A 115,343-nucleotide genomic window follows, 5' to 3' on the forward strand; every position below is an offset into this window, starting at 1 on the left:
TTTATTTGCCCGCGCACTCGGTGGCATTGTGTCCGATAAAGTAGCCATGAAAAAAGGCCTCGATGGTCGCACGAAAGTACTTTTTGTCATGATTTTGTGTGAAGGTTTATTTCTGGTTTTATTCTCTCAAATGAATACTCCGATGCTGGCGATTTTAAGTATGACCGTATTTGCATTGTTTACCCACATGGCATGTGGTGCAACCTATGCATTGGTTCCGTTTATCGATCGTGACGCGCTGGGTGGTGTTGCAGGCATCATTGGTGCTGGCGGTAATGTTGGCGCAGTGGCAGCGGGTTTCTTGTTAAAAGGCATGGTGGATATTCAAACCTGTTTGATGGTGTTGGGTGGTCTGGTGGTGGTGGCAGCAGGTTTTGTGATGCTGATTCGTTTTTCGGTCGAGCATAAGGTGAAAGAACAGCGTCTTTTTGAGCAAGCCATTCTTGAACGAAACAACCTTGCATAACCAGAACTGACCTATCTTATATCTATTCGGAGAATACCCATGAAACTTGTCATGATTGGCCACGGTATGGTCGGGCACAAATTTATCGAAAGCTTGATGGAAAAAGCAGATGATGAAATGGAAGTCACCATTTTGGCCGAAGAGCCGAGAATCGCATATGACCGAGTGCATTTAAGCGAATACTTTAGCGGTAAAAGTGCCAAAGACCTTTCTCTTGCACGTATGGATTTTGCCGATGCTTATGGTATCGATTTACGCTTAAATACTCGCGTAACCGCAATTGACCCTGTTGAAAAAATAGTGACCACATCTGCCGGTGATGTCATAGCTTATGACAAACTCATTTTGGCAACCGGATCTTATGCATTTGTACCACCAATTGATGGAAATGACCGTTCAAACTGTTTTGTGTATCGCACCATTGAAGATCTAGATGCGCTTCGTGCTGCAAGCTTGAAGGCTAAATCTGGTGTGGTGATTGGCGGTGGTTTATTAGGGCTTGAAGCCGCCAAGGCATTACGCGATTTAAATCTTGAAACACATGTGGTCGAGTTTGCGCCGCGCTTGATGGCAGTACAGATCGACGACTTAGGTGGCAAGGTATTACGCCGTAAAATTGAAAACTTGGGGGTAAAAGTTCATACGCAAAAAGCCACGCAGTCAATTGAAGAAGGTGAAACCAGTCATCATGTGATGAAGTTTGCAGACGGTAGCTCACTTGAAACCGATATTGTTTTGTTTTCAGCTGGTATTCGTCCACGTGATGAATTAGCTAAAGCGTCTGGGCTTGCTGTTGGTGAACGAGGTGGTATCAAGATTAATCAATACTGCCAAACTTCAGATCCACATGTTTATGCAATTGGTGAATGTGCGCTTTGGGACAACAAAATTTATGGTCTTGTTGCGCCGGGGTATGATATGGCGCGTATAGCTGCCAAACATGTACTGGATGAAAGTACTCATGGCTTTGCTGGCGCTGATATGAGTACCAAACTCAAGTTGATGGGGGTAGATGTCGCTTCGATTGGTGATGCACATGCCATGACACCCGATGCGTTGAGCTATTTTTACGCCGATGAAGACGCACTCATTTATAAGAAAATTGTGGTCAATGCTCAAAAAACCAAACTGCTTGGCGCCGTATTGGTGGGCGATGCCAAAGAGTACAATGATTTATTACAAATGATGCTTAACGGTCTGGATTTACCAGATCAACCTGAAAGCTTGATTATGCCGGGATATGCTCAATCCGGTACAGCTAAGGCAGGCGGCAGTGGCATCGACTTACTTCCAGATAGCGCAACCATTTGCTCATGCAATAATGTGTCTAAAGCCGATATCTGTCATGCGATTGAAGACGGCGCGACGTCATTAGGTGCATTAAAGAAATGTACAAAAGCAGCTACAGCTTGCGGTGGCTGCGCGCCTTTAGTGACACAAGTACTTAAATCAGAGTTACAGCGTCAGGGCGTTACGGTGAATAACCACATTTGTGAGCATTTTGCTTACTCGCGCCAAGAGCTGTATCACTTGATTCGTGTCAATGAAATCAAAACTTTCGATGATCTAATCCATCAGCACGGTCATGGATTAGGCTGTGATATCTGTAAACCGACGGTTGCCAATATTTTAGCCTCATGCTGGAACGATTTTGTTTTAAAACCGACTCATGCAGGTTTGCAAGATAGCAACGATTATTATTTGGGCAATATTCAAAAAGATGGCTCGTATTCGATTGTACCGCGCATGGCGGGTGGTGAAGTTACTCCAGATGGGTTAATTGCAGTCGGGCAAATCGCCAAAAAATATAATCTTTATACCAAGATCACCGGTGGTCAGCGTGTGGATATGTTTGGAGCGCAGGTACATCAGTTGCCATTGATTTGGGAAGAATTGATTGCTGCTGGTTTTGAGTCGGGTCATGCTTACGGTAAATCGCTGCGCACGGTCAAATCGTGTGTAGGCAGCACATGGTGTCGCTATGGTGTGGATGATTCGGTTGGTTTGGCGATCTTTCTTGAAAATCGTTACAAAGGCCTGCGCTCTCCACATAAATTAAAAATGGCAGTTTCTGGGTGTACTCGTGAGTGTGCAGAGGCCCAAGGGAAAGATGTCGGCGTCATTGCTACAGAAAAAGGCTGGAATCTTTATGTGTGCGGTAATGGCGGAATGAAACCACGTCACGCAGAACTACTGGCTTCGGACTTAGACACCGATACATTGATTCGTTATATCGACCGTTTCTTCATGTTTTACATTCAAACCGCAGATCGTTTACAGCGGACCAGTGTATGGCGCGACAACATGGAAGGTGGTCTAGATTATCTCAAAGCGGTTATTGTTCAAGATTCACTGGGTATAGCGGACGAGCTAGAGCGCCGTATGTCGCATGTAATCAACACTTATCAGGACGAATGGCGTACTGCTGTGGAAGATCCTGAAGTACGCAAACGCTTCCAGACGTTCATCAACCAAAAAGAGCAACACGATCCACACATTCAGTTTACCCAAGAACGAGGTCAGATCCGTCCGCTTAAAGACAGCGAACGTCATGAAGATCGTATTCCCATGGTTGAGGCATAAGGAGACAAACACATGACCAGTTTAAAAGCCTTAAATCGAGTGAATGATGCAGAATGGATCGAGATTTGCGCACTAAATGATATTACGCCCAATACGGGCGTGGGTGCGCTTCTTCACGAGCAGCAGATTGCGCTATTTCGTGTGGGACATGAGCAACGAGTGTATGCGCTCAGTAATACCGATCCATTTAGTGGCGCAAATGTGATGTCTCGCGGGATTATTGGCGATTTACAAGGTGAGCGTGTTGTCGCATCTCCAATCTATAAGCAGCATTTTAGCTTGGCCACAGGTCGCTGTCTGGAAGATAAAGACCAACGACTATTGGTATTTCCAACCAAAGTCGAACAAGGACGGGTGTATGTTTCGCCCATAGCGCAAAAGACGTACATTACCAACAACGGAACTGCGCAAGAAAAACTGAAGCTGGTATTGGTCGGAAATGGCTTGGCAGGTATGCGCTGCCTAGAAGATTTACTGGATATGAATGCCGAGCGCTATGAAATTACCGTGATTGGTGAAGAGCCATGGGGCAATTACAACCGCATCATGCTTTCGCCTGTTTTATCGGGTGAAAAAACGGTAGAAGATATCATGTTGCATTCGCATGCATGGTATCAAGAGCGTCAAATGCGATTTATTGCGGGCGATCCGGCTGTGAAAATTGATCGAACCCGTAAACAAGTGACAACACAACAAGGCCAGATCGTCGACTACGACCGTTTGATTCTTGCAACAGGATCGAAACCGTTTATTCCACCGATACAGGGGAATCAACTCAAAGGCGTCATCAGCTTTCGGGATATCTATGATGTCAACACCATGGTGGATTACGCATCTAGCAAAACTCACGCCATTGTGATTGGTGGTGGCTTACTGGGCCTTGAAGCTGCGTATGGGTTAAAGCAACGTGGAATGCAGGTAACTGTGCTGCATTTGATGGATCGAATCATGGATCGACAGCTCGATCAGCGAGCCAGCGAGCTACTTAAAGGCAGTATCGAGCACAAGGGAATCCGTATCCTTACCCAAGCCAATACCGAGGCTTTAATTGGCGATGAACATGGTCATGTTCAGCAGCTACGCTTGAGCGACGGCACTTTACTCAATGCTGACCTCGTGGTGTTTGCGGTAGGTATCCGCCCAAATATTGAGCTGGCCCAACGAGCCGGACTGCGATGTAATCGTGGAGTTTTGGTCAATGACACCATGCAAACCTTCGATCCGAGTATTTATGCCGTTGGCGAATGTATTGAGCACCGTGGTCAAACCTTTGGTTTAGTCGAGCCACTGTGGGGACAAGCCTTTATCTGTGCCAGCCATTTGGCAGAACATGGCAGCTTAACCTTTAAAGCGCCGACTGTGCCCACCCAGTTAAAAGTCAGTGGCGTGGATGTATTTTCTGCCGGTAATTTTCAGCCACAAGATGATTATGAAGACATCATTTTAAATGACGAAAAGCGTCAGATTTACAAGCGTATCATCATTCAACACGACCAGATCATCGGCGCCGTTTTGTTTGGTGACACTGAAGATGGTTCATGGTACGCAGAACTGATTGCAGATCAGACTCCAATTGGCTCGATTCGAAACAAATTGCTGTTTGGTCGCGATTTTGCATTAAGAAAAGCAGGTTAATCTGAAGGAGCCGCCATGAATACGATTCCCCTTGTGCAACTCCAGAGTGATACATCCAACTTAATCCGTCATACCCAAACCACATGTCCATATTGTGGTGTTGGCTGTGGCGTGACCGCAACGGTTGAAGAAACCAAATCGGGTAAAAAAATCTCGGTGACTGGAGATGAAACACATCCTTCTAATTTTGGTCGCTTATGTATCAAAGGGAGTCGTTTGGCCGATACACTGGGTTTGGAAACACGTGTGTTACAACCTATGTCGGGGCGTGGTGCAGCCCGCCATGCCACCACATGGGAGCGTGCGACTGATGAAATTGCAAAACGCTTTCAAGCCTGTATCGATGAACACGGTAAAGACAGTGTGGCTTTCTATGTGTCGGGGCAACTCTTAACTGAAGACTACTATGTGGTGAATAAGTTTGTAAAAGGCTACTTGGGCACAGCCAATATCGATACCAACTCACGTTTATGTATGTCGTCGGCAGTAGCGGCGCATAAACGCAGTTTCGGTGAAGATCTGGTGCCTGCCAGTTATACCGATTTTGAGCAGACCGATCTGGTGGTACTGGTGGGTTCGAATACTGCATGGTGTCATCCGGTCTTGTACCAACGGATTATGCAAGCCAAAGCAGAGCGTGACCTTACAGTTGTGGTGATTGACCCACGTTATACTGCAACATGCGAGCAAGCAGACTTACATTTGCCGATATTACCGGGTCAGGATGTCACGTTATTTAATGGCCTATTACAGTATTTGCATCAACACGGTCACACCGATCATACTTTTGTAAATGCGCATACCGATCAGCTGCAATATGCGTTAGATGCTAGTCTGGCTCAGGCCAATTTAAACGACGTGGCAGAAAAGACCGGGATCTCAATCGACAAGCTCGAACAGTTTTATGCATTGTTTGCTCGCTTAGATAAAGTGATGACGCTGTTTTCTATGGGCGTGAATCAATCCTCACAAGGGGTGAATAAAGCCAATTCAATTATCAACTGTCATTTACTCACTGGAAAAATTGGTCGGCCGGGTGCTGCACCGTTTTCGATGACAGGGCAGCCAAATGCCATGGGCGGGCGTGAAGTCGGCGGTTTGGCCAATATGCTGGCCGCACATATGGAAATTGAACAGCCTTTACATCGGCAAATCACTCAGCGATTTTGGAATAGTCCATCTATTGCGACTCAGCCGGGATTAAAAGCGGTCGATTTATTTCAGGCAATTGAGCAAGGCAAAATTAAAGCCATCTGGATTATGGCCACTAATCCGGTAGTGAGTTTACCCAATGCTGATCAGGTCAAACGTGCTTTAGAAGCCTGTGAACTGGTTGTAGTATCGGATATCAGTGAATACACCGATACCACTGCTTATGCCGATTTTTTGTTGCCGGCACTCGGTTGGGGAGAAAAAGACGGAACAGTGACCAATTCTGAACGCCGTATTTCCAGACAGCGCGCCTTTCTAGATGCACCTGTACAGGCCAAAGCTGATTGGTGGGCCGTGAGTCAGGTCGCAAAAAAAATGCAGTTTGATGGGTTTGAATTTCAATCGGCTGCCGAAATTTTTGATGAGCATGCCCGGTTATCAGCCACAGCCAACTTAGTAACGAATATTCAAACTGAAAATAGTGTCTTTCGTTACTTTAATCTTTCTGGGTTAGTCGGTTTATCTACAAAAGCCTATAACGAGCTTAAACCGATCCAATGGCCAGTCTTGCATAATCCTAATGAGAATGACAAGGCAATCAATCAGCAGCAGTTATTCCAATCTGGGGTGTATAGCCATAGCAATCAAAAGGCGAAGTTTATTGCCACACCTGCTATGGATGCTGTGCATGCGCCATCTAAAGCGTTTCCGCTGATTTTAAATACAGGGCGTATTCGTGATCAGTGGCACACCATGACCCGTACAGCACTTTCTGCGCATTTAACGGCACATCGTGCAGAACCCTATTGTGAAATACATCCTCAAGATGCACTCAAGTACGGTGTACAGCATGACAGTCTGATTGAAGTGAAATCACAGTGGGGCAGTTGTGTATTGCGCTTGAGTGTTTCAGACAGTATTCGCCGTGGTCAGATTTTTGTTCCTATACATTGGAGCGAGCAACATGCTTCCGATGCACGTATTGGTAAGGTGGTCAATCCTGTGGTCGATGCGATTTCAGGAGAACCTGAGTTTAAACACACGCCTGTAATGTTGCAGCCATTTTATACGCATTGGCAAGGATGCTTGTTTGTACGTGAAGGTATGGAGCATCTTATGGCATCGCAGCTTCAACAGTTGGCATGGTGGACAAAGGTCAAAATGACCAAAGTGATTCGATACGAGATTGCGGATCGTTCCCGACTACAAGATATACAAAACAACTTAAAAGCATTTTTACCTTTTGATGATGCATCCTACGAATGGTTAAATTTAAGTGATCCGAGTACACAACTCTCGCACAGTGTGGTGTTAAAAGACGGTATATTGATTGCAAGCTTGTATATTGCGCCGTTAGAGATGTTACCCGACCGTGACTGGGTTGCAACGTTGTTTAAGCGTGAACGCCTCAGTGCATTGCATCGTAAAGCTTTACTTGCAGGCATGCCGATTAATGTGCGTAACAATGATGGCCCATTGGTCTGTAGTTGCTTTAAGGTAGGAAAAAACAAAATAGTGGATACCATCAAGGCGCAAAACATAGTGCATGAAAAACAAGTGACAGCATGCCTTAAAGCAGGCGGAAACTGTGGATCATGTTTACCCGAAATACGAGGTTTAATTAAAGCTTGTCAACAGGAGATCGATGCGTGAGCGTGAGCAAATATCCACAAACCGATTTGGTCATCTTGGCTGGTGGACAGGCCCGTCGTATGAACGGGGTCAATAAGTTATTACAAAACTTTGATGATCAGATTCAGTTGCTGAAAATTTATGAGCGCTTAAAGCACGATATACATCAGGTCTGGGTGAATAGCCATCGAGATGCCAGTTTGTATCGTCAGATTTTGCCACAAACGCGTAGTTATGAAGATCATCAGCATGGTTTTTTAGGACCAATGATGGGCATATACAGTGCTTGGAATCATGTGGCATCGGATTATGTGCTTTTTGTACCGTGTGACATTACCTACATTCCCAGCAAGGTTGTGTCTTTATTGCATCATGCTTTGAATCAAGATCCACGTGCGATGATGAGTTATGTGGCCATTAATGGCACAGCGCTATATCCATTTTGCCTGATGAAGCGATCAAGTGCATCGGTGCTTAAAAATCACCTTGAACAAAATCAATTGAGCATGAAAAGAGCCTTAACAGACTTACATGCGCAGGTGGCTTATTTTAGAAAACATCGCTTATTTTTTCATAGCATCAATTCATTAGACGAGTTACAACAATACCAGCAGCTGAATACGCTCAAGCAGAGCGAGTTTTAATCAAATCCCGCCGTAAATTCGCTTAAATGAATATATGTGAGTTTAGATAATCATTATTGCATTTATCCTGAAGCGAACAAAAAAATGCAAGACAGGTCTGATTTTTGTTAGTAAATTGGATTGTCACTGATGAGTAATGGTGCAAGGAAGCATATTTTGATCATTTTTTGAAATATTTTTGCTTTTTAAAATCAACATCATGAGTCATTATAGAATTATCAACGTGCAATAGCGCTGTGTAAGAGTCATCTCGAAGTTTTAATTATGAGTGCATACAATGAAGCATGAAACACAAGATATGATGACGCCATCTTTTGAAGATCAATATGGGCGTCATAAACGGAAACTACGTATTTCCGTTACAGATCGTTGTAACTTCAAATGCCTGTATTGTATGCCAGAACATCCAGAGTGGATCAAAAAGCATGACTTGCTAAGTTTTGAGGCACTTTTTGAGTTTTGTCGCTTTATGGTGCAAAACGGAATTGAAAATATTCGGATTACTGGCGGTGAACCACTGATGCGCCAAGGCGTAGTGCACTTTATACGTGATTTGCAATCGCTACGGGCAAAAGGTTTAAAGCGTATTTCGATCACCACCAATGCCCATTACTTAAAGAAATATGCATTAGATCTTAAACATGCAGGTTTAGATGATCTCAATATTAGTCTAGATAGTCTCGATCCAGAGCAATTTATGACGCTGACCAAAAAGCCAATTTTGCCTGTTTTAGAAGGTATCAAGGCAGCTCAAGCCGTAGGTTTGAAATTTAAGATTAATACCGTGCTCATGAAGGGTAAAAATGACGATCAAATTTTACCATTAGTTCAGTGGGCCAAATCGCAACATATTCCGCTCAGATTTATCGAGTTTATGCCACTTGATGGTGATCAGCACTGGTCGAACGCCGCTGTAGTGTCAGAGCAAGAGATTTTAGAGGTACTCTCTAAAACGTATTCAATTGAAGCGCTAGAGCAACACAGTGAGCCAGCACGGCTTTTTCGTTTAGATCAAAATTATGACGTGGGTGTCATCTCAACCATTACCCACTCTTTTTGCGGACAATGCGATCGAATTCGTTTAACAGCTCAAGGTGAGCTGTATAACTGCCTATTTGCGCCTAAGGGCATTGATCTCAAGCCATTACTAAACGAATTGGTTCAAGGATATGATCAAGATCGGACACTGACAGAACTCTATGATAAAACCTCGAGCTATATCTGGAATAAAGCCAAAGGCTTTCATAGCTTAAACACACACACACGAAAAATTACCATGCATATGATTGGAGGATAACAATGTCGGCCTTAAACGTCACGATTGAAGGTTATGGTGCCATACAAAGAAAAATACCCTCCCAGATCGTTTTGAATTATTCAGATACGGTGCTTGTTTCTGACGTTTTAAATGATATTACACATCAATATCCAGATGCGACACAGGCCATTGAGCGCTGTGCCTGTGCAATTGGTGAAGATATTATTTCGCGTCAAACCTACTTAAGCCAAAATTGTACTTTGGTCTTACTTTCACCAGTAGCAGGAGGCTGATATGAAAGAATTCCAACGCGTGCAGTCAGTTGACTTAACACTGGATAGTTTTGATCCGATATCCGATTTTCCTGCTTGTGGTGGTATTGGTATTTTTCAGGGAACGGTACGTAACCATCACAATGGTCGCGCTGTGAGTGGGCTGAAATATACCTCCTATACGCCTGTTGCAGAAAAAATGATTCGTCAGATTGAACAAGACATCATGAATAAGCACGGCGCTGCATATGTACGGGTTATTCATCGTATTGGGCAGCTAGATATCGGTGGAATGGCAATTATTGCCGTGGCCTATGCGCCGCATCGCCGTGAAGCATTTGCGGCCTGCGAAGAGGCGGTAGAGCGTGTAAAACATGAAGTGCCAATCTGGAAAGAAGAGTTTTATACCGATGGCAGCAGTCAATTTGTCGAAGGATGCTGTATCCGTAAAGATCATCATCATGATCAAATCGATCATTCACATCATCACGAACACCAGCACTAATTTAAAACGGGATTTTTAATGAAAAACGTAGGCATGAAACCGGAAAGTTATCGTATTGCCGAAGCTCAAGCTATTTTGTATGCACCACCACATTGTATTGAATTACTTCGTCAGGGAAATACCGAAAAAGGTGATGCACTAAAGACAGGACGCATTGCAGGTATATTGGCCGCAAAACGTACCGATGAGCTGATTCCGCTTTGCCATCCATTGCCTATTTATCGTGCCGAAGTCGATTACGAGTTACATGAAAACTTTGTTGAAATTCTAACCACGGTAGAAACCATTGGCCCAACAGGCGTAGAGATGGAGGCACTCACAGCCGCAAGTATTGCCGGTTTAACCCTGTACGATATGCTTAAACCGCACTGTGAGCCAGAAGACTTGGTGTTAGATCAGTGCAAGCTCTTAAAGAAAAAAGGCGGTAAATCGCATTTCAAGCGTACACTTCGCCAAGCTGTATCTGCGGCGGTAATTGTATTGTCTGATACTGTAGCCTCTGGCAAAAAACCAGATACTGCCGGTAAGTCTGTGGTTGAGAGTTTAACCGAAGCTGGCTTTACGCCTATTCATTACCAAATTTTGCCAGATGAGCCTGAACAGCTTAAAGAATTGGTTCTTGAGTTAACCAAATCCTATGCATGTGTTATTACAGTGGGCGGTACAGGAATAGGTAAGCGAGACATTACAGTCGACACCCTAGAGCCGTTACTTGAACGTAAGCTCGATGGCTTGATGGAAGCTGCACGTGCATTTGGTCAGCGCCGTACACCGTATGCAGCAATGTCGCGTGGGGTTGCAGGTTTTATCGATCGTTCATTGGTGATGACGTTTCCAGGTAGCCGTGGTGGTGCTTCCGAAACAATGGCTGCTTTATTGCCAGCGATTGTGCATATTTTTGATGTATGCCGTGATCTTCCACATCCGGGAGGTTATGAATAATGTCCGCATGTGGCCATGAAAAAGGTCTAATCAGTATCGATGAGGCAATTGATCATATTTTAAATACGGTCAAGCCACTTGGCACGGAAAACATTGAACTACAAAATAGCCTAAGTAGATATGTGGCACAGCCAATTCATTCGCCAGTGAATCTACCAAGTTTTGATCAAAGTGCTGTTGATGGATATGCGCTGTGTGCGATTGATATCATTGAAAAGAACCAATGCTTTGAACTTATAGGTGAAATACGCGCAGGGCAAAGCAGTGATCTGGTTTTGAAAGCAGGTCAGGCAACGCGTATTTTTACTGGCGGTAAACTTCCAGAGGGATGTACGACGATTGCACGTCAAGAGATTGTACATCGGCTCGATGAGCATCAAATCCAGATTACAGAATCACTTCAGGCCAATATCGACATCAGACGCCAAGGTGAAGAGTTGGCTTTGGGGCAGCAGGTTGCTAATAAAGATCAATATCTTAAGACCGGGCCTTTAGCCGCGTTGAGCATGGCGGGAGTTCAACAGGTTGATGTATATCGTCAGCCTAAAGTCGCCGTAGTAATTACAGGTGATGAAGTTGCTACTGAGCAAAATAGCCTAAGTAATGCACATGTCTATGATGCCAACGGACCGCTAATTAAGGCGTGGTTTCAAGAGCGACATATACAAGTTGAAATTTTACACATTCATGATGAAGCGAAGGCACTCAGTGAATTGTTTGCTCGACTTAAAAATCAGTATGATGTGATTGTTACGACAGGTGGTGTGTCTGTAGGGGACTATGATTTTGTTCGGCCCTGTGCTTTTGAGGTTGGATTTAAAGAAATCTTTTGGAAAGTCAAACAAAAACCCGGTAAACCGATCTTTTTTGCCAAATATCAACAAGATCAGCATGCATGTTATTTACTCGGGCTACCGGGCAATCCAGCCGCCGTGTACGTATGTATGCAAGTATATACGCGTCTGCTCATCGATGCGCTGCAAGGTCAAAATCAAAATATCGATTGGTTTGAGGTTAAGCTTGCACAACCGCTTAAAGCCGATAAGCGTGAGCGCTTTATGCGCATGAAACTTGAGCTTCATGCTGGTGAGCTAAGTGCTGCAAACCTTGCCAATCAACAGTCACATATGTTAAGTAACTTAATGGATGCGAACTGTCTGGTTCGCGTACCAGCGGATATAAGTCCAGAAGTGGGAACGCTCGTCTCTGCAATACGAATATAAGGTGCCAATCATGATAAAAAAAATCGCTGTATTTTCGCTTTTCTGTCTTGGTGCTTTACACGTTTCGGCAGGTGAGGTGAGAGTCTATGCGGCGGCAAGTTTGACTAATGCAGTGACTGATATTGCCAAGCTTTACAAACAGCAGCATCCATCAACCAATGTCGTGACTGTTTTTGGTGCATCATCGGCGCTAGCTAAACAAATCGAGAGTGGTGCAAAAGCAGATATTTATTTTTCTGCCGATACAGACTGGATGAAATATTTAGTTAAGACTCAGTTTATATCGTCAGGTAAGGTAAAAAATACACTTGGCAATCAGCTTGTGGCCATCACGCCGATGGATATGGATGTACCTTTTGGTCCCACCAAACAATTTAACTTTGCCAATGCATTTAAAGGCCATTTATGTACTGGTCAAATGGAATCTGTGCCTGTAGGCAAATACGCCAAACAAAGCTTGATGGCTTTAGGCTGGTATACACCTTTGCAAGGACGTATTGTTGGGACAGATGATGTACGTTCAGCTTTGGCCTTTGTTGAGCGCGGTGAATGCGATGTTGGAATTGTTTACCAAACCGATGCATTAATCAGTAAAAAAGTTAAGATTATTGGAACATTCCCATCAAAAACACACGATCCAATTGTTTATCCTGCAGCGCTCACCAAACAAGGTGAACGTAATCGAGAAGCGGCCCAATTTGAACATTTCATGCTCAAAAATGCCAAAGCAAAAGCCATTTTTACCCGTTACGGTTTTAGTGAGTTGAAATAGTCGTTCTACATGCTCACACCTGAAGAAATCTCTGCCTTATATTTATCTGCCAAAGTGGGCTTGTTTGCCACTTTGGTGAATCTTCCCTTTGCTATTTTTGTGGCGTGGATCTTAGCTCGATATGAATTTCGCCTAAAAGTTATACTCGAATCTCTTTTACAATTACCTATGATTTTACCACCCGTGGTATTGGGGTATTTACTGCTGATTTTGTTTGGTAACCGCGGCATTGTGGGGCAGTTTTTAAGTGAATGGGGGATTCAACTGGCATTTAACTGGAAAGGCGCAGTCATTGCCTCGATGGTGGTGGCTTTCCCACTGATGGTTCAACCGATTCGTTTGTCTTTTCAATTGATTAATCAGCAACTTGAACAAATTGCACAAACTTTAGGGGCAAGCCCTATTCAGGCTTTTTTTTCGATTAGTTTGCCGCTTGCCTTGCCTGGTGTACTTATTGGAAGTATTTTGTGTTTTAGTCGCAGTCTGGGGGAGTTTGGCGCCACTATTACCTTTGTGGGCAATATTCCAGATGAAACCCGCACTGTACCCATCGCAATTTATTCGTTATTACAACAACCGGATGGCGAAAGCATGGCAATGCGTTTAGTACTACTCTCCGTAGGTTTGGCGTTTGCTGCACTGGTGGCCAATCATCTTATTTTAAAACGTTATCAGCAAAGGTTGACGCCATGAATCTGCGCTGTCACTTTAATTACGTCCAGCGTGATTTTCAGCTTCATGTTGATTTAACACTAAGGCATAACTTACTCGGGATTCTAGGCCCATCTGGTTCTGGAAAAAGTACATTTTTAAAAAATATGGTGGGAGTTTTGAAGCCTCATGACGGTGAGATCACTTTCAATGAGCGTGTTTTGGTCAATACAGCCGAGCAGCAATTTGTACCTACGCACCAACGTCATATTGGACTGATTTTCCAACAGGCGCAGCTTTTCCCACATTTAAACGTAAGACAAAATCTTGAATATGCGTTGCGATTTAATAAGAATCGTCCGCAAAAATTCAGTTTTGAGCAGATTGTAAAGTTACTTAGCCTAGATGCATTGCTTAGCCGTAAAGCTTTACAGCTTTCTGGTGGGGAGGCACAGCGAGTCTCGATTGGGCGCGCTTTACTGGCTTCTCCAGAGCTTTTATTGCTTGATGAGCCACTCACAGGTTTGGATCGACACCTAAAAAATCAGCTTTTGCCTTTTTTGTTCGAGCTTAAGCAGCAATTAAATATTCCGATCATTTACGTTACACATCATCCAGAAGAGCTGGATTATCTCAATGCGCCCATTGTGACTATGGAACGGGGGATATTGCAGTACAGCGATACATAAGTCAGTCAATCAAATAATCATTCATATAAGTCGATTAAAGTTTTGATGCAAGTAAACCTGCTTGTAATACTTTAAATACATCGTAATGAACACATTGAGCGACATTAAATCTTAAAAATTGTTTGAATAAACCTGATGTGCTAAACGCTTCACCTAAAGCAAGAACGACACCTTGCTCTGTGCAATACTGTTGTAGTCGATGAAGATCAATATAAGCAGGTAACTCACACCATAGAAACATTCCTGCTTGTGGTTTTATCCATGGACGAATTTGCATTTGTTCAAGTGTATTTATCGATATGTCCATAGCATTTGCCAAGCGCGTATTCAACTGCTCAAGATGTTTACGGTATTTTCCATCTGTGAGCACCTTATACAAAACATGTGCTGAAAAATTATTATGACTGAAACTTGTGGCAATTTTGAGATCAATTAAATCATTAATCCACTCAGGTTTTGCCACAATATAGCCGCAGCGTAATGAAGCTGATAATGTTTTGGAAAAGCTGCCGATATAAATACTGTTTGTGAGCCCATCAAGTGCGCTAAAGCGAGGTGAGTGTTTATTTTCAAAATCTGAAAAAATATCGTCTTCAATTACAATCATATTCGCTTGTGTAATTAAAGAAACCAGTTGATGAACCGTCGCAGATGAAGGCATAGCGCCTGTAGGATTATGAATACCTGAATTCGTAATATATAACCGCGGTTGATGTTCTATGATGGCTTGCTGAAAGGCCTCAATATTTGGGCCACCTGTAGTATATGGAATACCGATGACTTTTGCTTGATGTACCTTTAGTAACGCCTTAAAGTTAAAATAACAAGGATCATCGACTAAAACGGTATCACCCGGTTTGAGTAAAAAACGACAAAGTAGATCAGTTGAATATGAACCTGAATCGGTCAGCAAAACTTGATCTGGACTTACAAATATACTTTTACTTTGCAAGCGTCTTGCCAATAATTCACGTAACAAATTAAACCCTAATGGCGAGGAGTAATTCATCAATTCAAAGGTCGATTCTTTAGAAACGTCACGGATTGCTTTTCTTAAAGCTTCATGAGGCATCCAGCTATCTGGGAGCCAGCCGCATCCCGGCTTTATTAATGATGGAGATGCTTCTAAGAGTTCGCGGGATAGCCGAAGTGGATCAAGGTGTTTAACCTGTATCGGCTCCATATTTGAAAGCTTTAAAGGTTCTAGTGGTGCGCTAACAAAAAATCCAGAGCCTGCACGAGACTCTATCTGGCCAGTAGATAACATCCGCTCATAAGCACAAACAATTGTAGATACAGAAAAATCAAGCTGTTTGGCCAGTTGTCGAACAGATGGTAGTCGCATACCTGGTGTGAGCCGGCGACTTTTAAGTTCAGAATCGATGTACCGTATTACGTGTTCAATTTTAGTCATGTCAAACCAATTACTGTATTGAATTTTAACCCAGTACAGTTTTTATAAATTGTACTGTACTGTATCTTTGTACCAACTTAACATAAGTTTATAAAAAGACATTCTATAAAATGCGATGTCATCATGAATTCTCAATTTTTAGCTTGGTTAAGTGGTTTAATCGGTGTTGTAATCTTTTCCGGATCTTTACCTGCAACACGTATTGCTGTAATGGATTTTAATCCTTGGTTTTTAACAGGAATTCGTGCTGTCATTGCGGGTATTGTTGCTATGGTCTTGTTAAAAATCTTAAAAGCCAAGCGACCATCAAAACGTGATTGCGGGAATTTAGTATATGTCGCAGTTGGTGTTGTTGTGGGATTTCCGTTATTTACAGCATTAGCACTGCAACATATCAGTGCGGCTTTTTCGATTGTATTTATAGGATTGCTTCCTTTAAGCACTGCCATATTCGCAGTCCTGCGTTCAAATGAGCGACCTCAACTGACATTTTGGCTGTTTTCATTATTTGGAAGCGGATTGGTTGTTTTATATATTTTGTTAGATATATCGCTGAATACGCAAAGCTTTTTTGGGATTTTATATATGCTTTGTGCAATTATACTATGCGGATTTGGATACGCTGAAGGGGCGAATCTAGCGAAAAAAATAGGGGGATGGCAGGTCATTTGCTGGGCGCTGGTTATTTCAATACCTGTAATGCTCATAGTAACGATCTATAATTATTCTAGTGAAATACTAGATAAATTGACTTTATCTGGTCTGGTAGCTGTTTTATACATCTCGATCTTCAGCATGCTGATCGGATTTTTCTTCTGGTACTATAGTTTATCAAAAGGCGGTATTGCAAGTGTAGGGCAATTGCAATTATTGCAACCCTTTATGGGCCTAGCACTTGCAGCGGTGATATTACATGAACCAATTAGTGCCAACATGCTTATTATCACAGCAGGCGTCATTTGTTGTGTGGCATCTGCCAAGAAATTTGCCTAATCGATTACAAGCAATTAGCAGGTTTTGGAATACCAGCCAAACGGCTTAAATGGCGTGCAACAAGACCTGTTTTGAATGCTTGCTGTAACACTGCATTATCAATATTGGCATCTACCGTTTTCATTAGATATTTGATCAGAGGACGCGTTGCAGGAGAGTGTCCGAACTGTTGATAAAACTGGCGGACTGCATTTAAAACGTTAAAGTGCCATTCAGTCAATTCAAGATCTAAAGAACAAGCAAGCTCTTGAGCCACGTCTTTATTCCAAATGGTGTAATCGACAAGATGTCCATCTTGATCAAGATCTAAGTGCATAAAATAGCCTAAGCGAAAATCAAATTATTTAAAAGATACACTACGTTTGAATTGCAAAACTAAGTCCGCAAATGCACTGTAATCTAGGGGAATTATAGCGGAACTAAGATCAGGATTTAAAAGAGTCCGTTCGTTGTTTAAACAGTAATACGACTGAAAAGAACGCATATTCTCGCTGGTGAGTGCCGACAATGCTTCGCCCATGATCACGATTTGATCACCTTCCACAAAGACCTGTTGTACTTTATTTAAAGCAGAAGCAGTCGATGCAAAAGAAGTTTGTATGAGGTAAATTGTGTTGTTCATCTTTGGAAATTACCAATATAAAACATAATCAAAGGATTGAATCAGGCTTGCATTGAATTCGACAAACTCGATGTCTTGTGAAGAATTTCTAACAAACGCATGTTGCTGATATTTTGATTCAACTAAAATGGGCGTTAAGTCATAAAATTCAAAACTTTCCAGCATACTTGAAGCGGGTTTAAAGGCATGAATGAGCTGATCAAAGCTTTGGTCTTCTTTTAACAGCGTTAGGGCTGCATCTTGAAGTAAAACGCTGATATTAGAGCCAAAAGTGGCTAAAACCATCGTCGCAGACAGGCTTTCGTTGACCTGTAACTGACTTAAATTAGACTGGGTTAAAATAACGAGTACAGATTTCACACAATATACCTTTTAAAAGCAACACTCTAGAAATAAAAAGCTGCTTAAAATTGAATTAGACGTGTAGAAGATTCTACGGCATCTGCAAGTTCACCTAAACCAACCAGTTCAAATCCCTGAGCCAAGTTGTAATGCGTGAGTTGATGGCGTTTAGCATTTTCTTCATCTGTAATTCCACGGTTTAGTGCAGCACTAACACAAACAGGGAGTCGTATTGAGAGCTTTTGCCATTCTTGAGTCAAACGACGCTGATCATCGGGCACCCATTGCAAATCGTTTGCAACATGAACAGCATCTTGATAAAAGAACACTCGGAACACTTCATTTTTGTCCTGAAGTGCCTGAACTAAACCAAGTGCATGCCATGCATGAACCGATGTCGGTGCAGCAGTAATTAAAACTAATGTACTCATTGAAATTTCACTGTAGCCATGCGTCTGATAACAGATGAGCTATTTACACACTATAAAAAGGTAAGTATACAATGATTTTAGTGACAGGTGGTTTAGGCTTTCTTGGGTCACACATTGCTTTGAGTCTTCTGGCTCAAGGTCAAGAGGTTATATTGGTCGATAACTTGGCCAATGCATCTTTACAAACATTAGAACGATTAGAATATATTTCCGGTATGTACGTGCCATTTGTGAAAGTGGACGTTCGCAACACACCCGCATTAAATAAAGTTTTTGAGCAATATTCCATTGATGCTGTCGTACACACCGCAGGTTTTAAGGCACTCGAAGAATCCAAGCTTAAACCGCTTGAGTATTATAATGACAATGTCAGTTGTATCATGAGTTTGTTGCGTTCTATGCAGCGTACAGGCGTAAGAAAACTGGTTCATCTCTCAAGCTTAGCGGTGTATGGCGCTTCTGGATTAAATCTTACAGAAGATACGTCTTTTAATACCACTTATCCCAATCCATATATTAAATCTCAGCAAATGATTGAAGAAATCATACGAGATACGTATAAAACTGATCATGAATGGAAAATCGCCATCTTGAGACTTTCCAATATTGCCGGTGCCTTTGAACATGGGGTACTCGGGGAAATGGTGCCTCAATTACCAAAAAATATTATTCCACTCGCGATGCAGGTTGCCGCCATGCAACGGGATTATCTGGAATTACAGCATCAGGCTCTTACCGATGATCAAACCGTAGAGCGAAGTTTTTTACATGTGCTCGATGCATGTGAAGCCGTACTTGCAAGTTTATACTGGCTCAACCATCAAGAGCATACGTGTGAAGCATTTAATATCGCACATGATCATGTGACTTCGATTCAATCTCTACTTGAGCAAATAAGTGCCATTACTCAAACTCAGATTAATACACACGATGCCATGTTTCCTATAGACGAATTGGCACAACTTGGTGCAGATATCAGCAAAGCTGAAAAAACATTGAACTGGAAACCGAAACGTACTCTACAGCAAATGCTTGAGCACCAATGGCAGTTCTATCAAAATACAATTAAAATGTAATAAAAATGATTCTTATTTACAAAGTGAGCTGGCTTTATTAGTATTTCATGACCAGCCAAGTAATCGTATCGGTTGCTCTAGCCCGTACTTGTCATTAATCATTATGGATAATAGAGGTTTTTATGCAAACTCGAATTGAACACGACACGATGGGTGAAGTCGAAGTCCCAAACGATGCAATGTGGGGAGCTCAAACGCAACGTAGTTTGCAAAACTTTAAAATTGGTCAAGAGCGTTTACCTCGTGCCATGATTCGTGCGATGGGTTTAGTGAAAAAATCTGCAGCCATCACCAATGCAAGCTTGGGCCAATTACCTCAACACTTATCTGCTTATATTGTTGATGCGGCAGATGATGTAATTGAAGGGAAGTGGGACTCACAATTTCCACTGGTGGTCTGGCAGACAGGATCTGGTACGCAAAGCAATATGAACTGCAACGAAGTGATTGCAAATATTGCCAATCAAAAATTGGGAAATGCATTAGGATCACAGTCACCTGTACATCCTAACGATCACGTCAACCGTGCTCAATCGACCAATGATTCGTTTCCAACCGCGATTCATGTGGCTGCAAGCCTTCAGATCAATGAATTACTTATTCCTGCAGTAACACGCCTAAAAGCGACGTTGCAACAAAAGTCTGATGAATTTAATGACATTGTTAAAATCGGACGCACTCATTTACAAGACGCAACCCCACTCACACTCGGGCAAGAGTTTTCTGGTTATGTTTCTCAGCTTGAGCATGGTTTGCATCGTCTAAAACAAGCACTGGAAGGCTTATACGAATTACCTTTAGGTGGAACGGCTGTAGGCACTGGCTTAAATGCTCATCCTGATTATGCAGTTCAGGCTGCTGCCGAGTTGGCCAAGCAAACAGGTTTACCTTTTGTCACTGCACCAAATAAATTTGAAGCACTCGCAGGGCGCGATGCGGCTGTATTTGCATCGGGCGCGCTTAAAACATTGGCAGTCAGTTTAAATAAAATTGCCAATGATGTTCGTTGGCTGGCGAGCGGTCCACGCTGTGGTTTTGGTGAAATTCGTATTCCAGAAAATGAACCAGGATCAAGTATCATGCCGGGTAAGGTTAATCCGACACAAAGTGAAGCCATGACGATGGTGGTTGCTCAGGTACTTGGTAATGACACCACGATCAATGTAGCAGGTGCATCTGGTAACTTTGAGCTGAACGTATTTATGCCAGTAATTGCATTTAACTTATTACAGTCTATTCAGCTTTTAGGCGATGCATGTAATAGCTTTAATGATCATTGTGCGGTGGGTATTGAGCCAAATCGAGATAAGATCGATCACTTCTTGCATAATTCATTGATGCTGGTCACTGCATTAAACCCTGTAATTGGATATGAGAATGCAGCGAAGGTCGCCAAAACTGCCTACAAAGAAAATAAAACCCTTAAACAAGTGGCAGTTGAACTTGAATTGGTGAGCGAACAACAGTTTGATGAAATTGTTCGTCCAGAAAAAATGGTTTCACCTAATGCAAAATAACTTGCAATTGCACTGAAATCACACATCAGCAGTTTTTATCTGACGAGCAAACACGTACAATGTGACATCCTGATAAAGACTGCTGATGAAATTTCCCATGCTTGACGTGTATTTAACAGATATTCAAAAAAATGTTCAATTTCGTGATTATCCGAGTGATCAACCTGTTAAATTTTTAATTAATCTAAAAAAAATATTTCCAAGTACCGCTGATTTACTACTTCCTGTATTACCCGAAGACAATAATCTTGAAAATGTTACATGGGAATCTACATCGAAAGATTTCACAACATTTAAGAAACTTGTAGAGGCATGGGGTGTAATCGAATTACGCCTTAATGCATTAACAGCATATAAAGATAAAGAATTTACCAATCAGGTGCTTAAACAAGCACAAACCAAACGTAAGCAAATGGGTGCCAGCCATACAAAACTAAGTATGGTCGAGCTGGACTACATTTTTATTCATGAAGTACACACTTTAATCGATGCAGAACTATCGGAGATTGGTGAAAAATTTTATTTACCAACATTACGCGAACTCTGGAAAGATGAAGTGAGCTCGAATGTTCTACTTGTAAAACTTTAATAGTTGAACAAAAAGTAAAAAATATATCGTATAAATTCAAATACCTTGTGCAGCGATCTGGCATAAATCATGCTATAAAAATAGTGGTTTTTCCATTTATTACCATTGCTGCAGCAAGGAATTTGAGCACATGACCAATCCAGTAATATCCTTACTTCAAAATCGTCGCACCATTTACGCTATTGGCAAAAATATTCAGCAAACGCCAGAACAATTAACTGAACTCATTCAAGAAGCAATACGCCAAAGCCCATCTTCATTTAATTCTCAGTCTTCTCGAGCAGTTATCTTATTTGATGCAGAACATGAAAAATTTTGGGGATTCGTCAAAGAAAAACTCAAAGAATACGCCACAGATGAAGCTGCAGCAGAAAAAACCAGCAAGAAAATGGATAGCTTTGCAGCAGGGGTGGGAACTATTTTATTTTTTGAAGATCAAAATGTCATTCAGGAGCTTCAAGAGAAATTTGCCTTGTATGCAGATAATTTTCCGGTTTGGTCCGAGCATTCGACTGCTATGGCGCAACTTGCAGTATGGACAGCACTTGCAGCTGAAAATGTGGGGGCATCTTTACAGCACTATAATCCTATCGTCGATGACAAAGTCCATGCTGAATGGGCTGTTCCATCGAGCTGGAAACTACGTGCACAATTGGTGTTTGGTTCAATTGAGGCACCAGCTGCCGAAAAGTCATATATTGACGATGAAACACGCTTTAAAATTTTCAAGTAACTGATCAAAATGATAAATCGAGATAGTTGAAATAATCTATACTCGATTTATCATTTAAAATAGCCTAAGCAAATAATGAAATAATTTCTTTTTTTAAAAACTCATATCTCAAATTATCAATCAATGCATCTGACCAATAAATACCAATCGTAAAAGTGGGCAATTCAAAAGGTATTGAATGGATTGTCAAATTGTTTGCGTAAGACAAATGGCTCAATACTGCACTTGGTAAAGTTAATATTGCATCGCGGTTATATTCTAAAATTTTGAGTGCTGTCGAATAATGCTGGCAACGTAAAAAAATTTCACGATGAATACCTTGCCGATGAAGATACACATCTTCAAGCAGTGTACCTGTACGGCGTGAAGATACCCCAATATGCAGACCGGATTGATAAATTTCAGCATTCATGACAGATTGTTGGCTGCAAATAACATAATGATCTTTCAGTAAAGCTTGAAAACCAATGCTGTCATGCGTTGGCGACTCTACATCGATAATAAAATCGAGCTGTTGATTTAATAGATCATTTTGAATGGTATTTCGATTGAGTTTGATACTACTAAACTCAATATTTTGATCGATCTGCTCAAAATGCTGAATGATTTTAGGCAAAACAAGTGGTTCAATCTCGTCATGGATAGCAATTCTTAATGTTTTAATGAGGCTCGGATCAAAACTCTTTTTTTGTTGGCTAATATTTTGAAAAAGAATCAGTGCGTTTTTAATGACAGGATAGATATGTTCTGCAAATGGTGTAGGTTGCATGCTATTGCCGTGACGTATAAATACCTCATCTTCAAGTTGAACTCTTAAACGCTGTAAAGCATGACTGGCAGCCGATTGACTAATGGATAAACTTTGCGCGGCTCTCGAAATACTTTTTTGTTCAAAAATTGCAACAAACAGTGGATATAAGTTGATATCAATGCGATGAAATAAGCTTAGATCTAGGTAGTGTTGCGCAGTATCAAACTTATGAATTTCATTCATAGTGAAGTATTTAATAAAATCATTTCATGCATAATAAATTTACGTTTATGGTGAGTAAAGGATAAACACAACGAATTAGGAATAAAAATGTTTAAACTTTCAGAGCGTGCTCAAGATTTTGTGAATAGAACACGAGACTTCATTCATAACGAAATAGAACCGATTGAATTAAAGTTTTGGGATGATGTACATCAAATGAATCCCAACGGCGACTGGACGACTTGGGTTTGGCCAGAGCAGCTTGAAGTATTGAAAGCCAAAGCCAGAGCGGCGGGTTTATGGAATCTTTTCTTACCCGACAGTGAGCTTGGCGCAGGGCTATCTGTTCAGGAGTATGCACACATAGCAGAGTTAACAGGTAGAAGCCTTTTGGCACCGATTGTATTTAACTGTAGTGCACCAGATACCGGCAACATGGAGTTGCTATGGCGCTATGGTACTGAGCAGCAAAAAAATGATTGGCTCATGCCGCTTTTAAACGGCAAAATTCGTTCCGTTTTTTGTATGACTGAACCTGATGTTGCTTCAAGTGATGCAACTAATATGCAAGCAACCGCGGTGATTGAAGGTAATGAAATTGTACTCAATGGCCGAAAGTGGTGGTCATCGGGTTTGGGTGATCCAAATGCAAAACTCATCATTTTTATGGCACATACGCCTGATACCAGTAAAGATCGACATCATCAGCATTCGATGGTGCTGGTACCGCTTGATACACCCGGTGTCAAAATCCAGCGAATGTTGTCTGTTTTTGGGGAGTATGATGCACCGCATGGTCATGGAGAAGTTATTTTTGATCAGGTGCGAGTCCCTATAGAAAATTTTATCGGCGGTGCAGGTCAAGGTTTTGAAATTGTACAAGGGCGATTAGGCCCCGGGCGTATTCACCATTGTATGCGATGCATTGGAGCCGCAGAAAAGTCACTCGAGTTAATGATTGATCGAGGTATGTCACGTAAGGCATTTGGTAAAGAGTTGCTCAAACTGGGCGGAAATCTCGAACGCGTCGCAGAGGCACGCGTTGCGATTGATCAAGCACGCTTACTTACCTTATATGCTGCATTCAAAATGGATACTTATGGAACTTTGGCTGCACTCACAGAAATTTCAGCCATCAAGCTGGTTGCACCCAATGTACTAGAAAAAGTGGTAGATATGGCCATCCAGATCCATGGCGGAGCTGGGCTTTCACGCGATACCATGCTATCTGCCTTTTTTATTCATGCACGAAGTCTAAGATTGGCCGATGGGCCAGATGAGGTGCATAAAGGCATGATTGCTCGGTTAGAGCTTGCGAAACGTGGCTATAGCCGGTCGAAACCTTCACAATAAAAAATAAGGAAAATTTATGTCAGTTATTGATTTGGGTGGTTCGGTTCAAGAGGGAGAAGAGTTAGACATCCATGCGGTTGAATCATGGTTAAAACAGCAAGGAATCGTACTTGAAGGACAGGTAGAGCTGACACAATACACGGGCGGCGCATCCAACTGGACCTATCGGCTGAAATATCATAATGTGGATCTGATCTTACGGCGCCCACCCAACGGTACTAAAGCGAAATCTGCTCATGATATGGCACGAGAATTTTTTGTACAAAAACACTTGGCAGCCTGTTATCCAGTAGTGCCTGAGATGATTGCATTGTGCCAAGATCCGCATGTGATCGGTTGTGACTTTTATGTGATGCGGCGTATCGAAGGAATTATACCTCGTGCAAAACTTCCGCCGGAACTTCAATTAAATGAAGAACAAATCAATCAACTCTGTCGAAATGTACTGGATCGATTAATTGAACTTCACCAAGTACCTTATGAAGCGACTGAGTTAAAAGATCTGGGCAAAGGTGAAGGCTATTGCCAGCGGCAGGTCGAGGGATGGGATAAACGTTATGAAAAAGCAAGAACCATCAATGTACCATCGTTTGGATATGTTCGACAATGGCTAAAAGACAACACACCTAGAGAATCAAAAATTTGCATTATTCATAATGACTGGCGATTTGATAATGTGATCCTTGATCCTGAGTCACCAACAAATGTGATAGGCGTACTCGATTGGGAAATGGCAACGCTGGGTGATCCACTCATGGATTTGGGAAATGCGTTGGCTTACTGGGTAGAAGAAACAGACAACATGATTTTCAAATCGACTCGTCGTCAGCCCACACATTTAAAAGGAATGTTCACTCGCAAACAAGTGGTGGACTATTACATGCGTCAGACCGGTTTAGATACAACGAACTGGACGTTTTATGAGGTATTTGGTGTTTTTCGCCTGGCTGTGATTGCACAGCAAATTTATTACCGATATTTTCATAAACAAACAAAAAATCAGGCTTTTAAGGATTTCTGGATTGTGATTCACGCACTTCATATCCGTGCTTTAAAATTAATTGCTGCCGAAAAGTTCAAACACAGCAAGATCAACACCAAATATCTTCACAAAGTTCAAGGAATCTTAAAGAAATGACCACAATTTATCTGGTTCGTCATGGTCAGGCTTCCTTTGGTAAAGCAAATTATGATGAGTTATCTCCTACAGGACAGTCTCAAGCGGAATTACTGGGTCAGTATTTCAAACAAATTTTAAGTGAAGCGCCTTATGTGGTGGCAGGTACAATGAAACGCCATATGCAAACGGCGCAAGGTGCGCTCAAGCAGTGTTTTCCTGAAGCGAATATTCATATCCATGCGGGCTGGAATGAGTTTAATCATCAACAAGTATTTGCAAATTACGACCCACGCTTTAAACAACCTGAATTACTTAAACAAGAGGTCACCAAAGCATCTAATCCGAGAGACTATCTAGGGCAAATTTTTGAAAATGCAGTTTCCAGATGGACAGATGGCGCGTTTCATCACGAGTACGAAGAATCGTGGCCAGATTTCAAATCTCGAGTTGAAACAACTTTAGCGCAACTATGTAATGAGCTTTCAGCTTTAAAGCCCAGATATGCTGTCGTATTCACCTCTGGGGGTGTGGTATCAGTTGCTGCTGGAAAAATTCTCGAACTCAATCCCAGCCGGACTTTTGCACTGAATTGGGCCATTACCAATGCCAGCATAACAACCTTAAGACTAGTAGGGAATGAACCACAACTTTTAAGTCTCAATGAGCATCATTTTATAAAAGCAAAAAATCGTGACTTACTCACATGGATATAAAGGATACTTTTTAAATGGCAAAAACAATACTGATTACAGGTGCAAGTTCAGGTTTAGGCGCAGGCATGGCGCGAGAGTTTGCAAAAAAAGGGTATAACCTTGCGATTTGCGCACGGCGGCTTGAGCGACTCGATGTATTAAAAGCAGAGTTGGAGGCACAATACGGTATTATCGTAAAAACTCGATCACTCGATGTAACCGACTACCAGCAGGTATTTGAAGTCTTTAAAGCTTTTCAGGATGAATTTGGTCATTTGGAGCGAATTATTGTAAATGCAGGTGTAGGAGAAGGACGTCGTATAGGAAAAGGGCATTTTGAAGTCAATCGTGCCACAGCAGAAACCAATTTCATTTCAGCTTTGGCACAATGCGAGGCTGCAGTTGAAATTTTTAGGCAGCAAAATGCAGGACACTTGGTGGTGATTTCATCGGTCAGTGCCATTCGAGGGCTCCCGAAGCATCTTTCTGCTTATGCTGCCAGTAAGGCAGGTATTGCACATTTAGCAGAAGGTATTCGAGCCGAGTTAATTGATACGCCTATTAAGGTTTCGACCATATTCCCGGGATATATTCGAACAGAGCTGAATGAAGGCGCAAAACATTTACCATTTGAGGTTGATGAAGCAACTGGCTCACGCCTTTTAGTAAAGGCCATCGAAAAAGAACCGGTTAAAGCCTACGTACCGGAGTGGCCATGGCGACCAATTGCATTGGCTATGAAAGTATTACCGCTTAGAGTGGTAAATAAACTGAGTGGATAAATGCAAATACAAAAAGATCGCGCTGCTCATTGAATGCAACGCGATCGGTAGTTGATGAGTTTAATGAAATAATTTTCTGTATTGAATAAAGCCAGAATTGTCTGCGATTCGATCATAGAGCATTCGAGCTTGATAATTAGTTTCTTGCGTGAGCCAGTAAACGCGTGAGCATTTCTTTTCTTCTGCAATCTTATACACTTCTTCGATGAGTTTACGACCAATACCTGAAGCTCGTTGTGCAGGATCGACAAATAGATCTTGTAAGTAACAGTAATTGCCTTCTGACCATGTACTACGATGAAAAATATAATGTACAAATCCAATGATCTTTTGTGATTCATCTTCAATCACTAAACAGTACACCGGTTCTTGTTCTGAAAGAAAACGTGAGAAGGTACTGCGTGTCACTTGATCATCAATCGATGATTGATAAAATTCTTGATAACCTTTCCAAAGAGTCAACCAAGCCTCAAAATCATTGGCTTCAATAAACCGAATTGTCATTTTAAAGTTACTCACTTTCTTGTATTAACGTATTGATGCTATTTAACTTTATCTTATTTTTCTTGAATTAAGATTAATTTATATAAAGTATTAATTTGATACACTTGAAGTCTGCTAAGAAAATCTAGTTCTTTTAAGTTGCTGTATAGAAATATTCACGTATTCACGCTGATATCACTGGTTAATTAAGACTGAAAATTGCGAGTTGAACTTGAGAAAAATAAAGCGATGATCAGTTAAAATACCCAATAACTTACTTATATCTTAAGCTTTATGAGCATAGACGAAATTTCTCAGATTGAAACACATCCGCTCGCGCCATTTTTACCCGTCAACGCAAAGTTATTGATGTTGGGTAGCTTCCCACCTCCAAAGGAACGTTGGAAAATGGACTTTTATTATCCTAATTATCAAAACGACATGTGGCGTATTTTTGGTCTAATCTTTTTTAATAATAAAGATTACTTTTTAAATCTTGAACATAAAAATTTTCATGAAGATAAAATCCGGCATTTTTTGACAGAAAAAGGAATTGCCATTTTTGATACGGCCTATCAAGTAAAGCGATTGAAAGGCAATGCTTCGGATAAGTTTTTAGACATTGTGACACCCACCGATCTTGAGCAGTTACTGCGTCAAATTCCAGTGTGCAGTACCATTGTGACCACTGGAGACAAGGCCACCGACACCTTGATGCAGTCTTTTGAGCCATCTACCACAAAACCTGTCATTGGTACGCCCAGTCAAACGATATTTTTACAGCGTAAATTCAATTTATATCGAATGCCATCATCTTCTAGAGCATACCCACTGGCATTAGAAAAAAAAGCACACGCTTATGCAGCACTATTTGAAGCTACAGGCTTGCTCTAGAGTTACATCATCCACTCAATTGGTAAATAAGCCACCCATTTCATAATCCAGCGCTGAAAGCGAGTGGTTTGCGGGTCATGACGATAAACGATAGTCTGACCATTGGCTTGGTGATCGAGCCAGATCAATTCACCTGAAGCATCTAATTTAAGCTCATAGGCAATCACGGGTAAATACTCATCTAAAACCTGTTGAATTTGGGCTTGCAGTGCTTCCGACTCAACCACTAGTCCGACCTCTGTATTGATATAGGCAGATCGAGGATCAAAATTAAATGATCCAATAAAGACTTTCCCATCTACATCAAAAAATTTGGCATGCAAGCTTGAGCTTTTTTTGCCTTTTGCCGGAATGACGCGGCCGGTCATTTTTTCGTACCATGTTGGGCGTGTACGCTCAATAATCGGTTTAAACTCATAAAGTTTGATGCCGTTTTGAAGCAACTCCCGACGATACTGACTATAAAATGCATGGACAATCGCCACGTCGTTGGCGGCAAACGAGTTAGTCAGCACGCGTATATCGACCCGCTTCTGACTCAATTGACCCAAATAGTCTGCACCGGCTTGAGTAGGGACAAAGTAAGCCGATACCAGCTCCAGATGCTGTTTTGGATGGCCCATGAGTGCAAAAATCTGATTATAAATCAGCTCTTGACCTTTGGCCGTCCGTGAGATTTTCTTGGGTGAGTCGGCTACAAAATGTGCCTTAGCCCAATTTACAGTATAACCTTGTTTTAAGAGCTGATTTAGCTCTGCTTGCGCGTCATTGATTTTATCTTCAGTCGGCGTATCAATACGTTCATTTTCTTGGTAGGTTTGACGTAAATTGATTAAATCTTGAGGTGTAGACGTTTTTAATATATGTGTTGCATTGACGGAGCGCGAAGACGTCCAAAAATTTTCAAAAGTCTGCTTTGCTTGTGCTGCTGCCGTGCCGTAAAACAGAATATCTAAATCTGTAAACTGAAACTTGTAGCTGGCTTCAAAATATTCACTACTGATATTGCGTCCACCTGTTACAGCAATCAGATCATCAGCAACAATAAGTTTGTTGTGCATCCGGTGATTAATTTCATATGGCCTCAAGACAAAATCTAAAGCTCTAAAATGTCGAAATCGATAGGGATTAAAAAATTTAAACTCAATGTTTGGATGTTGTGCCAGCGCCTGAATTGTTGAATCAAGCTGTGTACCATTTTGATCATCAATTAAAAGCCGAACTTTTACGCCACGATCTGCTGCCTTGAGTAATTCGTGAAGCATTAACTGACCCACAAAATCATTGTGCCAAATGTAATACTGCAAATCGATCGTATGTTTGGCTTTTCGAATCAGATAAATCCGTGAAGCAATACTAATAAAGGCATCATCGAGTGCAACATAGGCCGTGAGGCCTTGCTGAATCTTTTGCTGGGCAGATGGATCGTTAAGCCACGTACTTTGTTCAATCAAATTTTTCTCGCTTTGTGAAGCTTGTAATCCCATCGAGATCAAGCTAAAACTTAAAATCAAAAAATATCTTAAAAAGTTTTGAGTTTGATGAATCCACCACATGATATTTTCCAGAATTAGAACATCAATTTGTATTTTTATTGTCAATTCAACGCTATTTTCATCTTAAGCATATCAAGTCAGACATCAAGGATCAAAAATTTCCGTTCTTCATAAATAAATTTCTTACAAGTTTTATATTTTACTTATTACTATACTTGGGTATAGTATATGAATCAGTGCAAAGTGATTGTTTATGCCAAAGCAAATTGAAGACAAGAAAAAAATTATTCTTCGTGTAAAAAAAATTCAGGGCCAAGTGCAGGCCATTGAGCGCGCGCTTGAAGGCGATACGGCTTGTGCCGATATTCTTCAGCAGATCTGTGCGACACGTGGTGCAATGAATGGCTTAATGAATGAAATGCTCGAGGTACATTTGAAAGATACGCTGGTTGCTGGCGATACCACCGAGCAAGAACGAAGTAACGAGCTTGTCGAAATTAGTAAGATCTTAAAATCCTATTTAAAATAATCAGGAGATACACATGAAATCACGTGCGGCCGTAGCATTTGGACCGGGACAACCTTTACAGATTGTAGAAGTCGATGTAGCACCGCCTCAGGCAGGGGAAGTGCTAATTAAAGTGACACATACAGGCGTGTGTCATACCGACGCTTTTACTCTTTCAGGTGACGATCCTGAAGGTGTATTTCCTGCCATTTTGGGGCATGAAGGTGCTGGTGTGGTAGTCGAGGTGGGAGAGGGTGTCACCAGTGTAAAACCGGGTGACCATGTAATTCCACTTTACACAGCAGAATGCGGTGAGTGCCTATTTTGTAAATCGAATAAAACCAATCTGTGTGTATCTGTTCGTGCAACACAAGGTAAAGGTGTTATGCCAGATGGCACCACGCGTTTTTCTTATAATGGAGAGCCAATCTATCATTATATGGGTTGCTCAACTTTTAGTGAATATACGGTGGTGGCTGAGGTTTCACTGGCGAAAATTAATCCTGAAGCCAATCATGAACAAGTGTGTTTACTTGGATGTGGCGTCACAACTGGAATTGGTGCCGTACACAATACAGCAAAAGTACAAGAAGGTGATTCTGTTGCCGTATTTGGTTTAGGCGGTATTGGTCTGGCTGTGGTTCAGGGTGCACGTCAGGCCAAAGCTGGACGAATCATCGTTGTAGATACCAACCCAGATAAATTTGAATTGGCTAAAGAATTTGGTGCAACAGACTTTTTAAACCCAAAAGAATACGACAAACCGATTCAGCAAGTGATTGTTGAAATGACAGGTTGGGGTGTAGATCACTCGTTTGAATGTATTGGCAACGTTAATGTAATGCGCTCTGCTCTAGAGTGTGCACATCGTGGCTGGGGACAGTCTGTGATTATTGGTGTTGCGGGATCTGGTCAGGAAATTTCAACTCGACCATTTCAGTTAGTGACCGGCCGTAAATGGATGGGAACTGCCTTTGGTGGTGTAAAAGGTCGTAGTCAACTGCCAAAAATGGTTGAAGATGCGATGAAGGGTGATATTCAACTTGAACCTTTTGTCACTCATACCATGCCACTCGATGAGATTAATCATGCATTCGATTTGATGCATGAAGGTAAATCTATTCGTAGTGTCATTCATTTTTAAGACTTCTGGTCTGTTAAATCCAACTCAAGGCTTAGGTACAAAATGTACTTAAGCCTTTATAACTTCTGACATATGAATTTCTTGGTAAATACTACATTGACGAACGAAATCCACATCATGTGAGACTAAAATAACAGCACCTTTAAAATCGCGTATTGCACATGCAAGTAGCTCCCTTGATACAATATCGAGATAGTTTTCGGGTTCATCCAATAGTAATAGATCAATTGATTCAGCAGGATAGGCAAGAACCGTCAGTGCCACTTTGAGTTGTTCTCCGCCACTTAATTGGCCAATAGGTCTGAGTGTGCTATCTCCCCGCAGACGCAACTGACCTAACTTGTTTCGCCAGAATACTTCGTCATATTCAGAATTCAGTAAACGTAAATTTTCCACGGCAGAATATCTTGAATCGAGGAAACTAAATCTTTGGTCAAGGTACAAACAGCGCGCCCGTTTAAAAAAAAGAGAATCATCAGAAGTATGAAGACGAGCAATAAAATGTAATAAGGTCGATTTGCCAGCACCGTTCTCACCACATAGATGCAATTTTTCATGTGCTAGTAATGCAAAATGAAAGGTTAGATTGCAGTGGTATGGATGTAACACACCATTAAGACGTACCAATTCTCCTGATTGGGGTTGGGTAGATGAAAATTCGAATTGCTGCGCTTTGATGACTTCAAGTCGAGAAGTTTTGTCTCGTAGCGCTTCTTTCTGAAATTCAAGCTGACGATGCTGCTGTCGAGTGATCTGTCCTAACTGTTGATCGGCCTTATTTTGTTTAAAATCTAAAATTACTTTTGCTTGGGAGCCGCTATTACGTTTTTTCTTTGCAGTGCTTTGCTTTTTTTGTTGCTTCATTAATGTTTCATGCTGCTTGATCGTTTGCTGCTTAAGCTCTCGTTTGTGTTGATCAATCGAAAGCTCAAGTGCAGCTTCTAGTGTATCTGTAATTTGCTTGTAATGGGCATAATTTCCACTATGTGCATGCAGGCCAAAATTATCCAATGCCAATATATGTTGCATTTGATTGATGGGCATAATTTCCACTATGTGCATGCAGGCCAAAATTATCCAATGCCAATATATGTTGCATTTGATTGAGTAGTTGTCGATCATGACTCGCTACAAGTGCTCCCATAGGATGCGCCAGTAAGCTGGAAATTAACCAATCGCGACCAGATGCATCGAGATGATTACTCGGTTCATCCAATAGCAAATAGTGATCTTTTAAATTAAAAAGTCGACATAAGGCCAGTTTAGTTTTTTGTCCTTCACTCAAAGCTGTGACCGGAAAGTCAAATGCTGTGGTTAAACCCGCTTTACTCAATTGCTCTTGCCAGTATTGAGGCAAATTCCAGTTACCTTCAGCCAGATCATAATCTTCAAATGTTGCTTGCCCGCACTCGATACGTTTTAAGGCTTCGAGGGTATCTTCAATCTGTAATACTTGCGCGATCGTTTGATTAGTGAGTTGATGTTGTTGAGGTAAAAAAGCATAAGCACAGTTCCAAGCGACTTGTCCGGTAATATTTTTTTGAGTTAAAAGACATTGTAAAAGTTGACTTTTTCCCTGCCCATTACGTCCAATTAAGCCTGTTAGCTTGTGTCTATTCAATTGGAAATCAAGTTGATCAAAGAGAACTGTAGAACCAAGTTCAAAATGAAGTTGATGAATAATACATGCCTGTTGGGTCATAAGACCTCCAAAAAAAACAGGATGTACAAAAGTAGAGCCAAGTGAACCATGAATAGATATAGCGTTCTATTTTGTACATCAAATAAAAATGACGTTAAACAAAAAAGAACTTAATTCATCGGCAGAGACTCGAGATAAAGAAGGGTATGGCTAGATATTAATCAATTAAGAACATGCTCGTCAATTAATTATTTTTTACTAAAACACTTGTCAAATGTTTTGAGTCCGCGTATGTTAGAGGCAAGATACGTTTTACCTGATTGAAACAGACATGTTAAAACAACCTGTACATCACACTGCTTATTTTTATTTTTGGCAATATAGATAGTTGCCTGTTTGCATTCGGGCAACAAAAAGGTTGCCCTTCAAGTTAATACCTGATCGGCAACCCCGATCAGGTTTTTTTATGGCTGTTTTATTTAATTTTTTTGGAGAATTCATCATGTTTAATTTCAACTCGACTTATTTTAGCAACGTTTATTGGTTTTACTTTAGCCAGCAATCTCAATCCAATAGTCCCACATCGCTCAAATAAAAGATCGGACTGAACGACTCAGTCCAAAGGAAGTTACAATGAACGCGCTAAATAATCTGATTGAAAAAACCACTTCAAAAGAAATCGAACTTCGTTTACCACAACAAATAAAAGCACAATATCCGCTCTCATCGCCACTTGTGAAGCAAATTGCCGAGCACCGTCAAACCATTGAAAATATTTTATCGGGTCAAGATCCAAGACTATTGGTGATTACCGGGCCTTGTTCGATTCATGATCCAGTTTCTGCATTGGACTACGCATCACGATTAATTGAATTACAACAACAAGTGAAAGACCAGATTTTTCTGGTGATGCGTGCGTACATCGAAAAACCGCGGACCACAGTAGGTTGGAAGGGCTTTATGTACGATCCGGATCTCGATGGATCGGCTAATATGCAGCGTGGTATTGAGCAGTCACGTGCTTTATATCTTGATATCATTGAAAAAGGTCTACCAATTGCCAGTGAAATTTTAAATCCAATGGCTACAGCATATTTTGACGATTTGTTGGCTTGGGGAGCAATTGGCGCACGTACCAGCGAATCACAGATTCATCGTGAAATTTCGAGCCATATGCCATTTGCAATTGGTTTTAAAAATGGCACCGATGGTTCAATTCAAATTGCATTAGATGCGATTCAATCGGCAAAAAATGAACATCAATTTTTTGGGATGAGCCAATCAGGTTTACCTGCGGTGTTGATGAGCAATGGAAATCGTTTACCCCACCTGATTTTACGTGGTGCAAATAAAGGACCAAACTTTGATCTTGACGCAATTGATCAAATGAAATTAAAGCACAATGGCACATTGCCTGCGTTGGTGATTGACTGTAGCCATGGCAATAGTTCAAAAAATCCATTGAATCAGCCACAGGTATTGGAACAAATTATTTTAGAGCGTTTAGAAAGCAATGTACGTGGCGTGATGCTTGAGAGTCATTTAGTGGATGGTCAGCAGAAAATCTCTTGTGACATGACGTATGGGCAATCAGTAACGGATGGCTGCTTGGGGTGGGACAAAACCGAACGCCTACTTTTGCGCGCAGCGCAGCAATTGAATGCACAGCAGTTACTCGAATCGGCATAAGCAATAAAATGCAAGGCAGGCACTACTTTAGAAGAAGTGCCTGTTTTTTATGTTATAAACCTGCTTCGTAATCTGTATTCGATAAAAGATTATCTACATCTGACAGGTTGTCTGGTTTGATTTTATAAATCCAGCCTTTAGCATAGGGCTCATCATTAATAAAATCAGGATCATCTTCAAGTGCGGTGTTGACTTCAACCACAACACCAGACACCGGCGCATGAATGTCAGAAGCCGTTTTAACCGACTCAACTACACCTGCCTGTTCACCTGCAGTAACACGGCTACCCACTTCAGGAACTTCAACATATACAAGATCACCTAGTGCATCTTGAGCGTGATCGCTAATTCCTGTCACAACCAAATCGCCTTCGATTCTGGCCCATTCATGAGTACGTGCATACTTTAATTCAGAAGGATGGTTCATAACAGCTCCTCACAATCCTAAAGTTCAATATTTTTGATAGCGGTTATACAGGTTTTTTAAGCAAATGAAAAGCTTATAGATAGGGGTCTTTGCGCCAGTTACTTGGACTTCGTCCACTCCAGCGTTTAAACGCCCGGCTAAAATTGGCAACATCTGAATATCCAAGTTCATCTGCGATTTGCTCAAGACTGTAATCGGTTCGAGACAGTAGCGAGGTCGCGTGTCGATAACGTACTTCATCAACCAGTGTCGAAAATGACGTACCTTCGGCTGCAAGTTGTCTTTTAAGGGTACGATCAGACATGTGCAACAGTTCGGCCACACTCTCAATACTCAAATAATGTTGTTCGGAGTTGGTCAAAATATCACGTACACGCATGGCTAAACGACGACGTTCACCCAGAGCAGACAATTCACTTTCGCATTGATTAATCGCGATTTGACTGGCAATCGGATCTGCATTGACCATTTTTAAACCAAGATACTGTTTGTCAAAGCTTGAAATCAGATGTGGTTGATCAAATCGCATGTTGATGGCCATTTTATTTAAATATTTTTCAAATCCAAAGGGCTGTTCAAAATCCAGATCAACTTCACCGGTTAAATCATCACGTCCAGTGAGCGCTCTGGCCATGCTCATAATACCGATGGTCAAACTTAAAATAATTTCTGTGCGTAAAGGCTCTAAATCAAAATCACATTGCAACTGAAGAGTGGCTTTTGGACCAAAGGTAGAAAAGTAAAGCTGTAAAAAGGGCATACGAAGCTGAATAAATCGCGTTGCCAAAGCCAGTGCATCGGTAATGTCATTTGCAGTCATGATGGCATAACCAATAAACCCATGAATAGAGATACGCATCTGATGGCCAAGGTGGTATCCCAGTGTACTTTCACCGGTAAGACGTAATGCATGTTTCACCAGTTCATTGGCGATATGAATGGGAATACGATACTCCGGATCTGCAAGCTGCTCACTGGTCAGATGAAAAGGAGCAAACAGTGTCTGATCGTTGTATCCCCATCGAGACACAACGTCTAAAAGTAATAGGCCATAAACACCAGGTATTCCTTGATCCTGACGCGCTGAATTTATTTTCATTCCTAATCCGTTATGCGTATAGACTACAGTCATCCGTTTGTTATAGTTACATGAAACTTATTTTAAAAAATAAAAATTGTCAGACAAAATTTTAACTAATGACTGAATTATCTCGTTTAAAGACAAGAATTTTAGTGGTTGAAATGAGTAAGACATCGCCATGTTGATTAAGTGCTTGTGTGATGTAGCTCACAATACCACGATCTGGTTTAGATTTTGAAGGGGTAATACTGGCGATTTCAACTTCGACATGCACCAGATCACCCACACGCGTAGGACGTGGCCAGCGCAAACTGGTTTCAGAGCCAATGAGACCACCTGCAACCTGAAAGCACTCAGTCCATAAACGCATCACCACTGCAGAGGTGTGCCAACCACTGGCTGCCAAACCCTGAAAGACGGGATGCTTCTTTGCAGCTTTTTCATCGAGATGAAAAGGCTGAGGATCGTAAAGCTGGGCAAATTGTGTGATTTCTTCAAGGGTCATTTCATAATCACGACTAATAAAACGATCACCCACTTTAAGATCTTCCAGGTACAACATTATTCTTTTTCCTCTGTTTCTAATTCATCGACCAAGAAGCCACCTGTTTGTCGTTTCCACAAATGTGCGTATAAACCATTTTGGGCGATCAGTTCGTCGTGGGTTCCTTGCTCTACAATATGTCCTTGATCTAAAACAATCAAACGATCCATTTGGGCAATTGTAGATAATCGATGTGCAATTGCAATCACTGTTTTATCTTCCATGAGCGCATCTAAACTCGATTGAATGGCTGCCTCAACTTCCGAGTCTAGAGCACTCGTGGCTTCATCTAGAATTAAAATCGGTGCATCCTTTAAGAATACACGGGCAATTGCAATTCGCTGACGCTGTCCACCAGAGAGTTTAACACCACGTTCACCGACATAAGCCTCATAGCCCTGACGGCCGCGTAAGTCACTTAATTGTGGAATAAATTCATCCGCTTGCGCTTTAGAAACAGCATGGAACATTTCTTCATCTGAAGCATCTGGCTTGCCGTATTTAATATTTTCAGCAACAGTACGATGCAGTAACGAAGTATCTTGCGTGACTAGGGCTATGTTGGCGCGTAGGCTGTCTTGAGTAACGTCGTTGATATCTTGGCCATCAATTAAGATTCGGCCTTGATTCAGCTCATAAAAATGCAGTAATAATTGAATCAAAGTCGATTTACCTGCACCAGAACGACCCACCACACCAATTTTTTCACCCGGACGAATGGTTAAATCAAATTGGCTGATCACGTTTTTATCTGAATAGGCAAAACTGACATTTTCAAAACGAATTTCACCTGATTTTACCTGTAATGGTTTGGCATCTTCTTTGTCTTGAATACTTACCGGTCGACCCAAAGTACGCATACCATCTTGAATGGTGCCTACATTTTCAAATAGCATAGACATTTGCCACATCATAAACTCAGACATGCTGTTGAGTTTTAAAATCATAGCTGTGGTGGCAGCAATCACACCCAGTGCAGCTTGACCATTGAGCCATAGCCAGACAGCTGTTCCAATCACACCAATAAACAAGACTGCACTTAAAAACGTGGTACTGATTTCAAACTGTGTACCCAAACGCATCTGACGAAATACAGTCTCCATAAACTCGACCATGGACTGTTTTGCGTATTTGCTTTCACGGCCCGCATGAGCAAATAATTTAACCGTTTGAATATTGGTATAGGCATCGGTTACACGGCCAGTCATGACTGCGCGTGCATCTGCCTGTTGTTGAGATACTTTAGATAAACGCGGAATAAAGTACCATGCACTCAAAATAAAAAGCCCTAACCATAGCGCTAAAGGAATCAGTAAAATTGGTGAAATAGACCCAAGTACTACACTGATGGTAATAAAGTAAATGGTGACATAAACCAGCATATCACCCAAAATCATCCAGAATTCACGAATAGCCAATGCAGTTTGCATCACTTTGGCAGACAAACGACCAGCAAAGTCGTTATGGAAAAAATCGATACTTTGCTGAAGTAAGAGATTATGAAACTGCCAGCGCAAACGCATAGGAAAGCTGCTGTATAGAATTTGGTGTTTAACAATCGACTGTAAACATACAAAAAAGATATTGGCGAATAAAACACTGGCCAAAATAGTCAGGTTCTCAGTGTGCCGGTCTAAAAAATTACTCGGCGTACTGGTACTGAGCCAATCGACCAGATGACCAATTTTTGAAAATAAAATTGCTTCAAAAGTTGCGGCACCGGCGGTACACAAAATTAAAATAAATAGAAAAGGACGTACGCCTTGTGTCGATTTCCAGATAAATGCAAAAAAACTGCTAGGCAATGGTTCGTTTAAACCACGAGTAGGATAGGGGTCTACGAGCTTTTCAAACCATTGCAACATATATGTTCCTAAATATTAGCGTTACATGAGCTTATTATAAGTAATATCGATTATTTTAGATATAAGCAGCTAAAATTGTTATACATACTTTAAAATTACAATATTTAATAATTTTAAGCTGACTTATTGATATTTAAGATTGTAAGTAATTATTATTCCTCTAATTCTTCATTTACTTGACCATAAATTAACAGGGTGAAAACACCTGTACCACCTAAAATATTACCAAGCGTGGTTGGAAGTAAGAACTGAAAACAAAACTCACTCAGAGAAACCTGACCTTGCCAAACCAAATACGCAACTTCAACAGAGCCAACAACTACATGGGTAAAATCACCTAAACCAATCAGATAGGTTAATAAAAAAATCAATAAAATCTTATTATTAACAGAAGGCAACATCCAAACGAGTGCAGCAATGAGTAAACCAGACATTGTACCTTTAAGAAAGTTTTCCCAAGCAGAAAATGAAGCAACATGATGCGCAATCTCATTTAGTGCATGATCCACTTCAGGCGTAAATAGTGCTGTTGTGAGAAAAAATAGACTCGATAAAAAAGTTCCGACCACATTGGCAGTAATAACAATACTCCAAAGCCGACCCACGGCTTTAAGTTTTGCAAAGCTAAAGGGTTTAAATAACGGAATGACGGTTGTGATGGTATTCTCTGTGAAAAGCTGCATGTGTCCTAAAATTGCAATAATAAATCCGATGGTATATCCAATATTCGTGACTAAATCTTTCCAAACAGCATCTACCGGTAAATAAGAACCAATTACAGCTTTAAACACGAAAGAAAAACTCATGACTAATCCAGCTGTGATACCAGAGAAAATGAGTGCATTTAACGGACGACTCAATTCTTCAACACCATCACGACGGATAATTTCATAGACCAGTCGTGGTGATAATTTTTCTTGTTCCTCAACGGCTAATTTTTCTTGCCAACTTAGCTTAGGATCAATTTCCATTTCAGCTTTAACTTGTTTTCGTTCAGCATCACTCATTTTTTTTCATCCTTGTATTTAGTCATTTACTTATAGTTGGTCAGCGCAATTTTTGAAGCGTTTCAATTTATAGAGTAAACCAAAAAAGAAGGAATTACGTGAGGAAATTAGAAGGTATAGATCACAGAAAACTCTAGGATAATAAAATACATATGATTTCGCATAATGTATATTATGTTAAATAGGATATCTAAGACTGTGGCCTACACAATACTGTTTGTTGCCACAGATCAGCAATGTGAATTATGATTGTAGAGATTCACGTTGCTGAGTATCCTAATGAACATAATACAAGTTATGCAGAAATCCTTTGACCAATATATCTATAACTACAAATAAATTCGAATTATAGTTTTACAACAACTCTCCCTCTAATTTTTCCATCTAAAATATCATTTGAAATATTTAAAGCATCTGTTAACTGAATTTCAGTCGTTACTGTTTCCAATTTCGTTTGATCTAATTCCGTAGCTAAACGTTCCCATGCTTCTTTTCTTAATTCAATTGGTGCCATAACACTATCAATTCCATATAAGGTAATCCCTCTCAGGATAAATGGAGCAACTGTCGCTGGAAAGTCCATTCCACCTGCCAAGCCACACGCAGCGACCGCACCACGATATTTTGTACTAGCACATGCATTGACTAAAGTTTGGCTTCCAACAGTATCAATCACACCAGCCCAAATTTCTTTGTTTAATGGCTTTCCTTGTGAAGATAATTCAGCGCGATCAATAATTTCACTTGCACCTAAATAGGTTAAATACTCTGACTCTTGAGGTCGACCAGTTGAAGCTGTAATCTCATAACCAAGATGGTTCAAAATAATAATCGCAATACTACCGACACCACCATTTGCACCTGTTACTAAAATTTTCCCATCACTTGGTTTAAGACCATGCTTTTGCAAAGCCATAACACACAACATTGCGGTATAACCTGCTGTACCAATAATCATGGTATCTTTAAAAGAAAAAGCAGAAGGTTTCTGTATAAGCCAATCGCCTGAAACAGTCACTTGTTCAGCTAATCCGCCTGAATATTTTTCACCAACACCCCAGCCATTTAATAGAGCTTCATCGCCTTTTTTCCATGCTGGATGTTTTGATTCAATTACAACACCTGAAAAATCTATCCCTGGTGTTAGTGGAAAACTACGCACTACTGGAGAGCGCCCAGTAATGGCTAAAGCATCTTTATAATTTAGTGTTGAATATTTAACTTCAACTCTAACCTCTCCTTCTTCTAAAGTCTTTGATGCAATCTCTGTAATTTTTGATGTGTAACCTGCATCATCTTTATTAATTACGATACCTTGGTACATAGAATTTCCTCTCTATTTAATTAGACTGCTTGTCTAGAATTAATTAAAAAATAAATACAGACGTCTGCATTTATTTTTTAATTAAATTTTTACGTGATTTTGTTGTTTTACAGCTAAAGTAAACAAGCGATAAAATGCATCTAAGGGACTTGTTGATTTGACCAAACGTGCTCTTAGAACTGCACCTTCCCACCCAATCCAAAACTGATAAGCAGCTTCATCACAATCAGTTACGCTATATTGTAAATTTGACCGATATAAAGAATCTGAAACCAGTTTCTCCCATACCTTAAAGATACTTTCAATTCGAGCGATGATCTCTGGTGGTAAATACGAAACTTCTTGTCCTAAGTTACCTAAAATACAACCTCGTTTAAAATCATATTTTTCCAGTTTTTCACCTGCATCTTTTACAAAATTTTGCAGTCTTTCTAATGGGGAAAGATCAATTTGACTTAAAAACTTATTCAACCGCTTCACAAAATAAAGCTCATAAGTATCTAGAACTTCTAAAATAAAAGCTTCTTTATTTGCAAAATAATGATAGAAAGATCCTTTAGGAACTTGGACTGATTTCATGAGATCGTCCAAGCTCATAGCATTCATTCCACGTTCGGTTAGTAACTCGATACCTCGGCGGATTAACACTTCTTTAGTGTCTGCATAGTTACAACCGTGTTTGGTTGGTCGACCACGTGGTCTTTTGGGTAAGGAAGAATAATTCATAAAATAAAAATAGACTATGTGACTAGAAATATCAACAATAAAATCATTTGATTGAAATTTTATCTGAATAGCATCTGTTTCTTTTCTGGGAGAACTTAATCTTTTATTTAAATGTACTCAAAAATTCTATAAGTTTATGAACTCATTTTTGAGAAGCTCTAATTTTCTATGTTAATTACGTTTAAATTTCAAACCTCTCATTTTTCTAATCGCTCGGGTTATAATAATAGCCTTCCCAAATATGATTGATCTATTATGAACGCCTCCAATGACCCTCTACACGGAAAAAAACTTGCTGACATTCTGGATGAATTATTGGATTACTATGGTGGCTTTGAGGGTTTGAGTCGTAAAATAGAAATTAGATGTTTTTGTATAGATCCAAGTGTTAAGTCATCATTACGATTCTTACGTACTACTCCATGGGCGCGTGAAAAAGTTGAAAGCTTATATTTGTATGTCTTACGCCAAAAAGCCAAACAGAAATCGTAACTATCAGAATTGTAATGCCTTCACTGATCTATTTGTAACAATGTCTCAGCAACGTGAATCTCCACAATCATCATTCACGTTGCCAAACATTCAAAACGACATAGTGCGTGTTTTGTATTAAGGTCGAGATAAGTCAGTTTTTGTTGTATTGTTTATAGTTGCTTTAGTAGAACGAATAGATAACTTGTCACGCTTCATAAAGCAAGTACAGAAAATCGCAAATATTGCCATACCTATAATATAGTTAATAATTAAATGAGGACTTCCCTCGCCTATACTCAAAAGCTTGGTCGCAATTAAAGGTGCTAAGCCTCCACCAATAACGCCAGCAAACTGTACAGAAATTGAAATACCACTGTATCGGATTTCAGTTGGAAATTGTCGAGCAAACAACTGAGATTGCGGTGCGTACATGAGTGGGAAAACCACACCAATGGCCAATACAATTGCAAGCCAAACCAGAAAAGGATCTTTGGTATCCAACATACTAAAGAATGGATAACAGTAGAGTGCGAGTACCAATAAGCCAGACATAAACATATTTCTTTGGCCTACTTTATCAGACAGATGTCCAAATAAAGGAGTCATTATCATAATCAAGCCACCTCCACAAATTGTGGCAAATAGAATATCTTGACGCGCAATGCCAAGTTTAGTGGTGGTATAGGCAAGTGCGAATGTAGAAGCTATATAGAACCATGCATTTTCAGCAGCGCGGGCAAAAATAATGGTAAGAAGCTCTTTAGGATGATTTTTGAAAACCTGCAAAGCCGGTACTTTAATTTCTTTTGCCTGATCCTTCACTTTTTCAAAATCAGGGGATTCTGGCACTTTAACTCTTATATACCAACCCACACCGAGTAGAACGATACTTATCAGAAATGGGATTCTCCAGCCCCAACTAAATAATGCAGCCTCTGGTAGCATAGATACCAGTCCTAAAGCAATTGATGCAAGCATGAGTCCACCACCTGCACTGGCTTGAGGTAAGCTTCCCCAAAATCCTTTGCCACCTTCGGGTGCGTGTTCAACTGCCATTAAAACTGCGCCACCCCACTCTCCTCCCATAGCCATACCTTGAATAAAACGCAATATCACCAGACACACTGTTGCCCAGTAACCGATACTTTCATAGGTAGGTAATAGACCAATCAGCACAGTGGGAATACCCATCATTATTAAGGTCGTTAACAACATCGCTTTACGGCCAATTTTGTCTCCAAAATGGCCAAATACAATTCCTCCCAAAGGTCGACCAATAAAACCGACGGCATAAGTGGCAAATGCAGCCATGACTCCCATTAATGGATCTAGATTTGGAAAAAACAGTTTGTTAAAAATTAACGCAGCCGCAGCACCGTAAATGAAAAAGTCATACCATTCGATGGTTGTTCCCACCATACTCGATATACCCGCCAGACGATGTGAAGGCTTTTTACTTTGAGCAGATGATTCTTGTACGTGTTTCATTGTTATTTATCCCTCTTATTCTTTGAGCTGTGTCATCCGTGACTCGCTTTGTTATTTAAAATAAATTCCATCTATTTTTAACAAAGCGAATCTTTATGTTGCTTACTCCATACTGGCCAGAATTTTTCCAGTGTTTTTTTAAATTCGGTATTATCAGTTTGCCACTTCGGATTTTTGTCTTTATCGACAATCAATGCTCTTACGCCTTCAATAAAATCTCCTTGCTGTAACCAGATATCCTGCAAGCCGCGTTCTAACTGCATACATTTTTCAAGCGAAAGATTTTGACCAACCTGCTGTAACTTCAAACTGATTTGTTTTGCCATTTCAGGACGTTGCTCTAAAATCGCTTGCATTTTCTTGATCCAGTCCTGATGAAGGGTATCGTTGGCATCAGCTAAGCCTTGCTCAATTTCACTAATGTCAGGATAAGAAAAATACTGATTAATCAGATCGATATGTTGTTGTAATTCACTTTCTTGCGGATGAGTGATAAACGAGCTAATGATGGTTCGGATTTCTACCGGATTGAGAGTAGGTGCAACAATTAATGCGTGTTCTAGCGCGACAAAATGCTCACTTGGCACATGATAATCCACCAGATCCAGATATAGCGCATCACTGCTACTGATCTGTGCTCCAGTGAGCGCCATATAGACACCAACTTCATCGAGTCTGGATAGAAAATAAGTCGCCCCAACATCTGGGAAAAAGCCAATCGCCGTTTCCGGCATAGCGAAACGCGATTTTTCACTGGTAATTTTGATATGACAGGCCTGAGCAAGCCCAAAGCCGCCACCCAGCACATAGCCATCCATCATGACGATGACAGGCTTTGAATAATTACGTATTGTACTGAGCATAGTATATTCAGTAGCAAAAAAATCTTGGTATTGCGTGTTTCCAGCCTGATAACTGTCATACAGATAGCGTATATCACCTCCTGCGCAAAATGCTTTCGCAGCATTGGATTTGATGAGCACAGCTTGTACTTGCGTATCCTCTCGCCATTGATCGAGCTGCGCCTGAATACCCCGAATCATCTCTAGAGTTAAAGCATTTAATTGGCTACTACGGTTTAAACTTATAATGCCTAAAGCACCTTCGCTTCGAATTTCCAAATCGTGATGATCATTCATTATTTTTTCCTATTTGAATATTTATTATTGATGGGTAAATTTGGCAGGACGTTTTTCCACAAAGGCCTGCATGCCTTCTTTTTGATCATTACTGGCAAAAATGGAATGAAAAACACGCCGTTCAAAACGTAAGCCTTCAGCCAAGCTGACTTCAAAGGCTCGATTGATCGATTCTTTAATCATGAGCAGAGCTGGCAAAGATTTTTCAGCTATTTTTTCTGCCGCTTGTAAGGTTTGTGGTAAAAGTTCTTCTCTGGTAAATACTCGCGCCACTAAGCCGCTTTGCTCTGCCTCTTGTGCGCCCATTTGCCGTGCAGTCAAACACATCTCCATAGCTTTGGCCTTGCCAATGGCCAGAGTTAAGCGCTGAGTACCACCAATACCGGGCAATACGCCTAAAGTGACTTCTGGCAGACCAAATTTTGCATTATCGGCACAGTAAATAAAGTCACACATCAGTGCCAATTCACAACCACCGCCTAAGGCATAACCACTGACTGCGGCAATAAGAGGCTTACGTCGCTGAGCAATTCGATCGGCCAGACTAAAAAAATCATCGAGATAAATATCTGGAAAAGTTAAATCGGCCATTTCTTTAATATCGGCACCGGCAGCAAAGGCTTTTTCCGAACCTGTAATCACGATACATCCGATCGTTGGGTCTTTTTCAAGCTGATCCAGCGCTTGATTGACTTCGATAATCAGTTGGTTATTGAGTGCATTAAGTGCCTTGGGCCGATTTAATGTAATCAGTCCGACCCCATTTATTTTTTCGAATAAAATCGTTTGCCATTGCATGATAAAAATCCCTTTTTATTTGTTATAAGCTGCGTGCAATTACCAAGCGCTGAATATCGCTTGTCCCTTCGTAAATCTGACAAATTCGGGCATCACGATAAATGCGTTCTATTGGAAAATCCTTTAAATATCCATAGCCACCAAAAATTTGTAAGGCTTTAGAACAAACTCGTTCAGCCATTTCCGATGCAAATAATTTGGCCATAGAGGCCTCAGTTAAACAGCTTTCACCGGCTTCTTTTTTTCGTGCAGCAAAATGAACCAGTTGGCGCGCCGCCTCGATCTCGGTGGCCATACTGGCCAGCCTGAAAGAAATGGCTTGTTGCTCAATAATGGCTTTACCAAACGCTTCGCGTTCATGTGCATAGCGTATGGCTTCTTCCAAGGCAGCTCTAGCCAAACCGACTGCTTGTGCAGCAATACCAATCCGACCGCCTTCCAGATTGGCAAGTGCAATTTTCAGTCCTTCGCCTTCTGCCCCTAATCTTAAGCTTTCATGAATTCGCACATCGGTTAAAGCAATCTGACAGGTATCTGATGCATGTAAGCCTAACTTTTCTTCGACTCGTATCACTTCATAACCTGGGGTATCGCGAGGTACCAAAAATGCACTCATTCCCTTTTTGCCTGCTGCCGGATCAGTTACTGCAAAAACAATAATTACGCCGGCGTTATTTCCTGAGGTAATAAATTGTTTGGCACCATTAATCACATAGTGATCGCCGTCTTTTATTGCACGGGTCTTAATTGCAGCAGCATCTGAACCAGTGTGTGGTTCGGTCAAGGCAAACGCACCGATCATTTCACCTTGGGCCAGCGGCTTTAAATATTGTTGCTTTTGTTGTTCTGTTCCAAATTTATAAATCGGTACACAACCAACCGAATTATGCACACTCATAATGGTAGACGTTGCGCCGTCCGCTGCTGCAATTTCTTCTAAAGCCAACACATACGCCAGTGTACCTGTATCAGAGCCGCCCCATTGTTCTGGAATAAGCATTCCTAAAAATCCCAATTCACCCATTTGGGCGAGTGTACTTTTAGGAAATATACTTTTTTGGTCCCAATCGCTTGCGTATGGCTTGATCTGTTCTTGAGCAAAATCTTTTGCCATGTTTTGAATCAGTTGCTGTTCTTCCGTAAATTGCATAGAAGAGTATCCTGTAATTTAAATTTTTTAATATTGCTTAGGCTATTTAGGCAGTTTGTGAAGGTGATTTATTCAATTCTTGATTACGTAACAAGAAACGCTGAATTTTTCCACTTGGCGTTTTTGGAAGTTCAGTTACAAATTCAATCAAACGTGGATATGCATGTGCAGACAACCGTTTTTTGACGAATAAGCTTAATTCCTGTTGTAATTCGGCTGATGCAGTATGGTGATGAGCCAAAATCACAAATGCTTTAATAATTTCAGTCCGCTCTAAATCAGGTACGCCAATCACCGCTGCTTCAATCACGGCGTCGTGTTCGAGCAAGGCACTTTCGACATCGAATGGCCCCACCCGATATCCTGAGGTCGTAATAACATCATCGCTACGGCCAACAAAACTCATACTGCCATCGGCGTGGATTTCAGCCGTATCGCCTGTTAAATAATATTGTCCAACAAAAGGTGATTTTCGGCTTTCTTCATAGCCTGAAAACCACATCATTGGAGATTGGGCGATATCAATTGCCAAAATACCCGGAACATCAGTAGCTAGTTCATTCCCCTGCTCATCTATAATCGCAATTCGATAACCCGGGCTAGCAAACCCTGCCGAACCCGAACGAACGGGATGCGCTAGCGCATGATGGTTACATACCACCATCCCGACTTCAGTTTGACCATAATGATCATAAATCGGCACATCTAATACCTCTTTAAACCAGCGAATCACTTCTGGATTTAAAGGCTCTCCCGCACTACTCACCACACGCAACTTACCGCGAAGCTGGGCCATTTGTGATGGGTCCGCTGCCATCATCATCCGATAGGCAGTTGGGGCACCCGCCAAGTTGGTGATGCCATACTCATTAATAACATCGCATACACTTTCGGCATTGAAACCACCTTCATAAAACAGTGTTGAGTGCCCGAGCAATAAAGGCCCTGTAATCGCGTAATACAACCCATAGGCCCAACCTGGATCTGCAATGTTCCAAAAAATATCATCTTGGCTCAGGCCAATTGCATTTTTCATATAATCACCAAAAGCGATCAGCGCTTTTAGCGGCACTTTTAATGGTTTAGCTGGCCCTGTGGTGCCTGAAGTAAACATGAGTAAAAATGGATCATTGATACTCAGCATTTCAAGTTCGACGGTTTCTGTTTGTCGATTTAACTCACGCCAGAAGTCGAAATCTTGCGGATAATTTTGGGCGTGTAACTCTGCCTGCACGGTCACAATCGAAGGACAATTATTGATCTCAGATAATTTTTCACGATTAGCAAGATCTGTTATTACCAACTTGCTTTGCGCCAGTTGGATGCGATGCTCAATTGCTTTGGGTCCAAATGCGGTAAATAAGGGCTGATATACGGCGCCAATCCGCCAAGTGGCTAAAATAGTAATGATCAGCTCTGGTGTTCTTGGCAGTAAACCAGATACGCGATCGCCTTTACGCACGCCCTGTGACTTTAAAAAGCTGGCAAATTGGGTCGAGTATTTTTTGAGTTCACGAAAGCTAGATTGTTCTTTACGGCCATCTTTCGCATACCAGTACAAAGCAATCGCGTCAGAATCGGCATGCCGGTCACAGCATTCATAGCACGCATTTACTGCATGCATAGAACCAGATAGATACTGCTTGGCTACCGCCTCTAAATTAAAATTTTCAATTGTTTTTTGATAATCGAACATATTCAACCTCAGCCTGAGTTTATCGTTATTACTGACAAGTTATTTTGATGAAGCGAATCCTTGCTTCATTGAATCATGGTGTGCTTTAAGTGGGTGTCGTGGTGTATTGATGCATAATACTGGAAAAGTCCAGATGAGCATGACCGTCTTGGCATAACTTTTGATAAAGTTGTTGTACCATGCTACCCAGCACCACAGGTTGCGCAGCCTGTTGAGCGGCATCGACTGCCAAGCCGAGATCCTTGAGCATCAGTTGCGCGGCAAATCCATCCGTATAACCACGTGAAGATGGCGCGTTGGCGCAGACATCTGGCCATGGATTATAGATTTCAGAGCTCCAGCAACGTCCAGTTGAACTATTGATCACACCGGCCAGCGCCTGTGGATCCATACCCAGTTTTGCTCCGAGCGCCATCCCTTCTGCCACGGCGGTCATAGAAATGCCTAAAATCAGATTGTTACAGATTTTGGCGACCTGTCCTGTTCCTACAGCACCACAATGCACTAGATTTTTACCCATACAGCTCAGAGGCAACTTGACCGCTTCAAAGGTGGCTTCATCGGCACCTATCATGAAAGTCAAAGTGCCATCTTTTGCACCCAAGGTACCACCCGATACAGGTGCATCACACACTCGGATTTGTTTAGCTTGAGCAGCGGCGGCAATCTGTTGAATTGTTTGAGGATCGATCGTACTGCTGTCGATACATAGACTACCGGCTTGAAGTACTTGCAAAATGCCGTGTTCACCAAGATAAACATCACGAACATGTTTAGCTGCGGGCAACATGGTAACTACAACTTCTGCATGCTGAGCAGCGTCCTGCGGATGATCACAGACTACGCCACCCGCTGCTGCAAAATGATCTAGCGCTGTTTGACTTAAATCATAACCAAACACTTGATGACCTGATTTGAGCAGATTTTGTGCCATGGCACCGCCCATATTCCCCAAACCAATAAATGCGATCTTCATACTATCCTCCTTAGCGCAAACTAATCGTTGTATTTACACCACTGGTTTCTTGATCATCTTCAAACCATCGGCTCGTAATGGTTTTGGTTTGAGTATAAAACTGTACTGCCTGTTTACCGTAAGGCCCCAAATCTCCAAGCTTTGAACCACGTGAACCGGTAAAGCTAAAAAAAGGAACTGGCACAGGAATTGGAATATTAATGCCCACCTGACCGATATCAATCTGATGCTGAAATATACGCGCTGTATGGCCATTTTGAGTAAAGAGACCAACACCATTACCAAAAGGGTTGGCATTGATCAGTGCGATCGCCTGTTCCAACGTTTCAACATGCATAATGGCAAGTACAGGACCAAATACTTCTTCCTGATAAATTCGCATATCGGTAGTGACCTGATTAAAAATCGTTGGGCCAACAAAGTTACCCTGCTCATATCCAGACACCTGCACATCACGCCCGTCCAGTAACAGTTTTGCGCCTTGTTCAACGCCACTATTGATCAGATCAATCACACGCGCTTTAGCACGGGTAGAAATGACTGGCCCCACATCGGTATTCGGCTCATGTCCGGCATTAACTTTCAATGTTTTAGCTTTATTGACAAGTTCGTCAACCCAATGCTGGGCTTCTCCTACCATGATGGCCACAGAAAGCGCCATACAGCGTTGTCCTGCTGCACCAAACGCTGCACCTACTAAAGCATTTAATGTTTGTTCTTTATTGGCATCTGGCATGACCACAACATGGTTCTTTGCACCCATCATCGACTGTACACGTTTGCCATGCTGACCAGCCAGTTGATAGACATGCGTACCTACAGCAGTCGAACCCACAAAAGAGATGGCTTTAATATCGTGATGAGTACACAGCAGATCGACAACTTCTTTACCACCATGTACTACATTCAGTACACCAGCAGGAATACCCGCTTCAATTGCCAGCTCTACAAGCATCATGGTCGATAACGGATCTTGTTCTGAAGGCTTTAAAACAAAAGTATTTCCACACACAATCGCCATTGGAAACATCCATAGTGGAATCATGGCGGGGAAATTAAATGGTGTAATTCCCGCACACACACCAAGCGGCTGCTGCACGGTATAGGTATCGACACCACGTGCAACACCCTCTATATACTCTCCCATTTGCAAAGTACCAATCGAACAAGCATGCTCGACAACTTCAAGACCACGCTGAATATCTCCTTCGGCATCGGCCAAAGTTTTTCCTTGTTCTGCTGTCAACACTTGGGCAATACTTTTTAAGTTATTGCGAATCAGATCTTGCAGCTTGAGCATAATACGCATACGTGCCTGAATAGGCGTTTGGCGCCAACTGGCCAAAGCATTTTGTGCAGCTGCAATCGCAGCATTGACTTCTTCGGCTGTCGCAAAAGGCACTCGTCCTAAAACTTCTTGTGTCGCTGGATTGACAATATCTTGCCAATGGCTTGTTGTTGACTCGACAAATTCACCATTGATCAGTAGTTTTGCTGTGGTGAATCCGGTACTTTGCTGTGGATGATGAATCGCGTTCATGATCGCTCCGTGCTTGTTTGTTATTGTCGTTGTAATCGCCTTAACTGGCTTCTTTAACGCATTTTTTTACGCTGTTTCAGCAGACTAACAAAGAACACTTTGACCACCAATAGAAATTGATGCACGATGATTGTGCAAATATGCACAGGGATTTAACAGGATGTTAAATAAAAAATGAAAGTAGATTGGGATCATTTACGCTTTTTTTTAGTTTTGGCACGCGCGAAAACACTGACCAATGCGGCTCGTCTAATCGGGGTTGAACACAGTACAGTGGCACGGCGTATTCAGGCGCTAGAAAGCACTTTAGGAACACAGCTGTTTAAACGTGAAGCCACTGGTTATGAGCTCACCTCTGAAGGCTTGGCGTTGGTACCACGTGTGGAGCAGATGGAACAATCTTTCATTCAGATAGAAAAACGCCATGACCCGTTACAGGGACGGGTGCGTATTGGAGCACCAGAAGGTTTCGGTACGGCATTTCTGGCGGGTTTACTGGCTGAGTTTTCAAAACATTATCCGTTACTGACCATCGATCTCATACCGGTACCAAAAACAATTAAACTTTCACATCGTGAAGCGGATATTGTCATTTCTATCGATCGCCCTAAATCTGGGCCATATATTATTACCCGGCTCACCAATTACTGTTTAAAGCTCTATGGTAGTCGGCACTATTTAGAGCAACATCCGCCTATTGAAAAGCTAGATGATTTACGACAGCATCGTTTTGTCGATTATATCGATGATCTGGTGTATAGCACGGCGTTGTATTCGTTAGAACGTTTACCTCTGCAAGTGAGCGCTTGTTTTCGCAGTAACAGTATTTTGGCACAGGAAATTGCAGTGCGTGCTGGTGCTGGACTGGCCATTTTGCCAAGGTTTCTGGTTCGTGATAAAACTGAATTGGTGGAGGTGCTGGGCGATCAGTTAAGTTTTTCTCATACGTTTTGGATGCTTACGCTGGTCGATTTACAGCACGAACCCAGAATTAAGCTGGTATGGGATTTTTTACGTAAGCAAGCCGATGTACAGCAAGAACTTTTAATGGGCGGATAATCAGACGTACCCTATTCATAAAAAAGCGCCTTAATTGGGCGCTTCTTGTTCATTAGAGTGAATTAGACTGGCTCTTTGAGACCTTCAATAATAAACACGCGGTAATTCGCCCCTTTAAGACGATGTTGTAACGCATCTTGATACTCTGGACTGTTATACCATTCACGTGCTGCTGCCATATCTGGAAAACGTAAAATCACAGCACCTTCGATATCACTACCTTCAAGTACTTCGAATTTGCCATAAAACGCAAGCGGCGTAAGGTCACGACCTTCACGTGCAAGTGGTGCCTTTTCTGCATACTGTGCCATTTGCTCGGCGTCTGAGGTGCTTTCACGGGTAAATACAACATAGGCAGACATTGAAAAGTCCTTATTTTAACAATTGAAGTTGTATTGTTTTAACTGAAAGGATCGGCTTTTGCCTAGTGCTTTTCAGTTAACGATACGCAATAGAAAAAATATTTATCATTCGCTTACCCATAGAGACCAAAAGTTAAAGCTTTAGCGTGATTACCACTTATGCTTTAAACTATATCCCAGTTTAAATGTACGTGATCCAAGATGGCCCAAAACTTGCCAAACCCTCAAATCAACACAGAATTTTCTGGTATAGATCAAATTAAAGTCGTCAGCAATTTTGCAGACCTAATGAAAACTCGATTCCACGGTGAAATGAATGCAGTTTGCTGGCACAGAGCATTGGTAGGTAACTTTCAGGAAATTGTTGAAAATCTTGAACTGAAAGACAATATCACCGAAGTGACACCTAAAGATCTTTGGGCATTGAATTTGTCTACTCAGGGGAAATTGGCAAGAACGCTTATTTTAAATGACTTACAACAATTAACTAATGCGGGCGCATCACCTACCTTGAACTTGCTTAAATGTTACGAACGCGACGAAGAGCTAGATTTTATTGCGACCGATGTATATTCATATCATGTCGATCGTTCACCTATTGAAACCGATACCATCTTATGCACGTACTATGGTCCGGCCAGCGATATTATATCTAATCATCAAGTACAGCAGAAAGTAAGCATTCCGGAAATACGTGAAAAACTGAAGCAGCTTCATGATGGCCCAGCGTCTGAGTTTGAGCAATTTTTAGAAGAATATTTTTTTGACTTGCACTATGCCGAACTGCCAAATGCTCAACCGATTCATCTGGGTTTAGGTCATCTTTGGCGCTTGGCAGTTGATCATCCAACGCAGCAGGCTTTGCCTTGTGTTCACCGTGCTCCTATGGAGTATCCAGATCAGTATCGTCTTTTACTCATTTGCTGATGAAACAATCTTTTTCACCACATGATCATGGGTTGGCACCAAACCTGCTTTTAATCCTAAAGGCTTAAAAACCTTATCTAACACCGACTGCGTGAGTTTACCTTTATCCTGCTCGATATCGGTGAGCGTGCGTCGGCTGATACCCACCAGTTTGGCATATTGTTCTTGGGTGACTCCCAATACATTTTTTCTTAAATGCATTAACAGTTGCCCCAAGGTAATTTTACCCAACAGATACTGGGTATATAGGTCGATCAGGATCTGCTGACGATCTTGTGCTGGAGTATTCGGCTTCATAGCAGCTTCCAACGTTTTAGTTTTGCTTCAATATAGTCAAATGACAGAACAGGCATATCCACGATTTGCTGCGGTACGCCCTTATCGATCAAGCGTTGTTTGAGGTGTACGAGCTTGTGTGCCAAACGCTGCAATGTTTCAAAGGCAAGTTCAGGTGGGCACCATGGCGCCAGTTTTTGCGTAATCAGTGCCCAGCGATATTCTCCGCCTTCTTCGTATGGGCTTCCCCACGTTGTCGAGCGAACAACTTGCTCTGGATCGGCTTTCATCGGCGCAAAATCATAAATAGGTGCCAATGTGATGCTGCCAAATTTCTTTAAAAATGAGGTATTTCGTCCGTGGTTGTCGGAATTACCAAAAATAATATTGAGTAAATCACGCTGTAACCACTCACACACAAAAGCGGAGCGATCAAAATTTGGATCAATCGAAGTTAAGATCGAACACAACTGCTCAATGACTTCAAAATGATTGAGATGGCTACCAGCTGATTTATTAAGTATTGAATAAACCGACTCAAGACCATACCGTTGCCAATACTCATTTTGCCATTCAGTGTCAAAGCGTGGTAACCATAAGGACGGATACTGACGACCTTCGATCAATTTCATTCGATTAACGTCAATGGTATCGAAGCCCAAATCGTGTAATTCGCGATAGTAATAATATTCTGCCCTTAAGATATTACAATCAATTTCACTACGATTATTCCTCGGGAATTTAACCAGATAGTATTGATCTGGCTGCTCAAAGTTTTGTTGATAGGTATCAATCCAGACCTGTTGTTCAGGCGATACGCGAATTAAAAGCTTGGGCGCTTCACCACCTGCACCGGTAGCTCCGCCACTAATGGCACCCATCTGCTGCGCATATTCTAAAAAGTCGATATTGCGGTCGGCCACATCGGCTACAGTAAAGTATCTAAGATGTAAGGTTGAATCTGGATTGAGTGGCTCAAGCGCATCTTTAATGCGTAAATTCCCAACAGGTGCAATTCCCCCTTTTTCAAGCAAGATGCTATCTTGCTCGGCTTGAGGCAAACGTTGCAAATCGAGATAATTAACCCAGTAACGGCGCGCTGCACCCGATGGAACAATATCGTCTAGAAATCCAAACCAGCTTTTAGATTCATGTTTAATTAACAACTGTACAGGAAGTGAGAGACTACAGGCATGTTCATCGCGCTGCTCTAAATGCTGAAGTGCATAGTCGAGTTCATATTCCAGCTCACAGGCTCCCGCTACACCAAGCTGTGGCTGAAGCAATGTAAGCGTCGCAATATCTAACCACTGAGTATTTAGCAAGGCCTGTAATGTGAGTATTTTCATTTTTATAAATGAGCAATTATTTTCTCAAAAATATCACAATAACAATTTAATGTGAATATATTTGCGCATAATTAAAACTTTTAAGCATCTTTGAGCAAATTTTTTCACAATACTATTTATACAACATCATAAGGTATTTTACACATCCTTGGATTCAGTCTTAAGGTTAGGCCTCTACGGCCAAGTACCAGTTTTTCCAAGAACTACTGCCACGTGTTGCAATGGGAACAGTCGGAATCAGCTTATCTTTTAAAATTTGAGTTTGTTCTACTGCCTTGGCTAAGCGCGCCTTGACTGAATGTATGCACTCCCGATCGCCAAATTCACAGCGATCCAGACTGGTGCCCCCGCATGGGCCGTTGGCCAATCCTTTAGGGCAAGTTTCAGGGCAGATATAGAGTGTATCGGCCAGACGACATTGACCACAGCTTTCACAGCCAACTAATCGATGTTTACTGAATGATTCAGTTTTCAGTAACATCTTGGTCATTAGATGCGTATTCCAAAAGGCCGCCTTAAAAATAAAACGTCCAGCGTTTTTAGCCGGCTTAGACATAAACAAGGCATCGTGCATAAATTGCAAATGACGATACTTCACCATCTCAAGGCGACTCGGCTTTCGTGCACTTGGTAAGCGCTCGGGCTGTAACTCAACCCCCGTTTGAATATGCCATAAGCGTTTATAATGCTGCTCTAGCGCAGCCAGATCCAAATGACGATACTCTTCGATATATTCAGCTAGGCGTGCCTGTTCATCTGGCTTATGGCAGGCAGACAAATGAACACCTGCAAAACCCAGTTGCTCACAAATTAATATCTGTAATGCACAGCGTGCATACACATGGGCTGTCTGTCCTGTTTGTTTTTCATGTTTAAGTACATTCAGCATATGCGGTGTAATTACAATTCCCGCCACTTTATGCTTGATCATGTAATTGGCTCGCGCCAATGTTAGAGGCATCACACAGGCCAGAATCTTTTGAGCGTAATCATGGCTGGTTAAAAATGCTTTGGCCTGTTGAAGTGCTTTAATGTCGTAGCCGAGTTGGGTAATGATGAAATCTGCACCCGCTTTGAGTTTTTTATGAAGTTTTAAATACTGCGCATCGCGCTCTGCCTCGACATATTTAAATGGATTAAGCGCAACACCGATATGAAAACCACCCACATGTTGAGCGGCAGCCACCGCATTTACAGACTCTAAGTAGCGTGTACGTGGTCGACCATTTGTGCCGTCGCTGTGCGATTTGAGCTTATCTCCACTTAATAACAGCAGATTTTGAATATTGGCAGCTTTTGCTTGTGCAAGAAAAGCTTCGAAATCTTGTATATCACGATCTTTGCCGGAAAAATGCAGCAATTTTTCCACAGCAGAATCAAATGTACGACTCGCGTCTAAGGGTGCAAGATCATGGTCCGAATGAACACGATCTGCAAGTGCCATTACGGTGGGATAACCGGCAATTTCAGTTTGAAGCGGATGATATGGTGTCAATGACGTTAGGTATTCGACCAAAACACAAAACTGACGTTGCTGAAAATAAGAAGCAAGTGATGACATGAAATCGCGTGTAGCAAAACATAACGTAAACAGGCTGCATAGTATACGCGATCTGGCTATGCAATCCAAAGCATCAGATCAATTGATGCATGAAAGACATCATCCAAAATAAGGTTTAAAGCGTTGGTTAAGTTGATCATGTGCCAGTTTGACTGATTACAGGCACAAATCCTTTTCCAGGCACAGGTTGGACGTGCTTCGCACGAAGTGGAATTTTACAATGCGAACAAACCAAAACGGGTTTAAACACATGACCACATTCTTTATGAATATAATCTATAGGTGCGCCGTGACCTTGATCCATCCAAGTATTTCCCCATTGTGCCATGCTCATCAAGATTGGGTATAAATCGAGCCCTTTCTCGGTAAGTTTATATTCAAAACGTTTATTCGACGCGGTGTACGGTACTTTAACCAAAATCTCTGCATCTACTAGATTTATCAAACGTTCCGTAAGTAAATGACGAGTGACACCCAAGCTTTTTTGAAAATCTTCAAAACGACGAATTCCTAAAAAGGCATTGCGCAAGATTAACAGCGTCCATCGATCTCCAATCACGGACAGTGTTCTGGCTATTGAACACGGCTGTTTACCGATTTCTTCCCATTTCATAGCAGCAATATCTGTAGTATCGTTGATCCTACTATAGAATATATTGCGTTAAAAATCCTGTTGTGATCTATGGCATATGCCAGTAACTATCTAGTCATCTAGTACCCATCTTAACTTGTACTTCTATCTCGACTATTACCTTGAAGATTCAAATGCTTGACGAATGACAGGAACCATCAACTGGCTTCCTGTAAGCGTGAGATGGTCATCATCAAAATAATACGGACGTTTGTCTGCTGTGCTGATCTGACATACAGGTGTACAAAACATCTGAACGACTGGTAAGGTTTGAAAATTAGGATATCGAGCTTCGAGTTGCTTCGCCTGATGTATCAGCGCCTGATTACGTTTAAGATAATCTTGTTCAGTGATATGAGAACTGCGCCCATAGTAAAGTGTGGCCGGGATTGATTTATAATAGTAATTGCCATGTTCATATACCGGAACAGGCATAATCAGGCTCAAACGAATCTGATGCTTTGCTGCTAGTTCAGCAAGACGATCTAGTTTGTTTGGGTTTAAGGTATCGACCTTATAGTGAATAAAAATCCATTTTGCATGGCGTCTTAAAGTTTCTTGAATAATAGCCTCTGGAGGCAAAATCTCTCGTGTCATCGGATCATTGACCGCGAATAAATAGGTATTGAATCCATGCTGTACTGCAATATCGGCAAAGACGTTCTTGATTGAATCTGAATGGCTATTGCCTAACAACACCACAGATTGCTTTTGTTCGTCGGTATTAATACGGCAAGTGAGTGTGTTTGGGTGAATAATCGGGAAGAAAAGACCGCATCGATACACAGAGCGATCAGTTAGACCAGAAAATATGTTTTTTTCGACTTGTGTATACTGAGTTTGGTAAATGACTTTCGAGCAACCGATCAACCCGAGTACTGTAATACATCCAATGATATAAACTTTGAAGATGTGATGATATTTCCGCGTTTCGATCAATTTGTAAAGCAGCACAGACAAAAGCATGATCAATATCAAGAGCGTGACTTGCTCCTGAATATTTGCAGGGTGCATGATGGTTCCTGAAAAAGGTTTGTACAAGTACAAAACAATCACAGGAAAATGCACCAAATAAATAGAATAAGAATATTTGCCAAGATAGACAAAAAGTTTAGCTATGGGTGAATTGATTAAAAACTTAGGTAAGCCAAACACTAAAATAACAGCGGTTGCGAGACAAACGAGTAAAGCAAACAAACTAGGATGTGCTTCAATACGGTTAAAACTGTTACCGTTGACATGCATAAAGGGAATTGCAACTAGCAAACATAAACCAATTAATCCGATCCAGGATTGGTTGTATTTTAAGTTACCTTGCTCTGTGAAGTACTTGGCAACCATAAAACCAATCAAGAACTCCCAAAGCCGAAGTGGCATCATAAAGAATGAGGTTTTAGGTGATATGCCGACTTCGTATATACATAAGCCCAATGAGATCAGCGTGGTTAAGAGAAGCAAAGCCCGATTTTTATTGAAAAACCAAACCAATAATGGCACAAATAAATAAAACTGTATTTCGACACCCAGCGACCAAAGATGCAGTAAGGGTTTAAAATTACTTTTGTCGAAATAGGTATTGAGCGTCCAAAAGCTTAAATTATTGGCAAAAAAGAGACTAAAAAAAGCCTGCTTTTCAACTTGTATCATTTCTGATGGAAGCAACAGCAGCATAGATGCCAACAGCGTACCGATCACCACAGCAAAATAGCTTGGTAGTAAGCGTTTTGCACGGCGCTCAAAAAAGTCGTGTACATTGCCGGTTTTATACAACACAGCCATTAAGAAACCGCTAATCACAAAAAAGATATCGACACCAAGAAAACCACTGGCCAATTGAGAAAACTCAAGATGAAACAGCACCACGAGGCTCACAGCGATGCCCCTTAAAATCTGGATATCATGTCTAAATTGCATAGCGGGAGATACAAGAAAATGTGCGCTATATAGTATTGAATCGAAATAATTTTGGCTATGCTTTTTCCCATCTTTGCAGCACGATTACCACTCACCTGTTTATGGGTAGGTTTCACCACTTAAAACCTCTGGTGTATTGTCAGCTCATAATCCAGTTTAAGTGTTTTAAGTCGTTTTTCTTCTGGCCAGTTACTATCTGCATCAAAGCGGGCAATCTATTTGATTTCAGATTCTGTCTGAAATAAAAAAAAGCACATCAGCGTATCTAATGTGCTTTTCGTGTTTTGGGGAGCAATCAAGTAATGGTAGATTAGGCACTACTTGATTCGTTCAAACTTGTTTTTACTTCTTGTACTTGTTGCTCATCATCAAATTTATGACGTTTTAAAGTTAATATCGCGCAGATTGCTAACATTGCAGGGATAGAAATCATCACAAAATTCATGGTATGCGGTAAGTTCAAGGTTAATAACAAACCCGTCAAAATCGGACCGACAATCGCACCAATTCGACCTACACCCGAAGCACAGCCAATTCCAGTTGACCGAACACTTAATGGATAGTATTGAGCAACATAGCTATAAAGAAGGATTGAAGTTCCAATCGTCGCTGCACCAGCCACAGTGACTAAACCATATAAAACATAAGCTGGAGAGTTAAATCCTAAGCCGATCAGTGCCACTACACCTGCCATCAGCATTCCCATAATTACAGGTTTTAAATGGAATTTGTCTGAGAGAATGCCGCCACCAATTGAACCCATCATGGCACCCACATTTAGGGCAAACAAGAATAAGATACTCTTGCCGAGTGAATAGCCTGCTGCAAGCATAAGTTTTGGCAACCAACTACTTAGTGCGTACACCATTAATAAGCACATAAAGAACAACACCCAAAACATAAGCGTATTGAATGCACGTCCTTGTTGAAATAAGCCTTTTACAGAACTACCTGCTGGAACATGATCTTCATTGAGCACTAAACGTGTATTGATACCGATGCTTTGTTCAGGTGAAATTTTTTGAATGATCCTATGTGCTTGATCCGTTTTGCCAGTTTTAACCAAAAAGGTTAAAGATTCAGGCAAGAATTTCCAAATCACAGGTAATAAAATCAAAGGAACACCGGCAATCAAGAACATGATTTGCCAACCCTGACTTTCAACTAAATAACTTCCGATCAGTGCAGATAAAATGCCACCGATGGCATAACCACTAAACATTGTGCCAACTAAAGTACTGCGAATACGTTTGGGTGCGTACTCTGATGTGAGTGCGACGAGATTTGGCATCACCCCGCCTATTCCTAAACCTGCTAAAAACCGTAAAATACCAAATTCATAAGGATTAGATGCAAATGCACCTAAAAAAGTAAACCCACTAAAAAACGTCACACAAATTAAAATGACATTTTTGCGTCCGATTTTATCTGCCAAAGCACCAAACGACATTGCCCCAAACATCATCCCGCATAACGCCGTACTGGCGAGCATGCCTGCTTGTACAGAAGTGAGAGACCATTCCTGCATGATTAAGGGTAAAACTACGCCATAAATGACGAGATCGTAACCATCAAAAATAATAATCATTAAGCACCAAAGTAAAATACTCCAGTGAAAAGGTGTAAATTTTGCTTGATCAATTACTGCATTTACATTAACTGTAGATGTTGTCATTCTGCATCTCCTCAATGAGAAAAATTCCTAATTAATATTTAAAACGACATAATGCAACTTAAAGAAAAACACTGTTATTCAAGGCTTTATTGGTATTAAAAATCATAAATCGCCATTATATTGATGCGATTATCCGTCCCTGTGCGACCATCAAAGGTTTCACGTTCACCGTAGACATATTCCATCCCCAAAGTAACTGGGTTGTAAGGTTTGTACATGCCATTGATCCAGCTTTGCCATAGTTCTTTATTTTGAGCTGTGTTGTCTTGATTGATTCGTGCAAAAGCATTGTTGTCCTTGGCTTTCATGTAGCCATAACCCAATGTTGAACGAAATTGAGTATTAAATTGATGGGTAATCCCTGCTGAAATTGAATCAAACTCATTGCTTTGAATATGTTTTTGATCATCAATTACATAGCTGCTATTGCTCCATAATAGGAAACGTCCGTCACCTTTAATATGGTTATAGTCTGCTTTGAGGAAAGTTTTTGGTGTTAACTGATACTTTCCACCAATCCCGACACCCCAAGCCCATTGTTCATCTTGACTGGTTTTCTTTTCAGCGACAAAGCTACGTCCAGACAGCATAGAACCATTGGCAAACTTATGATTTATACGTCCAACAAAGGCAGGTAAACGCATTTCATTATCGGGGTCAGAGCTTGTTGTATATTTAGGATCTTCTACTGCTAAAGCAAAGCTGGTATTTGCGGTAATATTGTCACTATAACGAACCAAGGGTGAGCGCTGTAATGCTCCGCCTACATAGGTCGCCGCATCGACCGTTTCCGGGTAATATTCAGGTGCGATAAACGTTGACCATGTCTGACCTAATAACCATTTATCAAAAGTTAAGTAGGCATGGCGGATACGGAATTGATCGCGTGATGCACTACCAAAGAAGTCCATTTCTAATTTTCCACCGACATCACCCATAGCAGTCGGTGTTTTAAAATTAAGACCGATCCGAGAAACATTTGCAGTGCTATGCAAGCGATCTTTTTGTTGCGCTTCTTCAGCAGTTCCTTCTAGTGGTACGCCGCTGATATTGTTGTACATCGTTGATGCGCCTTTGGCTTGATAAGATGCGTCTGCACGCAAATATCCATATAAATTCACCTCTGCACCAGATTTGGTGAGTGATAATTTCGGCGTTGCGGATTGAACGGGTTCAGTTTTAGGTGCAACCATGACCTGAGTAACGGGCTGAACAGGCGGAGTTTGCTGAACATAATTTTGCTGCATTGCACGCAATTCTTTTACTTCTTGACGAAGTTTATCTATTTCTGAATTTTGCTGCATTGCACGCAATTCTTTTACTTCTTGACGAAGTTTATCTATTTCTGAATTTTGCTGCATTGCGCGCAACTCTTTTACTTCTTGGCGAAGTTTTTCTATTTCTGCGCTTTCTGAGCCTGCATAACTTCCAGACATGGCAGTAAGTACAGACAGCGCTAAAACACTTTGCCGAATTGTGAAGATGAATCTTTTCATTAAAATCAATTTCCTTATTTCATGAACTTTAGCTTTTAAGTTCATTTTGTGTTTGCGTTGTATCCTTTGCAGTACTTGATGACTGCAACGCATTTCTTGTTTTAAAACCTAATCACTTGATTTTTATTTATTTAGTCTCCTTTGATTATTTTCTATAGCGATTTATTTAGACAAAAAGAACCTCACAATCACTATGAAAGTCACTGTGAATTGAACGTTTGGTAAAAATAAAATCTAAATTATTCTTCTCATCATTTTTTCATTGTGAATGCGTCTCTTGGGTTATGGGGCTTAAGCAGACTCGGCAATTTCTGCCTTTTTGGCAATCAAACCCTGATACATTAAGATTTGACTGTATGAATGTACGTCTTCAAAACCAATGTCTTGGAGTCGTTGCTGATATTCACTGAATGAAATAGTGAAAAAGTCATTTTCCATGCGATCTAACATTTTCTGGCATTGCAATTCAGTTAGGCCTTGAGTCATACATAAATAACGTAAAGCTTGTAAATGCTGAGGGTTGCTGCAAGGCATTAAATCATAGGTCAATAACAGTCCACTCTTTTTTAAGCAACGATGAATACTGCTGTAAAATTCATTTTTTTGTTCATCAGCAATAAAGTGCGCGACTAAAATAGAAAGTGCAGCATCAAAAACAGCAGCTTCAGTTAAAGTAGAATGATCGCCATGTACAAACTGTACCTGAGCTGACTTCCCCATGTGTTTAACACGTGTTTCTGTTGTTTCAAGCATGGCTAAAGAAGGATCAAGTGCCGTGAATGTCCAATCAGGATGTTTATTGAGTAAATATTCCAACTCATAACCTGTTCCACATCCAACAATAAGTATGTGTGCGGTTGGTTGAAGTACAGACTGCAAAATGGCATCCACTTGTTGATGAATGATTTCATATCCGGGAATTAATTTACGGATATGTTGATCATATGCTTCAACGATCTTTGGACTATTAAAATCTTTTGCCATTGACGAAGATCCTTTGCCTTATAACTTTAAAATGCTTTTTTTCTATATGATGTAAAACACATTTAGTCGAATACGCTTCCAGTTAAATTTAGTTCAGCACGCATGATTTCCTGTAACTTGAACTTCTGCGCTTTGCCTGATGCGGTCATAGGAAATTCATTTAAGAATTTTACGTACCGTGGCACTTTATTATGTGAAATGTGTTCCTTGCAGAAACTACGAATACTTTCTTCATTAATCTGATGATGTTCATGCAAAATAATACAAGCGCATAGTTCTTCACCATAACGCGTATCAGGCAGGCCAATCACTTGCACATCACAGATTGCAGGGTGGGTATATAAGAAGTCCTCAATTTCTTTAGGAAATAGATTTTCTCCACCACGAATGACCACATCTTTAATACGGCCTTTGATTTTGACAAACCCTTCAGCGTCCATCTCCGCAATGTCACCTGTATGCATCCAACCTGCGGCATCAATGACTTCACGGGTTTTTTCTTCTTCGCCCCAATAGCCAGCCATTACCGAGTAACCTCTAACGCATAATTCGCCTAAAGTTCCTTGTGGTGCAAGTTGTCCTTCAGGATCTACGATTTTGATTTCGACATGAGGATGAACTTGTCCAACCGTACTGACACGTTTATCAATCGTGTCATTCACGGAGCTTTGTACGCTTACGGGTGAAGTCTCGGTCATACCATAGCAAATCGTGATTTCTGACATATGCATACGATCAATCACCCGCTGCATAATTTCACGTGGGCATGGGCTTCCCGCCATAATTCCTGTGCGCAAGCTAGATAAGTCAAATTCATTAAATTGTTCATGCTCTAAAGTGGCGATAAACATGGTGGGTACGCCGTATGCTGCCGTACAACGCTCGTTGTGAATGGTCTTTAGTGTTTCTAATGGATTAAAAACAGCTGATGGATACACCATAGTAGAACCATGTGTGATACAGGCCAGATTGCCCATGACCATACCGAAACAGTGAAATAAAGGTACTGAGATACACACTTTATCTTGTGGCGTTAAACCAATGCCCTCTCCTACAAAATAACCATTATTCAAAATGTTATGATGAGTAAGCATTGTGCCTTTCGGATTACCCGTTGTACCTGATGTAAATTGAATATTAATGGTTTCATCAAATTGCAATTGCTGCGTCACTAATTGTAATTGATCGAGTTGTTGTTGAGTTGGTGCAACAACTAGATCATTAAAACGATGAATACCTGTATGCTGTTTTTCATCTATTTTGATCACAAATTTTAAGAAAGGCAGACGCTCTGAATGAATCATTTTGTCAGTGCACACAACGATTTCTGGTGCAATTCGCGTCAAAAATTCTTGATAATCAGTCGTTTTGAATTGTGAAGCGATGACCAATCCTTTGCAGGAAACTTTATTCAATACATACTCTAACTCATGGCTTTTGTAGGCAGGATTTAAGTTCACTAGGATAATTCCTGCTTTAAAAGCTGCAAACTGAGTGATCGTCCATTCCACACAGTTTGGTGACCAGATACCAAGTCGATCGCCTTTATTTAAACCGAGCTGGAGCAAGCTACAGGCAAAAGCATTCACTTCATCCTGTAGCTCTTTATAGCTCAACCGTCTGTTCTGATGTGCACTTACAATCGCTTCTTGATCAGCATATTGCTGACAAGCTTGATCAAATTTTTCTCCAATCGTCATTCCCAATAAGGGCTGTGCACTTGGTCCAGAGGCATAGCTTAACCGTTGTTGTTGCATTGAATCATTCTCCTTGATTCTTTCTAATTCTGTTCCGATTTCATCTCTTGTTATTACTGCAACTACTTTTCAAACTGCCTTGTTTTGATTTTTACTACTGTTTATGTCTTATTTTTTCCTCACGGCATTCACACAAAAATCAGCAATCTGTTTTGAAAAATAGTCTTTATGTTGCTGATCGAACTTTGTATTTTGAGCTGGGTCTAGAGGTTCTACGGCGACATAAGTCATCGCGCCAACCACACAAAGTGCTGTGGTGTTTAAATCCTCCAACGCAAACTCTCCACTCGCATTTCCATCTGCGAGTATTTTAATAATACTTTGTTTAATCAACTGCTTAACACGAAAACGCTCATGCTCTACCAATGAATCAACAGGCTCGAACATGAGTGAATATGCAAGCTGAGGGCTGTTTAGTGCCCTTTTTACAAAGGTGGTTACCGCTTTATGTAGCTTCTGCTCCGCCGTTAGATCACTTTCTGTAATCGCATCAATCACCAATAATTCGGTATTGATCGCTTCTGACAAAACTTCGATCAGCACCTGACTTTTATTATCAAAATAGCGATAAACCAACCCACTCGAAACACCTGCTTGCTCAGCAATTGTTTGTATCTGTGCGTCTTTAACCCCCCTTTCTGAAATTAACTTTCTGGCTGAATTCAAAATCGACTTACGATTTTGTTCCATCCGTTCTTGCATTAAAGATGATCGTTTATAGTTCATAAGATTTATTCTCTAACAAATAAAATGAATTGTAAATCATTTTATGAATCTGTATTCACTTTTTTAAAAATTCATTGTATGGTACATCTTAAGCACAAACAAGAATGCTTATGGAACAACAAATATAATCAATAGGATGAACACAATGAACCTACGTAGCTTGAATTTTGGTCTGGATGAAACATTGATTGCCCTTCAAGATTCAGTTGCCGCATTTTGTGCAAAAGAAATAGCACCAATTGCTCAGCAAGTAGATCAAGACAATAAATTTCCGAGCCATTTATGGAAAAAGTTCGGTGATATGGGCTTATTAGGCCTAACAGTTTCTGAAGAATACGGCGGTACAAACCTCGGTTATCTTGCTCATATTATTGTTATGCAAGAAATTTCTCGTGCTTCAGCTGCAATTGGACTTTCATACGGCGCACACTCAAATCTATGTATCAATCAAATCAATCGCAACGGCAGTGAGCAGCAAAAGCAGAAATATCTTCCGAAATTAATTTCTGGTGAATATGTCGGTGCCTTGGCGATGTCTGAACCGAATGCGGGTTCAGATGTCGTCAGTATGAAATTACGTGCTGAACATAAAGGTGATCATTTCGTTTTAAATGGTTCCAAAATGTGGATAACCAATGGCGGTGATGCTGATGTTTTAGTGGTATACGCAAAAACTGACTCACATGCAGGCGCTAAAGGCATGACTGCTTTTTTAGTTGAAAAAGACATGAACGGTTTCAGTCATGGTCATCATCTAGACAAACTTGGTATGCGCGGCTCAAATACCTATCCATTATTTTTTGATAATGTAGAAGTCCCGGTTGAGAACGTGTTGGGTGGTGTCGGTAATGGCGCCAAAGTCCTGATGAGTGGCTTGGACTATGAGCGCGCAGTTTTAAGCGCAGGCCCTCTTGGCATTATGGACGCCTGCATGGATGTTGTGATTCCTTATTTACATCAACGTGAACAATTTGGACAAGCTTTAGGTGAGTTTCAGCTGATGCAAGGAAAACTTGCTGATATGTATTCAACTTGGCTGGCTTGCAAAGCGCTTGTATATGCAGTTGGTACAGCCTGCGACAAAGCAGATCATGACCGTAGCTTACGTAAAGATGCCGCAAGTGCCATTTTATATGCAGCCGAAAAAGCGACATGGATGGCAGGTGAAGCAATCCAAACTTTAGGTGGCAATGGCTATATCAATGAATTCCCTACAGGTCGTTTATGGCGTGATGCAAAACTTTATGAAATTGGTGCAGGCACATCTGAAATTCGTCGTATGTTGATCGGACGTGAATTGTTTAATGAAACCAAATAATAAAGATAAATCAGGATGCATCATATGAATCAATTACAAAGCAAAGTGAATGTGCGAAGTGAAGAATTTAAAACAAACCAGCAAACTATGCAGACTTTGGTTAATGATTTAACACAAGTTGCCCAAAATATTGCATTAGGTGGCGGAGAAAATGCACGTCAAAAGCATTTAGCACGTGGAAAATTGCTTCCACGTGAACGTATAGATCAACTGATTGATGTTGGTACAGCTTTTTTAGAAATCGGACAACTTGCTGCGTATAAAGTTTATGAAGATGATATTCCTGCTGCGGGTGTAATTGCGGGTATTGGACAGGTCAATGGTGTAACTTGCATGATCGTTGCCAATGATGCAACGGTTAAAGGTGGCACGTATTACCCACTTACGGTTAAAAAGCATTTACGTGCTCAAGAAATTGCTGAACAAAATCACCTACCTTGTATTTATCTTGTAGATTCAGGTGGTGCGTATTTACCTATGCAGGATCAGGTATTTCCTGATCGTGATCACTTCGGGCGTATCTTTTACAATCAAGCACGTATGTCGAGCCAAGGAATTGCTCAAATTGCGGTTGTAATGGGTAGCTGTACCGCTGGTGGGGCTTATGTTCCTGCGATGTCGGATGAAACTATCATCGTGCGTAATCAAGGGACTATTTTCTTGGGTGGTCCCCCTCTAGTTAAGGCTGCAACAGGTGAAGTCGTAAGTAGCGAAGATTTGGGTGGTGGTGATGTACATACGCGTCTCTCAGGTGTTGCGGATCATTTGGCAGAAAACGATGAACATGCAATTGCGATTGCACGTAATATCGTTGCCAATTTGAATAAAAAACCAAACGAACTCAATAAGCAGATTGATGAACCATTGTTCGATGCCAAAGAGTTGTATGGAGTAGTTCCTAGCGATGCGCGTAAGCCATTTGATGTACGCGAAGTGATTGCACGTATTGTCGATGGTTCTCGTTTTGATGAGTTTAAAGCTCGTTTTGGTTCCACCTTAATCACAGGGTTTTCATCACTTTACGGGATGCCTGTCGGAATTATTGCCAATAATGGCATTCTATTTTCAGAGTCGGCTCAAAAGGGTGCGCACTTTATTGAGTTATGTACCCAACGCAATATTCCCTTGTTATTTATTCAAAATATCACGGGCTTTATGGTGGGTCGCCAATACGAAAATGAAGGTATTGCCAAACACGGTGCAAAACTGGTGATGGCGGTTGCAACAGCAAATGTGCCAAAAATCACACTCATCATTGGTGGCTCGTTTGGTGCGGGTAACTATGGTATGTGTGGACGTGCTTATTCTCCACGTTTCTTATGGACTTGGCCAAACTCACGTATATCCGTCATGGGCGGTGAGCAAGCAGCCAGCGTACTTTCGACTTTGAAACGTGATCAGATCGAGCAAAAAGGCGCAGAATGGTCAGCACAAGAAGAAGATGAATTTAAACAACCGATTCGTGATCAGTATGAACGTCAAGGGCATCCTTACTATGCTTCTGCTCGTTTGTGGGATGATGGCGTAATTGATCCAGCTCAAACACGTCAAGTACTGGGATTAAGCCTTGCAGCAGCTTTAAATGCACCGATTCAACCGACTAAATTTGGCGTGTTCCGCATGTAAGAGGTGTTTATGAGCTATCAATTTCTACAACTGGAACAGCATGGTTTAGTGGCCTATGTGTGGCTGAATCGTCCTGAACTGCACAATGCCTTCAATACAACGGTGATTGAAGAATTGCATACGTGTTTTAAGCAACTTGCTATTCGTGACGATATTCGGATTGTGGTTTTAGCGGGTCGTGGTAAAAGCTTTTCAGCGGGTGCAGATCTGAACTGGATGAAACAAGCGGGTCAAGCTTCTGCCGAAGAAAATGAAGTCGATGCTTTAAAACTTGCACAGATGCTTGAAGCACTTGCAACTTTAAAACAACCAACGATTGCACGTGTTCATGGCATTGCTTTTGGTGGTGGGATGGGTTTGGCATCTGCATGTGATATTTGCATCGCCAGTACCGATGCAAAGTTCGCAACCTCCGAAGTTCGACTGGGTCTTGCCCCTTCTACGATTAGCCCATATGTGATTCGTGCGATTGGCGCTCGACAAGCTTCACGTTATTTTTTAACTGCTGAACGTATTACTGCGCATGCAGCAAAACAAATTGGCTTGGCACATGAAATTGCAGATGCGGAAGATTTAGATAAAAAAGTTCAAGAGATTATTGATGCTTTATTGCTGGGCGGACCACATGCTCAAGCTGCTTCTAAGCAACTGATTCAGATGGTCAGCAATCAAAGTATGGATAATCAATTACTTCGGCAAACTGCTCACCACATTGCGCAAGTGCGTCAAGGCAGTGAGGCAAAAGAAGGCTTAACCGCTTTCTTAAGTAAGCAAGCTCCAGCATGGACTTCAAATTCTAATAACAACAATTAAGGATGACCAAAAAATGTTTGAAAAGATTTTAATTGCGAATCGTGGTGAGATTGCTTGCCGTGTAATTCGAACAGCAAAAAAATTAGGTATTGCGACGGTTGCGGTTTACTCAGATGCAGATGCACATGCACAACACGTTAAACTTGCAGATGAAGCGGTTTATATTGGTCAATCTCCTGCAACACAAAGTTATTTACAAGCTGATCGCATTATTCAAGCGGCGATCGATACAGGAAGCCAAGCGATTCATCCTGGTTATGGTTTTCTTTCGGAAAACGATCAATTTGCTTTGGCCTGCCAGCAGCACAATATTTGCTTTATTGGTCCTCCAGTCGATGCCATTTTAGCGATGGGCTTGAAAGCCACCTCAAAAGCCTTGATGGAAAAAGCAGGTGTACCTCTAACACCGGGTTATCACGGAACAAATCAAGATGCTGAGTTTTTAAAACAACAAGCAGATGAAATTGGCTATCCTGTACTCATCAAAGCCAGTGCTGGCGGTGGTGGTAAAGGCATGAGTCTAGTAGAACGTAGTGAAGACTTTCTCTACTATCTCGCGCTGTGTAAACGTGAAGCCAAATCGAGTTTTGGTAATGATGACGTACTGATTGAACGTTATGTGACTCAACCACGTCACATTGAAGTACAGGTGTTTGGTGATACACATGGCAACTATGTGCATTTATTTGAACGGGATTGTTCTGTTCAACGTCGTCATCAAAAAGTACTAGAAGAAGCGCCTGCTCCACAAATGCCAAGTGAAAAGCTCGATGCAATGCGTCAAGCTGCAATTGATGCTGCGCGTGCTGTGGATTATGTTGGCGCTGGTACGGTTGAGTTTATCGTTGAACAAGACGGCACAGCATATTTCATGGAAATGAACACACGCTTACAAGTCGAACATCCTGTGACTGAAATGATTACCGGAGAGGACTTAGTAGAATGGCAATTACGAGTTGCCTATGGTGAGCCATTACCCAAATTACAACATGAGCTACAAATTCATGGACATGCACTCGAAGCACGTATTTATGCCGAAGAACCAGACAAAGGCTTTTTACCTGCAATCGGTAAAATTGACTATCTTCGCTATCCAATGCAAAACCAATATGTCCGTGTAGATAGTGGCATTGTTGAAGGTGATGAAATTACCACTTTCTACGACCCAATGATTGCCAAATTGATTGTATGGGGTAAAAACCGTGAAGCTGCTTTAATTCAGATGCAACATGCGCTTAGTCATTTCCATGTCGATGGTTTAGGCAATAATATTGCCTTTTTGGAAAAGATTGTGCGTTGTGATTCATTTAAACAAGCAAATTTGGACACCAATCTCATCCAGCGTGAAGAACAATTTTTGTTTAGCCCAGCAAATATCAAACCTGAGCTTGTCGTTGCGACGGCATTCATTGAATTTCTCAGCAAAATGCAAAATAACCAATCGACTCAAAAGCAACTGTGGTTGGCACAACCCTTATGGCGTAGTAATGTCACATATCAACACAGTATTAAATTGAACTTTATAAACCAAAATATTCAAATTAAGTTTTCTGCTGCTGAACACGGATTTAACGCTGAATTTAATGGTCAGCAGTATCACATCACAGGTCAATTAACTGATTATCATACTGCAAATATTCAAATTGGTGGAATTCAACAAAAACTCGCTTTTAACCGAGGTTTGCAAGGCATTACTCTATTTAACGCTGGACAAAGTTATAAATTCAGCTACTTGCGTCAGGATTATGATCAAACTGATAGTCAATCTGAGCAAGGACATCTCAAAGCTCCAATGCCTGGCGTAGTAACACAACTACTTGTAGGCGCAAATCACACCGTGAAGAAAGATGATGTGCTTTTAACGCTTGAAGCGATGAAAATGGAATACACCATCCGCGCGCCTAAAGATGGTGTAATTTTAGATGCCTATTTCCAAGTAGGTGATCAAGTCAAAGCTGGTGATGAGCTTGTGGACTTCCAAGCTACTGAGGGGGAAGTTGCATGAGTGACTATGTAAAAATAGTAGAAGTTGGCCCACGTGATGGTTTGCAAAACGAGAAACAAGCTTTAAGCATTGAACAACGATTGAGCTTTATCAATGATTTAATTGACGCAGGTTTAAAGTTTATTGAAGTGGGTTCATGTGTATCAGCTAAGTGGGTACCACAAATGTCGCAGAGCGATAAGTTATTTAAATTGTTGCCACAACGCGATGATTTAAACTTGAGCTTGCTGACGCCAAACCTTAAAGGTTTCGATGCTGCCCTAGCAGTAGGATGTAAAGAGGTTGCGGTCTTTACCGCAGCTTCTGAGAGCTTTACTCGAAAGAATATCAACTGCTCGATCGATGAAAGTCTAGAGCGATTCTCTGAAATTTTCCAAGCCGCGCAAGCAAATCATGTGCGCGTACGCGGTTACGTATCTTGTATGGTGGATTGTCCTTATGAAGGTGCAATTGATCCCAAACAGGTCGTAAATGTCGTCAAACGTTTATATGAGATGGGATGTTATGAAATTTCATTGGGTGAAACCATTGGGACTGCAACACCAGATCGAGTGCAGAAAGTTTGGCAGGCATGCTTAGCAGAACTGGACAGCAACATTTTGGCTGGACATTTTCATAATACTTATGGCATGGCAATTGCCAATATCTATCAATCTTTACAGCAAGGGATTCGAATCTTTGATTCTTCGCTTGCTGGACTGGGTGGTTGTCCATATGCCAAAGGTGCATCAGGGAATGTTGCAACTGAGGATTTGTATTATTTACTGTCTCAAATTGGATACGAAACAGGGATCAATCTAGAAAAGCTGATGTTAGCGAGCCAAAATATCAGTCAGACATTAAAGCGAAAAAATTTATCAAATTATGCAAATACTTATCTTCAGCAGTGAAAATTGATAATTTTTAAAAGCGTTCGTTCATCCTAAACAAAATGGCAATGTTGCATTGAGCTTATTGCCTAGTAATATTTTAAACATTATTAAGATGACCTTAAAGCAATCTAAGGCCTTATTTTAACCTTAAATTACCTAATCATTGCTTATTCGTCACTTCTAAATACCAAATGGTTTCTCCCTAACTATTATTTTCAATTTGAGGCATTATCTCACCCTGTTCGAAATAACGGGATTGCAATTGATTTGCAGGACTCCACCAATTGCCTGTCCGTTGACAAGTCTGACCAGCAAATCCTTTTAAATTTTCTATTTGAATTGTCTCAGATGATCCACCTTCGTCTGCAATTCGTTCAACCAATACCCATTCAGTATCTTCTTCATGATCATATTGTGGACAATCTGGATCAAGTCCGACTAATGCTTCTATCGCATCATGCCCTTTTAGCAGCAGTTGCGCACTTGCTTTCTGTATTTTAGGAATATAAATACCATCATGTGGCACAGTTTCGCCTGTTTTTACTGTAACGTTTTGGTTTAACTTATATATTGGTAAAGATGATGGTAAATTTAACTCTCCTAAATAATCTGCATCATAGTCTTCTGTTAAAAAAGTCATAGGCCAGTTACCAAAAACTGTCACTTTAATATTAGATGAGAAATTACTAGCTTTGCTTTGCCATTGATCAAATAAAGCCAAATTATCCTCATCCATCCAATCAGAGAAATAGTCTACTCTTTGATTTCTGAAGTCAGTCACCACATTCCCTGCATATTGCAATGCAGATAAATCACCCTCTAATAAACGTTTGTACCAATAATTCAAGCTCTCTAAAGTTGACCTGAAATTAGGTAGTACATGCTCACCCCAAACCACATCAGGCTGTTGTGAAATATGTCGGTTTCGATAATCATAAGTTAAATCCCTCATAAATAGCTCAAGTGCATTTTCTGCCACATCCAGCATATTTTTAAAAGCATCTACCAATTCGTTAAAGTATTCAACCGAACTATAGCGTTCAAGTAAGTAAATTTCCTGCGGACGAATTTTATATAATTGTGACATTATTTCTTATTCGTCACTTCTAAATACCAAATCGTTTCTCCCCAACTATTATTTTCAATTTGAGGAAATACTTCTCCCTGTTCAAAATAACGTTTTTCCATATTGTTTGCAGGACTATACCACTCACCTGTTTGTGGGCAAGTTTCACCACCTAAAATTTTTATTGTATTGTTATCTAATACTCCTGTTTGAGTTTTTTTAACTCGTTTTCCTTCTGGCCAATGACTATCTACATCAAAACGTGCAATCCATTTTGGAGAGTTCTCTATATCAAATCTTGGGTTTGGATCATCTTCCCAAGCATCTAAAGTCGTTAATTTTAATTCGTTACATCGGATTGGCTTGATCAGCTCATTCGCCATCACCAATAAATCCGGTATTCCTTCTTCGACTGGATAAAGTGACAACTCTCCAAGGCGTATCCATAAACTAAATTTTTCAGAGTCTGTTGGGTCTGATAATTTAGTAATCTCGATTCGTGGATCATTCAGTTTTAAACGGATTTGCTCTTCGCTTAACCCTAATTTATCTATCCAGTAAGGTGAAAGTAAAAAACACCATGTCGGTGTTCGTATTCCTGCGGCTAGAGAAGGTGTATATATAAATCCATCAGGATCATCATGTGAATGATTCATATTAGGATGATCAATATCTAATCCATAAAAATAATCACTAAATATCCGCTCTGCTGTTTCAAATTCTGGTGAAATAAGATTAAAACAGGTCGCATTTCCAATTTCATATCCACTATAAGCTTGGATAGGATTAAGTTTATGTAGACATCTATTTATAAAATCTTTCCATTGCTTTAGATGACTTCGATACCATTTTTCGGGAAAATTCATCTTTATCATTGTATACATATTGCATGAGGATAGAATTTGAGCATTAAAAACCCAACGGGCACTTTGCACAGGTGAATCTCCTGTAGTTGCTCCAATATAATAAACAAAATATTTTTTATAACTCTCATGCATTTCTTCTATCATTGTTTGACGTGATGGTTTCCATTTTGTTGCATTTTTCCATACGCCTGTATCCCGATATCTCTTATTAAAGGGCTTATCAATAATAGTATTTTCTAAATTTTCATAAATATCGATAATCTTATTAGCAATTACCTCAACCTCTTCATCTTGGTGATAAATATAAAAAGTAATATAAGGTGATATTCCAAACTCTTCATCTGTATAGCCATAAGTAAAATCACTATCTTGATTAAATTCAAATAAGAAACTCTTAATTTCATCTTCAGATAAAAACAATTCCGATGTTGTCATTTTTTACTACCTTTTCCTTTAGTCTTACTAGATACTGGATTATTCTCTTCTGGTTGAATGGCATCTTCAGGATAACGAAATAACGATAACTTAAAGCCTTCACTTGCTGTCACATTACTGATTTTTTTTTCTTTAGCAGATTGACTTTTTAAAATTTCATAGCTCTTAAATTGCTTTTCATCAATCCGATCATTCTGAAACTTTACCTCAACCAATGCAAAAATATTACTTAATGTTAAAGGTTCACCACGATATTCAGGAATAATAATATCTGCACCAATGATACCCCTACCTTTATACGGCATTGGCCAAAAAGGATTTAGTTCTGATCCGACTCTTTTAATGCGTGTCTGGCTAGCTAGCTGTGGAGCTAAATATTTGTTAGTTTTTATATCGTAACCAAAACATATTTCTGCTTTTAAAGGGCTGCGCCATTTTAAAAGCTCATCCATAAATTCAAACATAAAGTTTACGGCAAGTTGCTTTAATCTAACAATAATATATTCATCGACATTCGCTCCTGCTAACTCTTCGGCCGTCATCTTCAATAGCTTCGCTACAATATCAACTTTACTTTTAGGAATAACATCTTTTAATTTTTTACCCTTTTGTTTTCTCAGCTGAATCATTGGCAAATGATCTGCTTTTTCGCAAATTTGACTAATAATTGGCCTAAAAGGGATTTTTTGCTTTATCGCTGCAGTAATTAAATTACTTTTGACCTGTGGTCTTCCAGATGCAGACTTTGTCATATTCGTCTGTTTATCTCCTGAAGTCAAAGTAGTTAATAGCACTTTCTCTCGCTGGCGATCTATCTTGTCAGTAATTTCTTTATCAAGATTTTGCATGATTTTCTTAATTTCATCTTTTGCTTTTTTTATATTATCTTGATAGTTTTTAACCTCACCATAAGCATTTGTCGCTGTACGATATAACTCATAAGCTGTTGCGGCATATCCTGCTAACTCAATTATTCCAATAATGACAGGAAGCATCGTTATTTTTCTCCCTTGGTAACTTTATTAACTGCTTGCTCCAGCTTTGCCTCCCAATTTTCGGTTATTCGCTCACTTTCTCGCATTACAGATTTATAACCAATAATTTTCTCACTGTACTCTGTGACTACTTGCTCTGTAAAACCCTGATTATCTGTAACTCCTTGCTTTATTAAATTATCGTTTGAATCTTCAATAAAATACTTATAGCCTTGAAAGTTTCTACCATCAGTTTTGAATAACTGATATTGCGCAGAATATGGCGATTGAGCAATTTCTAATTTATTCAATTGAGGTAAATCTAGTGAAACTTTCTCCCCACCCACAAACACATGCTGCCCCGCTTTAAATTCTGCTTTACCACCAGTTCTAAGAATGATGCCTTGCTCATTAATTTCAACCTGAGAGGTTTCAGCAGTAATCAAAATCCGTTTTGGAGCAGATATATTAATTACATCCTCCGTAGAAATAATCTGAATATCCTTCCGTGCAATTAAATCCGCCCCATCTCCCTGTGCCTGTAACTCGATCTTGCCCTTGCCGGCATACAGGCGGGCACCTTGCTGTGCTGCAAACAAACTAATCTTGTCACTGGCATGGGCAATCAAACTTTTTTGCGTGCTTATGTTCAGGCTGTCTCCTGCATGCTGGCTCAGTTGCCCATCTGCACTCAAGTGGATGTCTTGGTTGCTGCTCATGGCAATGCTGCTAGGCGCACTTAAGATCATCAGTGCTTGTTTAAATGCCGCTGCCTTGTTCTGGTCTTGTTGTTCGATCTGTTCCAAAAACTGTTTGAGGTTGTCCAGTACTTCAAGCGGATCGGTCTGCTGATTTTTGGCCACTTCACTTAAGGCTTTGGCATTGTTCAGGCTGCTTTCAAGCTGCTGGCTGGCCTCTTTCGCATCTAGGTGCTGGCCCTGTGCCTGTTCTTGTTTGTGGGTGCTGAGGTGTAGCCCTTCACCTGCCCGTACAGCTCCCCACTGGTCGGTACGTAGTTCGAAACCTTCGCCTCGGCCTTCGCTTTCCAGTTGTTCCTTGGGGTGGCTCAGATTGCCCAGATTAAGCTGGGTCGCGCCATGGCTGCTGTGGAGCTGGCTGCTGATCTGTCCTGTGGTGTCATCAAAGCGGAGCTGGTTGTAGCCACTGCCCTGAATTTCTTCGGAGCGGATGCCACTCAGGTGTCGGGTATGCGGTAACTGTCCTTTAATGTCGAATTTGGTCGGACTTCGCTGCGCTTCGTGGATGCGTCCAAGCACAAAGGGACGGTCAATATCGCCATCAAAGTAGTCGATCACCACGATCTCGCCGATACGGGGTAAAAAGCGGGCGCCATAACCTTCGCCTGCCCATGGGGTCAGTACATCGACCCATGCCGAGTCGGTGTCGTTGTCGTTGCTGCCTGCACCACCATCATGGCTGTGGTCTTCACTTCGGGTAAACAGGAACCGGACTTTGATGCGTCCCCATTCGTCCACATGTACCTGTTCGCCTTCTGGCCCCACCACTTTGGCGCGTTGCGGATGTGCCGGTGGACGGTGTTGCTGCGGGTGGTACTCGGGTACGATTTTGATGTTGCGGCGGACCAAGGTCAGTTCGCTGTGGTGGCGTTGTTCGGGTACGTTGTAGTTGAGCTGTTGTTGTAGTTCTTTGGGCAGGTTGTTTTGATTGCTGTAGTGTTTGCCCACAATGATCATCTGGCGCTCGTCTGCGCTGTGCTGGGTCAGTTCGGGATGGCCTTCGAGCTGAAACCAGTAGCCGACCTGTGCATTGCGTACGCTTCCACGGGCGCTGAATTGTTTGCTCTGTAGGTGGTGATAGGCATTGATCTGCTGGTTGAGCTGTTCCAGTTGAGGGTTGCCGGATGCGGTGGCCTGATCTTGTTGTTCTAGATCGGTAATCCATGCCGGGGTGATGTGCCAGGCATCTTCCAGATTCAGGCTGGCATTGTCGTGTTGCTGGCTGTGTTGCTGGGTGCTTTGCACACTGCCACTGCCTTCTTCTTGTTGTAGGGCATCGGCTTGCCAGCGCTGGGTATAGACCGATGTGGGTTGCAGGAACCGCTCGGCTTGTACCTGTGTCAGGGTATCGTAGGGTTCGGTGGCACTGCTGCGCTGGTAATGTATGACTTGTCTGCTTAAGGCAGTGTAATGCTGGTTGTCGTCAATCAGACGCAGTACTTGTGCCTGTATCGGGGTATTCATCGTCGGGACGGTCAGGGCTGCTTCATCGATCAGCCAGTTGATGCCTTCGCTACGCCAGAGTCGGGTCAGGTAGTCGTAATCGGTTTCGTTGGCCTGCATGCTAAACGGCCGGATGTCATAGTCCCGGTTTAAGCCTGAGGTATCGAGCGTCAGGCTGGCGGCAAACAGCGGGCTTTTCGTTTGCCATTCTCTAAACAGCAGTTCACTGATCTCTCGCACGCTTTTGTTCATAAACACGCGGCTGTTGCGGCGTTTGTGCCACAGTGCGGTCGGGTCTTGCAGGGTCAGGGTGTAACTGGTCAGTGCGCCATCGCTTTGTGCTTGTTTAGCAGCGGTGATGATACCACTGGTGCGATACAGCTGGCCGGTATCGGTCACCTGATCGACGGCAACCTGACAGCCGATAAATTGTTTGAGGGAAATCTGTGCGTGCGTGCTGAAGCACAGCAGCTCGGCAGTACTGCCGTGATTGATCTGCTGCTGTCCCTGTATGCGTTGTAAATACACCTGACTGTTCAGGGCGGGATCTGAGAAGGTCACGTGCAAGGCGCGTTGCTGTGCACCTAATCCCAAGCGTTCTAATACGCCAAATAAATTAATCGACATTGTTATTATCAGTAAAACTCATACTTATGTTGAATTTTACGCAGATTTAATGTGATTTTCTATACAGATTTGTATATCTATTTAATTCACTCAATATTCGGTTTATTCTAAATTTTAAAACCCAGAATCAAGCCACATACATGCTTTCCCAGAAATCATGCCAGATATCCAGAAATTCACTGGTTATAGCGCTTAGTTCATCCGTGCGGGATGTATTTAGCGCTTGTGTTAATAACATCCAAATATCATCTTCATGATTATCGTCATTTGCAAGACTATAACCACAGCCCACTACCCCATGACACTCATAGTAACCAGATGAAAATTTCGGATCAAATTTCGCCACATTAATAGAAAGCGCTTCACTATAAACAATGACCTGCTGTTCGGTAATCGCCAAGATTAGTAACAAGGCTTGATAATCATGAAAATGTGACGCGATATAATCGCTTACTCGATGAGCCTGTGAAACAGTCTGCGTAAGGTCATTTGTATCTAAAGACAATGCTTCTAGAAGCTGTAAAAAATAGGTAAGGTGTGCTTTGCTAGGCGAACTCAATGCCAAATCTAGTGTATTAAATCCCAATTCATCAATCAGGTTTAAAGACAATAAATAACGAGCATAAACTTTTGCTTTCACTCGCATATCAGTTTTAATATTTTGGTTTTTTTCCAAAGTATGCGCATCAAAAATGAGCATACTTAATGCATCTGTAAATATTTTTACGATTGCAACAAAGTAGTTTAAATGAATTGTTTTTAAATGATGAAGGCTAAGCGTAGAACTTTGCAGCTGATTTAATATGGGATGTTGGAACAATGCATGCTTTTCAACGCTTTGTTTAAACAATTGAATCTGTGCTTGATGAAGGTTCCATTGATCTAATGTTAGGGAGTTTTTGACGAAATTTAATGCTTCAGTGCGTGCATTTTCTGATTGGGTGAATGAGAACTTGTTCATCGTCAACTGTCTATTCTGTACACAGAAACACCTGTGTGTTAAAGATATTTTGAAACATTAATCTACATAAATATAACATTTATTCAAAGTTTATTTATGAAACTTTATATTAATTTTACAGATCAATTGTTCTTCGATCAGTACAAAATCTTATTAAACTTTGCCAAAAGCCCTACTTATAAATACTTCTTGATTCTGTTAGACTTTATTCAGATTTTACTATGCTCTTTCAAGTGTAGACTTAAACGGATTTTTCATCATTTCATTTCCCATGAAAAAAACCTCGAAATTGCATTTTTTGAGTACATACATGTCTTTGGCAGGAACCTCTAAACATGTCGAAAAAAGATGACATTATTAATACCGCCTTGCGTCTTTTTAATTCCCATAGCTATAACTCAGTCGGGATTGATCGGATCATTCTTGAGTCTGGTGTTGCAAAAATGACTTTCTACAAATACTTTCCTTCTAAGGCAAAGTTAATTGAAGAATGTTTGAATCAACGTAATCAAAATTTGCAAGCTTCTCTGAATGCAACGATCAATGGTTGTGATGATAACGATCCTCTAAGTAAAATCAGAGCAATCTATCTTTGGTATTCGGCATGGTTCGAAACCGAAGATTTTAATGGCTGTATGTTTCAAAAAGCTGTGGAGGAGATTTTTAAGATCTATCCTTCTACGATCAAACCTGCAACTGAGTACAAAGAATGGCTGACTGAACTCATCACGACCCTACTCACTGAACTGGACATACAAAACCCAGGACAACTCGCGAACCTACTCATCAATATTTTAGATGGCATGACCATGCAAGCCTTAATTGAGCGCAATTCGGTTAAAATTGAGGAATACTGGTCACGCGTACAGCGCTTGATTAAATTTGAGCAAGCCTGCGCTTAAAAAATTTAGCGTGAGTATTATTCTTTTTATATCTCACGCCTGCGTCTGAAGTTTCCCAATTAACCACCAAAATAATCATTAGCAGCCAACCGATTTGTGTAAATTTAAATTTACACTTATTATTATTCCCTTATACAGACTTGTCTGTTTTTTGTATTATAACGTAAAAAAAGGTCAGGATGTTGAATTTTACTCATTGTTTTGATGAATAAAATTCAGTTTTTTATAAGATTTATTCATATTATCAATTCTTACACGCTATTTAACCAGAAATATATCTATCATACTTTGCTTTCATTTATAATGTTTCTCAGAAAAAATGTGGGTGATTGAATGAACCAAAGACTCCAAATTGAAACCATGCGAGATGCTGCCGATGATGTCGTGACAATTTTGAAGTCTCTTGCAAATACAGATCGGCTCCTGATTTTATGCCATTTGGCGAATTCAGAACTCAACGTATCTCAAATTGAAGAATGCACCAATATTTTACAGCCTACGCTTTCGCAGCAATTAATGATGCTGCGTAAAAGCGGTACGGTGAACACTAGACGCGATGGTAAACAAATTTTTTATTCAATTAAGGATGAAAAAATGATCAATTTACTATCTACGTTGTATCAACTTTACTGTCCTAAATAAGTATTTCTTCTTTTAAATCGCTTAAAAAATATCATAACGCCTGAAAACCCATCATTTTTTTAAAAAACATTTAGGATTTTTTTTAGTTATGTATAAAATAGCAGCCTTATTTTCTTCTGGCCGATAAAGCTTGTAGGCTGCGCTTTATGTTTTCTAAATTTTTTCGCTTGAGTCTTGTGACCAAGATTTTTATTGCCATAATCTTGGGATTCCTTGTTGCGTTTCTATTTCCAGACGTTACGCCTTATTTGAGCATATTTGGTGAAATTTTCATCAAGGCTTTGAAAGCTGTAGCACCTATCTTGGTATTTATTTTAGTAATTTCTTCAATTACCAATTTCGAGACTGGGCAGAGCGCTAAGAACATCAAACCAATTATTGCACTTTATGTGATAAGTATGTTGTTGGCTGCTTTTTCAGCAGTGATTGCCGATTTGCTTTTCCCGACTACTTTGGTGCTAGCTTCACATGGTGATCAAGCATTTCAGCCACCGGGTAGTTTATCAGATGTCTTGAAAAACCTAATGCTTAGCTTTGTTGCTAACCCAGTAGTTGCTTTGAGTGAAGCTAACTTTATTGGTATTTTAGCTTGGGCAATTATTTTGGGTACAGCGTTTCGTCATAGTAGTCAAACCACCAAAACATTTTTACAAGATTCTGCCGACGCGATTGGTAAAGTGATTCATTTGGTCATTAGCTTTGCACCACTGGGTATTTTTGGTCTTGTTGCAGTGACTTTTGCCAACTCAGGTATGGAAACACTAAAAAGCTACTCGCATTTATTGGCTGTTTTACTCGGAGCGATGTTCTTTGTCGCACTGGTAGTAAATCCTTTCCTTGTGGCATGTGTCACCAAGCGCAATCCGTATCCATTGGTATTTAAATGCTTACGCGAAAGTGGAATTACTGCTTTTTTCACAAGAAGCTCAGCCGCAAATATTCCGGTCAATTTGGATCTTGCACGACGCTGTGGTGTCGATGAGTCGACAACCAACGTCGTTATTCCTCTTGGTTCTACTATTAACATGTGTGGTGCAGCAATTACCATTACGGTACTCACACTTGCAACAGTAAATACTTTAGGTATTCATGTTGATATTTGGACCATGATGATTTTATGCGTTGTAGCGAGTATTTCAGCATGTGGTGCGTCGGGTGTGGCAGGTGGTTCCCTACTGTTAGTACCAGTCGCATGTAGCTTATTTGGTATATCTTCAGATATTGCAATGCAAGTCGTTGCAATCGGTATGGTTATTAGCGTACTTCAAGATTCAACTGAAACGGCCCTAAATTCATCTACAGATGTGTTATTTGTTATTGCAGTTGATCAGGCTTCAAAATCATAATACATTCAAATTGTTGATTTGTATTTGATGTTTTTTTATGCCACTTCAAAGTTTACCGAACTGGATTCAATGTATTGTCTTTGTGCTGGCACTCAATGCCGGCACAATTAACGTATTGGCACTTATTACAGTCATTCATCAATCTGTCTCACATATGACAGGCAATATCAGCATGCTTGCGATTGATCTCGTAAAATGGCAGCCACATACCATGCTGTATTTGTTTTTGATCGTTATTAGCTTTCTGATGGGTTCGTTTTGTAGTGGTTTTATTCTAGGTAATACCCCATTATCATTTCATCGTCGTTATGGTTTAACTTTAAATTTAGTCGCTTTCTTGTTGGTATTAACTTGGCTGACAGTCAGATACGATCCTCATCTTGGTCTGCTCTGGTCGTCGATGGCTATGGGTGTTCAAAACGCCATGATGAGTCATTATAAAGGGGCAATTATACGCACTACGCATCTGTCTGGAGTACTCACTGATCTAGGCTTATCACTGGGCTACAAAACAAAAGGCCTACCTGTAGATAGACGTCGTGTAATCTTGCATCTTTTAATCGTACTCGGATTTTTTCTTGGTGGCGTCATTGCTACAATAGCCTATTCGCATTGGCTCATGAATACCTTCTTGCTACCAGCACTACTTACGGTATTGCTCAGCGCAGTTTATTGGTTTTTGAGCTATGAACATTTAAAACGACACAGTTAAATTTTGGATTGTCATTATGGTAAAAAATGCGCTTCAAGCTCAGCTTTTAAAAGCAGGTTTGGTCGATAACAAAAAAGCGAACAAACTCACCAAGCAGGCAAAGCATGAGCATCGAACTGGTCAAAGTAATGAAGCAGAACTGAAAGCCAATATTGAACGAGCTCAGCTTGAAAAATTACAAAAAGACCAGAGTTTAAATCAAGAGAAACAGAAGGTACTTGAACAAAAAGCGTTGCTTGCTTCGATTGTACAAATGATCAAACAACATAAAATCAAAGATACATCAGGAGATGTGGCTTATCAGTTTATTGATCAGAACAAGATTAAAAAAGTGTATGTTTCACAGCAAGTTTATAATGCATTAGTTTCTGGTTCATTGGTCATTGCAAAAGATCAAGACAGTTATGCATACTTACCCAAACCATTGGCAGATAAAATTGATCAGAAAATGGAAGGCTTTATCTTGGTAAATCATTCACAGAAAAATGATCAGGCTACAGATGAAGAAGATCCATATGCAGATTATGTGATTCCTGATGATTTGATGTGGTAAGAAATTGAAGTAAATTTAACCGCATGTATTGGGCATGTATGGTTTTATTAATAAAACGTACAAAAAAAGTAGCAATACGAACATCTTAAATATCAAGCCTTTACACTATACTATTTCACTAAGCATGGGTGTAGAGGTTTGAATTTTTTACAATATATAAGAGAAATACAAAACTGGATCGGCCAATATCCATGGCTTGAGATGCTGTGTTCGATTGCTATCCTGATTTTTTTTGCCGTTTTGGCAAACTTTATAGCAAAACAAATTGTGGTACGGGGTGTTCGTAAAGCAATTAGTAAGCTAAAGTTTATTAACCAGTCCCTTTTTGCCCAGCATAGCGTGATTAGACGCATTTCAAATATTGTTCCCGCTATCGTGATTATGAACGGGATCAGTAGTGTTCCTCACTTGTCCAGTAAAATGATTACTTTGGTACAAATGGGCGCACAGGCATTTATCTTTTTAACCATTGCGCTTGCAATTAGTGAATTTTTAAATATTTTCAATCTGGCTTATCAGCGTAATCCTAATTCTAAAAATAAACCCATTAAAGGCTATTTGCAGCTGATCAAACTCATGATCTTCATTGTCTGTGCTTTAATGGTTTTGGGAACTTTCTTAAAAAAAGATGTGTTCACCTTATTGGCCGGCTTTGGTGCCATGGCAACGGTGCTCATGTTAGTTTTTCAAAATACGATTTTGTCATTGGTCGCGAGTGTACAAATCTCATCTTATGACATGGTACGTATTGGTGACTGGATTGAGATGCCTTCACTCAATGCGGATGGCGATGTCATTGATATGTCATTACATACGGTGACCGTACAAAACTTCGATAAGACCTTTACAACAATTCCTACCAATAAGCTCATCACAGATACCTTTAAAAACTGGCGCGGTATGAGTGAATCTGGCTGTCGTCGCATTAAACGCTCATTGTTTATCGATCAAAGCAGTATTCACTTTATGTCGGAAAAAGAACAAGACAAACTCAAAAGCTTTATTTTACTGAATCAATATCTTGATCTAAAAAAATCTGAAATTACATCATTTAATGAGCAACTGAGCAATCAATCGGTGTATAACCAGCGGCGTTTAACGAACTTAGGTACGTTTCGCGCATATATTGAATTTTATCTGAAGCAACATAGTGGAATTGCACAGAATCAATCTTTAATCGTACGTCAGCTTCAACCGACTAGTGAAGGGATTCCACTTGAGATTTATGCGTTTACCAACACAACCGCATGGAATGCTTATGAGGCCATTCAATCTGATATCTTTGATCATTTACTGGCTATTACACCTGAATTTGGCTTGAAAATTTATCAGGCACCTTCAGGTACAGATATGAAATCTCTTGCGCACGCTGTAAACGACGCGGTGTAATAGCTGTTTAATCGATGAATTAAGATGGTTGTGCACCTTGTGTGGGCAACCATTTTACAAAACCAAGCCCCAATAAAACCAATAAACCAGCACATAAAAAAATCACCGGCGCAGTTAACGTCTGCCAAAAGTGACCTGCCAATAAACTACCAGAAGCCACCCCCAAGCCCCACATGGTGCTATACAGTGCTTGCCCCCGACCTTGCTGACCTGCGGTAAAATGACTAAAAACCAACCGCATTGCCAGCAAATGAAATAAACCAAAACTAAAGGCATGCATCGTCTGGGCGAGCAATTGCCCCCAAAAATGCTCGACCATATATCCAGCAAGTATCCATCGAATACTGGTCATAACAAGACACACCGATACCAAAATGCGCATTGAATAACGCGCCAATAATGTGTGTGCACAGGCAAACATGATAATTTCTGATAACACGCCTATGGCCCACAAAGTACCAATTTGTGTGGTGCTATACCCTGCTTCTTTTAAAAAATTACTGTAAAAACTATAAAATGGCGCGTGTGAGAACAGCATAATAAATTCGATAGCAAAAAAAGCCATGACACTAGGTCGCTTTAAAATTGGCCATAAAGGTTCTAGTTGCCGCTGGGCTGTTGGTGCCTTTGTTGGTTCTTTAATTTGAAATGACCAGATAAACGCAAGAAAGGAAATACAGAGTAGTAAAATTGGCAGCATTGAAACGGGAATAATTTCTAATAATGCCCCTATACCAAATACGCTGCTAATGAACCCGACAGATCCCCATTTTCGAATTTTACCGTATAGTTCGGCGCGCTTGTCTCCTAGCCAAAATAAAGTAACGCCTTCGAACTGCGCCAAGATTGCATTTTGAAAAAAACTGAAAATCAGCATGAGTAAGGCAATCGATTGAAGACTTTTTGAAATTAAAAAAATCGTAAACCAAATACATGCTTCCATCCAAGTTGCGATTCGTACCAATAACATTCGTTTGCCCGTTTTATCTGCTACCCATCCCCAAATGAACGGTGCAAAAAAACGTGTGATGATCGCGATTGAAGATAGAATTCCAATTTCTTGATAATTGAAGCCCTGATCTTGAAGATACAAGCTCCAATACGGCATGAATGTACCCACTATGGCGTAATAGAAAAAGTAAAATCCGCCAAGTTTAGTTTGTATTGTGAGTGCTTGCATGTGATTGCTTTATCTTGCATTTTTACAAGATCAATCATAGCAAAAGTTGATATATTTGTACTGACTGAAATCAAATCCATTTGAAACGTTGCTGGTATTGTTTCTCGTATCTACTCAAATCAATATCATGAATCTGAGCTAGAGTATTTCTAGCCCAGATTTTTATTACATTTAAAATAGTAAGACGCTTAAATTTACTTACTTCTTTTTGACTATAAAGCTGCTTACAACAGCTTTACGAACGATCTGATCAAATTCTACTTTTGAAAAACCTGATCTATTTTTATCTTTTGAATTCCCGGTGAACATATCGAATAGTTTCATGTTTAAGTCTGCCAATACGTTTGCTTATCTTTAATTTATCGACAACCTATGTATAAATCCATGTGAGTTCTAATTCTATATTGTTCATTAAGTAACCAAAAAACACTTCTACAGTAATCAAAGTTTTCACATTGTACAGATTGGATTTAGATGACCAAATTTTTTAACACGCGATAACAAAGTAAACATACCTATATTTAAGAATCTTGATTTCATCACATTGATAGATTCTTTTTTAGTAGGTCATGATCTTTCGGAATTGTCTTTCACGCTTTAATAATCCCAATACTTTTTTACGGGCTTTGATTTCTTCTTCAGTATACGGCAGTAGTTGAATCAATTCCGATATTGCAAGATCTGCATGTTCAATCAGGAAACCGTCTTGCTCGGTCGTCCATTGTCGTAGTACTGGAACAGCTTTCATATTTTTACAAAGTCGCGTCATATTTGATCGGGTTCAAATCTATTATAAATAAAGCCCAATTTTTGATTGGGCTTTATTTATAATATTAAGTGTCTTCTATTTCAATAGGATCACCGTCTTCAGGTCGTTGGTGACGTTCTCCATCATCTGCGGGATCGACACTTGAACCATCTTTGGTAATGGTATTGTACAATTCATCTTCTTTTTTGTCGTCTAAGTACTCTTCATCCTCAAAATCGTGAGGTTCACTGTCGTCATCAAAATCAAGAGGCTTTTCTTCATCGATCATATTAAGTCTTCCTTATCATGTTGTTGGTTATAATGAGCATGCTCTCACTGAAACACTATTAAATATCGGTTCACTTGGATATTCAGATTTTTCTTTGAACACTCATGAACTAAACCGAGTACTCAACACGTGTATCTGGGTGATAAAATTTGCCTTCAGCATCTACTTCTACTTGATGTCCATCAATAAAGATCAATTTCACAGCATGAACCATATGTGAAGAACCATGGTCTAATTCTGGCTCTGATCGTGCTGACGCGCACAGTGCAGCAACTTCGCGCTCATTACCATGTTGATCTTTGACAGTTATTATTTTTTCAGAAAGACTCATTTTGTCTTGATCCTTATAAGGTTTGAGAACATTTGAGCCTTTTTTATAGCATAGAGAATTCGAGCTATAGCCGAAATACTGCAAAGAGACTGTCAATCTACAACCCATTCATATACAACTGTAATTTTAGATCAACATAAGTTACGCAATTGCTAATAAAGTGTCGGTCTATGTAGCTAAAAAGCGAAAAATAGATACTGTAACCCTATTCAGCTACTTTTAAACCTAGATCGCGACAAGCTCCTTAATTCCTTTTTCAGACATTTCATCTCCACGTCCAGATGCAATAATGTGTCCACGTGCCATCACGGTATACGTATCGGCTAACTCTTCAGCAAAATCATAAAACTGCTCGACCAGAATAATTCCCATATCGCCCTTTTGTGTCAGGCGTTGAATTACTTTGGCGATGTCTTTAATAATTGACGGCTGAATTCCCTCTGTTGGCTCATCCAAAATCAAGATACAAGGTTCAGATGCCAATGCTCTTGCAATTGCCAGTTGCTGCTGTTGCCCACCAGAGAGATCTCCACCACGGCGATATTTCATCTCCTCTAAAACTGGAAACAACTCGTATAAAGAGTTTGGCACCTTTTTAGTTTTAGCACCTGAAAATTTAGCCATTCCAATAAGGATATTTTCTTCAACGGTGAGCGTCGAAAATATATCTCGCCCTTGCGGAACATATGCAAGGCCAGCTCGTACACGCTGTTCGGGCGACAGTTTTGAGATATCCTTACCATCCAAAATAATCTGCCCAGATTTAATCGGCAGTAATCCCATCAGGCATTTTAACAAGGTAGTTTTACCCACTCCATTTCGCCCCAGCACAACACTGCAATGTCCACACGCTGCACTCAATGAAACATCGCGCAAAATATGGCTGCCACCATAAAACTGATTGATTTGTTGAATATCGAGCATGTGTCTATCCTATCGACCTAGATATTTTTCAATAACGTCTTCATTGGCTTGTACCTCTGCCAATGTTCCTTCTGCTAAAATAGCGCCTTGAGCCAGTACGGTCACTTTTTCACTGATCGTATCGATAAAACTCATATCATGTTCCACCACAATCAAGGTATGTTGCTTTTTAAGCTCCAAACAAAGCTCCGCAGTACGCTCAGTTTCTGCATCGGTCATACCCGCAACGGGTTCATCTAATAAAATCAGTTTTGGCTGCTGCATCAGCAGCATTCCAATTTCAAGCCACTGCTTCTGACCGTGTGAAAGTAATCCCGCAGTTTTATGGCGAAAGTCCTTTAATCGAATTTGTTCGAGTGTTTGCTCCAAAGCCACTTGAGTTTCAGCGGACAATTTTGCGAAAAAACTCCGTTTTACAGTTTTATCTTTCGGTGCTGCCAACAGTAAATTTTCCATCACGCTAAAATTTTCAAATACTGTCGGTTTTTGAAATTTGCGGCCGATTCCAGCCTCAGCAATTTGCTCCGTGGTCATTTTGGCTAAATTATAGTTTTGACCGAAAAATGCAGTACCTTGAGTAGGACGAGTTTTGCCAGTAATGACATCCATCAGTGTTGTTTTTCCCGCACCATTTGGGCCAATAATGCAGCGTAGCTCGCCTTCATTGATGTATAAAGACAGATCATTTAAGGCTCTAAAGGAATCAAACCAGACACTAACATTTTCAAGATAGAGCGCAATACCATGACTAAAATCTGCACCCTGAACCTTAGTCCTGCCGTATCCTTCACCATATTGTCCGCCATGCGGTGGTGTTTCGAATTGCACTTCGCTCATTTAATTTTTCTCCTTTTTAAAGTGGTCAAACAACCCCACCACACCTTTTGGCAGAAATAAGGTCACTACAATGAATAAACCACCCAAAATAAGTAACCAATACTCTGGAGCAGCCACGGTAAAGTATGTTTTAACTGCATTAATCAGCCCTGCTCCCAATATTGGTCCAATTAGCGTTCCACGCCCGCCTGCAGCCACCCAAACGGCCATTTCAATGGAGTTGACAGGGTTCATTTCGCTCGGGTTAATAATCCCAGCCTGTGGGACGTAAAGCGCGCCTGCTATTCCAGCGATCACGGCCGATAACACCCATGCCGAAAGTTTGTACCAAAGCGTACGATAGCCTAAATATTGCAACCGGTTTTCGCTGTCCCGAATTGCACCTAATACCCGCCCATAAGGACGATTCATCAAGCTACGTAAGCCAATAAAACACAACATGAGTATCAGTGCAGTCATACAACACAAACTGGCACGTGTAGGTGCTGAAGTAATGTCGAAACCTAAGATCGTTTTGAATCCAGTAAAGCCATTATTACCGCCAAAGCCTGTTTCATTTCGAAAAAACAATAATGCTGCAGCAAAGGTCATGGCCTGAGTAATGATTGAAAAATATACCCCTTTAATTTTTGAGCGAAATGCAAAAAATCCAAATAAAAACGCGATCACACCAGGGACTAAAACCACCAATAGCAGCGCCCAGATAAAATGCTCGGTGCCCAACCAAAACCATGGCAATTCATTCCAGCTTAAAAAACGCATGAAATCGGGCAATCCATCACCAGCCGACTCACGCATAAGGTACATACCAAAAGCATAACCGCCCAATGCAAAGTAAAGACCATGCCCCAAACTTAAAATTCCGGCATAGCCCCAAACAAGGTCGAGTGCAAGTGCCACCAGTGCCAAACACATAATTTTGCCAATCAGTGTGACCCAGTACGCAGACAAATAAAAAGCAGAATCAACAGGTGCCAGATGCAACCAAGGTAGAACTAAAAGCACCACAAAACAAAGTACGATGAGTGCGGCACTCAACGGTTTGTCTGCAAACAATAAAGTGAATTTCATGTGCGTCTTACTCCACAAACCGGCCTTTGATGGCAAATAACCCTTGTGGACGTTTTTGAATAAACAAAATCACAAGCACCAAAAGAATAATTTTTGCAAGTACAGCACCGAGTCCAATTTCAAGTACCGTGCCACTTACCCCTAATCCAAGTGCAGCCAGTACGGCGCCCCAAACCTGCCCCACACCACCCACTACCACCACCAAAAATGCATCGATAATGTAATTTTGTCCTAAATCTGGCCCCACATTTCCAACCTGCGCCAAGGCACAGCCTGCCAAACCTGCAAGCCCAGAGCCCAAGCCAAATGCAAGCATATCAATGCGTGCAGAACGTATGCCGACTGCACGAGCCATTTGACGATTTTGAGTCACTGCGCGTACAAACAATCCAAAACGGGTTTTGTTGAGTAGCACAAGCAGAATCAATAAAATCGCAACGGTAAAAGCAATGATGGCCATTCGGTTATACGGCAACATCAAACTCGGTGTGAGTGCTATTCCGCCACTTAACCATGCAATATTGGATACTTCGACATTTTGTGCTCCAAATACCATGCGTACCAGTTGCATCAAAATTAGACTTACCCCAAATGTAGCCAGCAAAGTTTCAAGCTGTCTTCCGTATAAGGGCCGAATAATGGTTCGTTCAATCAGCATGCCAATTAATGCACTGATCAAAAATGCCGATGGTATTGCAGCGATTAAGTACCAATCGACCCAAGCAGCCAAATGCGCTTTAAACAGACTCTGGATCACGTAGGTGGTATAGGCACCAATCATGATCAGCTCGCCATGCGCCATATTGATTACACCAAGTAAGCCATAAGTAATGGCCAGACCTAGCGCCGCAAGCAATAAAATGCTGGCCGTGCTTATACCTGAAAAAAGATGACCAGACCATTCACTGATCTGTAAACGTGTTTTGATTTGGTTTCTGGCATCTTGTAATGCCGCTGTGAGTTCAGGATGAATTTGAGCAAGGCTCAACTCATGTTCGACCAAAGCCAGAACATCTGGTCGGTTGGAGGCTGAGAGGGTTTTAATGGCTGCTATTTTAGTGAATACATCTGAGCTATTGTAATCTAGACGTGCCTTAAGCTGTGCTAGTCGCGCTTTTACCTTATTGTTATTTTCTTTTAAATATAGTTGTTTGATAAAACCACTGTCTAGCTCTGCAATATTGTTTTCTAGTATATCTACTGCCTGTAAGCGTTGAGACGCATCTTCAGAATTAAGCTTGGCTTTGGCCTGCCCAAACGTCAGTGCTTTTCTTAAAGTATTCACCAGTGTGACTTGAGATAAATCTGAAGGCCATGTGGTGATGACTTTTTCATCGGGATAGCTCAAGAGCGTTTGTTCATCTTTAAGTAGATAGGTATTACCCGAACTATCGGTATAAAGTTGATTGTCGTCGATATAACCAACAAGTTTGTCCAGTAATTCTAGACTAGCAGGCCACTGATTAAGTATCGTCCGACGGGCTGTAAAATCCGACCGAACAAAAGTTTGTATCGCATCGTCGTGCGCTACAGCCGCCGTGTGGGAGAGTGATGTCTGTGGCTGACTGCTATTTTCAGTTGCCCACACAGATACACAACAAAGCTGTATGAAAAGCATCATCATCGCCCAGCGCCGAATATGGTTATACATAGTAAACCCTTGCTATGTGAATATTTTTTAAGCTTGACTAAGGTTGGCCTGTATCAATGCGAACAGGCCCTCGTTGATTTGTTATTTTGGAATGTACGGGCTCCATGGCTCTGCACGAATCGTGGTTGGTGTTTTATAGACCACATCAAACTGACCATCAGCACGAATCTGACCAATCATAACTGGCTTTTGTAAATGATGATTGGTTTCATCCATTTTTAGGGTATATCCAGACGGTGCTGCAAACGTCTGGCCCGCCATGGCTGTACGGACTTTATCCACATCGGTTGAGCCTGCTTTTTCGACTGCCTGTTTCCACATATTAATCCCCACATAGGTGGCTTCCATTGGGTCATTGGTGACCACTTTTGAGGCATTCGGCAGTTTATACTCCACTGCATACTGTTTAAATTTATTGATAAAGTCGGTGTTTTTTGGATTCTTAACCGACATGAAGTAATTCCAAGCCGCTAAGTGACCCACCAGCGGTTTGGTATCGATACCGCGTAACTCTTCTTCACCCACAGAAAATGCCATTACTGGAATATCGGATGCTTTAATGCCTTGGTTACCCAACTCACGATAAAAAGGCACATTGGAGTCACCATTGATGGTTGAAATCACCGCGGTCTTTTTACCCGCAGCAAATTTTTTGATATTTCCCACAATGGTTTGATAGTTGTTATGACCAAACGGCGTGTACTCTTCCATAATGTCGGCATCTGCAACGCCTTTCGATTTCAAAAATGCGCGAAGAATTTTATTGGTCGTACGTGGGTACACATAATCTGTACCCAGCAACACAAAGCGCTGCGCCTTGCCACCCTCTTCACTCATTAAATACTCCACCGCAGGAATCGCTTGCTGGTTCGGTGCAGCGCCCGTGTAGAATATATTTTTAGACTGTTCCTGACCTTCATATTGAACAGGATAAAATAATAAACCGTTGAGTTCCTCCACTACAGGTAAAACAGATTTGCGCGAAACCGATGTCCAGCATCCAAAAATGACCGCTACTTTGTCTTGAGTAATCAACTGACGTGCTTTTTCTGCAAAAAGCGGCCAGTCTGACGCAGGATCAACCACAACTGGCTCAAGCTTTTTACCTAATACGCCACCTTTCGCATTGATCTCATTGATGGTCATCAAGGCTGTGTCTTTAAGCGAAGTTTCTGAAATGGCCATAGTGCCAGATAAGGAATGTAAAATACCGACTTTAATGGTGTCTGAACTTTTGCTGGCTGGTGCAGACGTGGCCTGCGTTTCGGTGGCTGCCGTTTTGTCTGATGATTTTGAGCATCCTGTGAGTGATAATCCCCCCATTACCGCTGCAATACACAATGAAATGGACATCATTCTTTGCTGTAACATGACTTCTTCTCCAATTTGATCATCTTTAAATTAAAATAATTTTTTGCGATGAAATATCATTCAAAGAGCATGCCAAAAAATAATTTTTAAGCTTTATATTTTAAATATTAAATCTTTAATTCAAATAATTTTAATTAAAATCATAATCTTAAATAATAATTATTAGGCTTAAAATAAATTATCTTCTTATTAATTTAATAATAGGGAAATAAAAAAAATAAAATACAAATCTTAGATTATAATGTGTTGTCAAAATTTGTCTCTACGTCATTTTACGTATAAATCTTCCATTTTCGTCATTTGACTGATCAAGAATAGAAAAAGGTTGAGTTCACTTGCAACTGAACTCAACCCTGTTTTTAAAAACCCACCCCAAAATGACACATGCCGAATAAAAAAAGCACCGAAATGATGAAGAGGTGCTCTTGATTTAAAATTTCACATTAAGTGAAACTTGAGCCGTTCGTGGTGCACCTAAAAATAAATAGTCATCGCCCATAAATCCACCTACATCACGCCAGTATTGCTTATTGAACAGATTATCGATGGTCAGTCTGAGTGTAGAGTCATAACCACTGACTTTAAAGGCATAAGCTGCACCAAGATCAAACACACTATAACCACCAACTTTTACAGTTCCAGACTTATTGGCATATTTACTGGCGCTATATTGCATACCCGCCAAGAGTCGTAGACCGTCTATTTGCGCGACATCATAAGACACATGCGTTGCAAAACGCAGTTTGGGTACATTTTGAATTTGATGCCCTTCGTAAGCATCAACTTCACTTCCTTCCCAACGAGACTTCATCAATGCCAAACTTGAGCTCAGTTCAATTTGTGATGAAAGCTTGCCCGTCAATCCGAATTCGATTCCTTGAGAGCGCTGATCATCTTTTTCGATAAATATGAGATTGCCGTCATCAGTAGGTGCAACAAACTGATTATTCTGCTTTAAATCAAAAAGTGCCAAGCTGAGCAAAGCGTTGTTGTACTGCTGTTTGAAGCCCAGCTCATATTGTCGCGACTGAACAGGTGCCAAGACCTGATTGGCATTGCTTGTATACCATGGTGCTGTTCCACCGTCCGCTAAACCTTTCGCATAAGAAAGATAAACTGTTGTATTTTCAAGTGGTCGATAACTTAATGCCATTTGTGGTAAAAATTTTTGAATGTCTGTATGACGATTTTCCGTACCGTCACTGTCATACGCTTTTTCATTTAAATCGATCCATTTTCCACCCAGTAATACTGTCCATTGTGGATCAAGCTCCATTCGATCTGTAAATGCCACAGAAAGCTGCTTACTTTCGAGTGGCTTATATCGATTTCCTAAATCAAATGTAGCGGGCTCAAAATCGGTGGTGTCTTGATAAATATTCCCTGTTCCAACGGGTGTATTAATACCAACATAACGTTTTTGATTTTTTTCTACAGCAGCCAGTTCAAAATTCAAATGATGATGTACAGTTCCCGTTTCAAATTGGCCCTTTAAACTCGATTTGAGTTGTGTGGTCATACGTACATCGTCTGGGCTACGGTAATCGTAAAGATCGTAGTTTCCATCGGCATCAAAGGTATTTTCAATCGGTTTCAAACCTTTATAGGAACCATATGGAAAGGCAATATAATCGTCAATTTTGACATGGCTATAACTCGCACCGATGCTCGCAGCCCAGTCTGAGTTAATTTGATAGCGATACGTCAGGCTGGTGTTCAGCGCAACGTTGGTGACTGGCTTACTCCAGCTTTGATAACCCAGCAATCTGCTCCAAGCCACATCAGTCGGAACTGTTGAGCCGTCGAGTAATTGGTATCCCGGAACTGAACGTTGTTTTTGGCGTTGTGATTCAATATCAAACTGAAGCTGTGATTGATCATCAATCTGCCAATCGAGTGCGAGTGAGCCGAACACACGTTGACCGTTAGCATGCTCGACATAAGGATGAATCTGTTCTTCGGCAAGATTTACGCGATAACCCATGGTTTGCGCTTTGCCTAAAAAGCCACCGACATCTAGCCCGATAGATGTTCCTCCCTCACTGTTGGCACCCACAGTAACTGAACGAATATCCTCTGGACGCTTTGTAACATAATTGACGACGCCACCGGGTGTTGACATGCCACTTTGAATGGCCGAAATACCTTTTAGAATTTCTACTCGATCCTTATTTTCAAGTGCAATGTTTTGTTCACCACGAACCACATAGCCATTGAGCAGATAGCTTGAACCTAAAGCCAGCGCAAAACCACGCGAGACAAAATTCGGATAGTAACCGATTGCAGCATATCCATCTCCCAAAGCAGCATCATTCTTGATCACATCGGTCAGTACTTTGGCTTGCTGATCCTCTAAGCGTGCTGAACTCACGACAGATACAGAAGCTGGAATATCTTTTAACTGCGTTGTACCAAAACCTTCCAGATTAACATTTTGACGCAAATAACCAGAATTTTGCTGATCGGCACTTAACACAATGGTTTCGAGCTGCTTAGATTGAGTTTCGGCAAAACTAAGTGTGCTTAAAGTACCAATACCTGTACCTAAGATCATTTTTAAACAACGAAAAAGAAATGTGGTGGGAAACATCTGGGCGTTTATCATAAATGATCCTGAATACTCAAAACTCAATGTAACTTTGCGTAAGTAAAAATATGTGCAGAGTATATAGGAGTCATATCCAGATCAAACGCATTGTTTGCTTTTTTGTTGAGTAAAATACAGAATTAAAAGCTAAAAATTTGAAAAAAATCAAAAATTGATTTAAACAATAACTTAGTCAGTTTCTATTACACATGTAGTAAATCATTAGGATTAAAAAAATGGCCTCATGGAATATCCACTCCGTTGTAGACGGCTTGCAAAAAGCACGGCACGACTGGCGTGAAAGTCAACATCGCACCAAAGAGATGGGAGATCGCGAACTGCCATCTAAAGAAGTTCTTCGGGTCGTGGTTAATGACTTATGCGGCATTTTATTTCCGATGCGACTTGGACCTGCAGAACTTCGCCAAGAAACCGAAAATTACTATATTGCTTATACGCTTGACCACGTATTAAACGAGCTTTTTATACAAGTACGTATGGCCTTGCATTATGAGGCAAAGCTGCACCCAAATACTGTCGATCCAGACATCGATACATATGCCAAAACCATAGTCCAAGATTTTGCCAGTGCGCTGCCAGATATCCGCCGTTTACTTGATGAAGATGTGCTCGCGGCTTTTGAGGGCGATCCGGCTGCTCACAGTGTTGATGAGGTACTGATTTGTTATCCGGGATTATTGGCGATTATCTATCATCGCCTTTCACATCAGCTGTATAAGCATGTGCCACTGGTGTCTAGAATTATTTCTGAACTGGCGCATTCTGCAACAGGTATCGATATTCATCCGGGTGCCCAAATTGGTAAAGGTTTCTTTATCGATCATGGAACCGGCGTTGTGATTGGAGAAACCTGTATTATTGGTGAGCGTGTGCGTATTTATCAGGCAGTAACACTGGGTGCAAAACGATTTGAGCTTACCGATGATGGTGGCCTGAAAAAAGATTATGCGCGTCATCCGATTGTAGAAGATGAAGTGGTAATTTATGCAGGTGCCACGATTTTAGGCCGAATTATCATTGGTAAAGGATCTACGATTGGCGGAAATGTATGGCTGACGCACAGTGTGCCTGCGGGAAGCCAAATTTTGCAATCGCCATCTGAATCTTGTAAAAAAGTACCTTAAGGTTATTACCCTCATCATAAATCCACTTCAGAGTATCGTTAAAATATTGAGGAAGTGGATTTATATCTTTTTTATTTAATAATTAAATTCTCTATATTTTAATGACGTCGCGTACCAAAACCGACATAAAAATATTTTTTGTTAAACGTGCAGTGCCATGAGCAATAAAATCGTCAGACATCATTTCGATTTGCTGTAAACTTTCATAATAGATTTGCTCATCGAAGGCAATTTGATCTGAACTACTGCTTTCAACTTTTGAAGAAATCCATTCTTGCTCGAGTATCAATTTTAATCTAGCTAAAAAATCTGTTCGTGTTGAAGCATTATTGACGTGATACAGTATTCGTTCTTGCTCATCTGAACTGATCGAAAAAATCATCTCATACACTTTCATTTTTTATTAGACATAGTTTTACAAAATAAAAAAACCTGTAACCGGGAATGCAAAACCATTACAGGGTTCCCACAATGGAAATCAATTTTGTTAAATATATCACATTTTTTAATATTTACACCAATTAATTATCTTTTTTATTTAATTTAAATTTCACAATTTATGTTAAAAATTTAGGCTAGCTTAAGTTATCTCATCTTCTATTTTCACTAAAATAAATAGAAATAAGCACCAAGAATCAATTACTCTTTGTTATCGCATGGATGAATAGAGAAATTGCCTCTTACAATTACTTTGACTAAAATTTGTTGTATGATGTCTTATCTTTAAATTGTTTTGATCTTATGAAATCTTTAAAAATTACCTGCACAGAAAAATACGTGTTACTTGATCAAGCATTCGAGTTCGATTTTCCAGTGGATTATACCGAGTTTGAGCAACTCACTCAGGAGCAGTTTGCGACACAAGTATTCGACCAAGATGTACTCATTATCAGTGATTTAGATATTAATGAAACTATTTTAAAAAATAACCCGAATTTAAAACTGGTGGCATTATGTTCAACCGGATTCAATCATGTCAACATGCCTTTATTACGACAACATGGCATTCAGGTATGTAATATTCGCGGCTATGCAGGCGATGCTGTAGCAGAACATGCATTTACCTTTATGATTTATCTGATTAAAAATTTTGGCCAACAGCTTCAAGGTATATTAGAAGACAAATGGTCGACTGGAGATAGTTCGTTTCATTTGGCTGCTCCAATGCGCGAACTTAAAGGTAAAACGCTCACAATTATTGGCAAAGGTGAAATTGGTTTATCTCTTGCTCAAAAAGCTGAGGCTTTTGGAATGCACGTTCTGTTTAGTGAGCGTAAAGGTGCAACAACGTGTCGTGAAGGCTATGTTTCTTTTGAAACAGCCATTCAAACCGCAGATATTGTGTCTCTACACTGCGAACTCAACCAACAGACTCGTCATTTAATTGATGCCTCTGTATTGAAGATGATGAAACCCAACAGTCTATTGATTAATGTGGGACGTGGTGGTTTGGTCGATGCCAACGCCATTGTTGCAGCGATTGAATCTGGAGAATTGGCGGGCTATGCAGCTGATGTATTGGATCAAGAGCCACCACCAGTCGATCATCCCCTATTAAATTTACATAAGCAGCATGCTAATGTATTGATTACAGGACATATTGCTTGGGGAACCGACGAAGCACAGCAGCGGTTATTTTTAACCATTCAAGACAATATTAATAAAAATATGCAAGGTATTGAGCAAAATCTGGTCTAAGCCATAAGGTCGTGATTGTTCAAATTCAATCACGACCCCAATTTTCATTATTGTTTGAATTTCTTAATACTTTTAGACAAGTGCGCTCGCATCATTTGACGAGCAAGTAACCCATCCTGATCCACAATCGCATTATAAATATTCACGTGGTCATGATGTACAGACTTAAGATAGTCCTCACGATTTTCCGGGCTCTTTTCAATTGAATTGAGTCGAGCACGCGGAATGATTTTTTCACCCAGATACTTTAAAAAATCGACAAAATATTGATTACTTGATGCTTCTGCAATTGCAATATGAAAGTCATAATCTGCCTTGACCGTTCCATCGTTTGCTGTCGACGAAATATGAGATTCAAAATCTTCAAGCGCTGCTTTCATTTTGGCAATATGAATATCTGAACGGCGTTCGGATGCCAAAAATACCGCTTCCGACTCTAAGCTAATTCGAAGCTCAAGTAATGCCACAATGTCATTGATGGTTTCTAGGCTAGCGTTGGACAACAAAAAATTTTGTTCTGCGATCTGTTCTTTTACAAATGTGCCAATTCCATGACGGGTTTCGACATATCCTAACGAGCGAAGTTCTGTGATCGTCTCTCGAATCACGGAGCGACTGACTTCAAATGTCTCGATCAGCTCGAGTTCAGTTGGAATTTTTTCTCCAACTTTAAATTCTCCAGACTGAATTTTTGCAATAAGTTGTTCTACAATAATCTGGCTTAGTTTTTTTGCTGATCTAGGTTTGATTGCGCTAGACATATTTGAAGAACTCATTAAACATTAGAAAATTCGATTATTCATATTACTATAAACTGACAAGTTAGTCATAAGCACATTGAAAAAATTCAGCTTATGGGCAGTTTTGAAAATTAAAAACAGTGTTATAAAAGAGCAGTTCAGCTACAGCTGAACCGCTTTTTCATATTAGATTGCATTTTTTGTGAATTGACCATTAATCAACCGATGGATGTTTAATGGATTAGTATCTTTTAGTGCATCAGGCAGCAAGGCCTGCGGGGTATTTTGGTAGCATACCGGACGCAAAAAGCGATCGATAGCACCTGTACCTACCGAGGTGCCGCGTGCATCACTGGTTGCCGGAAATGGACCACCATGTACCATGGCATCACATACTTCTACACCTGTTGGGTAGCCATTAAATAATACACGGCCAGCTTTACGGGTGAGTGTTTGTAATAGATCCGCAGCCTCTGCCAAATCGCTCTCATCACCAATAATAGTTGCGGTGAGCTGACCAGCTAGAGCATTGAGTCCTTGCAGCAGCTCGGCCTTGGTTTCAACCGAAACAACCACCGACATCGGACCAAATACTTCATGTTGCAACAATGCATGACCTTCTAGTAACAAAGAAGAATCTGCTTTGAACAAATGCGCCTGAGCCTGTGAAGTCATTTCTGGCGCTAAACCAGATGCGATATGTTCAAAACCTGATGCATCAACTAAGTTTTGAATGCCCTGATGATAACTTTTTAAGGTACCCCGATTAAGCATCACTTGTGGAGCAGCACTACGTGTTGAATCAATCAAGGCCTCCACAAATCGATCAAACTCAACACTTTTAATCCCAATAATCAAACCTGGTTTTGTACAAAACTGGCCACATCCCATGTTAAATGAAGCAACTGTATCTTGTGCAATTTTCTCTGCACGTGCTTTAAGCGCATCTGGTAGCACAACTACAGGATTAACGCTCGACATTTCTGCAAAAAATGGAATAGGCTGAGTGCGGTTTTGTGCTAAGCGAAACAATGCCATTCCGCCTTCGAGTGAGCCCGTGAAACCGGCAGCTTGAATCAGAGGATGCTCGACCAAATTGGCACCTACTCGTGCTCCAAAGATCATATTGAATGTGCCACGCGGCATATTACAAATCTCGATTGCTTTTTCGATCGCCTGAGCAACCAGTTCAGCTGTTGCCATGTGACCTGAATGTGCTTTAAATACCACGCTACAGCCTGCGGCAAGCGCTGCAACTGTATCACCACCTGCGGTAGAAAATGCAAGCGGAAAGTTACTGGCACCAAAAACTGCAACCGGCCCCACGCCAACTTTATATTGTCTTAAATCGACACGCGGTAAAGGTTTACGATCTGGTAGCGCGGTATCAATTCGAGCACCCAATACATCTCCACGGCGCAGTAATTCAGCAAATAGTCGAAGTTGCCCTGTTACTCGTGCAGTTTCACCTTGCAAGCGCGCAAGTGGTAAGCCTGTTTCTAGGGCCGCCACTTCTTGAAGCTCAGCACCCAGCCCTTCAATCTGAATGGCAATTTCATCTAAAAATACTGCGCGTTGTTCGTGACTGGTATTTTGGTATGTCAAAAATGCCTGATGTGCGGCTTTTGCTGCAAGATCCACCTCATTCAAACTGGCTTGACTAAATACATAGCCAGTCGGCTGATAATCTGTAGCATTGATACTTTCTAAGCTTGCCGCGTGTTCTGCAACACGTTGACCCTGAATAAACTGTTTACCGATATTCTTGCTCATCATAGTATTTCCTTAAAACTTTGAACTTATTGCGGGCCAAGTGTCGCAATCAATTCTGCTAAATCTTCGTAATCCGCAGGCATCATATCACTGAGCGGCGGACGAACCGGCCCTGCATCATGCCCTACAATTTTCGCCCCTGCTTTGATCATACTTACCGCATAACCAGACTTACGGTTGCGGATTTTGATCAGAGGTAAAAAGAAGTCACGAATCAAACGTTGGGTTGTTTCAAAGTCATCACGGCGTAAAGCGTTGTAAAACTCCATCGCTGTTTTTGGAATAAAGTTAAATACAGCCGATGAATAGACAGGCGAACCTAATGCCTTGTAAGGCGCTGCAAAAACTTCCGCCGTAGGTAAGCCACCCAAATATGACAAACGATCACCAAAGGTTTGTACCACTTCCGTCATCATATCGATTTGGCCCGAACTGTCTTTAAAGCCAATCAGATTTGGACAGGCTTCAACAAGTTGATGTAGAGAATCAACATTGAGTTTAGAAACACTGCGGTTATAAAAAATCACACCAAAATCGACTGCTTGGCAGATCTGTTTCACGTGTTCAATCAAACCTTCTTGGCTTGCTTCGGTTAAGTAGTGCGGCATCAGCAAAATACCGTGGGCACCTAAACGCTCTGCTTCTTGGGCTTGAGCAATTGCTTGACGTGTTGGACCACCTGCACCTGCAATGATTGGAACACTGCCCTTGCACGCATCGACTGCCGTTTTAATAACATCCGAATATTCAGAACCGGTTAATGAAAAATATTCACCCGTACCACCCGCTGCAAATAAAGCACTTGCACCATAAGGCGCTAACCATTCAAGACGTTTTTGATAAGACGCCGCATTAAATTCCCCATGCTGGTCAAAGTCAGTAACCGGAAAAGACAATAAACCGTCAGAAACAATTTTTTTTAACTCAAGAGCGTCCATTAACGCATATCCTTTTGAACTTATGTTGTCAGACATCTTACATCATATCTTTTTTCAGTTTCAATTCTTTTTTATTTTTTTTTGCTAAATTTAATTCAATTAAAACGGCCGCTCGTGTGAGCGGCCGTTTTGAATCATTCAAAAACTCTAAATTAACGAACCAAACATGGCTTTTTATTATTGAATGTCCAGTTCGGGATCATATATTGCATGGCTTCAGCATCATTGCGAGCGCCTAAGCCTTTGGCTTTATAAAGCTCATGTGCTTTGTAGATATTATCCCAATCGAGTTCTACACCAAGTCCGGGAGCTGTGGAAACCTGAATTTTGCCGTTCTTAATCTCCAGTGGTGACTTGGTAAGATGGTCAATACCTTCTTGCCAAATCCAGTGTGTGTCAATCGCTGTAACGTTGCCCACAGCGGCTGCAGCAACATGTGTAAACATCGCCAGCGAAATATCGAAGTGATTATTTGAATGTGATCCCCATGTGAGGTTATACATCTTGCATAACTGCGATACGCGAACAGATCCTTCTAGCGTCCAGAAATGTGGATCGGCTAAAGGGATATCCACTGCCTGAAGCTGAATACTATGCGACATTTCCCGCCAGTCAGTTGCAATCATATTGGTTGCGGTAGGCAAGCCTGTAGCACGTTTGAATTCCGCCATAATTTCACGGCTTGAGTAACCTTGTTCAGCCCCGCATGGATCTTCGGCATAAGCCAGCACATGCTTTAAATGTTTACCCACTGCAATCGCTTCATCTAAAAACCACGCACCATTTGGATCAAGCGTGACACGTGCTTCAGGAAAGCGATGCGCAATTGCGGTTACCGCTTCTGCTTCTTGTTCGGCATGTAAGACACCACCTTTTAGTTTAAAATCTTTAAAGCCATAACGTTCATAAGAAGCTTCGGCCAATCGTTGAATGGCACTTGGTGTGAGCGCTTTTTCATGGCGAACCTGATACCAATCAAATTCAGTCTTTGCAGTTGAGCCGAGATAATCCAATTGAGTTTGTTGACGGTCACCAATAAAAAATAAATAACCCAATACTTCAACTTCAGTACGTTGCTGCCCATCGCCTAACAAACTGGCGACATTGACATTTAAATGCTGGCCCAATAAATCGAGTAAAGCGGATTCATAAGCCGTGACAACATGAATGGTTGTACGCAAATCAAAAGTCTGGTTCCCACGCCCACTACGATCACGGTCGGCAAAAGTCTCTTGAATTTTTTTTAGCAGATTTTTGTATTCACCGATAGGCTGACCTTCAATTAACGCTTTCGCATCATTTAAGGTATTTAAGATTTTTTCACCTCCTGGAATTTCGCCAACACCGATATTTCCTGAGTTATCCTCTATAACCAATAGATTACGCGTGAAATACGGGCCATGTGCGCCACTTAAATTAAGTAACATGCTGTCATGCCCTGCTACCGGAATTGCACGAACCGATTTTACTATAGGTGTTGAAGTCGCCATCTTGATACTCCTTGGCTAGGGTTACTTTTTCTTTTTTAAACGCTATAAGACATCAGACAACTTGTCAATTCATGTACTCAAAAATAATTTTCTTAGATAGCTTGTCAAATTAAAATAAATAGTCGTATGATGTCTTATATCTAAATCATCAAGTTTAGAACTGGACTATAGAATATCGAAATATTTTTTGATTTATTCTATGCACGAATATGACATGACGTCACCTGTTTCATGGACCAGCAAACAGGTTGATTATTAGAAGAGTTTGTATATGGATAACTTGCAAACAAACATCGCCGTGATCAGTAAAAATCGGGTTTCTCACACCAAAACCCGTTATTACATTCTGGCCATGATTTTTTTAGTCACAGCACTTAATTACGGAGATAGAGCAACCATTTCAATGGCTGCATCTCCAATGTCCCAAGAATTGGGACTTACATCGGTCACTATGGGCTACATATTTTCTGCATTTGGCTGGGCGTATGTCATCGGACAAATCCCCGGAGGATGGCTTCTCGATAAATTCGGAGCACGTAAAGTATATTTCTGGAGTATTTTACTCTGGTCGATCTTTACAGTCATGCTTGGTTTTGTCGATATTTTTGGCTCCATTCCCTTAATTGTTGCATCACTTTTTATTTTGCGGTTTATGGTCGGTTTGTCTGAAAGCCCAGCCTTTCCTGGAAATAGTCAAATTGTAGCTGCTTGGTTTCCAACCAAAGAACGCGGTACTGCGGCCGCTATTTTTAACTCTGCTCAATACTTTGCCACCGTGATCTTTGCACCGTTTATGGGCTGGTTAGTTACGCACATTCACTGGCAATCTGTTTTCTGGATCATGGGTGGAATCGGGATTGTGATTGCATTTATTTGGCTAAAGGTTATTTATAGCCCAGAAAAGCATCCTCGTTTAAATTCTGCTGAGTTTAAATATCTTCAAGATCATGGTGCCATCACCAATATGGGCGAAAATCAGCTTAAAAAGGTCGATGAAAACAATAAAATGAGCTGGTCTAATATCCGTAAACTACTGGCATCTCGGATGTTACTGGGTATTTTTATTGCACAGTATTGTATTACCTGCCTCACCTATTTCTTTTTAACCTGGTTTCCTGTGTATTTGGTCAAAGAACGTCACATGACAATTTTACAAGCAGGTTTTGCGGCTGTTTTGCCAGCGCTCTGTGGTTTTATTGGAGGAATTTTAGGTGGCATTATTTCCGACAAACTGATCCGTATGAATAAATCACTCACTTTTGCACGTAAGTTCCCTATTGTGCTCGGTATGTTACTGTCTACCAGTATTGTGGTGTGTAATTTTGTAGAGTCTCAAACGGCGATTGTATTTTTCATGTCACTGGCATTTTTTGGCAAAGGCTTTGGCGCACTTGGCTGGGCTGTCATGTCGGATGTTGCACCTAAAGAGATGATTGGATTATCAGGTGGCTTATTCAATACTTTTGGAAATACTGCTGGCATCATCATTCCGATTGCAATCGGCTACATCTTAGCAGCGACAGGTTCTTTTAATGGTGCTCTGATTTTTGTTGGCGTTCACGCTGTGATTGCCATGTTCTGCTATTTATTTGTGGTTGGGAAGATTCAACGCTTTCAACTGAAAACATCCATATAAGTAATCTCGATTAGCCGATGCCAAATATATTTGGCATACGGCCTTAATTAAATTAACAAGGAAGACGCATGCAAAAGCCATTACTGATCAAAATTAATCCGCTGGACAATGTTGCCATTGTGGTCAACGATGGCGGCCTTGCACAAGGAACTGTGATTGAGGCATATGATCTATGTTTAATCGAATATATTCCACAAGGCCATAAAGTACTGCTTGAAGACTTAAAAAACGGCGCATCCATCATTCGCTATGGTGAAGTCATTGGTTATGTTAATTGCGATTTAAACGCGGGAGCATGGGTGAATGAAGCGGTCACGCGCATGCCAACGCCCCCTGATTTAGGTGAGCTTGAGTTAGCCACCCGTCCGGCACCTCAAATGGAACCTTTGACTGGCTATACCTTTAAAGGTTACATAAATAAAGATGGTTCAGTCGGTACAAAAAACCTTTTAGCAATTACCACCAGCGTGAATTGCGTAGAAGGAATTGTCGATCATGTGGTGAAAATTATAGAACGTGAGCTATTGGCAGAATATCCAAATGTAGACGGCGTAGTTGGTTTAAATCATTTGTATGGCTGTGGTGTTGCTATTGATGCACCTGCCGCGATTGTACCAATCCGTACTATTCATAATCTGGCATTGAATCCTAATTTTGGTGGAGAAGTCATGGTCGTGAGTTTAGGCTGTGAAAAAATGCAACCCGAACGCTTACTTTCACTCCCAACAGAAAATAAACGTATTCCGCTTGAAGATGAAGACATCATCCAGCTTCAAGATGAACAGCATCACGGCTTTCAAAGTATGGTCGATCATATTTTGGCGGTTGCAAAGATTCATTTAGAAAAGCTCAACCAGCGCCAGCGGAAAGTTGTTTCGGCATCACATTTAGTTGTCGGTATGCAGTGCGGTGGTAGCGATGCCTTTTCTGGCGTGACGTCAAATCCGGCTGTTGGTTTTGCTTCAGATTTGATTATCCGCTGCGGCGGTACAGTCATGTTTTCAGAAGTGACCGAAGTTCGTGATGGTATCCATTTACTTACTCCACGCGCAGAAAACGAACAAGTCGCGAAAGATTTAATTCGTGAAATGCAGTGGTACGATGATTATTTGGCCGCAGGCAAAGTTGATCGAAGTGCCAATACCACGCCTGGCAATAAGAAAGGCGGTTTAAATAATATTGTTGAAAAAGCCATGGGATCAATTGCCAAGTCAGGCCGCTCTGCGATTGTTGAGGTGTTGTCACCGGGTCAAAAACCCACTAAAAAAGGGCTGATCTTTGCCGCTACACCATCGAGTGACTTTATTTGCGGCACACAACAAATGGCTTCGGGTATTACAGTACAAGTGTTTACTACAGGCCGCGGGACACCTTATGGATTGGCAGCGGTGCCTGTCATCAAGATGGCCAGCCGCAATACCATTGCCAATCGCTGGTATGATCTCATCGATATTAGTGCGGGCGATATTGCGATTGGTAAAAAAACCATTGAAGAAGTGGGTTGGGAACTATTTGAACTGATTTTGAAAGTCGCGAGTGGCGAACAGCAAACATGGTCGGATAAATGGGGAATTCACAATTCGCTGGCCGTGTTTAATCCTGCACCAGTTACCTAAGGCATATAAAAAAAGATGAATTCTGTGTATTCATCTTTTTTATTTCAATATTTGATTGCGATACATTTCACTCATTTTCTAGATCGCTGCTAAACTAAACACTGAAACTTGTTGCCACTTTGATCTTATGCAAAATCTCTCCACTCCTGCTTCGTCGTCTGACAATATCGGAAAGGCCCTGCTGTGTCTAATGACATCCGCCTTACTTTTTTCGATTATGGGAGTGTGTATCCGATTTGCATCACAAAGTGTCGACAACGCAACGATCGTATTTTTTCGAAACGCGGTGGGTCTATTCATTTTTATTCCCATGTTAATTAAAAATGGATTTGGACTCATTCGAACGCAAAAATTATGGATGCATACGTGGCGAAGTGTGGTGGGATTGGCCGCGATGTATGGTTTCTTTTATGCGATTGCCAATCTAAAGCTCTCCAATGCGATGGTGTTTAGTTACTCTTCACCTATTTTCATTCCACTGATTGCATGGTTATTTCTCAAAGAACAAATCACCAAATCTATGATTTTTGCTGCCGTATTGGGTTTAGTGGGTGTCATGTTTGTTGCTAAACCTGATCAAGGCTTATTTAATCTGATTTCTTTTATCGGCCTTGGGGCCTGCTTTTTATCTGCGATGGCTTTTGTGACTGTCCGTGCGCTGACCAGCACCGAATCTCCAGAACGCATCGTATTTTATTTCTGTATGTTTGGTACGCTGATTTCATCAATCCCGATGTTTTGGCACTGGCGAATGTTCACCCTACACGAACTGGCTTTACTTATTACAGCTGGGCTACTGGCTAATATTAGTCAATTATTTATGTCTTATGCCTACAGCTTAGCACCGGCTGGTAAAATCGGCCCGATGAACTATATCGCGATTGTGTTTGCAGGTGTATGGGGCTATGTTTTTTGGCGAGAGCTTCCCGACCTGTTTACACTGATCGGGATTGCCATTATTTTGATTGCAATCTTGATGTGCAACCCATTTGCACAACAAAAAGTGATGCGGTTATTTCGATTAAATCGTTAAAGGTTTATCTATCTTGTAAGAATAAACAACTCATCTTGAAGTAATTTGTACTCAAAAAAGATTTAATTACGATGTTAATCAAGTAATACTTTGTATTTTTTATTAAAAAACAAATTATTAAAGCTAATTTTTTTTAAGGCTTTGAGAATTCGACATTTTTAGTATAGTCTAGGCCTATTGATTTCCAAAAGAGATCACTTGGGTGTTGATGAGTTATGGTCGGCTGCTCGGTTTTTTTGCAGTCTTCTTACAAATCGCTGTGTTTTTACAGCCACTATTACCAGAGAAATACCAAGTTTCTCCGGTCTGTGAAACTATTGCCCAAGCACTACAGATTGGTGATTTTGCGACCAAATCAGTTGCACACTCTGAAATGTCCAATCACATGCATTCGCATCATGCTACAGCGCATCATTTAGCTGAACAGAAAATAAAAACTGATACATCACATCATCATCACGACATGAATCATCAATGTCAGTATTGCGTGGTCTATGGTCATGTTGTGCCTCTTCTTGATGTAGATTTAAGTGAAATCTTGGTTCGTATTCAGGTTCGATATCTCGCCTTTAAACGTACTTTTTTTCACGTTTTCTTTGTACTTCAGCAGCTCTTTCTTATTCCTCAAGGACGCGCTCCACCGCTCTCTCTCGCCATTTAAATTTTTTATCTTAATTTTTAAATTGAATGAGTTGTAGAGACGAATCATTATGTTTTGCTTAAAAAATAGCCTATACTGGTTAGATATAAACTCGCCTGCAAAATTGCACGAGCAACATCATCCGTTGTATGAGGTGCTCTCATGACATTAGGATTAACCGCATTAGAATTAGCGCGGATTCAATTTGCGTTCACAGTATCTTTTCACATTATATTTCCAGCAATTTCAATTGGTTTAGCAAGTTTTCTTGCTGTGCTTGAATGGCGCTGGTTGCGTACTCAAAACCCGGTTTATCAAGACTTATTTAAGTTTTGGGTTAAGATTTTTGCTGTCGCTTTTGGTATGGGTGTCGTCTCTGGCGTTGTGATGAGCTATCAGTTTGGAACCAACTGGAGCGAGTTTTCTCGCTTTGCCGGAGGTGTCACAGGCCCATTACTCAGCTATGAAGTATTAAGTGCATTTTTCCTTGAAGCCGGCTTTTTAGGGATTATGCTGTTTGGCTGGGGCCGTGTGGGCAAAAATGCACACTTCTTCGCAACCTTAATGGTGGCGATTGGTACCTGTATTTCCATGTTCTGGATTTTATCGTCCAACAGCTGGATGCAAACACCACAAGGCTATAGCATTGAAAATGGCATTATCGTGCCACAAGATTGGGTTGCGATTATCTTCAATCCATCTTTCCCTTACCGACTGGCTCACATGGCGATTGCTGCATTTATGGTGTCATCACTTTTGGTGGCAGCAACTGCAGCATGGCATTTGCTCAAGGGGCGTCGTGATGCATTGGTTAAAAAGTCATTTTCCATGGCACTCTGGCTCATTTTGGTTTTGGCACCATTACAAGTATTTGTAGGTGATGCACATGGTCTCAATACTTTAGAGCATCAACCTGCAAAACTCGCTGCAATGGAAGGTCATTGGGAAACCAATCACGACCATGCCATGCCGTTGTATCTGTTCGGGATTCCAGATATGCAAGAAGAGCGAACCAAATATGCGATCGCGATTCCGCATTTGGGTAGTTTAATTTTAACGCACTCGATGGACGGAACAGTTAAAGGCCTTAAAGACTTTGCTCCGGAAGATCGCCCAAACTCCACCATCGTGTTTTGGAGCTTTCGAATTATGGTCGGGCTTGGCATGTTGATGGTACTGTTGGCGTTGGCAGGTCTATGGCTCAGACGTTCAGACCGGCTTTATGAAAACAAATGGTTTCAGCGTTTTGCTTTGGTGATGGGGCCATCTGGATTTATTGCCTTGCTTGCAGGCTGGTTTACCACCGAAGTTGGTCGTCAGCCTTGGGTGGTTTATGGCGTGATGCGCACTAAAGATGCAATCTCTCCTGTCTCTGCCGAACAAGTTGGTCTCACCTTGATCATTTTTGTACTGGTGTACTTTGTTGTCTTTGGAATCGGTATTTATTACATGCTAAAACTGATTAATAAAGGGCCACAATTTATTCATAGCACGCCACAAGAAGCAGGCGGCGTTGGTCGATTCAAAACCCCAATGCGACCGTTGAGTGCAGCTGATGAAGAGCTGGATGATGAGGACAAAGGAGCAACATCATGATTGATTTATCTTTAATCTGGGTCGTGATTATTGCTGTTGGCGTGTTTATCTATGTAGTGCTAGACGGGTTCGACTTGGGAATTGGAATTTTATTTCCATTTATTCAAGATCAGCAAGAACGCGACGTGATGATGAATACCGTGGCACCCGTGTGGGATGGTAATGAAACCTGGATGGTGCTTGGCGGTGCAGGCTTGTTTGCAGCGTTTCCCATTGTCTATTCTGCTGTTTTATCTGCGCTTTACTTACCTATTTTGCTGATGGTAATTGCACTGATTTTTCGTGGCGTAGCATTTGAGTTTCGCTTCAAGGCCAATCGTACCAAACACTTGTGGGACAAAGCATTTATTGGTGGCTCTGTTCTTTCGAGCTTCTTACAAGGCGTATTGCTAGGCGCTTACATCCAAGGCATACATATTGTGGATGGTCGCTACGCTGGTGGCGGTCTGGACTGGCTGACACCTTTTTCTCTTTTCACGGGTGTGGGCGTGGTTGTCCTTTACGCCGCGCTTGGGTGTGGCTGGTTGATCATGAAAACTGATCATCGTTTACAAGAAGATATGTTTAAGATTATGCCAAAGCTGATACTCGCATTGCTGTTTATTTTTGCGTGTGTGAGTTTGTATACACCTCTGTCTCAGCCACAAATCGCAGCGCGATGGTTTAGCTTACCTCAACTCTTGTATTTTAGTCCTGTTCCTATTTTGGTCGTGATATGTAGTGTGCTTGCACTTCGTGCATGTACCAAGAAACAGGAATCGGCTCCCTTTTTATATATTCTGGCTCTGCTGTTCTTGGCCTATAGCGGATTTTTAATCAGTATTTTTCCGTATATAATTCCACCATCAGTGACCATTTGGGACGCTGCTGCTCCGGCAAATAGTCAATTGTTTGCCTTAATTGGTGCACTGATTTTGATTCCGATCATTATCACCTACACCATCATGGCGTACTGGGTTTTTCGAGACAAAGTACGCGTAGGTGATGAAGGGTATCACTAGGAGCGAATAGGTATGAAATTATCGAAATTTCAATGGTTCGTGGTTTTATGGCTGGGCGGATTCTTTGGGTTATTGCTGATTGCAATGGCCTTTCGACTCTTATTACAGCTCGCCTATTAATAAGAAAGGATGCTTAACGTGAATTCTATGCAATATGGATCGCAACAGACACAGTCGATGTTGCTGCACATGGATAACCACTTTTTAGGGCAGGAAATTATTCAGGTTCGTAAGAAAATGAATATTTCTCAGACCCAACTGGCCACGATGCTGGGTATTTCAGTCAGAACGCTTGAAAGCTGGGAACGCGGGGTAAGACATCCCTCTAGTTCAGCCAAAGCATTAATTCGCTTGCTGATTAAATCTCCACATTTTGTGCTTAAAAATTTGGCCTAACCTATTTAAGCGAAGTCATGTTGATGACATGGCCTCGCTAACTCACATCTCTGACGAGTCCTAATACGAATCAGTCAGCATTGAACTCAATATTTCGGAGTGAATCCCAGAAGATTTTTAAATAATCATCTTTTCGAATTTTATTTTTAAAAATAAAAATTTGCTGTTTGATAATATATTCACGTGCATTAATAATTTTCAATTTCTTCTTAAGTAAATCTTCTTCAATGGTAATTTTAGGTAACCATGCAATTCCTGCACCCTGTAAAACAAAATCCTTCAAATTATTTGCATGATCGGTTTCATATAAAATTCGATATTCAAGTTTGTTTGAAATTACCTGATCAACCAGATTTCTTAAATATGCGTTCTTACTATACGAAAGAAGCGGAAAGCGATGATTTATATCATATTTTGCATTACCATCTTCATCAATCAATGTCACAGGAACAATTTCTGTATCACCAAGTTTTAAATGGGTCAGTACATCACTATTAATGGCTTTAAGCTTAGTTTCGTCTGAATAGCAAATTAAAAAATCACAAGCACCTTCTTTTAATAGTTTAAATCCTTCCCCCACATTTGCAGCCACCAATTCAATTTTAAAATCTTTAATATAATCTGGAAATAATCTTAAAAACTTTGAAAAGAAAGTAGAACTTAATGAATGCACCACCGCAAACTTAATCGTCACTTCATTGCTTCGATTTAAGTTATTGAGCAAAGCCAAGGTTGCATTAAGTTGCTGTTCGATGCTTTTGGCCGTTGCCAGCAAAATCTGTCCAGCATCTGTAAACTCCATGTATCTCGAATTGCGCTCAAGAATTGCATAACCTAATGCTTGTTCGAGTTGTTGGATACGTCGGGTAAATGCAGACTGACTGACAAACCGACGTTCTGCTGCTTTTGAAAATGAACGTTCTTGTTCCAAGGTGAGTAGATCTTCAATCCAGCGAATTTCAAGACTCATTGCTTCATGTCATATGATGTTTGGCGCATTATAATCATGCTATGCAAAAATTGCATACTAAAATTAATCTATGCATTAGAAATTATGCATACCCAAATCTATGATGAATTATCTTGTTTAGATAGCGATACTAGAATGAACGCTGAAATTCAAACTCGTACTGAAAAGGATTTACTTGGTCTGCGTGAAGTACCAAACCAGTTTTATTTCGGAATCCAGACACTACGAGCAATTGAAAACTTCAATTTAAGCTCAAATAAAATTAACCAATACCCGAATTTGATCAAATCTTTGGCTATGGTCAAGCATGCCTGTGCCGAAGCAAACCATACACTGGGTAAATTGAGCGATCAAAAACTAAACGCCATCAAATACAGCTGCGATCAGTTGATTCATGGTGCTTACCATGAACAGTTCCCTATCGACCTTATTCAAGGTGGTGCAGGTACTTCAACCAACATGAACGCCAACGAAGTGATTGCAAACATTGGTCTTGAGCATTTGGGTTACAAAAAAGGTGAATATAAACACCTGCACCCAAATAACGACGTCAATATGTCGCAATCGACCAACGATGTTTATCCAACTGCAATTCGCTTAGGTCTATTGTTCAGTTTAGATGAAATGTACACCCCGTTTGCAAACCTGATTGCAAGCTTGCGTCAAAAAGGCGACGAATTTTCACATATCTTGAAAATGGGCCGTACTCAATTACAAGACGCTGTGCCAATGACCCTTGGTCAAGAGTTTAACGGATTTGCGACAACGCTTGAAAAAGATTTGGTTAAGCTCAAAGAAATTGCACCGAGCACTTTAAATTACATGAATTTAGGTGGTACCGCGATTGGTACAGGTATCAATACTGAGCAAAAATATACAGAGCTAGCAATTGAAGCACTTGCTCAGATTAGCCAGAAAAACATTAAATCTGCTCCAGATTTAATTGAAGCAACCTCCGATATGGGCGACTTCGTTTTACTTTCTGGTTTGCTTAAACGTACTGCGACTAAATTGTCTAAGATTGCAAACGACTTACGTTTACTTTCAAGTGGCCCACGCACTGGTATCAACGAAATCAATCTTGAACCACGCCAGCCAGGCAGTTCAATTATGCCAGGTAAAGTAAACCCAGTGATTCCTGAAGCACTTAACCTTGTATGCTTCCAAGTAATCGCAAACGACTTGGCTGTAACTTTGGCTGCAGAAGCAGGTCAATTGCAATTAAATGCTTTTGAACCATTGATTGCATACAAGTTATTTGAATCAATTGAGTTGCTATCGAATGCGTTGGTGATGTTCCAAACCAAATGTGTAGATACCGTAACAGCGAATCAAGAACACTGTAAAGCTTTGGTAGATAACTCTATCGGGATTGTGACTGCATTGAACCCGTACTTGGGTTATGAAACCACGACCCGTATTGCTAAAACAGCCAATGAAAGCGGATTGAGTGTTTTAAGCCTGATTAAAGCAGAAAATTTGTTATCTGATGATCAATTGGCCGAAATTCTTGCCATTGATAACATGGTACAACCTAAAGCTGAAACAGCTTAATCTTTCAAATAAAAAAAGGAGCGTATATCGCTCCTTTTTTTTGCACTTATTTTTCATCTAAAAAACGATAACAAGTTTTCATTTATTCACTTTAATCTAATAGAGCAATCACAAGTTAAACGGTAGCATTGATCAAAATTATCCGTATCTACTTTAAGATACCATCGCTTTTACGCTTATAAATAAGGATTAAACACATGACGGATTTACCAACACGCATGAAACACATTGAAATTTCAGAACCCGGTGATCCCGATGTACTTAAAATAACCGAAGCTGATCTACCCGAAATCAAAGATCATGAGCTGTTGATTCAGGTGAAAGCTTTTGGAATTAACCGCCCAGATGTATTGCAGCGCATGGGGCTGTACCCAATGCCAAAAGGTGTAACCCCCATTCCCGGACTTGAAGTCGCAGGTGTTGTGGTTGCCAAAGGCAGTGCCGTCTCGCTTTTTAATATAGGCGATGAAGTATGTGCGCTCACCAATGGTGGTGGCTATGCCGAGTTTTGTGCTGTGCCTGAAACCCAAACATTACCGATTCCAAGCTCGTTAAGTTTTGAAGAAGCGGCCGTCGTTCCAGAAACTTACTTTACCGTTTGGGCAAACTTGTTCGATATTGGTGGTTTAACTACTGGCGAAACGGCACTTATTCATGGCGGAGCCAGCGGAATAGGAACCACAGCACTGAGTTTATGCCATGCCATGGGAATCAAAACGTTTACCACGGTCGGCACAGACGATAAGGTTCAGGCTTTAGATGCGATCACCACTGCAATCAACTACAAAACAGACAACTTTGAAGACGTGATTCTGGAACAGACTCAAAAGCAAGGTGTCGATGTCATCTTAGATATTGTGGGTGGTAAATACTTTCAGCAAAATATGAATGTATTAAAACGCGACGGACGTTTGGTTATTTTGGGCTTTATGGGAGGGCGTTTCGCGAAAG

105 protein-coding genes and 1 pseudogene (2 of these 106 only partly in view) are annotated in these 115,343 nt (G+C 40.9%); 51 read left to right on the forward strand and 55 right to left on the reverse strand.

Features of this window, described 5'->3' with window-relative positions:
- From KCV09_RS04160 to KCV09_RS04220, 13 genes are all read left to right on the forward strand, one after another.
- On the forward strand, positions 1 to 466 hold the 3' portion of the coding sequence (locus KCV09_RS04160; RefSeq protein WP_212515584.1) for an MFS transporter. It extends 881 nt beyond the left edge of the window; 466 of the gene's 1,347 nt are visible here — the last part of the coding sequence; its start codon lies off the left edge, out of view; the stop codon is at positions 464 to 466.
- 39 nt (positions 467 to 505) lie between these two features.
- A complete protein-coding gene (nirB, locus tag KCV09_RS04165; protein WP_151815114.1) occupies positions 506 to 3,049 on the forward strand; it encodes a nitrite reductase large subunit NirB in 2,544 nt (847 codons plus the stop codon).
- A gap of 12 nt (positions 3,050 to 3,061) precedes the next feature.
- A complete protein-coding gene (nirD, locus tag KCV09_RS04170) occupies positions 3,062 to 4,684 on the forward strand; it encodes a nitrite reductase small subunit NirD (protein ID WP_151746252.1) in 1,623 nt (540 codons plus the stop codon).
- 15 nt (positions 4,685 to 4,699) lie between these two features.
- Positions 4,700 to 7,489, forward strand: a complete 2,790-nt coding sequence (locus tag KCV09_RS04175; RefSeq protein WP_151815113.1) for a nitrate reductase — start codon at positions 4,700 to 4,702, stop codon at positions 7,487 to 7,489.
- 59 nt (positions 7,490 to 7,548) lie between these two features.
- Positions 7,549 to 8,112, forward strand: a complete 564-nt coding sequence (mobA, locus tag KCV09_RS04180) for a molybdenum cofactor guanylyltransferase (protein ID WP_252718010.1) — start codon at positions 7,549 to 7,551, stop codon at positions 8,110 to 8,112.
- Positions 8,113 to 8,389: 277 nt separating this feature from the next.
- Positions 8,390 to 9,409 (forward strand): GTP 3',8-cyclase MoaA, encoded by a 1,020-nt coding sequence (gene moaA, locus KCV09_RS04185; protein ID WP_151752762.1) that lies wholly within the window; start codon positions 8,390 to 8,392, stop codon positions 9,407 to 9,409.
- A gap of 2 nt (positions 9,410 to 9,411) precedes the next feature.
- A complete protein-coding gene (locus KCV09_RS04190; protein ID WP_004937383.1) occupies positions 9,412 to 9,663 on the forward strand; it encodes a MoaD/ThiS family protein in 252 nt (83 codons plus the stop codon).
- A 1-nt stretch (position 9,664) separates the two neighbouring features.
- On the forward strand, positions 9,665 to 10,147 hold the full coding sequence (locus KCV09_RS04195; RefSeq protein WP_004937386.1) for a molybdenum cofactor biosynthesis protein MoaE: 483 nt from the start codon (positions 9,665 to 9,667) through the stop codon (positions 10,145 to 10,147).
- Between the two features lie 18 nt (positions 10,148 to 10,165).
- Complete coding sequence (moaCB, locus tag KCV09_RS04200; RefSeq protein ID WP_004937388.1) at positions 10,166 to 11,089, forward strand: bifunctional molybdenum cofactor biosynthesis protein MoaC/MoaB; 924 nt, start codon at positions 10,166 to 10,168, stop codon at positions 11,087 to 11,089.
- Complete coding sequence (locus KCV09_RS04205) at positions 11,089 to 12,312, forward strand: molybdopterin molybdotransferase MoeA (RefSeq protein ID WP_212515585.1); 1,224 nt, start codon at positions 11,089 to 11,091, stop codon at positions 12,310 to 12,312. Before moaCB ends, KCV09_RS04205 begins: the two co-directional genes overlap by 1 nt.
- A 10-nt stretch (positions 12,313 to 12,322) precedes the next feature.
- A complete protein-coding gene (modA, locus tag KCV09_RS04210; RefSeq protein ID WP_004937394.1) occupies positions 12,323 to 13,084 on the forward strand; it encodes a molybdate ABC transporter substrate-binding protein in 762 nt (253 codons plus the stop codon).
- 9 nt (positions 13,085 to 13,093) lie between these two features.
- Entirely contained in the window at positions 13,094 to 13,777 is a 684-nt protein-coding gene (modB, locus tag KCV09_RS04215; RefSeq protein WP_004937396.1) for a molybdate ABC transporter permease subunit, read from the forward strand.
- Positions 13,774 to 14,424 (forward strand): ATP-binding cassette domain-containing protein, encoded by a 651-nt coding sequence (locus KCV09_RS04220; RefSeq protein WP_212515586.1) that lies wholly within the window; start codon positions 13,774 to 13,776, stop codon positions 14,422 to 14,424. Before modB ends, KCV09_RS04220 begins: the two co-directional genes overlap by 4 nt.
- A 34-nt stretch (positions 14,425 to 14,458) precedes the next feature.
- Here KCV09_RS04220 and KCV09_RS04225 read toward each other — a convergent pair whose 3' ends face one another.
- Entirely contained in the window at positions 14,459 to 15,838 is a 1,380-nt protein-coding gene (locus KCV09_RS04225; protein WP_119025709.1) for an aminotransferase-like domain-containing protein, read from the reverse strand.
- Positions 15,839 to 15,961: 123 nt separating this feature from the next.
- Here KCV09_RS04225 and KCV09_RS04230 point away from each other — a divergent pair, with 123 nt between their 5' ends.
- Positions 15,962 to 16,831, forward strand: coding sequence for a DMT family transporter (locus tag KCV09_RS04230; RefSeq protein WP_212515587.1), 870 nt, complete (start codon positions 15,962 to 15,964; stop codon positions 16,829 to 16,831).
- A gap of 4 nt (positions 16,832 to 16,835) precedes the next feature.
- Here the strand turns inward: KCV09_RS04230 and KCV09_RS04235 are convergent, their stop codons facing one another.
- From KCV09_RS04235 to tusD, 4 genes are read right to left on the reverse strand one after another with little or no spacing between them, the layout of a single operon-like run.
- Entirely contained in the window at positions 16,836 to 17,147 is a 312-nt protein-coding gene (locus tag KCV09_RS04235; RefSeq protein ID WP_151815856.1) for a TusE/DsrC/DsvC family sulfur relay protein, read from the reverse strand.
- Positions 17,148 to 17,171: 24 nt separating this feature from the next.
- A complete protein-coding gene (locus tag KCV09_RS04240; RefSeq protein WP_048764349.1) occupies positions 17,172 to 17,453 on the reverse strand; it encodes a lipoprotein in 282 nt (93 codons plus the stop codon).
- A gap of 9 nt (positions 17,454 to 17,462) precedes the next feature.
- Complete coding sequence (locus KCV09_RS04245; RefSeq protein WP_004937411.1) at positions 17,463 to 17,813, reverse strand: hypothetical protein; 351 nt, start codon at positions 17,811 to 17,813, stop codon at positions 17,463 to 17,465.
- 44 nt (positions 17,814 to 17,857) lie between these two features.
- Entirely contained in the window at positions 17,858 to 18,226 is a 369-nt protein-coding gene (gene tusD, locus KCV09_RS04250) for a sulfurtransferase complex subunit TusD (protein WP_004937417.1), read from the reverse strand.
- 71 nt (positions 18,227 to 18,297) lie between these two features.
- Between tusD and KCV09_RS04255 the strand changes: the two genes are divergently transcribed.
- From KCV09_RS04255 to KCV09_RS04270, 4 genes are all read left to right on the forward strand, one after another.
- Positions 18,298 to 19,302: an SDR family NAD(P)-dependent oxidoreductase gene (locus KCV09_RS04255; RefSeq protein WP_212515588.1), complete on the forward strand. Its 1,005-nt coding sequence runs from the start codon at positions 18,298 to 18,300 to the stop codon at positions 19,300 to 19,302.
- A 122-nt stretch (positions 19,303 to 19,424) separates the two neighbouring features.
- Positions 19,425 to 20,819, forward strand: coding sequence for a class II fumarate hydratase (gene fumC, locus KCV09_RS04260; RefSeq protein WP_212515589.1), 1,395 nt, complete (start codon positions 19,425 to 19,427; stop codon positions 20,817 to 20,819).
- Positions 20,820 to 20,916: 97 nt separating this feature from the next.
- The gene (locus KCV09_RS04265; protein ID WP_149929958.1) at positions 20,917 to 21,408 is read left to right on the forward strand and encodes a hypothetical protein; all 492 of its coding nucleotides are present in this window, start codon (positions 20,917 to 20,919) and stop codon (positions 21,406 to 21,408) included.
- A 130-nt stretch (positions 21,409 to 21,538) separates the two neighbouring features.
- Positions 21,539 to 22,141: a nitroreductase family protein gene (locus KCV09_RS04270; protein ID WP_004937430.1), complete on the forward strand. Its 603-nt coding sequence runs from the start codon at positions 21,539 to 21,541 to the stop codon at positions 22,139 to 22,141.
- A gap of 64 nt (positions 22,142 to 22,205) precedes the next feature.
- On the opposite strand, the gene KCV09_RS04275 is transcribed toward KCV09_RS04270, so the two are convergent.
- Positions 22,206 to 23,135, reverse strand: a complete 930-nt coding sequence (locus tag KCV09_RS04275; RefSeq protein ID WP_212515590.1) for a LysR family transcriptional regulator — start codon at positions 23,133 to 23,135, stop codon at positions 22,206 to 22,208.
- A gap of 87 nt (positions 23,136 to 23,222) precedes the next feature.
- Here KCV09_RS04275 and KCV09_RS04280 point away from each other — a divergent pair, with 87 nt between their 5' ends.
- Genes KCV09_RS04280 through KCV09_RS04295 form a run of 4 tightly spaced genes read left to right on the forward strand, consistent with a single transcriptional unit; the run spans position 23,223 to position 27,061 of the window.
- Entirely contained in the window at positions 23,223 to 24,467 is a 1,245-nt protein-coding gene (locus tag KCV09_RS04280; RefSeq protein ID WP_212515591.1) for an acyl-CoA dehydrogenase family protein, read from the forward strand.
- 16 nt (positions 24,468 to 24,483) lie between these two features.
- Positions 24,484 to 25,605, forward strand: coding sequence for a phosphotransferase family protein (locus KCV09_RS04285; RefSeq protein WP_212515592.1), 1,122 nt, complete (start codon positions 24,484 to 24,486; stop codon positions 25,603 to 25,605).
- On the forward strand, positions 25,602 to 26,300 hold the full coding sequence (locus KCV09_RS04290; protein WP_212515593.1) for a histidine phosphatase family protein: 699 nt from the start codon (positions 25,602 to 25,604) through the stop codon (positions 26,298 to 26,300). Before KCV09_RS04285 ends, KCV09_RS04290 begins: the two co-directional genes overlap by 4 nt.
- A 14-nt stretch (positions 26,301 to 26,314) precedes the next feature.
- Entirely contained in the window at positions 26,315 to 27,061 is a 747-nt protein-coding gene (locus KCV09_RS04295; RefSeq protein ID WP_111812651.1) for an SDR family oxidoreductase, read from the forward strand.
- 60 nt (positions 27,062 to 27,121) lie between these two features.
- Here the strand turns inward: KCV09_RS04295 and KCV09_RS04300 are convergent, their stop codons facing one another.
- A complete protein-coding gene (locus KCV09_RS04300; protein ID WP_119025700.1) occupies positions 27,122 to 27,565 on the reverse strand; it encodes a GNAT family N-acetyltransferase in 444 nt (147 codons plus the stop codon).
- Positions 27,566 to 27,838: 273 nt separating this feature from the next.
- On the opposite strand from KCV09_RS04300, the gene KCV09_RS04305 reads away from it, so the two are divergent.
- Positions 27,839 to 28,438, forward strand: coding sequence for a uracil-DNA glycosylase family protein (locus KCV09_RS04305; RefSeq protein ID WP_119025699.1), 600 nt, complete (start codon positions 27,839 to 27,841; stop codon positions 28,436 to 28,438).
- A gap of 2 nt (positions 28,439 to 28,440) precedes the next feature.
- Here the strand turns inward: KCV09_RS04305 and KCV09_RS04310 are convergent, their stop codons facing one another.
- On the reverse strand, positions 28,441 to 29,925 hold the full coding sequence (locus KCV09_RS04310; protein WP_171500059.1) for a phospholipase D family protein: 1,485 nt from the start codon (positions 29,923 to 29,925) through the stop codon (positions 28,441 to 28,443).
- Between the two features lie 262 nt (positions 29,926 to 30,187).
- Between KCV09_RS04310 and KCV09_RS04315 the strand changes: the two genes are divergently transcribed.
- A complete protein-coding gene (locus KCV09_RS04315; protein WP_004937454.1) occupies positions 30,188 to 30,463 on the forward strand; it encodes a metal/formaldehyde-sensitive transcriptional repressor in 276 nt (91 codons plus the stop codon).
- A gap of 13 nt (positions 30,464 to 30,476) precedes the next feature.
- Positions 30,477 to 31,586, forward strand: coding sequence for an S-(hydroxymethyl)glutathione dehydrogenase/class III alcohol dehydrogenase (locus KCV09_RS04320; RefSeq protein ID WP_004947270.1), 1,110 nt, complete (start codon positions 30,477 to 30,479; stop codon positions 31,584 to 31,586).
- Between the two features lie 48 nt (positions 31,587 to 31,634).
- Here the strand turns inward: KCV09_RS04320 and KCV09_RS04325 are convergent.
- Positions 31,635 to 33,288, reverse strand: a pseudogene (locus KCV09_RS04325) (ATP-binding cassette domain-containing protein).
- Between the two features lie 573 nt (positions 33,289 to 33,861).
- Here KCV09_RS04325 and KCV09_RS04330 point away from each other — a divergent pair.
- Positions 33,862 to 34,917 carry a 3-deoxy-7-phosphoheptulonate synthase gene (locus KCV09_RS04330; protein ID WP_004937463.1) on the forward strand — a complete coding sequence of 352 codons (1,056 nt, stop codon included), beginning with the start codon at positions 33,862 to 33,864 and terminating at the stop codon, positions 34,915 to 34,917.
- A 52-nt stretch (positions 34,918 to 34,969) separates the two neighbouring features.
- Here the strand turns inward: KCV09_RS04330 and gcvH are convergent, their stop codons facing one another.
- The 7 genes from gcvH to KCV09_RS04365 all read right to left on the reverse strand — a co-directional run bounded on the left by gcvH (position 34,970) and on the right by KCV09_RS04365 (position 41,891).
- Entirely contained in the window at positions 34,970 to 35,344 is a 375-nt protein-coding gene (gene gcvH, locus KCV09_RS04335; protein ID WP_004937465.1) for a glycine cleavage system protein GcvH, read from the reverse strand.
- A gap of 73 nt (positions 35,345 to 35,417) precedes the next feature.
- Positions 35,418 to 36,443 (reverse strand): helix-turn-helix transcriptional regulator, encoded by a 1,026-nt coding sequence (locus KCV09_RS04340; protein WP_151746269.1) that lies wholly within the window; start codon positions 36,441 to 36,443, stop codon positions 35,418 to 35,420.
- A 91-nt stretch (positions 36,444 to 36,534) separates the two neighbouring features.
- Positions 36,535 to 36,987: a MaoC family dehydratase gene (locus KCV09_RS04345; protein ID WP_151816133.1), complete on the reverse strand. Its 453-nt coding sequence runs from the start codon at positions 36,985 to 36,987 to the stop codon at positions 36,535 to 36,537.
- The gene (locus KCV09_RS04350; RefSeq protein ID WP_004947280.1) at positions 36,987 to 38,834 is read right to left on the reverse strand and encodes an ABC transporter ATP-binding protein; all 1,848 of its coding nucleotides are present in this window, start codon (positions 38,832 to 38,834) and stop codon (positions 36,987 to 36,989) included. Before KCV09_RS04350 ends, KCV09_RS04345 begins: the two co-directional genes overlap by 1 nt.
- A gap of 152 nt (positions 38,835 to 38,986) precedes the next feature.
- Complete coding sequence (locus tag KCV09_RS04355) at positions 38,987 to 39,805, reverse strand: formate/nitrite transporter family protein (RefSeq protein ID WP_370685126.1); 819 nt, start codon at positions 39,803 to 39,805, stop codon at positions 38,987 to 38,989.
- 382 nt (positions 39,806 to 40,187) lie between these two features.
- Positions 40,188 to 41,165 carry an acrylyl-CoA reductase (NADPH) gene (acuI, locus tag KCV09_RS04360; protein WP_212515594.1) on the reverse strand — a complete coding sequence of 326 codons (978 nt, stop codon included), beginning with the start codon at positions 41,163 to 41,165 and terminating at the stop codon, positions 40,188 to 40,190.
- Between the two features lie 81 nt (positions 41,166 to 41,246).
- Complete coding sequence (locus tag KCV09_RS04365) at positions 41,247 to 41,891, reverse strand: TetR/AcrR family transcriptional regulator (protein ID WP_119026311.1); 645 nt, start codon at positions 41,889 to 41,891, stop codon at positions 41,247 to 41,249.
- A 255-nt stretch (positions 41,892 to 42,146) separates the two neighbouring features.
- Here KCV09_RS04365 and KCV09_RS04370 point away from each other — a divergent pair, with 255 nt between their 5' ends.
- On the forward strand, positions 42,147 to 42,383 hold the full coding sequence (locus KCV09_RS04370) for a VF530 family protein (protein WP_003651786.1): 237 nt from the start codon (positions 42,147 to 42,149) through the stop codon (positions 42,381 to 42,383).
- Positions 42,384 to 42,500: 117 nt separating this feature from the next.
- Here KCV09_RS04370 and KCV09_RS04375 read toward each other — a convergent pair whose 3' ends face one another.
- The 7 genes from KCV09_RS04375 to KCV09_RS04405 form a co-directional block, all read right to left on the reverse strand.
- Positions 42,501 to 43,853 carry an MFS transporter gene (locus KCV09_RS04375; RefSeq protein WP_151977156.1) on the reverse strand — a complete coding sequence of 451 codons (1,353 nt, stop codon included), beginning with the start codon at positions 43,851 to 43,853 and terminating at the stop codon, positions 42,501 to 42,503.
- Positions 43,854 to 43,930: 77 nt separating this feature from the next.
- Complete coding sequence (locus KCV09_RS04380) at positions 43,931 to 44,992, reverse strand: enoyl-CoA hydratase/isomerase family protein (RefSeq protein WP_212515595.1); 1,062 nt, start codon at positions 44,990 to 44,992, stop codon at positions 43,931 to 43,933.
- 24 nt (positions 44,993 to 45,016) lie between these two features.
- Positions 45,017 to 45,790: an enoyl-CoA hydratase gene (locus KCV09_RS04385; protein WP_151815540.1), complete on the reverse strand. Its 774-nt coding sequence runs from the start codon at positions 45,788 to 45,790 to the stop codon at positions 45,017 to 45,019.
- Between the two features lie 22 nt (positions 45,791 to 45,812).
- Entirely contained in the window at positions 45,813 to 46,940 is a 1,128-nt protein-coding gene (locus tag KCV09_RS04390; RefSeq protein ID WP_151815539.1) for an acyl-CoA dehydrogenase family protein, read from the reverse strand.
- A gap of 46 nt (positions 46,941 to 46,986) precedes the next feature.
- The gene (locus tag KCV09_RS04395; protein ID WP_212515596.1) at positions 46,987 to 48,636 is read right to left on the reverse strand and encodes an AMP-binding protein; all 1,650 of its coding nucleotides are present in this window, start codon (positions 48,634 to 48,636) and stop codon (positions 46,987 to 46,989) included.
- Positions 48,637 to 48,721: 85 nt separating this feature from the next.
- Positions 48,722 to 49,612 carry a 3-hydroxyisobutyrate dehydrogenase gene (gene mmsB, locus KCV09_RS04400; protein ID WP_212515597.1) on the reverse strand — a complete coding sequence of 297 codons (891 nt, stop codon included), beginning with the start codon at positions 49,610 to 49,612 and terminating at the stop codon, positions 48,722 to 48,724.
- 10 nt (positions 49,613 to 49,622) lie between these two features.
- On the reverse strand, positions 49,623 to 51,152 hold the full coding sequence (locus tag KCV09_RS04405) for a CoA-acylating methylmalonate-semialdehyde dehydrogenase (protein ID WP_149931154.1): 1,530 nt from the start codon (positions 51,150 to 51,152) through the stop codon (positions 49,623 to 49,625).
- A gap of 174 nt (positions 51,153 to 51,326) precedes the next feature.
- On the opposite strand from KCV09_RS04405, the gene KCV09_RS04410 reads away from it, so the two are divergent.
- Positions 51,327 to 52,211: a LysR family transcriptional regulator gene (locus KCV09_RS04410; RefSeq protein WP_004947306.1), complete on the forward strand. Its 885-nt coding sequence runs from the start codon at positions 51,327 to 51,329 to the stop codon at positions 52,209 to 52,211.
- 62 nt (positions 52,212 to 52,273) lie between these two features.
- On the opposite strand, the gene KCV09_RS04415 is transcribed toward KCV09_RS04410, so the two are convergent.
- Positions 52,274 to 52,573, reverse strand: coding sequence for a DUF1330 domain-containing protein (locus tag KCV09_RS04415; protein WP_004947309.1), 300 nt, complete (start codon positions 52,571 to 52,573; stop codon positions 52,274 to 52,276).
- A gap of 201 nt (positions 52,574 to 52,774) precedes the next feature.
- On the opposite strand from KCV09_RS04415, the gene KCV09_RS04420 reads away from it, so the two are divergent.
- A complete protein-coding gene (locus KCV09_RS04420) occupies positions 52,775 to 53,500 on the forward strand; it encodes a DUF1826 domain-containing protein (RefSeq protein ID WP_151815536.1) in 726 nt (241 codons plus the stop codon).
- On the opposite strand, the gene KCV09_RS04425 is transcribed toward KCV09_RS04420, so the two are convergent.
- The 10 genes from KCV09_RS04425 to KCV09_RS04470 all read right to left on the reverse strand — a co-directional run bounded on the left by KCV09_RS04425 (position 53,486) and on the right by KCV09_RS04470 (position 65,869).
- Positions 53,486 to 53,797: a helix-turn-helix domain-containing protein gene (locus KCV09_RS04425; RefSeq protein WP_004937522.1), complete on the reverse strand. Its 312-nt coding sequence runs from the start codon at positions 53,795 to 53,797 to the stop codon at positions 53,486 to 53,488. The two genes, KCV09_RS04420 and KCV09_RS04425, sit on opposite strands and share 15 nt — an antisense overlap.
- Positions 53,794 to 55,125, reverse strand: coding sequence for a type II toxin-antitoxin system HipA family toxin (locus tag KCV09_RS04430; RefSeq protein WP_151815535.1), 1,332 nt, complete (start codon positions 55,123 to 55,125; stop codon positions 53,794 to 53,796). Before KCV09_RS04430 ends, KCV09_RS04425 begins: the two co-directional genes overlap by 4 nt.
- Before the next feature lie 166 nt (positions 55,126 to 55,291).
- Positions 55,292 to 56,686: a methylenetetrahydrofolate reductase C-terminal domain-containing protein gene (locus KCV09_RS04435; RefSeq protein WP_151815534.1), complete on the reverse strand. Its 1,395-nt coding sequence runs from the start codon at positions 56,684 to 56,686 to the stop codon at positions 55,292 to 55,294.
- Between the two features lie 136 nt (positions 56,687 to 56,822).
- Positions 56,823 to 57,299 (reverse strand): winged helix-turn-helix transcriptional regulator, encoded by a 477-nt coding sequence (locus KCV09_RS04440; protein WP_004937531.1) that lies wholly within the window; start codon positions 57,297 to 57,299, stop codon positions 56,823 to 56,825.
- A 135-nt stretch (positions 57,300 to 57,434) separates the two neighbouring features.
- On the reverse strand, positions 57,435 to 59,231 hold the full coding sequence (locus KCV09_RS04445) for an acyltransferase family protein (RefSeq protein ID WP_151815532.1): 1,797 nt from the start codon (positions 59,229 to 59,231) through the stop codon (positions 57,435 to 57,437).
- A gap of 310 nt (positions 59,232 to 59,541) precedes the next feature.
- Positions 59,542 to 60,906, reverse strand: a complete 1,365-nt coding sequence (locus KCV09_RS04450) for an MFS transporter (RefSeq protein WP_212515598.1) — start codon at positions 60,904 to 60,906, stop codon at positions 59,542 to 59,544.
- 95 nt (positions 60,907 to 61,001) lie between these two features.
- Positions 61,002 to 62,402 carry a DcaP family trimeric outer membrane transporter gene (locus tag KCV09_RS04455; RefSeq protein WP_212515599.1) on the reverse strand — a complete coding sequence of 467 codons (1,401 nt, stop codon included), beginning with the start codon at positions 62,400 to 62,402 and terminating at the stop codon, positions 61,002 to 61,004.
- A 291-nt stretch (positions 62,403 to 62,693) separates the two neighbouring features.
- Positions 62,694 to 63,386 (reverse strand): class I SAM-dependent methyltransferase, encoded by a 693-nt coding sequence (locus tag KCV09_RS04460; protein ID WP_212515600.1) that lies wholly within the window; start codon positions 63,384 to 63,386, stop codon positions 62,694 to 62,696.
- Positions 63,387 to 63,448: 62 nt separating this feature from the next.
- A complete protein-coding gene (locus tag KCV09_RS04465; protein WP_212515601.1) occupies positions 63,449 to 65,143 on the reverse strand; it encodes an AMP-binding protein in 1,695 nt (564 codons plus the stop codon).
- A gap of 108 nt (positions 65,144 to 65,251) precedes the next feature.
- A complete protein-coding gene (locus KCV09_RS04470; protein ID WP_004947332.1) occupies positions 65,252 to 65,869 on the reverse strand; it encodes a TetR/AcrR family transcriptional regulator in 618 nt (205 codons plus the stop codon).
- A gap of 145 nt (positions 65,870 to 66,014) precedes the next feature.
- Here KCV09_RS04470 and KCV09_RS04475 point away from each other — a divergent pair, with 145 nt between their 5' ends.
- Genes KCV09_RS04475 through KCV09_RS04495 form a run of 5 tightly spaced genes read left to right on the forward strand, consistent with a single transcriptional unit; the run spans position 66,015 to position 72,521 of the window.
- On the forward strand, positions 66,015 to 67,187 hold the full coding sequence (locus KCV09_RS04475; RefSeq protein ID WP_004947336.1) for an isovaleryl-CoA dehydrogenase: 1,173 nt from the start codon (positions 66,015 to 66,017) through the stop codon (positions 67,185 to 67,187).
- 24 nt (positions 67,188 to 67,211) lie between these two features.
- Complete coding sequence (locus KCV09_RS04480) at positions 67,212 to 68,813, forward strand: carboxyl transferase domain-containing protein (protein ID WP_212515602.1); 1,602 nt, start codon at positions 67,212 to 67,214, stop codon at positions 68,811 to 68,813.
- Between the two features lie 9 nt (positions 68,814 to 68,822).
- Entirely contained in the window at positions 68,823 to 69,626 is an 804-nt protein-coding gene (locus KCV09_RS04485) for an enoyl-CoA hydratase/isomerase family protein (protein WP_212515603.1), read from the forward strand.
- Positions 69,627 to 69,639: 13 nt separating this feature from the next.
- Positions 69,640 to 71,631, forward strand: coding sequence for an acetyl/propionyl/methylcrotonyl-CoA carboxylase subunit alpha (locus tag KCV09_RS04490; RefSeq protein WP_212515604.1), 1,992 nt, complete (start codon positions 69,640 to 69,642; stop codon positions 71,629 to 71,631).
- Positions 71,628 to 72,521, forward strand: a complete 894-nt coding sequence (locus KCV09_RS04495) for a hydroxymethylglutaryl-CoA lyase (protein ID WP_212515605.1) — start codon at positions 71,628 to 71,630, stop codon at positions 72,519 to 72,521. Before KCV09_RS04490 ends, KCV09_RS04495 begins: the two co-directional genes overlap by 4 nt.
- 184 nt (positions 72,522 to 72,705) lie before the next feature.
- On the opposite strand, the gene KCV09_RS04500 is transcribed toward KCV09_RS04495, so the two are convergent.
- The 5 genes from KCV09_RS04500 to KCV09_RS04520 form a co-directional block, all read right to left on the reverse strand.
- Entirely contained in the window at positions 72,706 to 73,590 is an 885-nt protein-coding gene (locus KCV09_RS04500) for a hypothetical protein (RefSeq protein ID WP_212515606.1), read from the reverse strand.
- A complete protein-coding gene (locus KCV09_RS04505; RefSeq protein WP_151819999.1) occupies positions 73,590 to 74,870 on the reverse strand; it encodes a type VI immunity family protein in 1,281 nt (426 codons plus the stop codon). The genes KCV09_RS04500 and KCV09_RS04505 overlap by 1 nt, the downstream gene beginning before the upstream one ends.
- On the reverse strand, positions 74,867 to 75,865 hold the full coding sequence (locus tag KCV09_RS04510) for a uroporphyrinogen decarboxylase/cobalamine-independent methonine synthase family protein (RefSeq protein WP_212515607.1): 999 nt from the start codon (positions 75,863 to 75,865) through the stop codon (positions 74,867 to 74,869). The genes KCV09_RS04505 and KCV09_RS04510 overlap by 4 nt, the downstream gene beginning before the upstream one ends.
- Before the next feature lie 2 nt (positions 75,866 to 75,867).
- On the reverse strand, positions 75,868 to 78,672 hold the full coding sequence (locus KCV09_RS04515; RefSeq protein WP_212515608.1) for a type VI secretion system Vgr family protein: 2,805 nt from the start codon (positions 78,670 to 78,672) through the stop codon (positions 75,868 to 75,870).
- A gap of 127 nt (positions 78,673 to 78,799) precedes the next feature.
- Positions 78,800 to 79,633: a hypothetical protein gene (locus KCV09_RS04520; RefSeq protein WP_212515609.1), complete on the reverse strand. Its 834-nt coding sequence runs from the start codon at positions 79,631 to 79,633 to the stop codon at positions 78,800 to 78,802.
- Positions 79,634 to 79,968: 335 nt separating this feature from the next.
- Between KCV09_RS04520 and KCV09_RS04525 the strand changes: the two genes are divergently transcribed.
- The 6 genes from KCV09_RS04525 to KCV09_RS04550 all read left to right on the forward strand — a co-directional run bounded on the left by KCV09_RS04525 (position 79,969) and on the right by KCV09_RS04550 (position 85,177).
- Positions 79,969 to 80,535, forward strand: coding sequence for a TetR/AcrR family transcriptional regulator (locus tag KCV09_RS04525; RefSeq protein ID WP_151795667.1), 567 nt, complete (start codon positions 79,969 to 79,971; stop codon positions 80,533 to 80,535).
- Positions 80,536 to 80,868: 333 nt separating this feature from the next.
- Positions 80,869 to 81,177, forward strand: a complete 309-nt coding sequence (locus KCV09_RS04530) for an ArsR/SmtB family transcription factor (RefSeq protein WP_004937585.1) — start codon at positions 80,869 to 80,871, stop codon at positions 81,175 to 81,177.
- Between the two features lie 146 nt (positions 81,178 to 81,323).
- Entirely contained in the window at positions 81,324 to 82,523 is a 1,200-nt protein-coding gene (gene sstT, locus KCV09_RS04535; RefSeq protein ID WP_004947360.1) for a serine/threonine transporter SstT, read from the forward strand.
- Positions 82,524 to 82,560: 37 nt separating this feature from the next.
- Positions 82,561 to 83,235, forward strand: a complete 675-nt coding sequence (locus KCV09_RS04540; RefSeq protein WP_151816076.1) for a YoaK family protein — start codon at positions 82,561 to 82,563, stop codon at positions 83,233 to 83,235.
- Positions 83,236 to 83,251: 16 nt separating this feature from the next.
- Positions 83,252 to 83,788, forward strand: coding sequence for a DUF2058 domain-containing protein (locus KCV09_RS04545; protein WP_025094607.1), 537 nt, complete (start codon positions 83,252 to 83,254; stop codon positions 83,786 to 83,788).
- A 138-nt stretch (positions 83,789 to 83,926) separates the two neighbouring features.
- On the forward strand, positions 83,927 to 85,177 hold the full coding sequence (locus tag KCV09_RS04550) for a mechanosensitive ion channel family protein (RefSeq protein WP_025094608.1): 1,251 nt from the start codon (positions 83,927 to 83,929) through the stop codon (positions 85,175 to 85,177).
- Between the two features lie 19 nt (positions 85,178 to 85,196).
- Here KCV09_RS04550 and KCV09_RS04555 read toward each other — a convergent pair whose 3' ends face one another.
- The 10 genes from KCV09_RS04555 to KCV09_RS04600 all read right to left on the reverse strand — a co-directional run bounded on the left by KCV09_RS04555 (position 85,197) and on the right by KCV09_RS04600 (position 96,184).
- Positions 85,197 to 86,357, reverse strand: a complete 1,161-nt coding sequence (locus tag KCV09_RS04555; protein WP_151816073.1) for an MFS transporter — start codon at positions 86,355 to 86,357, stop codon at positions 85,197 to 85,199.
- Positions 86,358 to 86,916: 559 nt separating this feature from the next.
- Entirely contained in the window at positions 86,917 to 87,126 is a 210-nt protein-coding gene (locus KCV09_RS04560) for an acyl-CoA thioesterase (RefSeq protein ID WP_151816071.1), read from the reverse strand.
- Positions 87,127 to 87,190: 64 nt separating this feature from the next.
- Complete coding sequence (locus KCV09_RS04565) at positions 87,191 to 87,394, reverse strand: hypothetical protein (protein WP_004937599.1); 204 nt, start codon at positions 87,392 to 87,394, stop codon at positions 87,191 to 87,193.
- A gap of 109 nt (positions 87,395 to 87,503) precedes the next feature.
- Complete coding sequence (locus KCV09_RS04570) at positions 87,504 to 87,725, reverse strand: hypothetical protein (protein ID WP_151816084.1); 222 nt, start codon at positions 87,723 to 87,725, stop codon at positions 87,504 to 87,506.
- 225 nt (positions 87,726 to 87,950) lie between these two features.
- Positions 87,951 to 88,649 (reverse strand): urea ABC transporter ATP-binding subunit UrtE, encoded by a 699-nt coding sequence (gene urtE / locus KCV09_RS04575; RefSeq protein ID WP_151816085.1) that lies wholly within the window; start codon positions 88,647 to 88,649, stop codon positions 87,951 to 87,953.
- Positions 88,650 to 88,658: 9 nt separating this feature from the next.
- Positions 88,659 to 89,486, reverse strand: a complete 828-nt coding sequence (urtD, locus tag KCV09_RS04580) for an urea ABC transporter ATP-binding protein UrtD (RefSeq protein ID WP_048764635.1) — start codon at positions 89,484 to 89,486, stop codon at positions 88,659 to 88,661.
- A complete protein-coding gene (urtC, locus tag KCV09_RS04585; RefSeq protein ID WP_151816086.1) occupies positions 89,487 to 90,557 on the reverse strand; it encodes an urea ABC transporter permease subunit UrtC in 1,071 nt (356 codons plus the stop codon). It lies immediately after the preceding gene.
- A gap of 7 nt (positions 90,558 to 90,564) precedes the next feature.
- Positions 90,565 to 92,208 (reverse strand): urea ABC transporter permease subunit UrtB, encoded by a 1,644-nt coding sequence (gene urtB / locus KCV09_RS04590; RefSeq protein ID WP_151816087.1) that lies wholly within the window; start codon positions 92,206 to 92,208, stop codon positions 90,565 to 90,567.
- Positions 92,209 to 92,289: 81 nt separating this feature from the next.
- The gene (gene urtA / locus KCV09_RS04595; protein ID WP_104125017.1) at positions 92,290 to 93,579 is read right to left on the reverse strand and encodes an urea ABC transporter substrate-binding protein; all 1,290 of its coding nucleotides are present in this window, start codon (positions 93,577 to 93,579) and stop codon (positions 92,290 to 92,292) included.
- A gap of 430 nt (positions 93,580 to 94,009) precedes the next feature.
- Positions 94,010 to 96,184, reverse strand: coding sequence for a TonB-dependent siderophore receptor (locus tag KCV09_RS04600; RefSeq protein ID WP_212515610.1), 2,175 nt, complete (start codon positions 96,182 to 96,184; stop codon positions 94,010 to 94,012).
- Between the two features lie 218 nt (positions 96,185 to 96,402).
- Here KCV09_RS04600 and epsC point away from each other — a divergent pair, with 218 nt between their 5' ends.
- The gene (gene epsC / locus KCV09_RS04605) at positions 96,403 to 97,311 is read left to right on the forward strand and encodes a serine O-acetyltransferase EpsC (protein WP_151965762.1); all 909 of its coding nucleotides are present in this window, start codon (positions 96,403 to 96,405) and stop codon (positions 97,309 to 97,311) included.
- Positions 97,312 to 97,402: 91 nt separating this feature from the next.
- On the opposite strand, the gene KCV09_RS04610 is transcribed toward epsC, so the two are convergent.
- On the reverse strand, positions 97,403 to 97,693 hold the full coding sequence (locus KCV09_RS04610) for a hypothetical protein (RefSeq protein ID WP_228154097.1): 291 nt from the start codon (positions 97,691 to 97,693) through the stop codon (positions 97,403 to 97,405).
- Positions 97,694 to 98,052: 359 nt separating this feature from the next.
- Here KCV09_RS04610 and KCV09_RS04615 point away from each other — a divergent pair, with 359 nt between their 5' ends.
- On the forward strand, positions 98,053 to 99,009 hold the full coding sequence (locus tag KCV09_RS04615) for an NAD(P)-dependent oxidoreductase (protein ID WP_212515611.1): 957 nt from the start codon (positions 98,053 to 98,055) through the stop codon (positions 99,007 to 99,009).
- Positions 99,010 to 99,056: 47 nt separating this feature from the next.
- On the opposite strand, the gene KCV09_RS04620 is transcribed toward KCV09_RS04615, so the two are convergent.
- From KCV09_RS04620 to gudD, 4 genes are all read right to left on the reverse strand, one after another.
- Positions 99,057 to 99,770 carry a FadR/GntR family transcriptional regulator gene (locus KCV09_RS04620; RefSeq protein WP_025094619.1) on the reverse strand — a complete coding sequence of 238 codons (714 nt, stop codon included), beginning with the start codon at positions 99,768 to 99,770 and terminating at the stop codon, positions 99,057 to 99,059.
- A gap of 165 nt (positions 99,771 to 99,935) precedes the next feature.
- Positions 99,936 to 101,522, reverse strand: a complete 1,587-nt coding sequence (locus KCV09_RS04625; protein WP_212515750.1) for an aldehyde dehydrogenase (NADP(+)) — start codon at positions 101,520 to 101,522, stop codon at positions 99,936 to 99,938.
- A 26-nt stretch (positions 101,523 to 101,548) separates the two neighbouring features.
- The gene (gene kdgD / locus KCV09_RS04630; protein WP_151816250.1) at positions 101,549 to 102,460 is read right to left on the reverse strand and encodes a 5-dehydro-4-deoxyglucarate dehydratase; all 912 of its coding nucleotides are present in this window, start codon (positions 102,458 to 102,460) and stop codon (positions 101,549 to 101,551) included.
- A gap of 152 nt (positions 102,461 to 102,612) precedes the next feature.
- The gene (gene gudD / locus KCV09_RS04635) at positions 102,613 to 103,950 is read right to left on the reverse strand and encodes a glucarate dehydratase (protein ID WP_151815825.1); all 1,338 of its coding nucleotides are present in this window, start codon (positions 103,948 to 103,950) and stop codon (positions 102,613 to 102,615) included.
- A gap of 271 nt (positions 103,951 to 104,221) precedes the next feature.
- Between gudD and KCV09_RS04640 the strand changes: the two genes are divergently transcribed.
- The 7 genes from KCV09_RS04640 to KCV09_RS04670 all read left to right on the forward strand — a co-directional run bounded on the left by KCV09_RS04640 (position 104,222) and on the right by KCV09_RS04670 (position 111,868).
- Positions 104,222 to 105,586, forward strand: a complete 1,365-nt coding sequence (locus KCV09_RS04640; RefSeq protein WP_119690508.1) for an MFS transporter — start codon at positions 104,222 to 104,224, stop codon at positions 105,584 to 105,586.
- Between the two features lie 68 nt (positions 105,587 to 105,654).
- The gene (gene garD, locus KCV09_RS04645; RefSeq protein ID WP_119690509.1) at positions 105,655 to 107,202 is read left to right on the forward strand and encodes a galactarate dehydratase; all 1,548 of its coding nucleotides are present in this window, start codon (positions 105,655 to 105,657) and stop codon (positions 107,200 to 107,202) included.
- Between the two features lie 127 nt (positions 107,203 to 107,329).
- The gene (locus tag KCV09_RS04650; RefSeq protein WP_025094623.1) at positions 107,330 to 108,235 is read left to right on the forward strand and encodes a DMT family transporter; all 906 of its coding nucleotides are present in this window, start codon (positions 107,330 to 107,332) and stop codon (positions 108,233 to 108,235) included.
- A 208-nt stretch (positions 108,236 to 108,443) separates the two neighbouring features.
- Positions 108,444 to 108,896: a DUF2946 domain-containing protein gene (locus KCV09_RS04655; protein ID WP_151815824.1), complete on the forward strand. Its 453-nt coding sequence runs from the start codon at positions 108,444 to 108,446 to the stop codon at positions 108,894 to 108,896.
- Positions 108,897 to 109,037: 141 nt separating this feature from the next.
- A complete protein-coding gene (locus KCV09_RS04660) occupies positions 109,038 to 110,471 on the forward strand; it encodes a cytochrome ubiquinol oxidase subunit I (RefSeq protein WP_055415850.1) in 1,434 nt (477 codons plus the stop codon).
- The gene (gene cydB, locus KCV09_RS04665; protein WP_212515612.1) at positions 110,468 to 111,472 is read left to right on the forward strand and encodes a cytochrome d ubiquinol oxidase subunit II; all 1,005 of its coding nucleotides are present in this window, start codon (positions 110,468 to 110,470) and stop codon (positions 111,470 to 111,472) included. The genes KCV09_RS04660 and cydB overlap by 4 nt, the downstream gene beginning before the upstream one ends.
- A gap of 177 nt (positions 111,473 to 111,649) precedes the next feature.
- Positions 111,650 to 111,868 carry a helix-turn-helix domain-containing protein gene (locus KCV09_RS04670; RefSeq protein WP_119690511.1) on the forward strand — a complete coding sequence of 73 codons (219 nt, stop codon included), beginning with the start codon at positions 111,650 to 111,652 and terminating at the stop codon, positions 111,866 to 111,868.
- 70 nt (positions 111,869 to 111,938) lie between these two features.
- Here the strand turns inward: KCV09_RS04670 and KCV09_RS04675 are convergent, their stop codons facing one another.
- The gene (locus KCV09_RS04675) at positions 111,939 to 112,838 is read right to left on the reverse strand and encodes a LysR substrate-binding domain-containing protein (protein WP_004937705.1); all 900 of its coding nucleotides are present in this window, start codon (positions 112,836 to 112,838) and stop codon (positions 111,939 to 111,941) included.
- A 135-nt stretch (positions 112,839 to 112,973) separates the two neighbouring features.
- Here KCV09_RS04675 and KCV09_RS04680 point away from each other — a divergent pair, with 135 nt between their 5' ends.
- Together KCV09_RS04680 and KCV09_RS04685 are read left to right on the forward strand one after the other, a co-directional pair.
- Positions 112,974 to 114,392 carry an aspartate ammonia-lyase gene (locus KCV09_RS04680; protein WP_025096067.1) on the forward strand — a complete coding sequence of 473 codons (1,419 nt, stop codon included), beginning with the start codon at positions 112,974 to 112,976 and terminating at the stop codon, positions 114,390 to 114,392.
- Positions 114,393 to 114,589: 197 nt separating this feature from the next.
- A protein-coding gene (locus tag KCV09_RS04685) for an NAD(P)H-quinone oxidoreductase (RefSeq protein WP_151747038.1) crosses the window boundary here: on the forward strand, positions 114,590 to 115,343 show its 5' portion. 251 nt of this gene lie beyond the right edge of the window; 754 of the gene's 1,005 nt are visible here — the first part of the coding sequence; the start codon lies at positions 114,590 to 114,592; its stop codon lies beyond the right edge, outside the window.

The sequence above is a fragment of the Acinetobacter soli genome, from assembly GCF_018139125.1.
GTDB lineage: Bacteria > Pseudomonadota > Gammaproteobacteria > Pseudomonadales > Moraxellaceae > Acinetobacter > Acinetobacter soli.

What these genes read in the sequence shown, in the direction of transcription:
- nirB (WP_151815114.1), top strand. Translation starts at nt 506, where the DNA reads ATGAAACTTGTCATGATTGGCCACGGTATGGTCGGGCACAAATTTATC.
- nirD (WP_151746252.1), top strand. Translation starts at nt 3,062, where the DNA reads ATGACCAGTTTAAAAGCCTTAAATCGAGTGAATGATGCAGAATGGATC.
- KCV09_RS04175 (WP_151815113.1), top strand. Translation starts at nt 4,700, where the DNA reads ATGAATACGATTCCCCTTGTGCAACTCCAGAGTGATACATCCAACTTA.
- mobA (WP_252718010.1), top strand. Translation starts at nt 7,549, where the DNA reads ATGAACGGGGTCAATAAGTTATTACAAAACTTTGATGATCAGATTCAG.
- moaA (WP_151752762.1), top strand. Translation starts at nt 8,390, where the DNA reads ATGAAGCATGAAACACAAGATATGATGACGCCATCTTTTGAAGATCAA.
- KCV09_RS04190 (WP_004937383.1), top strand. Translation starts at nt 9,412, where the DNA reads ATGTCGGCCTTAAACGTCACGATTGAAGGTTATGGTGCCATACAAAGA.
- KCV09_RS04195 (WP_004937386.1), top strand. Translation starts at nt 9,665, where the DNA reads ATGAAAGAATTCCAACGCGTGCAGTCAGTTGACTTAACACTGGATAGT.
- moaCB (WP_004937388.1), top strand. Translation starts at nt 10,166, where the DNA reads ATGAAAAACGTAGGCATGAAACCGGAAAGTTATCGTATTGCCGAAGCT.
- KCV09_RS04205 (WP_212515585.1), top strand. Translation starts at nt 11,089, where the DNA reads ATGTCCGCATGTGGCCATGAAAAAGGTCTAATCAGTATCGATGAGGCA.
- modA (WP_004937394.1), top strand. Translation starts at nt 12,323, where the DNA reads ATGATAAAAAAAATCGCTGTATTTTCGCTTTTCTGTCTTGGTGCTTTA.
- modB (WP_004937396.1), top strand. Translation starts at nt 13,094, where the DNA reads ATGCTCACACCTGAAGAAATCTCTGCCTTATATTTATCTGCCAAAGTG.
- KCV09_RS04220 (WP_212515586.1), top strand. Translation starts at nt 13,774, where the DNA reads ATGAATCTGCGCTGTCACTTTAATTACGTCCAGCGTGATTTTCAGCTT.
- KCV09_RS04225 (WP_119025709.1), bottom strand. Translation starts at nt 15,838, where the DNA reads ATGACTAAAATTGAACACGTAATACGGTACATCGATTCTGAACTTAAA.
- KCV09_RS04230 (WP_212515587.1), top strand. Translation starts at nt 15,962, where the DNA reads ATGAATTCTCAATTTTTAGCTTGGTTAAGTGGTTTAATCGGTGTTGTA.
- KCV09_RS04235 (WP_151815856.1), bottom strand. Translation starts at nt 17,147, where the DNA reads ATGCACTTAGATCTTGATCAAGATGGACATCTTGTCGATTACACCATT.
- KCV09_RS04240 (WP_048764349.1), bottom strand. Translation starts at nt 17,453, where the DNA reads ATGAACAACACAATTTACCTCATACAAACTTCTTTTGCATCGACTGCT.
- tusD (WP_004937417.1), bottom strand. Translation starts at nt 18,226, where the DNA reads ATGAGTACATTAGTTTTAATTACTGCTGCACCGACATCGGTTCATGCA.
- KCV09_RS04255 (WP_212515588.1), top strand. Translation starts at nt 18,298, where the DNA reads ATGATTTTAGTGACAGGTGGTTTAGGCTTTCTTGGGTCACACATTGCT.
- fumC (WP_212515589.1), top strand. Translation starts at nt 19,425, where the DNA reads ATGCAAACTCGAATTGAACACGACACGATGGGTGAAGTCGAAGTCCCA.
- KCV09_RS04265 (WP_149929958.1), top strand. Translation starts at nt 20,917, where the DNA reads ATGCTTGACGTGTATTTAACAGATATTCAAAAAAATGTTCAATTTCGT.
- KCV09_RS04270 (WP_004937430.1), top strand. Translation starts at nt 21,539, where the DNA reads ATGACCAATCCAGTAATATCCTTACTTCAAAATCGTCGCACCATTTAC.
- KCV09_RS04275 (WP_212515590.1), bottom strand. Translation starts at nt 23,135, where the DNA reads ATGAATGAAATTCATAAGTTTGATACTGCGCAACACTACCTAGATCTA.
- KCV09_RS04280 (WP_212515591.1), top strand. Translation starts at nt 23,223, where the DNA reads ATGTTTAAACTTTCAGAGCGTGCTCAAGATTTTGTGAATAGAACACGA.
- KCV09_RS04285 (WP_212515592.1), top strand. Translation starts at nt 24,484, where the DNA reads ATGTCAGTTATTGATTTGGGTGGTTCGGTTCAAGAGGGAGAAGAGTTA.
- KCV09_RS04290 (WP_212515593.1), top strand. Translation starts at nt 25,602, where the DNA reads ATGACCACAATTTATCTGGTTCGTCATGGTCAGGCTTCCTTTGGTAAA.
- KCV09_RS04295 (WP_111812651.1), top strand. Translation starts at nt 26,315, where the DNA reads ATGGCAAAAACAATACTGATTACAGGTGCAAGTTCAGGTTTAGGCGCA.
- KCV09_RS04300 (WP_119025700.1), bottom strand. Translation starts at nt 27,565, where the DNA reads ATGACAATTCGGTTTATTGAAGCCAATGATTTTGAGGCTTGGTTGACT.
- KCV09_RS04305 (WP_119025699.1), top strand. Translation starts at nt 27,839, where the DNA reads ATGAGCATAGACGAAATTTCTCAGATTGAAACACATCCGCTCGCGCCA.
- KCV09_RS04310 (WP_171500059.1), bottom strand. Translation starts at nt 29,925, where the DNA reads ATGGGATTACAAGCTTCACAAAGCGAGAAAAATTTGATTGAACAAAGT.
- KCV09_RS04315 (WP_004937454.1), top strand. Translation starts at nt 30,188, where the DNA reads ATGCCAAAGCAAATTGAAGACAAGAAAAAAATTATTCTTCGTGTAAAA.
- KCV09_RS04320 (WP_004947270.1), top strand. Translation starts at nt 30,477, where the DNA reads ATGAAATCACGTGCGGCCGTAGCATTTGGACCGGGACAACCTTTACAG.
- KCV09_RS04330 (WP_004937463.1), top strand. Translation starts at nt 33,862, where the DNA reads ATGAACGCGCTAAATAATCTGATTGAAAAAACCACTTCAAAAGAAATC.
- gcvH (WP_004937465.1), bottom strand. Translation starts at nt 35,344, where the DNA reads ATGAACCATCCTTCTGAATTAAAGTATGCACGTACTCATGAATGGGCC.
- KCV09_RS04340 (WP_151746269.1), bottom strand. Translation starts at nt 36,443, where the DNA reads ATGAAAATAAATTCAGCGCGTCAGGATCAAGGAATACCTGGTGTTTAT.
- KCV09_RS04345 (WP_151816133.1), bottom strand. Translation starts at nt 36,987, where the DNA reads ATGTTGTACCTGGAAGATCTTAAAGTGGGTGATCGTTTTATTAGTCGT.
- KCV09_RS04350 (WP_004947280.1), bottom strand. Translation starts at nt 38,834, where the DNA reads ATGTTGCAATGGTTTGAAAAGCTCGTAGACCCCTATCCTACTCGTGGT.
- KCV09_RS04355 (WP_370685126.1), bottom strand. Translation starts at nt 39,805, where the DNA reads ATGGAAATTGATCCTAAGCTAAGTTGGCAAGAAAAATTAGCCGTTGAG.
- acuI (WP_212515594.1), bottom strand. Translation starts at nt 41,165, where the DNA reads ATGTACCAAGGTATCGTAATTAATAAAGATGATGCAGGTTACACATCA.
- KCV09_RS04365 (WP_119026311.1), bottom strand. Translation starts at nt 41,891, where the DNA reads ATGAATTATTCTTCCTTACCCAAAAGACCACGTGGTCGACCAACCAAA.
- KCV09_RS04370 (WP_003651786.1), top strand. Translation starts at nt 42,147, where the DNA reads ATGAACGCCTCCAATGACCCTCTACACGGAAAAAAACTTGCTGACATT.
- KCV09_RS04375 (WP_151977156.1), bottom strand. Translation starts at nt 43,853, where the DNA reads ATGAAACACGTACAAGAATCATCTGCTCAAAGTAAAAAGCCTTCACAT.
- KCV09_RS04380 (WP_212515595.1), bottom strand. Translation starts at nt 44,992, where the DNA reads ATGAATGATCATCACGATTTGGAAATTCGAAGCGAAGGTGCTTTAGGC.
- KCV09_RS04385 (WP_151815540.1), bottom strand. Translation starts at nt 45,790, where the DNA reads ATGCAATGGCAAACGATTTTATTCGAAAAAATAAATGGGGTCGGACTG.
- KCV09_RS04390 (WP_151815539.1), bottom strand. Translation starts at nt 46,940, where the DNA reads ATGCAATTTACGGAAGAACAGCAACTGATTCAAAACATGGCAAAAGAT.
- KCV09_RS04395 (WP_212515596.1), bottom strand. Translation starts at nt 48,636, where the DNA reads ATGTTCGATTATCAAAAAACAATTGAAAATTTTAATTTAGAGGCGGTA.
- mmsB (WP_212515597.1), bottom strand. Translation starts at nt 49,612, where the DNA reads ATGAAGATCGCATTTATTGGTTTGGGGAATATGGGCGGTGCCATGGCA.
- KCV09_RS04405 (WP_149931154.1), bottom strand. Translation starts at nt 51,152, where the DNA reads ATGAACGCGATTCATCATCCACAGCAAAGTACCGGATTCACCACAGCA.
- KCV09_RS04410 (WP_004947306.1), top strand. Translation starts at nt 51,327, where the DNA reads ATGAAAGTAGATTGGGATCATTTACGCTTTTTTTTAGTTTTGGCACGC.
- KCV09_RS04415 (WP_004947309.1), bottom strand. Translation starts at nt 52,573, where the DNA reads ATGTCTGCCTATGTTGTATTTACCCGTGAAAGCACCTCAGACGCCGAG.
- KCV09_RS04420 (WP_151815536.1), top strand. Translation starts at nt 52,775, where the DNA reads ATGGCCCAAAACTTGCCAAACCCTCAAATCAACACAGAATTTTCTGGT.
- KCV09_RS04425 (WP_004937522.1), bottom strand. Translation starts at nt 53,797, where the DNA reads ATGAAGCCGAATACTCCAGCACAAGATCGTCAGCAGATCCTGATCGAC.
- KCV09_RS04430 (WP_151815535.1), bottom strand. Translation starts at nt 55,125, where the DNA reads ATGAAAATACTCACATTACAGGCCTTGCTAAATACTCAGTGGTTAGAT.
- KCV09_RS04435 (WP_151815534.1), bottom strand. Translation starts at nt 56,686, where the DNA reads ATGTCATCACTTGCTTCTTATTTTCAGCAACGTCAGTTTTGTGTTTTG.
- KCV09_RS04440 (WP_004937531.1), bottom strand. Translation starts at nt 57,299, where the DNA reads ATGAAATGGGAAGAAATCGGTAAACAGCCGTGTTCAATAGCCAGAACA.
- KCV09_RS04445 (WP_151815532.1), bottom strand. Translation starts at nt 59,231, where the DNA reads ATGCAATTTAGACATGATATCCAGATTTTAAGGGGCATCGCTGTGAGC.
- KCV09_RS04450 (WP_212515598.1), bottom strand. Translation starts at nt 60,906, where the DNA reads ATGACAACATCTACAGTTAATGTAAATGCAGTAATTGATCAAGCAAAA.
- KCV09_RS04455 (WP_212515599.1), bottom strand. Translation starts at nt 62,402, where the DNA reads ATGAAAAGATTCATCTTCACAATTCGGCAAAGTGTTTTAGCGCTGTCT.
- KCV09_RS04460 (WP_212515600.1), bottom strand. Translation starts at nt 63,386, where the DNA reads ATGGCAAAAGATTTTAATAGTCCAAAGATCGTTGAAGCATATGATCAA.
- KCV09_RS04465 (WP_212515601.1), bottom strand. Translation starts at nt 65,143, where the DNA reads ATGCAACAACAACGGTTAAGCTATGCCTCTGGACCAAGTGCACAGCCC.
- KCV09_RS04470 (WP_004947332.1), bottom strand. Translation starts at nt 65,869, where the DNA reads ATGAACTATAAACGATCATCTTTAATGCAAGAACGGATGGAACAAAAT.
- KCV09_RS04475 (WP_004947336.1), top strand. Translation starts at nt 66,015, where the DNA reads ATGAACCTACGTAGCTTGAATTTTGGTCTGGATGAAACATTGATTGCC.
- KCV09_RS04480 (WP_212515602.1), top strand. Translation starts at nt 67,212, where the DNA reads ATGAATCAATTACAAAGCAAAGTGAATGTGCGAAGTGAAGAATTTAAA.
- KCV09_RS04485 (WP_212515603.1), top strand. Translation starts at nt 68,823, where the DNA reads ATGAGCTATCAATTTCTACAACTGGAACAGCATGGTTTAGTGGCCTAT.
- KCV09_RS04490 (WP_212515604.1), top strand. Translation starts at nt 69,640, where the DNA reads ATGTTTGAAAAGATTTTAATTGCGAATCGTGGTGAGATTGCTTGCCGT.
- KCV09_RS04495 (WP_212515605.1), top strand. Translation starts at nt 71,628, where the DNA reads ATGAGTGACTATGTAAAAATAGTAGAAGTTGGCCCACGTGATGGTTTG.
- KCV09_RS04500 (WP_212515606.1), bottom strand. Translation starts at nt 73,590, where the DNA reads ATGTCACAATTATATAAAATTCGTCCGCAGGAAATTTACTTACTTGAA.
- KCV09_RS04505 (WP_151819999.1), bottom strand. Translation starts at nt 74,870, where the DNA reads ATGACAACATCGGAATTGTTTTTATCTGAAGATGAAATTAAGAGTTTC.
- KCV09_RS04510 (WP_212515607.1), bottom strand. Translation starts at nt 75,865, where the DNA reads ATGCTTCCTGTCATTATTGGAATAATTGAGTTAGCAGGATATGCCGCA.
- KCV09_RS04515 (WP_212515608.1), bottom strand. Translation starts at nt 78,672, where the DNA reads ATGTCGATTAATTTATTTGGCGTATTAGAACGCTTGGGATTAGGTGCA.
- KCV09_RS04520 (WP_212515609.1), bottom strand. Translation starts at nt 79,633, where the DNA reads ATGAACAAGTTCTCATTCACCCAATCAGAAAATGCACGCACTGAAGCA.
- KCV09_RS04525 (WP_151795667.1), top strand. Translation starts at nt 79,969, where the DNA reads ATGTCGAAAAAAGATGACATTATTAATACCGCCTTGCGTCTTTTTAAT.
- KCV09_RS04530 (WP_004937585.1), top strand. Translation starts at nt 80,869, where the DNA reads ATGAACCAAAGACTCCAAATTGAAACCATGCGAGATGCTGCCGATGAT.
- sstT (WP_004947360.1), top strand. Translation starts at nt 81,324, where the DNA reads ATGTTTTCTAAATTTTTTCGCTTGAGTCTTGTGACCAAGATTTTTATT.
- KCV09_RS04540 (WP_151816076.1), top strand. Translation starts at nt 82,561, where the DNA reads ATGCCACTTCAAAGTTTACCGAACTGGATTCAATGTATTGTCTTTGTG.
- KCV09_RS04545 (WP_025094607.1), top strand. Translation starts at nt 83,252, where the DNA reads ATGGTAAAAAATGCGCTTCAAGCTCAGCTTTTAAAAGCAGGTTTGGTC.
- KCV09_RS04555 (WP_151816073.1), bottom strand. Translation starts at nt 86,357, where the DNA reads ATGCAAGCACTCACAATACAAACTAAACTTGGCGGATTTTACTTTTTC.
- KCV09_RS04560 (WP_151816071.1), bottom strand. Translation starts at nt 87,126, where the DNA reads ATGACGCGACTTTGTAAAAATATGAAAGCTGTTCCAGTACTACGACAA.
- KCV09_RS04565 (WP_004937599.1), bottom strand. Translation starts at nt 87,394, where the DNA reads ATGATCGATGAAGAAAAGCCTCTTGATTTTGATGACGACAGTGAACCT.
- KCV09_RS04570 (WP_151816084.1), bottom strand. Translation starts at nt 87,725, where the DNA reads ATGAGTCTTTCTGAAAAAATAATAACTGTCAAAGATCAACATGGTAAT.
- urtE (WP_151816085.1), bottom strand. Translation starts at nt 88,649, where the DNA reads ATGCTCGATATTCAACAAATCAATCAGTTTTATGGTGGCAGCCATATT.
- urtD (WP_048764635.1), bottom strand. Translation starts at nt 89,486, where the DNA reads ATGAGCGAAGTGCAATTCGAAACACCACCGCATGGCGGACAATATGGT.
- urtC (WP_151816086.1), bottom strand. Translation starts at nt 90,557, where the DNA reads ATGAAATTCACTTTATTGTTTGCAGACAAACCGTTGAGTGCCGCACTC.
- urtB (WP_151816087.1), bottom strand. Translation starts at nt 92,208, where the DNA reads ATGTATAACCATATTCGGCGCTGGGCGATGATGATGCTTTTCATACAG.
- urtA (WP_104125017.1), bottom strand. Translation starts at nt 93,579, where the DNA reads ATGTTACAGCAAAGAATGATGTCCATTTCATTGTGTATTGCAGCGGTA.
- KCV09_RS04600 (WP_212515610.1), bottom strand. Translation starts at nt 96,184, where the DNA reads ATGATAAACGCCCAGATGTTTCCCACCACATTTCTTTTTCGTTGTTTA.
- epsC (WP_151965762.1), top strand. Translation starts at nt 96,403, where the DNA reads ATGGCCTCATGGAATATCCACTCCGTTGTAGACGGCTTGCAAAAAGCA.
- KCV09_RS04610 (WP_228154097.1), bottom strand. Translation starts at nt 97,693, where the DNA reads ATGATTTTTTCGATCAGTTCAGATGAGCAAGAACGAATACTGTATCAC.
- KCV09_RS04615 (WP_212515611.1), top strand. Translation starts at nt 98,053, where the DNA reads ATGAAATCTTTAAAAATTACCTGCACAGAAAAATACGTGTTACTTGAT.
- KCV09_RS04620 (WP_025094619.1), bottom strand. Translation starts at nt 99,770, where the DNA reads ATGTCTAGCGCAATCAAACCTAGATCAGCAAAAAAACTAAGCCAGATT.
- KCV09_RS04625 (WP_212515750.1), bottom strand. Translation starts at nt 101,522, where the DNA reads ATGAGCAAGAATATCGGTAAACAGTTTATTCAGGGTCAACGTGTTGCA.
- kdgD (WP_151816250.1), bottom strand. Translation starts at nt 102,460, where the DNA reads ATGGACGCTCTTGAGTTAAAAAAAATTGTTTCTGACGGTTTATTGTCT.
- gudD (WP_151815825.1), bottom strand. Translation starts at nt 103,950, where the DNA reads ATGGCGACTTCAACACCTATAGTAAAATCGGTTCGTGCAATTCCGGTA.
- KCV09_RS04640 (WP_119690508.1), top strand. Translation starts at nt 104,222, where the DNA reads ATGGATAACTTGCAAACAAACATCGCCGTGATCAGTAAAAATCGGGTT.
- garD (WP_119690509.1), top strand. Translation starts at nt 105,655, where the DNA reads ATGCAAAAGCCATTACTGATCAAAATTAATCCGCTGGACAATGTTGCC.
- KCV09_RS04650 (WP_025094623.1), top strand. Translation starts at nt 107,330, where the DNA reads ATGCAAAATCTCTCCACTCCTGCTTCGTCGTCTGACAATATCGGAAAG.
- KCV09_RS04655 (WP_151815824.1), top strand. Translation starts at nt 108,444, where the DNA reads ATGAGTTATGGTCGGCTGCTCGGTTTTTTTGCAGTCTTCTTACAAATC.
- KCV09_RS04660 (WP_055415850.1), top strand. Translation starts at nt 109,038, where the DNA reads ATGACATTAGGATTAACCGCATTAGAATTAGCGCGGATTCAATTTGCG.
- cydB (WP_212515612.1), top strand. Translation starts at nt 110,468, where the DNA reads ATGATTGATTTATCTTTAATCTGGGTCGTGATTATTGCTGTTGGCGTG.
- KCV09_RS04670 (WP_119690511.1), top strand. Translation starts at nt 111,650, where the DNA reads ATGTTGCTGCACATGGATAACCACTTTTTAGGGCAGGAAATTATTCAG.
- KCV09_RS04675 (WP_004937705.1), bottom strand. Translation starts at nt 112,838, where the DNA reads ATGAGTCTTGAAATTCGCTGGATTGAAGATCTACTCACCTTGGAACAA.
- KCV09_RS04680 (WP_025096067.1), top strand. Translation starts at nt 112,974, where the DNA reads ATGAACGCTGAAATTCAAACTCGTACTGAAAAGGATTTACTTGGTCTG.